This is a genomic window from Micromonospora sp. NPDC048830, assembly GCF_043198215.1.
Taxonomy (GTDB): Bacteria; Actinomycetota; Actinomycetes; order Mycobacteriales; family Micromonosporaceae; genus Micromonospora.
This window is the reverse complement of record NZ_JBICUP010000003.1, coordinates 57,672-173,014: the sequence shown is the minus strand read 5'-3', so window position 1 is coordinate 173,014 and position 115,343 is coordinate 57,672. Positions and strand designations below refer to the sequence as shown.

89 protein-coding genes and 2 pseudogenes (2 of these 91 cut by a window edge) are annotated in these 115,343 nt (G+C 71.1%); 44 read left to right on the top strand and 47 right to left on the bottom strand.

Annotated elements, in window-relative coordinates; translation table 11 throughout:
• Positions 1-295: the 3' portion of an ArsR/SmtB family transcription factor gene (locus ACGFIZ_RS04885; RefSeq protein ID WP_393415904.1), read on the top strand. The gene continues 386 nt to the left of window position 1, outside the view; only the last 295 of its 681 coding nucleotides appear in the window; its start codon lies beyond the left edge, outside the window; it ends in the stop codon at positions 293-295.
• A gap of 27 nt (positions 296-322) precedes the next feature.
• Here the strand turns inward: ACGFIZ_RS04885 and ACGFIZ_RS04880 are convergent, their stop codons facing one another.
• The 14 genes from ACGFIZ_RS04880 to ACGFIZ_RS04815 form a co-directional block, all read right to left on the bottom strand.
• Positions 323-1,645 (bottom strand): MFS transporter, encoded by a 1,323-nt coding sequence (locus ACGFIZ_RS04880; protein WP_393415903.1) that lies wholly within the window; start codon positions 1,643-1,645, stop codon positions 323-325.
• A complete protein-coding gene (locus ACGFIZ_RS04875) occupies positions 1,642-2,919 on the bottom strand; it encodes an acetyl-CoA carboxylase biotin carboxylase subunit family protein (RefSeq protein WP_393415901.1) in 1,278 nt (425 codons plus the stop codon). Before ACGFIZ_RS04875 ends, ACGFIZ_RS04880 begins: the two co-directional genes overlap by 4 nt.
• Entirely contained in the window at positions 2,916-4,232 is a 1,317-nt protein-coding gene (locus tag ACGFIZ_RS04870) for an ATP-grasp domain-containing protein (RefSeq protein WP_393415899.1), read from the bottom strand. The genes ACGFIZ_RS04875 and ACGFIZ_RS04870 overlap by 4 nt, the downstream gene beginning before the upstream one ends.
• A 1-nt stretch (position 4,233) precedes the next feature.
• Positions 4,234-5,259 carry a cysteine synthase A gene (cysK, locus tag ACGFIZ_RS04865; protein WP_393415897.1) on the bottom strand — a complete coding sequence of 342 codons (1,026 nt, stop codon included), beginning with the start codon at positions 5,257-5,259 and terminating at the stop codon, positions 4,234-4,236.
• 196 nt (positions 5,260-5,455) lie between these two features.
• Entirely contained in the window at positions 5,456-5,737 is a 282-nt protein-coding gene (locus ACGFIZ_RS04860) for a hypothetical protein (RefSeq protein ID WP_393415895.1), read from the bottom strand.
• Positions 5,738-5,760: 23 nt separating this feature from the next.
• Positions 5,761-6,348: an NADPH-dependent FMN reductase gene (locus ACGFIZ_RS04855; protein WP_393415893.1), complete on the bottom strand. Its 588-nt coding sequence runs from the start codon at positions 6,346-6,348 to the stop codon at positions 5,761-5,763.
• On the bottom strand, positions 6,345-7,541 hold the full coding sequence (locus tag ACGFIZ_RS04850; RefSeq protein WP_393415891.1) for an FAD-dependent monooxygenase: 1,197 nt from the start codon (positions 7,539-7,541) through the stop codon (positions 6,345-6,347). The genes ACGFIZ_RS04855 and ACGFIZ_RS04850 overlap by 4 nt, the downstream gene beginning before the upstream one ends.
• Entirely contained in the window at positions 7,538-8,902 is a 1,365-nt protein-coding gene (locus ACGFIZ_RS04845) for a dihydroorotase family protein (protein WP_393415889.1), read from the bottom strand. The genes ACGFIZ_RS04850 and ACGFIZ_RS04845 overlap by 4 nt, the downstream gene beginning before the upstream one ends.
• Positions 8,893-10,020: an acyl-CoA dehydrogenase family protein gene (locus ACGFIZ_RS04840; RefSeq protein ID WP_393415887.1), complete on the bottom strand. Its 1,128-nt coding sequence runs from the start codon at positions 10,018-10,020 to the stop codon at positions 8,893-8,895. The genes ACGFIZ_RS04845 and ACGFIZ_RS04840 overlap by 10 nt, the downstream gene beginning before the upstream one ends.
• Positions 9,990-11,045 (bottom strand): PrpF domain-containing protein, encoded by a 1,056-nt coding sequence (locus ACGFIZ_RS04835; protein WP_393415885.1) that lies wholly within the window; start codon positions 11,043-11,045, stop codon positions 9,990-9,992. Before ACGFIZ_RS04835 ends, ACGFIZ_RS04840 begins: the two co-directional genes overlap by 31 nt.
• Entirely contained in the window at positions 11,042-12,844 is a 1,803-nt protein-coding gene (gene asnB, locus ACGFIZ_RS04830) for an asparagine synthase (glutamine-hydrolyzing) (RefSeq protein WP_393415883.1), read from the bottom strand. The genes ACGFIZ_RS04835 and asnB overlap by 4 nt, the downstream gene beginning before the upstream one ends.
• Before the next feature lie 46 nt (positions 12,845-12,890).
• Complete coding sequence (locus tag ACGFIZ_RS04825; protein ID WP_393415881.1) at positions 12,891-13,832, bottom strand: PLP-dependent cysteine synthase family protein; 942 nt, start codon at positions 13,830-13,832, stop codon at positions 12,891-12,893.
• Entirely contained in the window at positions 13,829-14,629 is an 801-nt protein-coding gene (locus ACGFIZ_RS04820) for an HpcH/HpaI aldolase/citrate lyase family protein (protein WP_393415879.1), read from the bottom strand. Before ACGFIZ_RS04820 ends, ACGFIZ_RS04825 begins: the two co-directional genes overlap by 4 nt.
• Positions 14,626-15,486, bottom strand: a complete 861-nt coding sequence (locus ACGFIZ_RS04815; protein ID WP_393415877.1) for a TauD/TfdA dioxygenase family protein — start codon at positions 15,484-15,486, stop codon at positions 14,626-14,628. The genes ACGFIZ_RS04820 and ACGFIZ_RS04815 overlap by 4 nt, the downstream gene beginning before the upstream one ends.
• A 306-nt stretch (positions 15,487-15,792) precedes the next feature.
• On the opposite strand from ACGFIZ_RS04815, the gene ACGFIZ_RS04810 reads away from it, so the two are divergent.
• Together ACGFIZ_RS04810 and ACGFIZ_RS04805 are read left to right on the top strand one after the other, a co-directional pair.
• Positions 15,793-16,443, top strand: a complete 651-nt coding sequence (locus ACGFIZ_RS04810; protein WP_393415875.1) for a TetR/AcrR family transcriptional regulator — start codon at positions 15,793-15,795, stop codon at positions 16,441-16,443.
• Entirely contained in the window at positions 16,440-16,889 is a 450-nt protein-coding gene (locus ACGFIZ_RS04805; RefSeq protein ID WP_393415873.1) for a DUF6069 family protein, read from the top strand. The genes ACGFIZ_RS04810 and ACGFIZ_RS04805 overlap by 4 nt, the downstream gene beginning before the upstream one ends.
• A 35-nt stretch (positions 16,890-16,924) precedes the next feature.
• Here the strand turns inward: ACGFIZ_RS04805 and ACGFIZ_RS04800 are convergent, their stop codons facing one another.
• A complete protein-coding gene (locus tag ACGFIZ_RS04800; protein WP_393415871.1) occupies positions 16,925-17,674 on the bottom strand; it encodes a TylF/MycF family methyltransferase in 750 nt (249 codons plus the stop codon).
• 130 nt (positions 17,675-17,804) lie between these two features.
• Positions 17,805-19,166: a DUF6365 family protein gene (locus tag ACGFIZ_RS04795; RefSeq protein WP_393415869.1), complete on the bottom strand. Its 1,362-nt coding sequence runs from the start codon at positions 19,164-19,166 to the stop codon at positions 17,805-17,807.
• A 130-nt stretch (positions 19,167-19,296) separates the two neighbouring features.
• Between ACGFIZ_RS04795 and rfbD the strand changes: the two genes are divergently transcribed.
• The 3 genes from rfbD to ACGFIZ_RS04780 are packed head-to-tail and all read left to right on the top strand — an operon-like array spanning position 19,297 to position 22,097.
• Positions 19,297-20,220: a dTDP-4-dehydrorhamnose reductase gene (gene rfbD, locus ACGFIZ_RS04790; RefSeq protein ID WP_393415867.1), complete on the top strand. Its 924-nt coding sequence runs from the start codon at positions 19,297-19,299 to the stop codon at positions 20,218-20,220.
• Between the two features lie 3 nt (positions 20,221-20,223).
• A complete protein-coding gene (locus ACGFIZ_RS04785) occupies positions 20,224-21,459 on the top strand; it encodes a hypothetical protein (protein WP_393415865.1) in 1,236 nt (411 codons plus the stop codon).
• Complete coding sequence (locus ACGFIZ_RS04780; protein WP_393415863.1) at positions 21,456-22,097, top strand: dTDP-4-dehydrorhamnose 3,5-epimerase family protein; 642 nt, start codon at positions 21,456-21,458, stop codon at positions 22,095-22,097. The genes ACGFIZ_RS04785 and ACGFIZ_RS04780 overlap by 4 nt, the downstream gene beginning before the upstream one ends.
• Positions 22,098-22,162: 65 nt before the next feature.
• On the opposite strand, the gene ACGFIZ_RS04775 is transcribed toward ACGFIZ_RS04780, so the two are convergent.
• The 4 genes from ACGFIZ_RS04775 to ACGFIZ_RS04760 are packed head-to-tail and all read right to left on the bottom strand — an operon-like array spanning position 22,163 to position 27,143.
• The gene (locus ACGFIZ_RS04775; RefSeq protein WP_393415861.1) at positions 22,163-23,659 is read right to left on the bottom strand and encodes an FAD-dependent monooxygenase; all 1,497 of its coding nucleotides are present in this window, start codon (positions 23,657-23,659) and stop codon (positions 22,163-22,165) included.
• Positions 23,660-23,679: 20 nt separating this feature from the next.
• Entirely contained in the window at positions 23,680-24,705 is a 1,026-nt protein-coding gene (locus tag ACGFIZ_RS04770) for a methyltransferase (RefSeq protein ID WP_393415859.1), read from the bottom strand.
• A 37-nt stretch (positions 24,706-24,742) separates the two neighbouring features.
• Positions 24,743-25,846: a Gfo/Idh/MocA family protein gene (locus ACGFIZ_RS04765; RefSeq protein ID WP_393415857.1), complete on the bottom strand. Its 1,104-nt coding sequence runs from the start codon at positions 25,844-25,846 to the stop codon at positions 24,743-24,745.
• A gap of 10 nt (positions 25,847-25,856) precedes the next feature.
• Positions 25,857-27,143, bottom strand: a complete 1,287-nt coding sequence (locus tag ACGFIZ_RS04760; RefSeq protein WP_393415855.1) for a DUF6365 family protein — start codon at positions 27,141-27,143, stop codon at positions 25,857-25,859.
• A gap of 164 nt (positions 27,144-27,307) precedes the next feature.
• Here ACGFIZ_RS04760 and ACGFIZ_RS04755 point away from each other — a divergent pair, with 164 nt between their 5' ends.
• The 4 genes from ACGFIZ_RS04755 to rfbA all read left to right on the top strand — a co-directional run bounded on the left by ACGFIZ_RS04755 (position 27,308) and on the right by rfbA (position 30,507).
• A complete protein-coding gene (locus ACGFIZ_RS04755; RefSeq protein WP_393415853.1) occupies positions 27,308-28,336 on the top strand; it encodes a beta-ketoacyl-ACP synthase III in 1,029 nt (342 codons plus the stop codon).
• Positions 28,337-28,384: 48 nt separating this feature from the next.
• Complete coding sequence (locus ACGFIZ_RS04750; protein ID WP_393415851.1) at positions 28,385-28,639, top strand: acyl carrier protein; 255 nt, start codon at positions 28,385-28,387, stop codon at positions 28,637-28,639.
• Between the two features lie 62 nt (positions 28,640-28,701).
• Entirely contained in the window at positions 28,702-29,541 is an 840-nt protein-coding gene (fabI, locus tag ACGFIZ_RS04745) for an enoyl-ACP reductase FabI (protein WP_393415849.1), read from the top strand.
• A 57-nt stretch (positions 29,542-29,598) separates the two neighbouring features.
• The gene (gene rfbA / locus ACGFIZ_RS04740; RefSeq protein ID WP_393415847.1) at positions 29,599-30,507 is read left to right on the top strand and encodes a glucose-1-phosphate thymidylyltransferase RfbA; all 909 of its coding nucleotides are present in this window, start codon (positions 29,599-29,601) and stop codon (positions 30,505-30,507) included.
• Between the two features lie 79 nt (positions 30,508-30,586).
• Here the strand turns inward: rfbA and ACGFIZ_RS04735 are convergent, their stop codons facing one another.
• The 4 genes from ACGFIZ_RS04735 to ACGFIZ_RS04720 all read right to left on the bottom strand — a co-directional run bounded on the left by ACGFIZ_RS04735 (position 30,587) and on the right by ACGFIZ_RS04720 (position 35,207).
• Positions 30,587-31,939: an acetyl/propionyl/methylcrotonyl-CoA carboxylase subunit alpha gene (locus tag ACGFIZ_RS04735; RefSeq protein ID WP_393415845.1), complete on the bottom strand. Its 1,353-nt coding sequence runs from the start codon at positions 31,937-31,939 to the stop codon at positions 30,587-30,589.
• Between the two features lies 1 nt (position 31,940).
• Complete coding sequence (locus ACGFIZ_RS04730) at positions 31,941-32,516, bottom strand: acetyl-CoA carboxylase biotin carboxyl carrier protein (protein WP_393415843.1); 576 nt, start codon at positions 32,514-32,516, stop codon at positions 31,941-31,943.
• The gene (locus ACGFIZ_RS04725; protein WP_393416058.1) at positions 32,513-34,207 is read right to left on the bottom strand and encodes an acetyl-CoA carboxylase carboxyltransferase subunit alpha; all 1,695 of its coding nucleotides are present in this window, start codon (positions 34,205-34,207) and stop codon (positions 32,513-32,515) included. Before ACGFIZ_RS04725 ends, ACGFIZ_RS04730 begins: the two co-directional genes overlap by 4 nt.
• 184 nt (positions 34,208-34,391) lie before the next feature.
• Complete coding sequence (locus ACGFIZ_RS04720; RefSeq protein ID WP_393415841.1) at positions 34,392-35,207, bottom strand: BTAD domain-containing putative transcriptional regulator; 816 nt, start codon at positions 35,205-35,207, stop codon at positions 34,392-34,394.
• Positions 35,208-35,985: 778 nt separating this feature from the next.
• Here ACGFIZ_RS04720 and ACGFIZ_RS04715 point away from each other — a divergent pair.
• The 5 genes from ACGFIZ_RS04715 to ACGFIZ_RS04695 all read left to right on the top strand — a co-directional run bounded on the left by ACGFIZ_RS04715 (position 35,986) and on the right by ACGFIZ_RS04695 (position 42,228).
• On the top strand, positions 35,986-37,170 hold the full coding sequence (locus ACGFIZ_RS04715) for a sensor histidine kinase (RefSeq protein ID WP_393415839.1): 1,185 nt from the start codon (positions 35,986-35,988) through the stop codon (positions 37,168-37,170).
• A gap of 194 nt (positions 37,171-37,364) precedes the next feature.
• On the top strand, positions 37,365-38,633 hold the full coding sequence (locus ACGFIZ_RS04710) for a beta-ketoacyl-[acyl-carrier-protein] synthase family protein (protein ID WP_393415838.1): 1,269 nt from the start codon (positions 37,365-37,367) through the stop codon (positions 38,631-38,633).
• The gene (locus ACGFIZ_RS04705; RefSeq protein WP_393415836.1) at positions 38,630-39,844 is read left to right on the top strand and encodes a ketosynthase chain-length factor; all 1,215 of its coding nucleotides are present in this window, start codon (positions 38,630-38,632) and stop codon (positions 39,842-39,844) included. Before ACGFIZ_RS04710 ends, ACGFIZ_RS04705 begins: the two co-directional genes overlap by 4 nt.
• Before the next feature lie 33 nt (positions 39,845-39,877).
• Positions 39,878-40,132, top strand: coding sequence for an acyl carrier protein (locus ACGFIZ_RS04700; RefSeq protein ID WP_393415834.1), 255 nt, complete (start codon positions 39,878-39,880; stop codon positions 40,130-40,132).
• 152 nt (positions 40,133-40,284) lie between these two features.
• On the top strand, positions 40,285-42,228 hold the full coding sequence (locus tag ACGFIZ_RS04695; RefSeq protein ID WP_393415832.1) for an ABC transporter ATP-binding protein: 1,944 nt from the start codon (positions 40,285-40,287) through the stop codon (positions 42,226-42,228).
• A gap of 37 nt (positions 42,229-42,265) precedes the next feature.
• On the opposite strand, the gene ACGFIZ_RS04690 is transcribed toward ACGFIZ_RS04695, so the two are convergent.
• A complete protein-coding gene (locus ACGFIZ_RS04690) occupies positions 42,266-43,411 on the bottom strand; it encodes a cytochrome P450 (protein ID WP_393415830.1) in 1,146 nt (381 codons plus the stop codon).
• Positions 43,408-43,878 (bottom strand): nuclear transport factor 2 family protein, encoded by a 471-nt coding sequence (locus ACGFIZ_RS04685; protein WP_393415828.1) that lies wholly within the window; start codon positions 43,876-43,878, stop codon positions 43,408-43,410. Before ACGFIZ_RS04685 ends, ACGFIZ_RS04690 begins: the two co-directional genes overlap by 4 nt.
• A 206-nt stretch (positions 43,879-44,084) precedes the next feature.
• Between ACGFIZ_RS04685 and ACGFIZ_RS04680 the strand changes: the two genes are divergently transcribed.
• Genes ACGFIZ_RS04680 through rfbB form a run of 6 tightly spaced genes read left to right on the top strand, consistent with a single transcriptional unit; the run spans position 44,085 to position 50,556 of the window.
• Entirely contained in the window at positions 44,085-44,867 is a 783-nt protein-coding gene (locus ACGFIZ_RS04680) for an SDR family NAD(P)-dependent oxidoreductase (RefSeq protein ID WP_393415826.1), read from the top strand.
• A gap of 38 nt (positions 44,868-44,905) precedes the next feature.
• A complete protein-coding gene (locus tag ACGFIZ_RS04675; protein ID WP_393415824.1) occupies positions 44,906-45,571 on the top strand; it encodes an antibiotic biosynthesis monooxygenase family protein in 666 nt (221 codons plus the stop codon).
• Positions 45,568-46,818, top strand: coding sequence for an FAD-dependent monooxygenase (locus ACGFIZ_RS04670; RefSeq protein WP_393415822.1), 1,251 nt, complete (start codon positions 45,568-45,570; stop codon positions 46,816-46,818). The genes ACGFIZ_RS04675 and ACGFIZ_RS04670 overlap by 4 nt, the downstream gene beginning before the upstream one ends.
• A 52-nt stretch (positions 46,819-46,870) precedes the next feature.
• Positions 46,871-47,866 (top strand): acyltransferase domain-containing protein, encoded by a 996-nt coding sequence (locus ACGFIZ_RS04665; RefSeq protein ID WP_393415820.1) that lies wholly within the window; start codon positions 46,871-46,873, stop codon positions 47,864-47,866.
• 56 nt (positions 47,867-47,922) lie between these two features.
• Complete coding sequence (locus ACGFIZ_RS04660) at positions 47,923-49,518, top strand: FAD-dependent oxidoreductase (protein ID WP_393415818.1); 1,596 nt, start codon at positions 47,923-47,925, stop codon at positions 49,516-49,518.
• 57 nt (positions 49,519-49,575) lie between these two features.
• Complete coding sequence (gene rfbB / locus ACGFIZ_RS04655) at positions 49,576-50,556, top strand: dTDP-glucose 4,6-dehydratase (protein ID WP_393415816.1); 981 nt, start codon at positions 49,576-49,578, stop codon at positions 50,554-50,556.
• Positions 50,557-50,634: 78 nt separating this feature from the next.
• Here rfbB and ACGFIZ_RS04650 read toward each other — a convergent pair whose 3' ends face one another.
• From ACGFIZ_RS04650 to ACGFIZ_RS04640, 3 genes are all read right to left on the bottom strand, one after another.
• Positions 50,635-51,408 (bottom strand): cyclase family protein, encoded by a 774-nt coding sequence (locus ACGFIZ_RS04650; RefSeq protein WP_393415814.1) that lies wholly within the window; start codon positions 51,406-51,408, stop codon positions 50,635-50,637.
• Positions 51,409-51,423: 15 nt separating this feature from the next.
• Positions 51,424-52,200 (bottom strand): SDR family oxidoreductase, encoded by a 777-nt coding sequence (locus tag ACGFIZ_RS04645; RefSeq protein ID WP_393415812.1) that lies wholly within the window; start codon positions 52,198-52,200, stop codon positions 51,424-51,426.
• 85 nt (positions 52,201-52,285) lie between these two features.
• A complete protein-coding gene (locus ACGFIZ_RS04640; protein WP_393415810.1) occupies positions 52,286-53,929 on the bottom strand; it encodes an FAD-dependent monooxygenase in 1,644 nt (547 codons plus the stop codon).
• A 213-nt stretch (positions 53,930-54,142) separates the two neighbouring features.
• Here ACGFIZ_RS04640 and ACGFIZ_RS04635 point away from each other — a divergent pair, with 213 nt between their 5' ends.
• The gene (locus tag ACGFIZ_RS04635) at positions 54,143-55,198 is read left to right on the top strand and encodes a methyltransferase (RefSeq protein ID WP_393415808.1); all 1,056 of its coding nucleotides are present in this window, start codon (positions 54,143-54,145) and stop codon (positions 55,196-55,198) included.
• A gap of 107 nt (positions 55,199-55,305) precedes the next feature.
• Positions 55,306-55,788 (top strand): hemerythrin domain-containing protein, encoded by a 483-nt coding sequence (locus ACGFIZ_RS04630; protein ID WP_393415806.1) that lies wholly within the window; start codon positions 55,306-55,308, stop codon positions 55,786-55,788.
• Positions 55,789-55,914: 126 nt separating this feature from the next.
• Here ACGFIZ_RS04630 and ACGFIZ_RS04625 read toward each other — a convergent pair whose 3' ends face one another.
• Positions 55,915-56,511 (bottom strand): DNA-binding response regulator, encoded by a 597-nt coding sequence (locus tag ACGFIZ_RS04625; RefSeq protein ID WP_393415804.1) that lies wholly within the window; start codon positions 56,509-56,511, stop codon positions 55,915-55,917.
• Between the two features lie 650 nt (positions 56,512-57,161).
• Here ACGFIZ_RS04625 and ACGFIZ_RS04620 point away from each other — a divergent pair.
• On the top strand, positions 57,162-58,646 hold the full coding sequence (locus tag ACGFIZ_RS04620; protein WP_393415802.1) for an MFS transporter: 1,485 nt from the start codon (positions 57,162-57,164) through the stop codon (positions 58,644-58,646).
• A 49-nt stretch (positions 58,647-58,695) separates the two neighbouring features.
• Here ACGFIZ_RS04620 and ACGFIZ_RS04615 read toward each other — a convergent pair whose 3' ends face one another.
• On the bottom strand, positions 58,696-59,694 hold the full coding sequence (locus ACGFIZ_RS04615; protein WP_393415800.1) for an aldo/keto reductase: 999 nt from the start codon (positions 59,692-59,694) through the stop codon (positions 58,696-58,698).
• 213 nt (positions 59,695-59,907) lie between these two features.
• Between ACGFIZ_RS04615 and ACGFIZ_RS04610 the strand changes: the two genes are divergently transcribed.
• From ACGFIZ_RS04610 to ACGFIZ_RS04595, 4 genes are read left to right on the top strand one after another with little or no spacing between them, the layout of a single operon-like run.
• Positions 59,908-60,849, top strand: a complete 942-nt coding sequence (locus ACGFIZ_RS04610; RefSeq protein WP_393415798.1) for an SRPBCC family protein — start codon at positions 59,908-59,910, stop codon at positions 60,847-60,849.
• 50 nt (positions 60,850-60,899) lie between these two features.
• On the top strand, positions 60,900-61,847 hold the full coding sequence (locus tag ACGFIZ_RS04605; RefSeq protein ID WP_393415796.1) for an aromatase/cyclase: 948 nt from the start codon (positions 60,900-60,902) through the stop codon (positions 61,845-61,847).
• Positions 61,840-64,077, top strand: coding sequence for an AMP-binding protein (locus ACGFIZ_RS04600; RefSeq protein ID WP_393415794.1), 2,238 nt, complete (start codon positions 61,840-61,842; stop codon positions 64,075-64,077). Before ACGFIZ_RS04605 ends, ACGFIZ_RS04600 begins: the two co-directional genes overlap by 8 nt.
• 60 nt (positions 64,078-64,137) lie before the next feature.
• Complete coding sequence (locus ACGFIZ_RS04595; protein ID WP_393415791.1) at positions 64,138-64,548, top strand: VOC family protein; 411 nt, start codon at positions 64,138-64,140, stop codon at positions 64,546-64,548.
• Here ACGFIZ_RS04595 and ACGFIZ_RS04590 read toward each other — a convergent pair.
• The 12 genes from ACGFIZ_RS04590 to ACGFIZ_RS04535 form a co-directional block, all read right to left on the bottom strand.
• Positions 64,514-64,807, bottom strand: coding sequence for a hypothetical protein (locus tag ACGFIZ_RS04590; protein ID WP_393415789.1), 294 nt, complete (start codon positions 64,805-64,807; stop codon positions 64,514-64,516). The two genes, ACGFIZ_RS04595 and ACGFIZ_RS04590, sit on opposite strands and share 35 nt — an antisense overlap.
• Before the next feature lie 215 nt (positions 64,808-65,022).
• Positions 65,023-65,361 carry an IS200/IS605 family transposase gene (tnpA, locus tag ACGFIZ_RS04585; protein WP_393415787.1) on the bottom strand — a complete coding sequence of 113 codons (339 nt, stop codon included), beginning with the start codon at positions 65,359-65,361 and terminating at the stop codon, positions 65,023-65,025.
• A 213-nt stretch (positions 65,362-65,574) separates the two neighbouring features.
• Positions 65,575-67,392 (bottom strand): hypothetical protein, encoded by a 1,818-nt coding sequence (locus tag ACGFIZ_RS04580; protein WP_393415786.1) that lies wholly within the window; start codon positions 67,390-67,392, stop codon positions 65,575-65,577.
• 44 nt (positions 67,393-67,436) lie between these two features.
• Positions 67,437-69,275 carry a hypothetical protein gene (locus ACGFIZ_RS04575; RefSeq protein ID WP_393415784.1) on the bottom strand — a complete coding sequence of 613 codons (1,839 nt, stop codon included), beginning with the start codon at positions 69,273-69,275 and terminating at the stop codon, positions 67,437-67,439.
• Positions 69,272-73,789: a hypothetical protein gene (locus tag ACGFIZ_RS04570; RefSeq protein WP_393415782.1), complete on the bottom strand. Its 4,518-nt coding sequence runs from the start codon at positions 73,787-73,789 to the stop codon at positions 69,272-69,274. Before ACGFIZ_RS04570 ends, ACGFIZ_RS04575 begins: the two co-directional genes overlap by 4 nt.
• Positions 73,789-78,630, bottom strand: a complete 4,842-nt coding sequence (locus ACGFIZ_RS04565; RefSeq protein ID WP_393415780.1) for a hypothetical protein — start codon at positions 78,628-78,630, stop codon at positions 73,789-73,791. The genes ACGFIZ_RS04570 and ACGFIZ_RS04565 overlap by 1 nt, the downstream gene beginning before the upstream one ends.
• Before the next feature lies 1 nt (position 78,631).
• Entirely contained in the window at positions 78,632-82,261 is a 3,630-nt protein-coding gene (locus tag ACGFIZ_RS04560; protein WP_393415778.1) for a DUF6603 domain-containing protein, read from the bottom strand.
• A 46-nt stretch (positions 82,262-82,307) separates the two neighbouring features.
• Positions 82,308-86,684, bottom strand: coding sequence for a peptidoglycan-binding protein (locus tag ACGFIZ_RS04555; RefSeq protein ID WP_393415776.1), 4,377 nt, complete (start codon positions 86,682-86,684; stop codon positions 82,308-82,310).
• A 533-nt stretch (positions 86,685-87,217) separates the two neighbouring features.
• Positions 87,218-88,678: a glycoside hydrolase family 32 protein gene (locus tag ACGFIZ_RS04550; protein WP_393415774.1), complete on the bottom strand. Its 1,461-nt coding sequence runs from the start codon at positions 88,676-88,678 to the stop codon at positions 87,218-87,220.
• A 16-nt stretch (positions 88,679-88,694) separates the two neighbouring features.
• Positions 88,695-89,762: an ABC transporter ATP-binding protein gene (locus tag ACGFIZ_RS04545; protein WP_393415772.1), complete on the bottom strand. Its 1,068-nt coding sequence runs from the start codon at positions 89,760-89,762 to the stop codon at positions 88,695-88,697.
• On the bottom strand, positions 89,743-90,762 hold the full coding sequence (locus tag ACGFIZ_RS04540) for an ABC transporter ATP-binding protein (RefSeq protein WP_393415770.1): 1,020 nt from the start codon (positions 90,760-90,762) through the stop codon (positions 89,743-89,745). The genes ACGFIZ_RS04545 and ACGFIZ_RS04540 overlap by 20 nt, the downstream gene beginning before the upstream one ends.
• A gap of 74 nt (positions 90,763-90,836) precedes the next feature.
• A complete protein-coding gene (locus tag ACGFIZ_RS04535; protein ID WP_393415768.1) occupies positions 90,837-91,841 on the bottom strand; it encodes a LacI family DNA-binding transcriptional regulator in 1,005 nt (334 codons plus the stop codon).
• A gap of 588 nt (positions 91,842-92,429) precedes the next feature.
• Here ACGFIZ_RS04535 and ACGFIZ_RS04530 point away from each other — a divergent pair.
• The 7 genes from ACGFIZ_RS04530 to ACGFIZ_RS04500 all read left to right on the top strand — a co-directional run bounded on the left by ACGFIZ_RS04530 (position 92,430) and on the right by ACGFIZ_RS04500 (position 101,658).
• Entirely contained in the window at positions 92,430-94,283 is a 1,854-nt protein-coding gene (locus ACGFIZ_RS04530) for an ABC transporter substrate-binding protein (RefSeq protein ID WP_393415766.1), read from the top strand.
• Positions 94,284-94,345: 62 nt separating this feature from the next.
• Complete coding sequence (locus tag ACGFIZ_RS04525; protein ID WP_393415765.1) at positions 94,346-95,329, top strand: ABC transporter permease; 984 nt, start codon at positions 94,346-94,348, stop codon at positions 95,327-95,329.
• A 14-nt stretch (positions 95,330-95,343) separates the two neighbouring features.
• Positions 95,344-96,564, top strand: a complete 1,221-nt coding sequence (locus ACGFIZ_RS04520; RefSeq protein WP_393415763.1) for an ABC transporter permease — start codon at positions 95,344-95,346, stop codon at positions 96,562-96,564.
• A gap of 25 nt (positions 96,565-96,589) precedes the next feature.
• The gene (locus ACGFIZ_RS04515; protein WP_393415761.1) at positions 96,590-98,023 is read left to right on the top strand and encodes a GH32 C-terminal domain-containing protein; all 1,434 of its coding nucleotides are present in this window, start codon (positions 96,590-96,592) and stop codon (positions 98,021-98,023) included.
• Between the two features lie 58 nt (positions 98,024-98,081).
• Complete coding sequence (locus ACGFIZ_RS04510) at positions 98,082-99,575, top strand: glycoside hydrolase family 32 protein (RefSeq protein ID WP_393415760.1); 1,494 nt, start codon at positions 98,082-98,084, stop codon at positions 99,573-99,575.
• A 17-nt stretch (positions 99,576-99,592) separates the two neighbouring features.
• Entirely contained in the window at positions 99,593-100,699 is a 1,107-nt protein-coding gene (locus tag ACGFIZ_RS04505; RefSeq protein ID WP_393415758.1) for a glycoside hydrolase family 172 protein, read from the top strand.
• The gene (locus tag ACGFIZ_RS04500) at positions 100,696-101,658 is read left to right on the top strand and encodes a carbohydrate kinase (RefSeq protein ID WP_393415757.1); all 963 of its coding nucleotides are present in this window, start codon (positions 100,696-100,698) and stop codon (positions 101,656-101,658) included. Before ACGFIZ_RS04505 ends, ACGFIZ_RS04500 begins: the two co-directional genes overlap by 4 nt.
• 838 nt (positions 101,659-102,496) lie before the next feature.
• Here the strand turns inward: ACGFIZ_RS04500 and ACGFIZ_RS04495 are convergent.
• Positions 102,497-102,967 (bottom strand): hypothetical protein, encoded by a 471-nt coding sequence (locus ACGFIZ_RS04495; protein ID WP_393415755.1) that lies wholly within the window; start codon positions 102,965-102,967, stop codon positions 102,497-102,499.
• 183 nt (positions 102,968-103,150) lie between these two features.
• Between ACGFIZ_RS04495 and ACGFIZ_RS04490 the strand changes: the two genes are divergently transcribed.
• From ACGFIZ_RS04490 to ACGFIZ_RS04450, 9 genes and pseudogenes are all read left to right on the top strand, one after another.
• Positions 103,151-104,206, top strand: coding sequence for a LacI family DNA-binding transcriptional regulator (locus tag ACGFIZ_RS04490; protein WP_393415753.1), 1,056 nt, complete (start codon positions 103,151-103,153; stop codon positions 104,204-104,206).
• Positions 104,207-104,299: 93 nt separating this feature from the next.
• Positions 104,300-105,352: a glycoside hydrolase family 172 protein gene (locus tag ACGFIZ_RS04485; protein WP_393415751.1), complete on the top strand. Its 1,053-nt coding sequence runs from the start codon at positions 104,300-104,302 to the stop codon at positions 105,350-105,352.
• Positions 105,353-105,372: 20 nt separating this feature from the next.
• Complete coding sequence (locus ACGFIZ_RS04480) at positions 105,373-106,632, top strand: ABC transporter substrate-binding protein (protein ID WP_393415749.1); 1,260 nt, start codon at positions 105,373-105,375, stop codon at positions 106,630-106,632.
• Between the two features lie 65 nt (positions 106,633-106,697).
• On the top strand, positions 106,698-107,639 hold the full coding sequence (locus ACGFIZ_RS04475; RefSeq protein ID WP_393415747.1) for a carbohydrate ABC transporter permease: 942 nt from the start codon (positions 106,698-106,700) through the stop codon (positions 107,637-107,639).
• 61 nt (positions 107,640-107,700) lie between these two features.
• Positions 107,701-108,480, top strand: a complete 780-nt coding sequence (locus ACGFIZ_RS04470; RefSeq protein ID WP_393415745.1) for a carbohydrate ABC transporter permease — start codon at positions 107,701-107,703, stop codon at positions 108,478-108,480.
• Between the two features lie 205 nt (positions 108,481-108,685).
• Positions 108,686-109,147 carry a hypothetical protein gene (locus ACGFIZ_RS04465; RefSeq protein WP_393415743.1) on the top strand — a complete coding sequence of 154 codons (462 nt, stop codon included), beginning with the start codon at positions 108,686-108,688 and terminating at the stop codon, positions 109,145-109,147.
• A 698-nt stretch (positions 109,148-109,845) separates the two neighbouring features.
• Positions 109,846-110,003 (top strand): annotated as a pseudogene (locus ACGFIZ_RS04460) (transposase family protein); the annotation flags it as partial.
• A gap of 330 nt (positions 110,004-110,333) precedes the next feature.
• Positions 110,334-111,641, top strand: a complete 1,308-nt coding sequence (locus ACGFIZ_RS04455; RefSeq protein ID WP_393415741.1) for an MFS transporter — start codon at positions 110,334-110,336, stop codon at positions 111,639-111,641.
• Between the two features lie 96 nt (positions 111,642-111,737).
• Positions 111,738-112,037: pseudogene (locus ACGFIZ_RS04450) on the top strand (transposase); the annotation flags it as partial.
• A gap of 270 nt (positions 112,038-112,307) precedes the next feature.
• Here the strand turns inward: ACGFIZ_RS04450 and ACGFIZ_RS04445 are convergent.
• The 3 genes from ACGFIZ_RS04445 to ACGFIZ_RS04435 all read right to left on the bottom strand — a co-directional run.
• The gene (locus ACGFIZ_RS04445) at positions 112,308-114,329 is read right to left on the bottom strand and encodes a glycogen debranching N-terminal domain-containing protein (RefSeq protein ID WP_393415739.1); all 2,022 of its coding nucleotides are present in this window, start codon (positions 114,327-114,329) and stop codon (positions 112,308-112,310) included.
• On the bottom strand, positions 114,326-114,700 hold the full coding sequence (locus ACGFIZ_RS04440) for an SCP2 sterol-binding domain-containing protein (protein WP_393415737.1): 375 nt from the start codon (positions 114,698-114,700) through the stop codon (positions 114,326-114,328). The genes ACGFIZ_RS04445 and ACGFIZ_RS04440 overlap by 4 nt, the downstream gene beginning before the upstream one ends.
• 521 nt (positions 114,701-115,221) lie before the next feature.
• Positions 115,222-115,343, bottom strand: the 3' end of a protein-coding gene (locus tag ACGFIZ_RS04435) for a hypothetical protein (protein WP_393415735.1). 124 nt of this gene lie beyond the right edge of the window; 122 of the gene's 246 nt are visible here — the last part of the coding sequence; its start codon lies off the right edge, out of view; its stop codon occupies positions 115,222-115,224.

Below are 115,343 nucleotides of genomic sequence, written 5' to 3'. Positions count from 1 at the left end.
CGATCCCGGAGTCGTGGTGGTGGACGTCCGGCCCGCGCGGGAATACGCCAGGGGCCACATCCCTGGAGCGGTCAACCTGCCGGCGCAGGAGCTCGAGGCCAGGTTCGACGACATCCCCCGCAACGTCGAGATCATCGCCTACTGTCAGGGGCCGTACTGCGTGCTGTCCCCGGATGTCGTCCGCCTGCTGCGCGATCGTGGATACCCGGCCCGGCCGCTGGCGGGTGGTATGACCCGGTGGGCGCGTGAGGGCGGCACGGTGCAGCGCGGTGGGCAGATCGACGCGGACCGGTGACCGGGCCGTCGGCACCGCCTCGTGGGTTCAGCGCCTGACTCCACCCGGCGGGGCGGCACCGGGAAGCCCCGGAGCCGAGGGCTCCAACGCCGCGGGCTTCGCGAGCCCGTCCGCCGTGGACGGCTCCGGAGGGGACGCATGCGGTTCGACGGCCTGGCGGGGCAGCCGCGGCTCGAGCCGGGTGAGCGTCAGCGCCGAGCCCGCCACGCCAGCCGCCAGCACCAGCCACATCACCGCGGGCGACAGCGCCAGCAGGCTGGTGAGCACCGCTGGCGCCAGGGCCGTCGGGACGGCCCACGAGAGCTGGTACACGGCCAGGTGCCGGCCCCGGGTGTATTCCGGCGCGGCGTTGGCCACGAGGGCCGAGGCAGTCGCGCCGTGCAGGAGTTCGCCCACGGTGAACAGCACGGTCGCGGCGAAGACACCGGCGATGAGGGCGCGGTCGGACGAGACCAGGCCGAGCGCCTCGAACAGTAGAAAAGACATGCAGAAGACAGCCCCGCCGAGCGCCGCCGCCCGGGTTCGCCGGTACCGCGTCAGATACCCGCTGACCGGGATCTGGAGCACCGCGATGCCGATGGTGTTGACCGCGTACAAGACGCCGACAATCGAGTTCGGGGCGCCAAGATCCTGGGTCACGTAGACGGGAAGGCTCACCGACAACACCATGTACCCGAATGCGGTCGGCACGTTCAGCAGGGTGAGGGCCAGAAACGGACGGTTGCGGAAGACCAGGCGGTACCCTCGCCGGATCCTGGCGGTGCTGTCGTGCGCGGGCGGCGGCGCCGCGATGGTTCGCATGAGGCCGGCGGTGACGAGGAAGGCGGCTCCGCTGGTCAGGACGATCGCCTGATAGGCGACGTCCGAGCCCCAGCCCAGGGCGGCGGCCGCGAACAGGCCGCCGAGGCCCAGCCCCGCGTTACGCAGGCTCCGCTGGGCAGCGATCAGGCGGTCCCGGTCGGCGCCGCGGGCGATCTCGGCGACCAGGGACTGGATGGACGGCGGGAAGCTCCCGTCGCCGAGAGCGACGACCGCGACCGCGAAAAACATCGGCACGGGCGAATCTACGAGCGGGTAACACGCGAACCCGGCTGCGCGCAGCAGGTATCCGCCGATCACCACGGCCCGCGCCCCGAGACGGTCCACCAGGATTCCCGCCACGGGATTACTGACCAACGACAGCAGCGCCGCGGCACTCATGATCGTTCCGACCTGGACGATCGGCAGCCCGGTGACGTGGTGGAAATACAGCAGCGAGATCGGCAGGTACATCCCGCTGCCGGTGGCGTCGACGACCATGGCGGTCATGTACCGCAGCCGCATCGACCCGCGGGCACTGCCGGCGTTCATGCCGGCACCACGATCTCGGTCTGGGCCTCGAAGCGGGCGCCCAACAGACGCAGCCGGCGCTCGCACTCCGTGCGCTCGGGTGCCGAGGCGACTGCGGCCACCAGGAAGTCGGAGGATCCCGACGCCGGATCCAACAGCTGCCCCGGCCGCGCGTAGATCCAGAAGTGTTCCAGCCAGTCCTCCTGGGGCGCCTGCGGCACCTGGCGCACGAGCCCGGGCCGCTTCATCATCAGGACCTGGCCGGCCATGCGTGTCGGCACGGGCCGCGGCCCGCCGGCGACCGCTTCCTCCAGCCCGGGTAACGGCAGCCCGGCCTGGGCACGGGTGGCGTACTCGCCGAGGTTCACGCCGAACATGGCGGCGAGGACCTCACGAACCTTCGCCCCGGCCGGGCGGGCGGCGATCTCGCAGACGACCAGCCGGTCGTCCGGCGTGTGGAAGATCTCGGCGTGGAAGGCGTGGTCGCGCAGCCGGCTGCACTCCGGCCGCAGGGCGGCCAGCGCCCCCTCCGTCAGGTCCAGCAGTCGCTTGTTCAGCGGGTCGTCCGTATCGAGGGCGACGTCCACCCGGCTGCCCGCGTCCGTGCCGAACGACGCCAGGTCGTACTGGTACTGCGACGGCCAGCCCAGTACCATGCGGCCATCCACCACCAAGCCGTCGACGTGACACATGCGGCCGGGCACGTACGTCTCCAGCAGCAGGTCGTCGCGAACGCTGCCCGGTTCTGGCCAGGCGGCCGAGAGGTGCTGCTCAAGGGCGTCCGGGTCGTCGAGGATCCGCAGACCAATCGCGTTGTACCCATGGCGATCCTTGCTGACCAGTGGAAAGCCGTGCAGCTCGGCGAAGGCCCGTGCGTCGGCCGCGACCCGCGGCACAGTGTAGCTGGCCGTCTCGATGCCCACGACGCGCAGCCGCGCCTTCATGGTGGCCTTGTCCCGGAAGGGCGCCGTGTCGGACGGCCAGGCGCCGGCCAGCCTGTGCGCCTGCCGCAGCCCGGCCGCTAGGTCGACGTCCGCCTCGTGATGCGCGATCACGGTCTCCACAGCGAACTCGGCCGCCAGGCTCGACGCGCGGCGGCGCAGCGACTCCTGGTCGTCGAACGTGTCCAGGAACTCCAGCCGCCGGTAGCCCAGGTCGTCGTCGGGCACGGTCTCGCCGAACAGCTCCAGCCTGTCCCGGGCAGCGAGCACGACCACGTCACCGGGGTAGTCCCGCAGCCACTGGTCGTACGGAAACGGTTCGAGTGGGTTACGGTGCAGGACGAGTACGGTCATGCCCGCGCCTCCACGACGTCGCTGTGCTGCTCCACGGCCGGGTCCACGACCGCTATCTGGGCGATCCCCGGGCGGCCGCCGTGGCTCACCGTGCGGACCCGGATGTGATCCCGGAGGACTGCGGCGCCGCGGCGGATCGCCGACTCGGGGTCTGGCGCGGTGACCGCCACCAGGCCCAGCCGGTCCCAGTTGTCGCGCAGTTCCCGGATGACGTCTCCCGGGTGCGCGCTCATCCGGACCGTGAGAACGTCCGGCAGCCGCCGCGCGTCCTCCACTCCCTCCACGGATCCGATCCGGCCCGGCTCGGCGACCAGGAACCGGGTGCAGGCGGCCGCTCGCTCCCGGGGGCGGTCCGGAAGCTCCGGCACCAGGCCGAAGGGCCAGCCGAGCGCGTACGTGGTCAGGTCCACGCCATAGGCACCCTCGACCAGTTCCGGGATGGCGTCCCCGGCGATCCGGTTGTGGCTCTCGATGACCACCGGGCCGTCGGGGCCGATTCGCATCTCGGTATGGCTCACGCCGTCCCGGAGGCCCACGGCGGCGAGGAACCGGCGGACGTACCCGCGGGCGGCCTCCTGGTCGGCGTGCGGCAGCCGGGCGGGAACGACGTGCCCGACCTCGGCGAAGCCCGGTGCGACGAACTTCTCGGTGACCGCGACGACGACGTGCCGCCCGGCGAAGCTGAAGCACTCGACGCTGAGCTCCGGGCCGTCGACGTACTGCTCCATGATGAAGTCCTGGATCAGGAACAGGGTGGAGCCACGGTCGGTACGCTTGCCGCGCAGTTCCTGGACCCGCGCCCACACCTCGTCGGCGTCCTGGGGACCGCGGACGAGGAAAACGCCAAAACTCGCGGTGCCGTCGACCGGTTTGACGATGAACGCGCCGTGCTCGGCGCCGAAACGGTCCAGATCCGCCCGTTCGGTCAGGGGCGCCGCCGCGACCGAGGGCACGCCGGCGGCAGCGAGGTGCCGGCGCATCGCCCACTTGTCGCGCAGCAGGTGCGCGACCTCGTACCCCGTCCCGCCGAGGCCGTACCGGTCGTTGATCCGGCCCGCCGGTTCCAGTCCCGGTTCGGTCAGCGACAGGGCGGCGTCGAATCCGGGATCGTGCCACAACTGGCGGACCAACGGCTCCACGGCCGACCAGTCGGTGTAGTCGACGATCCGCACCACGTCGGCCAGGTCCTGTTGGGCGCTGGTCATCTTGGTGGGATGCTGCAGCAGCAGGACACGCAGGCCGAGCGCCTTGGCCTTGCGTACCGTGTCCTCGACCGCTCCGACCAGCAGCAGAGTGCCGCATGAGCTCGTCACCTCAGTCCTCCCCCGAGAAGAGTGGTTCTCGTACCGGCGGCACGAGCGTTCTGTCGCCGGCGCCGGCGGCTTCGTCGTCCGCCCAGATGCTCAGGTAGCGCTCTCCGGTGTCGGGCAGCACGGTGACGATGGTGCGACCGGCGTTCTCCGGACGCCGGGCCAGGCGCGAGGCGGCGTGGACCGCGGCACCCGACGAGACGCCCGTCAGGACGCCGACGCGCCGGGCCAGCCACTGCGCCGTGGTCAGCGCCTCCTCGTCGGTGACGGTCAGCACCTCGTCGATGATGCTTCGGTCGGTGGTGTCCGCGACGAAGCCGCCGTTCATGCCCGGTATGGCATGGGTCCCGGGGGAACCGCCGGACAGCAGCGGCGACGTGGCCGGCTCGACCGCCACCGCACGCAGACGGGGATTGCGCTCCTTGAGATAGGCCGCCGCCCCGCACAGGGTGCCGCCCGTGCCGATGCCACAAACGAGCAGGTCGACCCGGCCGCCGGTGTCCGCCCAGATCTCCGGACCGGTGCTCTCGCGATGCGCGCGTACGTTGTCGGCGTTCTCGTGCTGCCGCGGGAACCACGATCCGGGGGTGTCTCGGTGCAGCTGCATGGCCCGGTCGATGGCGCCCTGGTACCGCTCGTCGCGCGGGGTGAGGACAACCTCGGCGCCGAGCGCCAGCAGCAGTCCCATCCTCTCCCTGGTCGCGCTGTCCGGCATGACGATCACGCACCGGTAACCCCGGGCGGCGCAGAGGGCGGCGAGGGCGATGCCGGTGTTGCCCGACGTCGCCTCGATCACCGTACCGTGACCGGGCCGGAGCAGGCCCGCGGCTTCCGCGCCGCGCATCATCCACAGCGCGGTCCGGTCCTTGACGCTGGCGAGCGGGTTGGTGAACTCGAGTTTGGCCAGTAGGTCGGCGCCCGGGGCCGCGTGCGCAACGGGCAGCCGCAGCAGGGGGGTGCCACCGATGAGATCCTCTATCCCGGCCGCGATACGGCTTCCGGCCGGCCGGGTGGTCACGTGGGTGCTCACCAGCAACCTGCCGAGGCGGTGTGTCGCGGGCCGACGGCCGCGCGCGGACGCGTCTGCGCGGTGGTCTTCACAGCTCCTCCGATCCGGCGAACGACGGTCGGCGACGCGGACGCCCTGGTGACGAAATGTTAGCCGCCTCGCACACAGCGCTGTACCCCCATTCTAAAGAATTCCGGAATTTCGATCAATGTGGTCCTCAGATCCGCGCCTCACGCGGCGGGGCGGCCACGACCTCCTGGTCGAAGTTGACCGCGCTGCACCACCGTCCGGGACCAAGCCGGAGCCATACATCGCTGACGATGCTGCCTTCCACCACCGTCTCGCCGACCGTCCAGCCGTCGGCGCGGTGACGGGTGACGCCGTCGGGCAGGAGCACCTCGACGATCTCGCTGGTGAGCGACGGGCCGGTACGCACGTTGGCGTCCCGCCAGATCAGCCCGGCCGTGAAGTCCGTTCCGGGCGCTGGGGAGGTGGTCATCGGGTCTCCTTTTCCGGTGCCGGTCAGGTACGCGCGGGCAGGGGTTCGGCCGCCGCCCTGGCGGTGAACCGGCTCATCGCCAGCACCTGGGCCAGCAGCGCACTCATCCGGGTACGGCACTCCGGGTCCGCCTCGGTCTGCTGAGCGTCGAACGCGTGCGGGTCGGTCACGGTCACACCGAGCGGCGTGGGCCACGCGCGCAGGGCGTGACACACGGTCCGTAGGGTCGCCAGGGTCGACACGGCGCCCTGGGCGCCGGCGCCGACCGCCACGCAGCCCACCGGCCGTCCGTCGAGGAAGGGTCGCGGGCCGTCGAGGTCGTTGACGTAGTCGAGGGCGTTCTTGAGCAGGCCCGAGACGGTGCCGTGGTATGCCGGCGAGACGAGCACGACGCCGTCCGCTCGGCCGAGGGCGTCGAGGAACTTCCGGGCCCCGGCGTGGGTGCGCGACAGTCCCGGCCGGTAGAACGGGAACTGCAGCGCGGCCCCGGGAAAGACAACCGTCCGGGTCCCGTACGCGGCGCACTCCCGTGCGCACCATTCGGCGACCCGTTCCGACGTGGAACCGGGTCGCAGCGACCCGCTGACCATGACGACGAACGGCGCGGTCATCGCGGCACACCTCCGGTGAGGGGCAGCCCCACGGGCTGCCAGTCCATGAACGACAGGGCGGCGGCGTCCTTCCTGCCGCGACGTCTCATGACGTCATCGCGCCTGCGGGCCTGCCGGGCTCCGGCGCCCTGGTCGAACTCGCCCTGACGACGCGATTCGAGCACCACCGCGGCGGCACGTCCGACCCGCGCGTTCTCGTACGCCCGCACGGCGGCCGCGACGTCGCTCGTGGCGCCCATCGCGGCGGCCAGCACCGCGGCGTCCTCCAGCGCCAGGTTCGCGCCCTGCCCCAGCGCGGGCACCATCGGATGGGCCGCGTCGCCGAGCAGCACGACCTGCCCGTCCGACCAGCGGTCCACCGGGTCCCGGTCGCGAATGTCGGTCACCGTGATCTCGTCGACCGGCGAGTCGGCCACCATCCGCAGGACGGACGGACACCAGTCATGCATCAGGTGCAGCAGGGCCGCGTGCGCACCGGCCGGTCCACGGGCCGGCCACTCGGCCGGCGGCGCACTGATCTTCGCCGTCCAGTAGCACCTGCCGCCGCCCACGGGAGCGGTGAACAGTTGCAGCCCAATGCCGTTGACCACGAAGCTCTGTGGCCGATCCGGCGGCAGGGTCGCCCGCCCGCGCACCGACGTGTATCCGCGGTACAGCGGCGCGCCGTCCCCGACGACCATGGCGCGTACGACCGACCGGAGCCCGTCGGCGCCCACCAGCAGATCGGCCTCGAGGACGCGGTCGTCGGCGCGCACCGACACCCGCCCGGCCCGCGTGGTGTAACCGTGCACGGTCGTACCGAGCTCGACGCGGACGCCCGCGGCGCGCGCCTCGTCGGCGAGCGCACGGTACAACGCGACACGCATCACCGCGATCATCGGCCGGCCCAGGCGCTGGCACACGTCACCTGTCGGCTCCCGGGCGAGCACCCGGCCGGTCGCGTCCATGAGCAGACGCGTCTCGCCGGGGCGCACGACGTGACCGATGCGGCGCAGGCGTTCGCCCAGGCGCGGACTGATCGCGTCGGCTGCCGCGACGCCATTGGGGTGAAGCATCAGACCGCCGCCGGTGGCCGCCGGCTGCCCGGCACGCTCGAGCACCGTCACCGACCAGCCGCAGCGGCCCAGAGCGGAGGCCGTGGCGAGCCCGCCGATCCCGCCGCCGGCCACCACGACCGTCCTCGCCGTCGTCACCGCAGCCACCTCCCCTCGGGCCGGCCGAACGAGCCGGTCTCGGCGTCCCAGATCACCTCGCCCCGGCGTACGGTGCGGCGCACGCGGCCCGTCATCGTCCAGCCCTCGTACGCCGACCATCCGCACTTGGACCACGTCTGCGGCGCCGACAGCATCCAGGTGACGTCCGGCGCCAGCAGCACGAAGTCCGCGTCGGCGCCGGTCTCCAGCCGCCCTTTGCCTGGCAGACCGAACAACTCGGCCGGGGCAGTCGCGAACAGGCGCGCCAGCCGCACGGCGGCCACGTCCGGGTCCTCATCGGGCCAGCGTCGGCGCATGCCGGTCCAGACGGCGACGGCCAGTTCCTGGACTCCGGGCAGGCCGGGGGGCGAGTCGCGGACCGAACGGGTCTTCTCCCGGACGGTGTGCGGGGCGTGGTCGCTACCGAGACTGGCCGCCTGGCCGGTGCGCACCGCCTCCCACAGCCGGTCCTGGTCGGCCTGGTCCCGGATCGCGGGCGACAGCCGGGTGCGCGCGCCGAGGCGGCGCGCGTCAGCGCGGGTGAAGGACAGGTGGTGGCCGGTCACCTCGAAGGTGAGCGGCAGGCCGGCGGCCCCGGCGGCGCACACCAGATCGGCTTCCTCGGCGCTGGACAGGTGCAGGATGTGGGCCTTGGTGCCGTACCGACGCACCAGCTCCACCACCCGCGCGACCGCCGCGATGGCCGCGGTGCGCGGGCGCCGGGGCTCGTAGTCGAGATAGTTGCGGGGCTGTCCCCACCACCGGTCGAGCAACGCGAACAGCCCGCCGTCCTCGGCGTGCAGCACGAGCCGTACGCCGCCCCGGGCCGCCGCGTCGAAGGCCTGCTCGAGCCGGCCGGGATCGTCGAGCACGGTCGGCGCGGTGTGGTGGCCCGCCATGAAGATCTTCGCACTGGTGGCCACCGTCGGGTCGAGTCCGGCGAGCAGCTCCGGGCGCTGTGGGTCCACGCCGATGTGGAACCGGTGGTCGACGAGCGAGTGTCCCGCGACCAGCCGCGCCTTCGCGTACACCGCCTCTTCGCTGAGCGTGGGCGGCACGGTGTTCGGCATGTCGATGACGGTGGTGACGCCGCCCGCTGCGGCGGCGCGGCTGCCATGCGCCCAGTCCTCCTTGTGCGTCAGGCCGGGGGTACGGAAGTGGACGTGCGAGTCGATCAGCCCGGGTAGGACGTAGTCGTCGCCGGCGTCCAGCACCGGCACACCCGGCGGCACGACGGCGGCGCTGTCCTCGACGCCGGCGATGGTGCCCGCCCTGATCAGCAGGTGCCCGGCCCGGACCCCGTGCGGGGTGACGATCCGCCGTCCGCTGACCACCATGTCGAGATCGACCCTCATGCCCATGCCGCCGCCACCAGATCACGGCAGAGCTCGTTCGCGGGACCCATGAGGGCCACCGCACGGGCGTCCGCGAGTAGCCGGTTGACCCGGGCGGCCGCCATGTAGCCCGACGACCCGAGCATCCGGGCGACGTCGACGCACACCTGCTCGGCGGCCTCCGACGCGTAGACCTTGCTGTGCAGCGTGGTGAGCCCCGGCTGGGCGGACGACCGGGCACCCGCCCGTTCGACGATCGCCTCGATGGACTCGACGCGGGTCGCCAGGTCGGCGATCCGGTGCGCACCCGGGGGCGTCGCAGCGGGGCCCCAACGAGCCCGGTGCTCGCGTGCCATCGCGAGGGCCGCCCGCGCGATGCCCGCCGCCACGGCGCCCAGAGTGGCACCGGAGTCGCGGACCCCGGCGATGATCTCAGGTGCCCGGCCCGGCGGGCCGAGCCGGTCGTCGTCGGTCACCAGGCATTTCCGAAGCGACACGAAGCCGGTCGCGGAGCCCCGCATGCCGACGAGGTCCAGGCTCAGGTCTGGGGCCAGGCCGGGGTTCGTGCCGCGCACGAGGAAGAACGACTGGCCTGATGAACCGTAGAGCGCGGTGTCGCCGGCCTGTGGCTCACCGGTGCCGACCAGGACGAGGTAGAGGTCGGCCACCGAGGCGCCGGTGGTGAAGGACTTGGCGCCCTCCAGCACCCACATGCCGTCCGAGCGCCGTACAGCCGTGCTGGTGAGGTTCCGCTTCGCGGCACCCGCGCCGGGTTCGCTCCACGCCGAGGCCGCCAGCCACGACCCGTCCGCCAGGCGGGGCAGCAGGGACCGCCGCTGCCGCTGTGTCCCCCACTCGGCGATCCGCGCGCACACGGCGAAGTGCTGGAACGCGATGATCGCCAGTGACGGGTTCGCCTCCGCGAGCCGGAGCACCACGCGATTGACCTCCACCGCGCCGCCACCCCGGCCGCCGTATCGGGCCGGAACCGCCGTGGCCAACAGACCGGAGCTGCGCAGCACGGCCAGAGCCTCCGGGTCTGGACGGCCCGTGACCGCGGTCCGCTCGGCCGAGGCCTGGAGCACTTCCTCGGCCTCCGCGGACAGTTCGCTGTTCATACCGGTGTCACCGACGACGCCAAGCATCGGGAAACCTCCTCGAATTGCAGCCGGGCCAGAGGTTCGAGCACGAACGAACCCTGGAATTCGACGCGTTTGCCGGTGACCGAGGCGTACGCGAGGGCGGCCTCGCCGCCCACCTCCGCCAGGGCCGTGGTAACCGTGGTCCGGCCGTTGGGTGTGACGATCTCGATGGGACGGCCGACGGCACCGGCCGCCTGGGCGATCTGCTCGGTCACGGTGCCGGGAACCCGTAGGGCCGATGCCAGGCAGACAGCGCCTGTCAGCGCGATGGTGGGGTGCCAGCCGGGCACGGTGACGGCGCGCGCGGCGATCCGTCCCGGGCCGGCCGGGAGGATGGCCGCGATTTTCGGGAACGCACCCGCCCGCGGCCAGCGCAGGTGATCCGCCGCGGCCGCGCGGATCCCGGTCATCCGGGCGAACAGCTGTGGATTGTGGCCGAACAGCGTGGCGGGATCGGCGAAGCCGAGGCTGCGCGCGTCGACGAAGGCGTACGGGTTCCCGGCCGAGACCAGCGACACCTCGGCCTTTGCGCCGCCACTGCCCAGCAGGGTGCGCGGGCTGCCGGTCAGCAGCAGGGCGGTGACCGGGACAGGCTCCGGACGTACGAAGTGGACGGTGAACTCCGCGCTGTCGCGGGTGATCCGGTCGACCTCGCACACGACGTGGTCGCCGTTGTTGCGTACGTGGACCCGGATTCGGCCGTCGGCCGTCAGCCTGCCCACCATTCCCATCCGCTCGGCCGCCAGGACCGCCGACAGGATGGAGTGCCCGCACGAGCCGCGCAGGTCGAACCGGTCCACCGCGCCCGGCAGCGCCTGCACGAACCGGTAGTCCAGGTCGAACATGGGATGTACGGACGGCTGAACCAGCGCGAACTTGAGGACGTGGCCGCCGCCGGCCGCGAACAGGTAGCCCCGGGCCGCAGCGAGGTACGCGAGCAGTTCGTCCTGGTCGGCGGGCAGCCGGGCGCCGTCGAGGACGATCGTCGGGCAGGGGCTGCCCGCGGCGTACGCCAGGTGCCCGATCATGTCGTCACCGCCGCGGCCCCGGCGGTCCGCCGGTCACGTTGGAACTGGTCGAGCCAGACCTCGTACACGAGCAGGGCCCAGATGGTCACCGCCGTCTCGTCCCGCGGTCGCCGGGACTGCGCCGTGAACAGCGCGTCGACCGCCACCGGGTCGAGGCGTCCACCGGCTGCCAAGCGCGAGCCCGCCAACATATCCCGGCCGTACTCCCACAGCGGCTGGCCAGGTCGCAGCATCGCGGTCACCGGCAGGGTGAAGGGTTGCTTCGGCCGGCTCAACACCTCGTCGGGCAGCAGGCCCCGGGCGGCGCCGTACAGCGCGCGCTTGACCTCGTCGCCCCGGATACGCAGGTCGTCCCCGAGTGCCCGGCCGAGGCTCAGCACGCCGGGCTGGCAGAACGGCAGCCGTACCTCGACGGCGCTCGCCATGCTGAGGTGGTCCACCCGGCGCAGGTGGTACGCCGGTAACCGGTAGCGCTGCTCGAAGGCCAGGATCCGCCCGAGCACCGTCTGCGCCCCGGTGTGCAGCAGGTCGAGGGCTTCCGGCGGGATCGGCAGCCGGTGCCGGACGAAGGCCTGGTACTCGTCGGCGTAGAGCGCGTACCGGCGCTCGGCGGGCAGGACCGCGAGCTCGTCAAGGTAGCGCGGGAGCCAGTCCGCCCGCGACCCGCCGGCCACCGCCGCGCGCATCCGGGAGTACCCACCGAAGACCTCGTCGGCGGCATCGCCGGTCAGGGCGACCTTGAAGCCGGCGTCGTGTACCGCGGCGAACAGCCCGTAGGTGCTCAGGGTGATGGGGTCGGCGTTGGGCTGGCCCAGGTGCCAGACGACGTCCTCGATCATCGAGGGGAACGCCGCCGGGTCGAGTTCCACCTGGTGGTGCACCGTGCCCGCGGACCGCGCGACCCGCTCGGCGTACCCTCGCTCGTCGAAGGGCCACGAGCCCCGGTAGGCGACGTTGAACGAGTGCACCGGCCGGTGCCGGGCCGCCAGCGCGGTGACAAGGCTGGAGTCCAGGCCGCCGGAGGTGACGACGGCGACCGGCACGTCCGCGACGAGCAAGCGGCCCACCTCGGCGGCCAACCGGTCTCGCACGAGCCGCGCCGCGGTGTCCAAGGAGGTCACCGGCGGGCACTCCGAGAGGCGGCGGATTCTCAGCCGCGGTTGCCCGTCCAGCTCGCACCGCAGGGTGGTGGCGGGTGGCAGCACCTTCACGTCACCGAACATGGTCTGTTCGCCGAACGGCGTCTTGGTGGCCAGGTAGGCGTCCAGGCCCGCCTGCCACAGGTCGGTTCCGACCGCCTGGAATCCCAGCAGTGCCGGTATCTCCGAGGAGAAGTACAACGACCGCTCCGCCGGGTCCCACCGGTAGTAGAGCGGCTTCATCCCCGCGGGATCGGTCACCAGCAGCAGCGTCGGCACGTCGCGCCGGTCGAGGACGGCGATGGCGTACATGCCGTCGAGCAGGTCGGTGAAACCCTCGCCGTACGCGTCGTAGAGTGCCGGGATGATGCCGCCATCGCAGCGGTCGGCAAACGCGTATCCCCGGGCCCGGAGCATCTCGCGCAGCTCGTCGTGGTTGTAGATCTCGCCGTTGAACACGACGGCGATCCGGTCGTCCAGCTCGTAGGGCTGCGCGCCGCCGTCGAGGTCGACGATGGCGAGCCGGTTGTTGCCCACCCCCCAGCCCGGCGCGTGGGTGCTGCCCGTGCTGTCCGGGCCCCCGTGCCGCTGCAGGGCGGCCACCGCCCGGACCTCGTTGCGGGACGGCCTCGCGTTGAAATACCCATATATACGGCACATGGCCCTTTCCTCGTGTGCCCGGACACGCCCCGTCCGAGCGGACGGCCTACTCGTGCGCGAGGGACAGGTAGCGTTCGCCGGTGTCGGGAAACACGGTCACGATCGTGGCGCCGGCCCACTCCGGCCGGAGCGCCACCACGCGGCAGGCGTGGGCCGCGGCACCGGAGGAGACGCCGACCAGGAGCCCATTGGCACGGCCCAGCTCACGCCTGGTCTGGGCCGCGTCCGCGTCGGACACGGCAATCACCTCGTCGATGAGGGACAGGTCCGTGATGGTCGATACGTAGCCGGCGCCGATGCCCGGGATGGCGTGCGGCCCGGCCTCGGCGCCGGAGAGCACCGCGGAACCGGCGGGCTCCACGGCGACGACGTATGCATCCGTCCGCTCCTTGAGGTACCGGGCGGTGCCGGTCAGCGTGCCGCCGGTGCCGACCCCGCACACGAAGACGTCGACATCTTTCCCGCACGCCTGCCACAGCTCGGGTCCGGTGGTCTCGTAGTGGGCCCGCACGTTCGCCGGGTTCTCGTCCTGGTGGGCCAGCCACGAGCCGGGCAGCGATCGTTGCAGCTCCTCGGCCCGGCGCCAGGCCGCGGGCAGGCCCTCCTCGTGCGGTACGAGCACCACCTCGGCGCCGAGCTCGCGCAACACCTGCCGGCGTTCCGCAGTGGCGTTGTCGGGCATGAGGATGACGCAGCGCAGGCCGCGAACCGCGCAGAATGCGGCGATCGATATGCCGGTGCTGCCGGAGGAGCACTCGATAACTGTCGTGCCCGGCCCGAGCCGGCCCTGCCGCTCGGCCGCCCGCATCATGTAGAGCGCCGGCCGGTCCTTGACGCTCAGCAGCGGATTGAGGTACTCCAGCTTGGCGACGACCTGAACGTCCGGCGGAACGCCGGTCAACCGGACCCGCAGCGCGGGTGTCCGCCCGACAATGTCCTCGATCGACTCGGCGTACCGGTTCCGGACCCCCGGCACGGCGCGGGTCACCGGTCCGCTCCCTTGGCACCGCGCGCGGCCGCCAGGTGCCGCGCCGCCGCCTCCTGAAGGTGGGTGATGTCGCTGGAGACGGTGGCGAAGGTGAACCCTTGCTCGAGCCGCTGCGCCGCGGTGGCCCCGTCGGGGCAGTGCATGCCACTCGCGATGCCCACCCGCGCGGCCGCTTCCGTGATTTCTTTCAAGGCGCGGGACAACTCGTCGGCCACGGCGGGATCCCCGAAGTAGGCCCCGCCGAGCGCGACCGTCAGGTCGGCGGGCCCGACGTAGACCGCGTCGAGCCCGGGCGTGGCGCAGATCGCGGCGAGGTTCCGCAGCGCCGCCACGGTCTCGATCATGATGATGCACGCCACCGCCTCGTCCAGCTCGGCCGGCACCGAACCAAGGCGCAACTCGGCGCGCACCGGCCCACCCATGCTCCGCGTGCCCGTGGGCCAGTGGCGGCAGGCCCGCACCGCCCCGGCCGCCTCCTCCACGGTGTCCACCATGGGAACAATCACCGCGCGGGCACCGGCGTCGAGCGCGATGCCGATGGTGGCGGGGGCGGCGGAGGGGACCCGGATGACTCCGGCCGACCGGCCCATGGCGTCGACCGCCAGCATCGCGTTGCGCCACCCGGCGGAGTCGGTGACGCCATGCTGCCCGTCGACACCGATGTAGTCGTAGCCGACGCCGGCGAGGCGTTCGGTGCCCACGGGGTTGTCGCAGGCCACCCAGTATCCGACGAGCTGCTCGCGGGCCCGGAGCCGGGCGGGGAAGGAGCCCGGCCCGGTGGCCGCCGCCGGCTTCACCGCTCCTCCTGCAGGACGTAGCTGGTCTTGCCGTCCAGGCCGACCGGGACGTCCCCCGTGATCGAGACCCGGTGCAGGACGCGTTTGTGATCGTCGTAGTCGTCGACCGCGTAGTGCTGCGTGCAGCGGTTGTCGAAGATCAGCACGTCACCGAGCTGCCAGCTCCAGCGGATGACATGCTCCGGCCGGCGGACGTAGGACTGGAGCACGTCGATGATCGGCCGCGACTCCCGCAGCGTCATCCCGACCAGCCGCTGGGCAAAGCCACCGAGGAACAGACACGGCTCGCCCGACTCCGGGTGCACCCGCACCACGGGGTGCGCCGCCTCGTACCGCTTGGCCAGGAAAGCCCTGCGCACCTCGTCGCCGCGCTCGGTGCCGAGTCGCGGTTGCTCGGCGTGGTTGGTGTGCACCGCCCAGAGCCGGTCGGCGACGTCGCGCAGCTCGGCCGGCAGTGCTCTGTACCCGGCCTCGGCGTTGGCGACCAGCGTGTCGCCCCCGTACGGCGGGAGCACGACGCTGCGCAAGGACGTGCCGAGCGACGGGGTGGCGGTGAAGCTGATGTCACTGTGCCAGTGGTTCGCCCGTTGCTCCTCGCCGTCCACCGGGATCACCTGCGGATTGTCCTCGGCGGTACGCATCAGCGGGTGGCGCTGGGTCAGCGGGCCGAACCTGCCCGCGAAGGCGAGTTGGTCCGCGTCGGTGATGTCCTGGCCGCGAAAGACCAGCACCTTGTACTTCAGGAAGGCGGCGTGCAGCTGCCGGAAGACCTCGGCGGGCAACTCGGCACCGAGGTCGACTCCGGTGACGACGGCACCGACTCGTCCACTGATCTTGCGGATGCCGAACGTTGACATGGCCACTCCTCTCTGTTCGGCCCGGGCGGTCACCCGATGCCGGACGGCAGGCCGGCACGGGGCCGGGCGCGGATGGAGCACAGGGCCTGCGCGGGCCGCAGAACTGCCGGGCCCGGCGGCAGGCGCGGGGAGGGCACGGGCCGAGTCGGCCCACGACGGACGGCGCGGTCGGTCGCCGGTGACGGCGATGTCTCGGCGAGGACGTTAGGAGGGCCGGATCGAACGCCGGTCGAGAGCGGCTCGTCGCTTCCTCGCTGAAACAACCCCACTTGACGGAGTGAGCACTCACTCGCTAATCTGCTGCCCATGACGAACGACTCGCCACCCACCCGCCCGCGCACGCGCGCCCCGGGCATGACCCCCGAGCAACGTCGTCGCATGGTCATCCAGGCGGCGCTTCCGCTTGTCGCCGAGTACGGCAACGCGGTGACCACCCAGCAGATCGCCCGGGCAGCGGGCATCGGTGAAGCGACGATCTTCCGGGTCTTCGCGGACAAGGAGGAGTTGCTCCAGGCCTGCGTGGCCGAGGCGATGGACAGCGCGCCCCTGCTCCAGCAGCTGCGTTCCATCTCGCTGGAGCTGCCGCTGGCGGAGCGCCTCGCCGAGGCCGGCGACGCCCTGGACGGGTACCTGGCTCGAATGGGCGCCGTGGTATCCGCCCTGCAGGCGTCCGGACTCCAGCGGGGCCGTGCGGCAGTCAACGACCGGTCCGGTGACGGCTCCACGGAAACCTCCAGCGGCGCCCGGCCCCCGGATCCGACCCGCGAGGCGCTCGCCGAGCTGTTCGAGCCGGAGCGTGGCCGCCTGCGGCAGCCCGTCGAGACACTGACCGAGATCTTCCTCAGCCTGGCGTTCGGACGAGGCAGGTTCCTGGCCACCGGCCAGCCGAAGATCGGCATGGCCCAACTCGTCGACCTGTTCCTGAACGGCGCCGTCGAACCGAAGGAGCTCCCATGACCACTCAGAGCATGCTCGCACCCACGCGGCCACGGTCCCGGCGCCGGTCACGTGCGCTCGCCGTCGCGGCGGCCGTCGTTCTCCCGTCCCTGATCTGGATGGTCACCGTGTTGGCCTTCGACCACCGGCTGATCGTGACCGACGGCTCCGGGAGCCGGTCGCAGGAGATCGGCCTGCCGCCGGTGATCCTGCTGTCCCTGGTCGTCAGCCTCCTCGGCTGGGGACTGCTCGCACTGCTGGAACGCTTCACCCGGCGCGCCGGTGTCATCTGGGCGGTCGTGGCGGTTCTGGCGCTCGGCGTGTCGTTCCTGCCCCTGACCGGGCCGGGCACAGCGTGGGCGAGCCGCGTCGCGCTGGGGCTGATGCACGTCACCGTGGCCGCGGTCCTCCTCACCGTGTTCCTCAGGACGAGCACAACGGCTCCCGGCCGGACGCAGGAGAGCTGACGCTGACCTGTCCCCGGCCGACGGCGCGTCGGTGGTCACGTCCGGCGCCAGAACACCCCGTTGTTGTCGATGCCCTCCATAGCGTCGTCCACGCCGTGTTCGCGCCGGTAGTCGTGCACGGCCTGCCGGCAGGCCGTGATGTCGTAGTCGTCCACGATGAGGTAACCACCGGGCGACAGCCGCGGATACAGGGTCGTCAGAGCGTCCATGGTGGAGTCGTAGAGATCACCGTCGAGGCGCAGCACGGCGATCCGGTCGACCGGTGCGGAGGGCAGCGTGTCGGCGAACCAACCGCACAGAAACCTGACCTGGTCGTCCAGCAGCCCGTATCGGCGGAAGTTCTCCCGTACGTCCTCCAAGGAAACCGACAGGACGTCGTTGAACCGGTGCAGGCCGAGTTTCTGGTCCAGCGGGTGGCCGACGCCGCCGACGTCGGGAATGCCGGCGAAGGAGTCGGCCGCCCACACCGTGCGGTCGGTGACCCCGTGCGCCTTCAAGATGGCGCGCATGAGGATGCAGACGCCGCCACGCCACACCCCGGTCTCCACCAGGTCGCCCGGGACGTTCTCGGCGAGAACGGTCTCCACGCACTCCTGGACGTTGTCCAGCCGGTTCGTTCCCACCATCGTGTGCGCCACGGTGGGCCAGTCCTGGCCGGCCGCGCGCCGCTCGGCGTCGTACGCGGTATCCGTCAGCCAGGACGTCGACTCGGCGGCGTCCTGATAGACGGAGTTGACCAGGACACGCTTCATGAGGTCCAGGTAGAGATCCACACCTTCGGACACGGGCTGTCCTTCCCCTTCGTCGATGGCCACGTACTGATCGGCACGCGGCGGTGAGCAGTGGCGCGTCGTGGGCCGTGAACGGCCGTTCCGGCGGCCCGCCGGACGGGGCGGGCCGCGCCCGCACGCAGGCTCAGGAGACAGACACCGTGGTGCTCCCGAGGCCGGCCCGCCGCACCGCCGCGGTGAACACCTCGGCGGTAGGCGGCAGGGCGTCCACGGCCGCCAGATAACGCGCACGCCGATCCGCCAGCCGCCGCTGGGCGCCCGGGTCGTAGAGCAGCCCCGTCAGATCGTCGACGATCCCGCCCCCGTCGAGCACCTCGCGCTGCACGACCGCGTCGAGGTACGGGTTGCCGGCCAACACCGGTTCCAGGAAGGAGTGGAATCCCTTTGGCCACAGGCGGAACGGCTCGATCGGCAGGGTCTCCGCGAGCCACTTCGCGACCCACGCTTCCGGATCCGGCCACTGCCGCAGGACGGCGGCGGCCGCGTCCGCGTCCGGCACGTCGAACCGGTTGGCGAGCAGCATGGCGGGAATGTCCATCAGGGTGGCCCTGATCGCCGTCAGACTGTTGGCGGCCAGCGACAGAACCACGTCGGACGCGCTGAGCAGCGCGTGGTACCGCTCCGGCGGACACGTCGGCACGAAGTGCACACGCTCGGCCGGGAGAGCCCGGAACGCTGCCGGCATGACACCGACGAAAAGGAAGTGAGTCCGCTCGGGCAGGCGCCGTAGGTGACCCGCGAGGAGCGCGGGAACCCGCTCGGCGAGACGGTGGATCATGTCCGGCAGCCCGCGCTCGTCCGGATCCGGCTGCTGCCAGGACGACACCGGCACCATCACCAGCCGGTCATCACCGGACAGCCCGAGATCCTCACGCACCATGGCCCGCTCCGCCGCACCCAGGCGGGCCTCTGCGGGCAGAATCCGGTACGGGAACCCACGACCGGAATCACCGGCGTCGAGCTGACCGACCGGCACGGGGCGCAGGTGTGCCGGCATGTCGAGGATCCGGCGGCTGACCCCGCGCTCGGCGGGCAGCCCGCAGACGTCGAACTGGAAGGAGGTCTTCTCCCAATCCCACAGGTCGACCGGCAGCACCGGCACCTGGTAGTCGTCCAAGAACCAGGGATTGAGGTCGAACCGGCGCGACAGTGTGCTCCAGTAGGTCAGGTAGTCGGCGAGGACGATGACGTCAGGTCGTGCCTCACGCACGACCCCGTCGATGACGCTCCGGATATTCCTGCCCTGCACCGGATCGGCGACGGTGTGACGGAATCCGTGGTGGTGGACGCTCTGCTGTCCGGCGGGCGAGACGACGAACTCGCACTCCATCCCGGCGGAGCGAAGCTGCCGGGTGAGTCCGGTGCCGATCAGGGTTTCGCCGTACGCTGCGTCGGACAGCGCGAAGGTCAGTACTTTCATGCTGATCATCTCCGTGGCGGGTTCGCCGATGGCGTCGACCGCGCTGCCGCGGGCGTCCTCCGGCACAGTGCACCCACCATTGACGTGGCCCCTCAACCGGCACTCGACCGGTGATGGAGGGCGCCGGTACGCCGGGCGGCGCCGGTGCTGGCGCCGCGTCGAGGGGCGTTCGAGCGGCCGTTCCTAGCCTGCGACCATGAGCCGCTGGCTGATCACCGGCGCCGGAGGGCTGCTGGGCCGGGAGCTGACTCACCGGTTGAACCATCACGGTCACGAGGCGTACGGCCTCGACCGCGAGCACCTGGACATCCGTGACCGTGTCGCCGTGGCGGCCGCGGTGTCGGCCGTCGCGCCGGACGTCGTCGTCAACTGCGCCGCGGTGACGTCGATCGAGCGGTGCGAGGCGGACCAGGAATTGGCCATGGCCGTCAACGCGGCCGGCGTCCGGAATCTCGCCGGAATCTGCGCGGGCACCGGATCCCGGCTCGTGCACATCTCGACCGACTACGTCTTCGGCGGCCGGGCGAGCCTGCCGTACCCGGAGGACGCGCCCCCGGACCCGGGCAACGTCTACGGCCGTACGAAGGTGGTGGGTGAGCGGGCGGTACGGGAGGCGCTGCCCGACACCGGGTACGTGCTGCGCACCTCGTGGCTGTACGGCACCACGGGCCGGAGCTTCGTCCGCACGATGATTCGACTCGAACGCGAACAGGAGTCGACGGCCGTGGTGGACGATCAACGCGGCCAGCCGACCTGGGCAGGCGACGTCACCGAGCGGATCCTCGACATGCTGCGCCTGGGCGTGCCCGCCGGCATCTACCACGCCACCAACTCCGGCTCGGCCACCTGGTACGAGCTGGCCCGCGAGGTGTTCGCGCTGCTGGGAGCCGACCCCGCCCGGATCCGCTCGACAACCAGCGCGGAACGCGGCGAGACCATCGCCCGCCCAGCCTTCAGCGTGCTGGGCCACGGTCGCTGGCGGGCGGTGGGGCTGCCGCCGCTGCGGCACTGGCGGACGGCCCTGCACGCCGCTTTTCCGCAGGTGCTGCGGGCAGCAGACGCGACGAAGGCCGCCACCGGCGGCGCTCGCGACCGGACACACGTCCAACCGAAGGAGTGATCCATGACTGTCAGGACGGGATGGGCCGACCAGCCACTCGCCGCGGATGCCGCGACGGACGCCGTCAAACGGCTGCTGGCGGCCACGTCGACCCGCGACAACGACGTCAGCCGGGTGATCGACGCTCTCGGCGCCGAGCTGGCCGCGCGCGTGCTCCTGGACGAGATCGTGTTCCGTGCCGAGCTGGACGACCTCGCCTCGCCGGCCGGCGAAACGGCCTCCGTCATCCTGGACCTGGCACACCGCGGCAATCTCCTACGCGCGTTGATCACCGTCGGACCGAAGGGCACCGAGGTGTACGGCGAGGTGGCGCGGTACGCGCCGGCGGCCGACGAGTTGCCGGCGCCGGTCGTGCGGCAGGAACTCAGCGAGGTCGCCGTGGCCCTGTTCGGGCCCGCCGAACTCACGTCGGCGGCAACCCGCACGATCCAGTGGCCCGGGCACGAGGTCGTGGTGCCGTCACCGGAACGGCTGGCCCTGCCGACGATCTTCTACGCGACGGTACAGCGGATCGTCCGCGCCCTGGATCGCCGGGATCCCGTCGACCTCACCGAGCTCGCGGTCCGCTGCGGCACGGACAAGTGGGGGGCGTTGCATCAGTACCCGCGGCACTACCAGCGTCACTTCGGCCCACTCCGGGACCGCCGGCTGACAATCCTCGAGATCGGCATCGGCGGTTACCACGACCCCGAGCAGGGGGGTGCCTCACTGCGCATGTGGCGGCACTACTTCCCGCGGGCGGTGATCTACGGGTTGGACATCGTCGACAAACGACCGCTCGACGCGCCGCGAGTGGTCACGGCCCGCGGCGACCAGTCCAAGACGGAGCAGTTGGAGGAGTTCGCCCGACGTCACGGCCCGTTCGACATCGTCATCGACGACGGCAGCCACGTCAGCCGTGACGTTCTCATCAGCTTCCGGGCGCTCTTCCCGCACCTGCGCCCAGAGGGGCTGTACGTGATCGAGGACCTGCACACCTCGTACTGGCCGGAGGTGTTCCACGGCAACGACGAAAACCTCGACGACCCGCGGTACACGGTGGGATTCCTGAAGACGCTCGTCGACGGCCTGCACCACGAGGAGCTGCTGCGCCCCGAGGCGCGCGAGCCCCTGCCTACCGACACGCAGGTCACCGGGCTGCACCTGTACCACAACCTCGTCGTGATCGAGAAGGGTCGCAACACCGAAGGCAGCCCGGTGGCGGATCTGCTCAGGGAGGAACGGGCGGCCCAGCAGTGACCGGCTTCCCGGCTACCCGCCCACCGGGTGGCCTGCTCATCGCGGGCGCGGCGGTCTACACCCCCCGCCTGTTCGGCGACGACCGCGGCACGTTCCTCGAGTGGTTCCGCGCGGACTGGCTCGCCCAGCAGACCGGGCACCGGATGGACGTGAGTCAGGCCAACTGCGTGGTGACCAAAAAGGGGGCGATCCGCGGCGTCCACCTCATGTCGACCCCTCCCGGTCAGGCGAAGTACGTGACGTGCGTCGACGGTGCGGTGCTCGACGTGATCGTGGACGTACGGGTCGGCTCACCGACCTTCGGCCACTGGGAGGCGGTGGTCCTCGACGACCGGGAACGCCGGGGCGTGTACCTGGCCGAGGGACTTGGCCACGCCCTGATGGGCCTCACCGACTCCAGCGCGGTGGTGTACCTGTGCTCGACCCGGTACGGCCAGGCGCCGGAGATCGCGGTCGATCCGCTCGACCCGGACCTCGGCATCGGCTGGCCCTCCGACGTCGAGCCGATCCTGTCCGCCAAAGATGCCGGAGCGCCCTCGCTGCGGGAAGCCCGCCGAGCCCGGCTGCTCCCGCGCTACGACGAGTGCCTTCGGCACTACGAGGACGTGCGCGCGGCTCGCCTCGCGTCGAGCGGCTGACCCGGCGCCCTCGGGCCCACGGCGGCGGTGGCCGGATTCCGGCCACCGCCGCCGTGGTGCGGTGCTCAGGCGGCACCGAACCACCGGGCCAGCGCCTGCTGCAACCCTCGCGGGTCGGCCGGTGCGGCCGACCCGGCCCAGGCGACGTACCCGTCGGGTCGGACCAGCAGGCCGGCGGCGGGGGCGTCGTCGCAGTCGGCCCGCACGACGCGAACTCGCTCCGACCATGGGGAGGCGACCTCCGCGACACCCGCGGTGAAGTCGAGCAGGACGCCCGCACCGCTGTGCAGCAGCGACACCAGGCTCGTGCCCCCGTCGGAGGTCTTCACCGCGACGTTGCGCGCGAACGAGCCGGTCAGCGGATGGGCGTCCTCGTCGCCGAAGTCGTACCGGGCGCTTGCTCCGCTCGCCAACTCCGCCAGGTAACGGTTCACGTCCGGAAACTCCAGGAGCTTGCCGAACAGGGATCGCAGTGCGGTGACGTTGCGGTGCGGGTCGAGCAGCGCGAGCTGGGTCCGGCTGTAGTCCAACACCGCCTCGGCCGCCGGCCGCCGCTCGGTGCCATAGGTGTCGAGCAGTTCGCCCGGGGCCCAGCCCCGCAGTGCGCCGGCCAGTTTCCAGCCGAGGTTCGCCGCGTCCTGCAGGCCCAGGTTCAGCCCGAGACCGCCGTACGGGAAGTGCACGTGGGCGGCATCGCCGGCCAGGAAAACCCGACCGTCCCGGTAGCGACTCGCCAGCCGGGTGGCGTCGCCGAACCGGGTCATCAGGGTCGGATCGACGATGTCCAGGTCCCGCCCGAGGATGCGACGTACCGCGCCCCGGAACTCGTCGAACGTCACCGGCGCGTCCCGGTCGGGGTGCGGCCGGCCGAACTCCGTGGTGACGATCCTGACCACGCCGTTGGGGCGGGGATTGATGTTGACGGTCCCGACCTCGGTACGGGTGATGCCGCGCCGCTCCTGTCCCATCGACGGCAGAACGCAGTCGCACAGCATGCCGCCGACAGTGGCGTCCGTACCCTCGAAGGAGATGCCCGTGGCCTTGCGGACCGTGCTCCGCCCGCCGTCGCAGCCGACGAGGTAGGCGCCGCGGACCAGCCGCATGCCGTCTGGCGTGGCGACCTGCACCGTCACCGCGTCCGCCTCCTGGCGCACGCCGACGACCTCGTGCTGGTACGCGATGACGACGCCCAACTCCCGCGCTCTGGCCTCCAGCACCTCCTCCACCCGGGTCTGCGGGACGTTGAGCAGGTACGGATGGTCCGCGTCGATGCGGTCGAGTTGCAGCAGCGGCCACATGCCCGCGAACGGCATCTTCGGCCACGGCGCCTTCGGATGCAGCAGCGGCACGAGCAGCCCTCGACGGTCGAGCGTCTCGGCCGTGCGGGCGTGCAGCCCCCAGGCCCGCGCGTCGGTCGGCCGCCGGTCGGCGTGCTCAAGCACCACCACGCCGACCCCGGCCAGGCCCAACTCGCTGGCGAGCATGAGGCCCACCGGCCCGCCGCCCGCGATCACCACCTCGGCGGTGAGCATCTCGTCGGTGGTGCCGGTCTGCTTGGTCATGCCGTATCCCTTCTCGATGGTCATGCCCGGCGACCGGCGATGTAGCGCAGCGGCAGCCCCGGCCTGTCGTGCGTCTCCAGCCCGGTGAGGCCGGCGCCGGCGAGCATGTTGCGGTAGACGGTCGTCGAGTGCAGCTCGCCCGTGGACGTCCAGGCCAGCATGAGCAGGTTGAGCATCGCGGCGTGGAACTCGCGCTCCGGCGGCTGGTCCCCGGTGGTGAAGCTGACGATGACCAACCGTCCGCCGGGCCGCAGCCGGGCCGCAAGCCGGCGGACGAGTTCGGCGCAGCGACGGGCGGAGAACTGGAAGAGGAAGTTACCCAAGAGGATCACGTCGTACTGGGCGTCCGGCAGCACGTCGAACGCGTTCCCGGGCAGGTACCGAACCCGCTCGGCGACGCCGAGCTGGTCCGCGTACGTCTCGGCCACGGCGAGCACCTCCGGCCAGTCGAGACACGTCACGGTGGCGCGCGGGTCGCCCTTGGCGAGGGTGAAGCCGAGCAGGCCGTGCCCGCAACCGACGTCGAGGACGTCGAGGGACTCGCGGCTCGCGGCCCACGGAAGGATCTGCTCGGCGACGAACTCGGCGCTCGGCCGGACGGCGAAGGTGAGATGGGTGGCGAAGTCGACCCAGTACGGGTAGCCGGGAGACTCGGCGTCGGTCTCGAGCAGGCTCCCGCCGTGGCGCACGGCCCCGGCGAGGTCGCGCATGGTGTCCCACTCCGCGTCGCCGGCGGCGACCTGGATGATGCCGCCGCAGTACTGGGGGCTTGTGCTGACCAACAGCTCCTCGGCGCCGTCGACGAGGCTGAACTGTTCTCCCTCCGCCCTGAGCAGCCCGGCCGCGGCCAGCGCACGCAGCAGCATCCGGGTCCCCCGGGGGTTCGTGCGCAGCATCGCGGCCACGTCGTCGGGATCGGCCGGCCCCTTCGCCAGGCTGTCGAAGACCTTCAGCTCGAGCGCGGCCCGCAGCAGGTACGTCGACTTGTACGCCGTCATCATGCTGAGCAACCGCTCGCGGCTGACCGGTACGACGGTCTCGGGCATTGCAACCTCCGTGTCTGGATCGATGGAAGCCGACCTGCTACCGCTGCGGCGGAGGGCAGGCGAGCCGACCGCCACCGGCGCGGGCCGAACGGGCGGCGGCGTCGAGAACCAACTGGCCCCGGTGACCGTCCGAGATCGTGGGGTGTCCGGTGCCGGTGCCCCGGAACACCGCGACCATGTCCGCGGCCTGCCGGGCCGAGCCAAAGCTGTGCACCAGCATCAGCTCCTCGAAGGAACCCGGAGTCACCTCGCCGGCCTCGACACCGTCCGCGGGAATCACGACCGGCTCACGACCGGCGCGGGTGAGGACGACCTCGGTCGGACGATCCGAGGTGAAGGTGACCGCGCCCGCGCTGCCGATGACGTCGAGCTCGTGGTGGAAGCGCCGGTAGGGGTTCGGCGGCAGGATCCGGCTGAGCACGAGGGAGGCGGAGACACCGGTCTCGAGCAGCAGGTCGACGGTGCAGTCGTCCCAGTTGCGGACCGGCTGCGGGATCCCGTCGCCGTCCGGCCGCTGCGCCACGACGGTGACTGCGGTGGCAGCGACCGACGCGATCTCCCCGCCCAGCCACCGGACGATGTCCACCGCGTGCGGGCCGAGGTCGCTGAGCACCCCGTAGGCGTACTCGGCGTCGTCGTAACGCCAGGTCCACGGCGCACCGGGATCCCCCGAGAGCGCAGCCCTGGTGACGTAGCGCAGGTGACGGACCTCGCCGATCTCGCCCTCGGCGAGCATCCGGCGCAGGGTCGCCACGGCGGGGTGCCAGCGTTGCGTGAAACCGACCACCGTCCGTACGTTCCGGCAGGCGTGCGCCATCCGCGCGGTTTCCCCGCCGTCACGAGCCAGGGGCTTCTCGCAGAAGATGTCGAGGCCGCGATCGGCCGCGGCGGTGACCGCCGCCAGGTGACTCGACGGCGGCGACGCGATGACGAGCGCGTCGAGGTCGACGGAGTCGAGCATGGTCTCCAGGTCGGCGAAGGACCGCGGTATCCCGCTCGCCGCAGCGGCCGTGGCCGCCCTGGCGGCATCCCTGCCGCACAACGCGGCGACCTCCACGCCGACCATGTCCCGTAGCGGGGGCAGTAGGTAGCGCTGCGCCCACCAGCCGTGTCCGTGACAACCGATCCGCAGCGTTTTCATGGCATCTCCTTCACAGGTTCACTCCGGACAGTCCGGCCCGCCGCGCAGCCGCCGTGAACACCTCGGGGGTCGGTGGCAGCGCGTCGACCGAGGCGAGGTAGCGGGCGCGGCCGGCCGCCAGCGCGTCGCGGGTGGCTGGTTCGTACAGCACCCCCTCGATGCCGCGCACCACCGCTTCCTCGTCGAGCAGCTCGTACTGCGCGATGGCCTCGAGATAGGCGTTGCCCTTCAGCAGGGCGGACATGAACGTGTACAAGCCCTTGGGCCACATGCGGAAGGGCTGGATCGGCACCGTGCCGGTCAGCCATTCCCGCGTCCGTGCGCTCAGGCCCCCCAGCTCGCTGTCGACGGCCGCGACGGCCGACGCGTCCGGCACGTGGAACCGGTTGGTCAGGAGGACGGCCGGAACGTCCATCAGCATCGCCCGTAGCATCGTGGTGCCGTTGGCGGTCAGCGACAGCACCGCGTCCGCGGACGCCATCAGTGCGTGATAGCGCTCCGGCGGGCACAGCGGCAGAACATGCACCTGCTCGGCCGGCAGGGCGCGGAACGCCGGCGGGACGTAGCCGACGAAGAGGAAGTGCGTCGTGGCCGGAAGCCGGCCCAGGTACCCGGCCAGCAGGGCGGGTACGCGCTGCGCGACCCGGCGGATCATCTCCGTCGTGCCGGGGTCGTCCGGGCCCGGCTGCTGCCACGACGACACCGGGATCATCATCAGCCGGTCCTGCGGGCCCAGCCCCAGCTCGGAGCGGACGCGGGTACGTTCGGCCGCTGTCAACCGGCGTTCCGGCGTCAGCAGGCGGTAGGGGAAGCCCCGGCCGGTCGTCCCGCTGCCGAGATGGCACACCGGGACGGGACGCAACTGCGCCGGCATGGCGAGGATGCGCCGGCTCACCTCACGCTCGTACTCGCGGCCCAGGACGTCGAAGCGGAACGAAGTGTCCTCCCACTCCCAGATGTCGATCGGCAGCACCGGTTTCTGATAGACGTCGATGAACCAGGGGTCGACGTCGAACCTTCGGACGAAGGTTCCCCAGTAGTTGAGGTAGTCGGCGAGCACGATCGTGTCCGGCCTCGTCTCGCGGACCACGGCGTCGACGACGGCTCGCACGTCGCGAGTTTCGCCGGGCTCCATCACCGTGTAGGAGTAGCCGTGGTGGCGGACCAGCGCCTCCGCCGTACGCGAGATGACGTAGTGACAGTCGGCGCCGGCTGCGCGCAGCTGGTCGGTGAGCCCTACCCCGATGAGCGTGTCCCCGTATGCCACCGTGGACAATGCGAAGCTGAGGATCTTCATAGCCGCCCCTGTCGCGCCGGATGGAAGCCACCGCCGCCTCGTCTCGGCCGGGTGGCACGGCATCCAAGGGTCGTCGCGGGCGCTCAAGGAATGCTCGATCGGCGCCGCGGGAGCTCGAGGTACCGTCGAGCAGCGCTTTAGGCAGCCCGCGCACGCTCGGCCCCATGCGACCCACAGAGCGAGCCGGTACCGCCGCCCGGGCGGCGGTCGTGTGCGGTCTCGGCGCCTGGTTGCCGCCGACCGTCGTGACCAACGACGACCTCGCCCGCCGCCTGGACACCTCCGACGAGTGGATACGTACCCGTACCGGGATCCGTGCCCGGCACGTGGCCTCTCCCGGGATGCCGACCTCTCACCTGGCCGCGGAGGCGGGTGCCCGGGCCCTGGAATCGGCCGGGGTCCACGACGTCGACATGGTGGTGCTGGCCACCACCACCCCCGACCGGCCGTGCCCGGCGACCGCCCCGGTGGTCGCGACGCGGCTCGGGCTCACCGGGCGCCCGGCGTTCGACGTGTCGGCGGTGTGCACCGGGTTCCTCTACGCCCTCGCCACGGGCGCCGGCATGATCACCTCCGGAGCCGTCGAGACGGTCCTCGTCGTCGGCGCCGAGGTGTACAGCACCATCCTCGACCCCGCGGACCGTTCCAGTTCCGTGATCTTCGGCGACGGTGCCGGCGCGGTGGTCCTACGCGCCGGTCACAGGAGCGAGGACGGCGCCGTCGGGCGCAGCGAGCTCGGCAGCGACGGCTCGCTGGCCGACCTCATCACCGTCCGGGCGGGGGGCTCCGAGCAACGCTCGTCCGGTGCGCCCGCCCTCCCCGCGGACCGCTACTTCTCGATGTGGGGAAAGGAGGTCTTCGCCCACGCCATCACCCGCATGGCTGAGGCGACCCGGGCGGCGTTGGCGGGCGCCGGCTGGCACGCGGCCGACCTGGACCGGTTGATCGGCCACCAGGCAAACGTCCGCATCTTGCACGCCCTGGGCGAGTACCTGGACATCCCCCGGGAACGCCTCGTGATCCATCTCGACCAGGTCGGCAACACGGCGGCGGCGTCGATCCCGCTCGCCCTCGCCCATGCGCAGTCGACGGGCGAACTGGCGCCCGGAGCACGGGTGGCGCTCACCGCCTTCGGCGGCGGCGCGACCTGGGGCGCGACCACGCTCACGTGGCCCGCGCTCAAGACCGTGTGAGACCGGCTCCGATACCGGTCGAACGATCAGAACAGGAGAAGCCAGGACATGACCGATGTGACGCCGCCCACCTTCGAACAGTTGGCCGCGATCGTGGAGGACAAGGTGGGCCTCCCGCCTCGGCGGATCCAGCCGGACACCGTGCTGAGCGAAGTGGACATCGACTCGTTGTCGCTCATCGAGGTCTCGCTGGCCCTTGAGAAGCAGTACGGGGTGCACCTGGAGACCGAGGACGTCGACACCGCGCTCACCGCCCGCGACCTGCACGATCTCGTACTGGCCGCGTCCACCGCCCGGCCCTGACTGACTCCCTGGGTCCGGGCGGCACACCGGCGCCCGGGCACCCGCGCAGAGAGGTGAAGGACATGACTGCCCGGCACCGGCCCCACCCGGCCAGCGACGCCGTCACACCCGCCGCACCGGAGCGCCGGCGCGGCGCCGGGCTGCTCGACGGCAAACGGTTGTTGGTCACCGGCGTGCTGACGGAGTCGTCCATCGCGTATCACGTCGCCCGGATAGCCCAGAACGAGGGCGCGCGGATCGTCCTGACGTCGTTCGGCCGGGCGATGCCGATCACCAGGGCGATGGCGGAGCGACTGCCCCAGCCGCCGCCGGTTCTGCCACTCGACGTCACCGACACCGGCGACCTGACGGCTCTGGCCGGCCGGGTACGCAAGGAACTCGGTGCGCTCGACGGTATCGTGCACTCGATCGCCTTCGCGCCGCAGAACGCCCTGGGCGGCGCCTTCCTGGAGACGCCCTGGACGGATGTCGCGACCGCGCTGCAGGTCTCGGCGTACTCGTTCAAGGCGCTCGTGAACGCGTGCCTGCCGCTCCTCGGTCCGGGCGCCTCCATCGTCGGTCTCGACTTCGACGCCGCTCTCGCCTGGCCCGGCTACGACTGGATGGGCGTGTCCAAGGCGGCCCTGGAGTCCGTGACCCGTTACCTTGCGCTGTACCTGGGTGACCGGTCCATCCGGGTCAACCTGGTGGCGGCCGGCCTGATCAAGACTCTCGCCGCCCGGTCGATTCCAGGGTCCGCGCGGCTGGAGGAGATCTGGCGCACCCGGCCGCCGATCGCGTGGGACGTCAAGGATCCGGTTCCCGCCGCCCAGGCGTGCGCGGTCCTGCTCTCCGACTGGCTGCCCTCCACCACCGGCGAGATCCTGCACGTCGACGGCGGCCTGCACGCTGTCATGACCTGAGCGGCGTCGGTGACGGGCGAGCCTCGTCGCCAGCGCCGCTTTCTCGGAGGGAGTCCCGTGAAGGGAATCATTCTCGCCGGCGGGCACGGGACCCGGTTGCATCCCATCACCCTCGGCGTCTCGAAACAGCTCCTGCCCGTCTACGACAAGCCGATGATCTACTATCCGCTGTCGGTGCTCATGCTCGCCGGCATCCGCGACATCCTCCTCATCTCGGCACCCTCGGACCTGCCGCAGTTCCACCGGCTCCTCGGCGACGGGTCGCAGTTGGGACTGAGACTGACCTACGCGGAGCAGCCGGAGCCGCGTGGGCTCGCCGAAGCCTTCATCATCGGGGCGAAGCACATCGGTGACGACCATGTCGCGCTGGTGCTGGGAGACAACATCTTCCACGGCTCCGCCTTCTCGGAGGTGCTGCGGCGTACGGCGAAGTCCGTCGACGGGTGCGTGCTGTTCGGATACCCCGTGAAGGACCCGGAACGCTACGGGGTCGCCGAGGTGGACGCCAGCGGCCGGCTGCTCTCCCTGGAGGAGAAGCCCCTCACCCCCCGTTCCGACCGCGCGGTGACCGGCCTGTACTTCTACGACAACGAGGTCGTCTCGATCGCCCGACGGCTGCGACCGTCGGCGCGGGGGGAACTCGAGATCACCGACGTCAACCTCGACTACCTCGGGCGCGGCAAGGCTTCCCTCGTGGACCTGGGCCGTGGAACAGCATGGCTGGACACGGGAACGTACGACTCGCTGATGGAAGCGGCGAAGTACATCGAGATCCTCGAGAACCGTCAGGGCATTCGCATCGCCTGCGTGGAGGAGGTGGCGCTGCGGATGGGATACATCGACGCCGACGCGTGCCATCGGCTGGGCGAGGCGATGCGGAAGTCCGCCTACGGCCGGTACGTGATGGAGGTGGCGGAGCTGGCTCGCGCCCGCCTGGTCGGTGAGATCGCCCGAGTGCGGGTCTGACCAGCCATCCGTCCGGCAACGCGGGTGCCGAGCTCGGCATGACCGGCCCGGCGCCCGCGTTGTGGCGGCCCGCGGGACCTCAGCCCCCCGTGGCCAGGATCCGGTCCGTCAGCGTGGTGTCGTGCTCGGCGGCCCGGAACCGGGGGTCGTTGATGGCGGTACGCACGAAGTCGATGCTGGTGCGCACTCCCGGGCCGGCGATCCGGAACTCGTCGAGCGCACGGACCATCCGGGCCATGGCCTGGGGCCGGTCCGGCGCCCACACCACGGCCTTGGCCAACAGCGAGTCGTAGTTGGGCGGCACGCGGTAGCCGGGATATCCGTGGGTGTCCACCCGGATGAACGGTCCGGCGGGCGGCTCGAAGACCTCCAGCAGCCCCGGAGCCGGCACGAACCCTCGCGAGGCGTCCTCGGCGTTCACCCGGCACTCGATCGCCGCGCCGCGGATGACCACGTCGGACTGCCCGATCGTCAGTGGCTCGCCGGCGGCGACCAGCAGCTGCTGACGGACGAGGTCGATGCCGGTGACCATCTCGGTGACCGGGTGCTCGACCTGGATCCGGCAGTTGACCTCCATCAGGTAGAAGTCCTCGCCGTCAACGAGGAACTCGAAGGTGCCCACCCCGACGTAGCCGACGGAGAGTGCGCCCGTCACGGCGGCCCCGGCCATCCGCGCCGCCAGGCTTTCGGACAGACCGGGCGCGGGAGCCTCCTCGATCAACTTCTGGTGGCGGCGCTGCACCGAGCAGTCACGGTCGCCGAGATGCACGGCGTTGCCGTGGCGGTCGCAGAGCACCTGGACCTCCACGTGCCGGGCAGACTCCAGGTAGCGCTCGAGGTACACCCGACCGTCTCCGAACACCGCCTGCGCCGTGGCCCGTACCTCCTGGTAGGCGCGGGCGAACTCGGCCGCGCGGCGGACCATGCGCATGCCGCGCCCGCCGCCGCCGGCCACGGCCTTGATGATGACGGGGTACCCGATGCCGGCCGCGATCTCCTGTGCCGTGGACAGGTGCTCGACCGGCTCGGGGCTGCCCGGCAGCACCGGTAGGCCGGCGCGCGCCAGCAGGCTCCGCGCCAGCGCCTTGTCGCCCAGCCGCGACATCACCGAGGGCGGCGGGCCGATGAACGTCATCCCGTTGGCCGCGCAGATCTCCGCGAAGTCGGGATCTTCGGAGAGGAATCCGTATCCGGGATGGATCGCTTGCGCTCCGGTGATCCGCGCCGCCTCGATCACGGCAGGTATGTTGAGGTAACTGCGCTTCAACGGCGACGGTCCGAGGTGGACCGCCCGGTCGGCCTGGCGGACCACAGCCGACTCCCGGTCCGGCGTGGCGTAGACGGCCACCGTGCGAATGCCCATCTCCCGGCAGGTGCGAGCCACCCGGACGGCGATCTCGCCGCGGTTGGCGATCAGGACGGTGTCGAACATGTCAGCTCCGATCGCCTCTGGTCGCTGCGGTAGCACGGGGCGCTATGGCCATCAGCTGCTCGCCATACTCGACACCGGTCGAGTCGCCGGCAATTACGCGCATCACCTCGCCGTCGATGTCGGCCTCGACCGGCAGCATCATCTTCATGGCCTCCAGAATGGCGATCTGCTGGCCGGCGACGACGGCGTCGCCCTCGCGTACGAAGGGCTCGGCGCCGGGTTCGGGAGCCCGGTAGAACGTGCCGACCATCGGCGCGCAGACGTAGTGCAGCGGGGTCTTCCCGACGGCATCGGCCGCCTGCGCGGCGGCGATTCCACCGGCCGCGACCGCCCCGGTCACGGCAGCGGCCGTGATGGCGGGCTCCTGGGCGTACCGCTGCGCGTCAACCAGGACGGCGGGATCGCTCCATTCCATCTCGACGCGCGCCGCGCCGCTCTCCAACCGCAGCCGCCGCAGCGATGCGGGAGCGGCCGAGATGAGGCGCTCAGCGGTCCGGGTGACCGCCTCGACGGCCGCCTCGGCGGCGCTGGCGTCCGCCAGCTCGACAGGTGCGCTCGTGCTCGTCTGCTCGCTCACCGGTTGGCTCCTTCCACGATCACGGTCTCCTGCGTCGGTGCGCCGAGGCGCCGGAAACGGCTCCGGCGTCGCGCGATCAACTGGTCCGGCCGCAGGGGCTGCAGGTCTTCGAGGGCGGCGGCGAACGCCGCGCGCAGGGCTGCGGCGGCCGCGAGCGGGTCCGCCTGTGCCCCGCCCTCAGGCTCCGGAACGACTCCGTCCACGATTCCGGCGCGCAGCAGGTCCGACGCCCGCAGGCCGAGGGCCGACGCCGCCCTGGGCGCGGCCGCCGGGTCGTCCCAGAGGATGGCCGCGCAGCCTTCCGGGCTGATGACCGAGTACACCGCGCCGGACAGCATCAGCACCTGGTTCGCCACCGCGAGGGCGAGCGCGCCGCCGCTGCCACCCTCACCAGTGACGGCGGCCACAATCGGTACCGGCAGAGCCGCCATCAGCCGCAGCGCCTCGGCGATGGCGACCGCCTGGCCGCCGGCTTCCGCCTCGACCCCGGGGTAGGCACCGGGGGTGTCGATGAGGGTGAGGACGGGCACGCCCACCTTGGCGGCCAGCCGCATCAGCCGGACGGCTTTGCGGTATCCGGCTGGTGTTGCCATCCCGAAGTTCCTGGCGATCAGGTCGGCGGGCTGGTGTCCCTTCTGGTGACCGATGACGACCACCGGCTGCCCGTCGAAGCGGCCGATGCCGCCGACGATCGCCGGACAGTCCCCACCGCAGCGGTCGCCACGCAACTCCTGGAAGCCGTCGATCAGGTACCCGATGTAGTCGAGCGTCGTAGGCCGCGCCGTGTCCCGGGCGCGCTGCACGGTCGCCCACGGCTCCTCGTCGGTCAGCCGGTCCGGGTCGTGGATCACGGGCACGGCCCCGGACGCGCGACGGCGCGGCACCACTGGCGCGGCGAAGGTGAGCAGACGGGCCAGCGCGGGACGCAGGGCCGCCCGCGGTACGACGTCATCGACGAGCCCGTTTGCCAGCAACGACTCCGCCTCTTGGAATCCGCTCGGCAGCGACTGCCGGATGGTCTGCCGAATGACCCGGGGCCCCGCGAAGCCGAGACGGGCCCGGGGCTCGGCGATGATCACATCGCACAGCGTGGCGAAGGACGCCGCCACGCCACCGTAGGTCGGGTCGGTGACCAACGAGACGGTGAGGATCCCCTCCTCATCCAGTCGGCCCAACGCCTGGCTGGTCTTCGCCATCTGCATGAGGGAGAGAGCGCCTTCCTGCATCCGCGCGCCGCCGGAGGCGGTCACGAGAAGCAGGGGCGTGCGGTCGGCCAGCGCGGTCTCGGCGGCCAGGGTGATCATCTCACCCACTGCGGCGCCGAGGCTGCCGCCCAGGAACCGGAAGTCCATCACGGCCGCGACGACCGGGTGCCCGTCGATACGGCCGCGCAGACAGAGGACGCCTTCGTCCAGTCCGGTGCTCAGGCGAGCGCTGTGCAGCCGGTCGGTGTACGGACGGGTGTCGACGAACCGCAGGTGGTCCTCGGAGCCGACGGCGAACGACAGGGGTTCCACCGAGCCGGGGTCGAGCAGTTGGCGCACCCTCTCCAGCGCGGTCAGCCTGGCGTGGTACTGGCACTCCGGGCAGACCAACAGGTTTCGCTCCAGCCGCCTTGTGTAGACGAGTGCCCGGCAGCGGGGACACACGGTCCACTCCGGCGCTGTCGCTGCCTGGACGGACACCGGCATCGTCGCGGTCACCGTTCTCCTCCCCCGCGGAGGCACCGCGCGGCGCGGCGCGCGGGCTGGGCCGGCCGGCACGACGGGTCCGGCCACGTCGGCTGCCTGTTCATGTCGTCCCCTACTGTTACCGCTGGCACTGGGCGATGGTGGTGGTGACCGCCGGCGGGCGCGGGACGTCGCCGTGCCGGGCTCATGCCCGTTGCCCGACGGCCGCCGAGGGCAGCGCGTCGACGAGGCGGAACATGTCCACCGACGACGACGTGAGCACCTCGTGCTGAAGGCGCTTGAGCTCCTCCGACGGCTCCAGCCCGAGCTCGCTGTCGAGGATGCCGCGCAGGTCCTGATAGGCGTTGAGCGCCTCGGCCCGGCGGCCGGCCAGGCTCAGGATGGTGATGAGCTGACCGTGGAACCACTCGTTGAGCTGGTGCTCCTTGACGAGGGTGCGCAACTCGGGGATGAGTTCCCGGTGGCGGCCGAGCCTGATGTTGGTCTCGATGTACAGTTCGGTGGCGCGCAGCCGGAGTTCCTCCAGGTAGACGATGTGCGCGACGAGGGCATCGCCCGCCGGGATGTTGGCCAGCACGGCCCCGTGACACATGTCGAGTGCCTGCCGCAGATGCTGCGCGGCGGCCTCGTCCTGGCCGTTGCGAAGTTCCCGCCGGCTGCGCTCGATGAGCTGCTCGAACATGATGCTGTCCACCTCGTGGTCCTCGACCTCCATCCGGTACCCGGGCGGGCAGGTGACCAGCAGTTGGCGCCCGGGCGCGCCGACCGCTTCCGCAGCGAACGCCTTGCGGGCGTGGTAGACATACGTCTGCAGGGTGGTGAGGGCACTGCGTGGCGGGTGATCCCCCCACAGCTCGCGGATGAGGGCCTCGACCGGCACGACGCCGTGGGTCTTGGCCAGTAGCAGGGCCAGAACCTGGCGTACCTTGGGCGAACGCAGCCGGAAGGGGCGCCCGTCGTCAGTGCTGATCTCCAAGGGGCCGAGAAGCCTGAATTGCATGGGTGATCTCCGCTCGACGATGGCCTGGATGAGTGGTGACGATCCCGCGACCGCCCGGGCATGTGCGGCAGACGGCGACGTCCTTCGGCCGGCGGTCCTAAACAGGTTCCACCAGGGTCGAGTCCTCTGCTAGTGCGGCCATCCCGGCCGGGGCCGGGAAATCTCACGGCCCATCCATGACGGATTCACAGGCACCCATGCAGAGTTCACGGATCGCTCCCACCGGGCGCCAACCCCGCACCACATTCATGCCGGCCAGCGGGTTGGAATCGGCGCGTTCGGGCACCAGAGGCAGGGCCCGGACGTCCGCAAAGAATTTGTAACAAGATGGTCATCCGCGCGGTATGCAAACAGTTCACCCGGTCCCGTTGCTCCCTCCGAAACGGCCGGCCGACGTTTGTCGCCGAGGTGATTTTTTCGCCAATTCCGAGATCCCGTAAAGCGGTAGATCCGGGACATCTCAACACCCCCGGGCGACTGCCTGCGCCTGTCATGGCCGCCTGCGGGACGTTAGCCAATAAAGGCACAAACGCCGAGATTCCACCCAACGTCGAGCCCGGGACATAGACGGTGAGCAGCAGAGATCTCACTCAGCGAAGTAAGCTGTCCCGCGGCCCAGGGTGACACTCGTACCCCCGCATCGAGGGGTCTACCCACACAGCCCGGCAGACGTGCGCCACGCGCGAGATGGCCGGCTGTGGGCCACCGCGACAGAGAGGGAACAGCCGATAGGCCTTTGAGCCCGACAGCACGTCACGACGGGGGTTCCATGACGAACGTGTCCACCAGTCCGGCCATCTCTTCCACCGCCCGGCCCACGGGCCGCCATATCGGTACGGCGATAGCGGTCGCGGTCGCACTGCTCAACTATTCCATCCTCAGCGTCAGCCAGATACTGCGGCATCACCCCACCGCGACGGAATTCACCGCCTCCATCGTCCTGCACGCCATTCTGCTGCTCTTGCAGATCAGGCATTCCCTGTCGGCCGGGCCGGGCCACCGGCCGGTCCACCTGCGAACGCTGGCCGTGCAGGCGGCCATAACATACGGCCCGTTCCTGCTCTTTCCCGAGTCCTGGTCCGGCATGCCGGGCCTGCTCGCCGGATCCGTGCTCCTGCTCCTGCCCACGGTCCCGGCCTGGCTGCTGTTCGCCGTGACTGTCGCGTTCACCGACGGGATCCTCGCCACGCTCGGGCATCCGGCCGCCGACCTCGTCGAGACCACGGCCCTGACGAGCCTCACCGGGCTGGCCGTCTTCGGCCTGTCGCACCTGGCCCGTCTCGTCTGCGTGATGGGGCAACTTCCAGAGAGGACCGCACGCGTGGCGCGGGCCGCGACGGAGCGGGAACGCTTCCGGATACGACGCGACCTGCACGACACCCTCGGCTACAGTCTGTCGCTGATCGTCCTGAAGAGCGAGCTCGCGTACCGCCTGGTCCCGGCCCGCGACGACCGCGCCCGGGAGGAGATACGTGAGGTGGTGCGCACCTCCCGCCGGGCGCTGACCGAGGTCCGCGCCGTGGCGAGCGGCTCCCTCACGATGTCCCTACCCGCCGAGACCAGGTCCGCCGCCGGCATGCTGAGCCAGGTCGGGATCGACACCACCGTCAAGGCCGAGGTGGACCAGCTCCCGGCGTCGGTAGACGTGGTTCTCGCCACCGTACTGCGCGAAGGCGTCACGAACCTGCTGCGGCACAGCCAGGCCCGCCACTGCCGCATCGAGATCGTACGGGCCGGCGCCTCGGTCCGCCTGACGATCTTCAACGACGGCGCGGGCCCGGACGCCCGGAGCACGCCGGCCGCGGAGGGCGGTGCTGGCATCGGCAACCTGCGTTCCCGGCTGGCGGAGATCGGCGGCGGGCTGACCGTCACGCGGCTCGCGCCGGACGGGTTCCTGCTCCGCGCCGTGGCTCCACTGCCCGCCCGTGTCGACCAAGGCGCTTCCCGGACGTCTTGTCGGTGAGATGTCCCCTCCCCTGCTCCGCCCACCGGGGCATGGACGGGGTGGCGCCCGTGCCTGGCGGCCCGGTTTCGTCAGCTCTCGAGCGATGTTCCAGAACCGCCGCCCAAGCTCGAGCCACCAGTCTTCGACCGTTCCCGGAGCCGACAGGGAGAACCGACCATGCACTGGGCGAAAGACGTTCCGATGGAGCCGAGATGAGCCGAAGAAGGATCGTGATCACCGGGCTGGGGATCGTCGCCCCCGGCGGGATCGGCGCCAAGGCATTCTGGGAGCGAATCACGGCGGGCCGCACCGCGACGAGACCGATCACCGCGTTCGACGCCTCGGCCTTCCGGTCGCGCATTGCCGCAGAGGTGGACTTCGACGCGTCCCAGGAGGGCCTGTCGGCGCGGGAGAACAGGCGCCTGGACCGGGCTGCACAGTTCGCTCTCGTCGCCACGCGGGAGGCATTGGGCGACAGCGGGCTGGTGCTGGACGGCGACCCCGCCCGCGTCGGCGTGAGTATCGGTAGCGCCGTCGGATGCACCGTCAAGCTGGAGGAGGAGTACGTCGTCCTCAGCGACACGAGCCGGCACTGGGAGGTCGACCACCGGTACGCGAGCCCCCACCTGCACGACTACTACATGCCGGGATCGCTCGCGGCCGAGGTGGCCTGGGAGGTCAACGCCCAGGGACCGGCCACGGTCGTCTCCGCCGGCTGCACGTCCGGCCTGGACTCCCTCGGGCACGCCTGCGACCTCATCCGAGAGGGCGGGGTCGATGTCATGGTCGCCGGCGGCACCGAGGCACCCATCTCACCCATCACAGTAGCCTGCTTCGACGCCATCAAGGCGACCTCCGCACGCAACGACGACGCGGAGCACGCCCTGCGGCCGTTCGACCGCACCCGGGACGGCTTCGTGCTCGGCGAAGGGGCGGCGATCCTCCTGCTCGAGGAACTGGACCACGCGCTCGCCAGGGACGCGCGGATCTACGCCGAGATCACCGGCTTCGCCGCGCGCAGCAACGCATACCACATGACCGGTCTGCGCGCCGACGGCGTCGAACTGGCCGCCGCCGTCACCGCGGCGCTGGCCGAGAGTGGTCTGCCAGCCGAGGCGATCGACTACGTCAACGCCCACGGCACCGCCACCAAGCAGAACGACCGGCACGAGACAGCGGCTCTCAAGGCCAGTCTCGGCGACCACGCTTACCGCACCCCCGTGAGTTCCATCAAGCCTGTGGTCGGCCATTCCCTTGGCGCGGTGGGCTCCATCGAGGTCGCGGCGTGCGCTCTGGCGATCGCGCACGGGACGGTTCCCCCGACCGCCAACCTGCACGAGCCGGACCCGGAACTCGATCTGGACTACGTACCGCTCGAGGCCCGGGAAGGCCGGATCAGCACCGTACTCAGCGTCGGCAGCGGATTCGGCGGATTCCAGAGCGCCATGGTGCTGGCGCGTCCTGAAAAGGCGACGGTATGACCACCGCGGTGGTGACCGGCCTCGGCGTCGCGGCGCCGAACGGCCTGGGGCACGAGAGGTTCTGGTCGGCCACCCTGCGGGGCGAGTCGGGCATCGGTCCGGTGCGGCGCTTCGACGCGAGCCGCTACCCGTCCCGCCTGGCCGGCGAGGTTCCCGGGTTCGATCCCGACGAGCACCTGCCGAAGCGCCTCATCCCGCAGACCGACCGGATGACGCAGCTGGCGCTCGCCGCGGCGGACTGGGCCCTGACGGACGCGGGTGTGCAACCCGGGACCTGCGACACCGAGCAGATGGGTGTTTCGACGGCGGGCGCGTCCGGCGGCCTGGAGTTCGGCCAGCGGGAACTCGACAACCTATGGGGCAAGGGGCCGCAGCACGTCAGCGTGTACATGTCCTTCGCCTGGTTCTACGCGGTCAACTCGGGACAGATCTCGATCCGGCACGCGATGCGGGGGCCAGCCGGGGTGTTCGTCGGCGACCAGGCCGGCGGGTTGGACGCGGTCGCCCAGGCACGCCGCAACATCCGTAAGGGGCTGCGGTTGGTCATGTCCGGGGGCGTGGACAGCTCGCTCTGCCCGTACGGATGGGTCTCACGGATGAGCGGTACCCAGCTCAGCACCCGCGACGATCCGAACCGGGCCTACCTGCCGTTCGACGTCGACGCGCACGGGCATGTGCCCGGCGAGGGTGGCGCGATCCTCGTCGTCGAGGACGCCGATTCGGCACGCAGCCGCGGCGCCCGGGCGTACGGCGAGATCGCGGGGTACGGGGCCTCGTTCGACGCCGCGCCCCGCCACGGCGGGCAGCCCGGCCTGCGCCGCGCGGCCGAGGTCGCCCTGGCCGACGCCGGTCTCGAGCCCGCCGACATCGGCGTGGTCTTCGCCGACGGGTCCGGCTCCACGGAGCAGGACGGCGTCGAGGCCGCAACCATCACGGCCGTCTTCGGCGCGGGTGCCGTTCCGGTCACCGTCCCCAAGACGATGACCGGCCGGATGAACTCCGGCGGCGCACCGGTGGACCTGGCTTGTGCCCTGCTGGCGCTCCGCGACGGCGTCATCCCACCCACCATCAACGTACGCACCGTCGACCCCGCCTACGAGATCGACCTGGTAACCGGGGCTCCACGCAGGTGGAAGCCGAAGGCGGCGCTGGTGCTGGCCCGCGGCACGGGCGGGTTCAACTCGGCGATGGTGCTGCGGGCAGCCGGCTGAGCCCTGCAAGCACGACACGAGAGGAAGGTCATCATGCGACAGATCACCCTGCACCGACTGCAGAGCATCATGCGCGAGTGCGCCGGCGAGGACGAGCACGCCCAGCCGCTCGCGGACGCGGCAAACCGGACCTTCGAGGAGCTGGGCTACGACTCCCTGGCACTGCTCGAAACGCAGAGCCGGATCCACCGGGAGTTCGGCGTCGCCCTGCCCGACGAGGCGGTCGTGACAAGCAGCACCCCGCAGGCACTCGTCGACCACGTCAACGGACTCGTGAACGCCCGCTGACCCGGCAGCTCGCCTGACGGCGCCCCACGATCAGACGATCCTGCGGAGGAGAAGGTATGCGGCGCGGCCCCGTTGACGAACCGGTAAGTGTCGGCGACAGCGGACTCACCGGTCCTCTGGAGATCGACGAACCGCCTGTGCGGAAGCCGGGAGTGGGGCTCCGATCTCGGCTGCGGGGCTCGCGTGCCCGGCTGCTCAGCACACTTCGGGGCCTTCCCCGGGTGCTGCGCATCACCTGGCAGGCGAGCCCCGCGCTCGCCCTCGGGCTGATGGTCGCCACCGTGCTGAGCGGCCTGGCGCCAACCGCGGCCGCCTACGTCGCCAAACTGCTCACCGACACGGTCGTGGAGGGGCTGGGCGCGGACGGCGGTCCCGCCCGAGTGTCGCTCGGCGTACCGCTGACCGGCTGGTCCACCATGGTCACCCCGACCACCAAGGTGGTCGCCGTGACCGGTGCGCAGCTGCTGGTGTTCGCGCTCATGGCCGCGGGGACCGCGGCGACGAACATCTGCCGGCAACTGCTCCAGGAGAAGGTGGCGCTCGGCATCCGACACCAGGTCATGGCCCACGCCGCTCGCCTCGACCTGTCGTTCTTCGAGTCGTCCGACTCCTACGACCTGCTCCGGCAGGCGAGCGACGGCACGGCCACCCGGCCGGTGTCGATGGTCTCCGGGCTCTTCGACCTCGTCAAGACGCTGATCACCTTCAGCAGCATGCTGGGCCTGCTCGTCGTCGTGAGCCCGTGGATCGCCCTGGCCGCGCTGCTCGCCCCGATCCCCGCTTTCCTGGCCGACCACAAGTTCGGCGTCCGGGGCTTCCTACTGATGATGTGGGGTTCGCCCCTCGTCCGACGCATGGAGTACCTGAACACCCTGACAACCACCGACACGTACGCCAAGGAGGTGAAGTTCTTCGCCCTCGGTCAGTACTTCGTGGATCGATACCGCCAGCTCGGAGAGGTCTACTACCGCCGGCAGGCGCGGTTGATCCGGGGCCGGAACCTCGTCGGGGTGACCTGGGGCTTGATATCGATGTTCGTAAACGCGCTCGCCTACCTCTTCATCGCCCTGGAGGCGATGGCGGGGCGGATGACCATTGGCGACATGGCCCTCTACACGGCGGCGGTGGCGTCCGTGCAGTCATCCGTACAGATGATCTTCTTCGGCATCACCGGCCTGCACGAGAGCTCGCTCTACCTGGCCAACCTGTACCGCTTCCTGAACGCCGAGCCGGCGATCACCGCCCCGGAGCATCCTCGGCGGCTACCCGGCCGGGTGCGCGGCCACGTGGTGTTCGAGAACGTCTCGTTCCGCTACCGCGGCACCCAGCGATACGCGCTCCGTGACATGAGCTTCGAGATCCGGCCCGGCGAGACCGTGGCGGTGGTGGGCCGCAACGGCGCGGGCAAGTCGACGCTGCTGAAGCTGTTGTGCCGCCTGTACGACCCGGACGACGGCCGGATCCTCCTCGACGGCGTGTGCCTGCGCGAGTACGACCCTGAGGACTTGCGGCAGCAGATGAGCGCCATGTTCCAGGACTTCGTCATGTACCAAGGCACCGCCGCGGAGAACATCGGAGTGGGTGACCTGCCCGCCTTGGAGGACCGCCGGCGCATCGAGGAGTCGGCCACCAAGGGTGGCGTCGACGCCTGGGCACGACGATTGCCACAAGGGCTCGACACCACGCTGGGACGATGGTTCTCCGGGGGTGTCAGCCTCTCCGGCGGCGAATGGCAGCGGATCGCGCTGGCGCGCGCCTTCATGCGGGACTCGGCCGTCCTGCTGCTCGACGAGCCCACCTCGGCCCTCGACGCCGAGGCCGAACACGACCTTTTCCGCAAGCTTCGCGCACTCGCGGAGGGCCGCACCACCCTGTACATCTCGCACCGTTTCTCCACGGTCCGACACGCGGACCGAATCCTCCTGCTCCGCGACGGAACGCTCGCGGAGCAGGGAAGTCACGACGAGCTCATGGACCTCGGCGGGGACTACGCCACCCTGTTCAATCTGCAAGCCTCCGCCTATCTCGAACTGGAGAACGGCGGCCGAGGGGACGACGAGCCACGCCGCACGACCGTTGACGCCCCCACACGGTAGGGCCCGGTTCCGGCGCCGGTACCGGGCCCTACCGCGGTCAGCCTTCCAGGAGCACGGGCAACTCGTGCAGGCCGCGCATGATGTTCGCCCGCCACCGCACCTCGCCGGCGAGCCGCATCGACGGGAACCGGCGCACGATCGTGCCGATCGCCACCTGCGCTTCCATCCGTGCCAGTGGCGCGCCGAGACAATGGTGGATCCCGTGGGAGAACGCCAGGTGCGGGTTGGGGTCGCGCGTGATGTCCAGCCGGTGCGGATCCGGGAACCTGCGAGGATCCCGGTTGGCCCCGCCGAAGGAGACGAGGACGACGTCACCCTTCCGGATCACCGTGCCGTCCTCGAGGTTCACGTCCTCCTTCGCGATCTGCCCCGCAGCGCTGAAGGAGCTCTCGTAACGCAGGAACTCCTCCACCGCCGTGCCGATGAGTTCCGGGTGCTGCTTGAGCAGGCTGTGCTGGCCGGGATTCGTCAGCAGGGCGTGGATCCCGTTTCCGATGAGGTTGGTCGTCGTCGCGTAGCCGGCGGCGATCAGGGCGATCCCCAGTTCGACGAGCTCCGGTCCGCTGAGCCGCTCACCACCGTCGTGCGCGGCGATCAACGCGCTCATGAGGTCGTTGCCCGGCGAGCGGCGCTTGGTCTCGATGAGGTCGACGATGTACTGCTTGGTCCGCTCGTAGACCTCCTCCCGGTTCTCCGCCACCTCCCCCGCCAGGATCTTCTCGGTGCGCGCCCGGACGTCCGCGCGGTCCTCGGCGGGCGCCCCGAGCATCTCGCAGATCACCGCGATGGGCAGCGGGTAGGCGAAGCGATCCAGCAGGTCCACCGGCCGGTCGGTTTCCAGTTCGTCGAGCATGCCGTCCACCAACTCCTGCACCCAGCCGCGCAGCCCCGTGACGCGCCGCAGCGTGAATGCCTGGCGCACCAGCTTGCGAATCCGGGTGTGATCGGGCGGGTCCGAGTCGACGGCGGCGACCTCGCCGTCGTCGGGACGCCGGCGGCTGAACCGCAGGTCGGCGAGAAGCTCCCGGGCGAGGTCGTAGCGAGTCACCAGCCACACCTCCCCCATGAACGTCGTCTGCACCCGGACCAGCGGCCCGGCCTCCCGGAGCCGGTCCAGCCCCGGGTACGGGTCCTCGGTGGCGACCGGGCTCTGCTCCAGCGGCACGTGCAGGACGCCGGTCATCGAGCCGCTCCCCCGGCCAGGTCGTCACGCCGGACCTGGCGGTGCTTGACCCGCCACGCCCCGCCCCGCCTGACCAGCACGTCGTCGCAGGTCGTGTGGACGTGCACGGTGGCCGGGCCGCCCCGCGGAATCTCCAGAACGAGCGCGTAACTGACGACCCGGACCTGGTCGGGACCGTCCGGTCGGACGTCGACCATGCCGAGCCAGTGCCGGCGCCGGATGGCCTTCGCGTCCAGCGCGTCGCGGGCCGCCTGCGCCGCGGTACGGATCGCCGCGCGGCCCGCGACCGGCTCCGGCTGGGCGTCGGCCGCGAAGACCCCGTCCACGGTGAACGTGTCCGCCCACGCGGCTATCTGCCCCTCGTCCAGCAACTGCATCTGGCGCGCGTAGAAGTGCTGGACCTGCTGGTACAGGGTCTCGGTCACCGGATCGTCGTTCTGCTGTGCCACCTGCGCCGGCAGCGTCATGTCAGCTCCCTTTCCGCGTCGTCACCCGTTGCCGGCCCCACGGGTCGCGGCAACACCTCGCCTGAGCCTGGAGAGAACGCCTGGAGAACCGCTCAACCCGCCGTCGACCGGGCGGGCCGGGCGTCCAACGCTCATCGAGCCGGGATCGAGCTACGGGCCGCAGTCTCATGCCCAGCCGCCCATGCCCGTGCCGGAAGGGGAGACGCATGAACCCGGACAAGCGGACCGCGATCGTCACCGGAGCGACCAGGGGGATCGGCCTCGCGGTGACGAGAGCCCTCGCCAGGAAAGGCTTCCGGGTCTTCGTCTGTGCCCGCGACGGCGCGGCGCTCGACGCGACGGTGACGGAACTGCGCGGGCAGAGCCTGGACGTGGCCGGCCGTACCTGCGACGTGCGCGACCCCGCCGCCGTCATCGGGTTCGTCACGGCTGCGGCACAGCATCTCGGTCCCATCGACACGCTCGTCAACAACGCGGGACGCAGCGGTGGCGGTGTGACCGCCGACATCACCGACGAGCTGTGGGAAGACGTCATCGACACCAACCTGACGGGCGTCTTCCGGATGACCCGGGCCGTTCTGACGGTCGGGCGCATGCGGGAGCTGCCGCGCGGGCGCATCATAAACGTCGCCTCCACCGGCGGCAAACAGGGCGTGGCGCTGGCGGCTCCGTACTCGGCGTCCAAGCACGGCGTGGTCGGGTTCACCAAGGCGCTGGGCATCGAGCTGGCCAAGACAGGTATCACGGTGAACGCCGTGTGCCCCGGCTACGTGGAGACGCCAATGGCCGACAGGGTGCGCCAGGGCTACGCCGCGCACTGGAACGTGTCGGAGGCCGAGGTGCTGCGCCGTTTCCAGGCGAAGATCCCGCTCGGGCGTTACACGGAGCCGCACGAGGTGGCGGCGATGGTCGCCTACCTCGCCTCCGACGCCGCGGCGCCGGTGACGGCGCAGGCGCTGAACGTCTGCGGCGGGCTCGGCAACTACTGACCCCCGGCAGGAAACGTACCCAGGTTGGAGGAGGAGACATGGACAGCGCACCCAAGGCGGAGACCGGCAACCTCACGACGATCGTCGCCCGCTTTCGGACCAAGGGCGACCCGAAGGAGTTCGAACGCTTCTTCCTGGAGCACGTCGAGTGGATGCGCAGGCAGGACGGGTTCGGCGCGCACCAGGCGGTGTACCTCTCGCAGGACCCGTGCACCTACGTCAATTTCGGTTGGTGGGTCACGAAGGAGGCCTTCCAGAAGGTGACGGAGAGCCCCGAGTTCCGCGCGCACCAGGGCGTCATGCACAAGATGCTCGAGAACGCGGAGATCGAGCCGTGCGTCAACCTCTTCCGGGTCAACGCCGGCGAGGAGGCCGGCAAGCGGGAGGAGTTCGCCAAGCCGCTGATGAACGTCACCACCTTCGAGGTCGACGGCGACCCGGCGGCGTTCGAGAAGGCGTTCGCGACGTACGCCGACACGGTCAGGGACCGGCGCGGTTTCGGGTACGCCGACCTCAACCGGTCCGTGCGGCGTCCGGGCCGCTACATCGGGATCGGCTACTGGTGGGACCCGGAAGCGTACGAGCCGGCGACCGCGCAGGAGGAGTACCAGGCGCTCGTCCGCCTCGCGAGGACGGTCACCGTCGAGCGGGTGGAGCACGTGGCGTGGAACCGGGCAGCCGATCCCGAGGAAGCGGTCAAGTGACACCGCCGGACGCGGGAACCGCGGGCGCGCTGCCGTGCGACGTGTGCGTCGTCGGCGGCGGGCCCGCGGGGCTGACCCTGGCCCTGCTCCTGCTCCGCTCGGGAGCGACCGTCCGCGTCGTGGAGCGTAGCCGCTCGCTGGAGCGCGAGTACCGCGGTGAGATCCTGCAACCGGGCGGGGCCGCGGTGCTCGAGGCGCTCGGGGTGCTGGCCGGGGCACGCGCCCGGGGCGGGTACGAGCACAGCGGCTTCCAGCTCGTCGACCGCGGTCGAGTGCTGCTCGACGTGGACTACCGCCACCTGCCAGGGCCCCACAACGCACTGCTGAGCCTGCCGCAGCGCCACCTGCTGGAGGAGTTGCTGGAGGCCTGCGCCGCATTCGCCGGCTTCCATTACCATCCCGGCGCCCGGGCCGGCGAGCTGCTCCGCGGCGCCGGCGGCGCGGTCGAGGGCGTGGTGACCAGCGACGGCGGTACGCGTCAGACCATCACGGCGCGCTGTGTGGTCGGCGCGGACGGGCGGTACTCGAAGATCCGGACGCTGGCCGGCATACCGGCCGATCGTGTGGAGGCCTTCGGGCACGACGTCCTGTGGTTCAAGCTGCCCGCCACGGACGACCCGGAGCCCACTGTGCGGATCTTCCGCGGCGGGGGCAACCCGGTGCTGGTCTACCGGTCCTTTCCCGACAGCGTGCAGGTGGGCTGGACGCTCCCCCACGGCGGCTACCGCGAGGTCGCCGCAGAGGGCTTCGACCGCGTCCGGTCCCGCATCGAGGAGGCACTGCCGCCGTACCGGGACCGGATCCGGCGGCACCTGACGTCCCCGGCGGACCTCTCCCTGCTGGACGTGTTCACCCAGGAGGCGCGGTCCTGGACCGCCGACGGCCTGGTCCTGATCGGTGACGCCGCCCACACGCACAGTCCGATCGGCGCCCAGGGCATCAACCTGGCGATCCAGGACGCGGTGGTCCTGCATCCGATCCTGATGACGTCTCTCGACGAGGGTGACGCCCGCGCGGAGGTCCTGGGGCGCTTCACCGAACGGCGCCGTCCCGCCATCCGCAAGGTGATCAAGTTCCAGGCGTTGCAGAGCAGGGCGATGCTGTCCGCCAATCCCGTCGCCGCCTGGGTACGGCCCCGGCTCGCCCGGGTCGTCAGCAGGACTCCGCTGTTCCGCACGATATTGCGGCACGTGGCGTACGGCGAGCCCGGCATAGCGCTGGCCTCGGAGCGCTTCCAGGTCAGCTGAGGACCCGGAGCGCGGCGCCGCGCCGGAGCCGACCTCGGAGGGAGACGCAGTCATGCCTGAGCCCGGCCCCGGACCGGCGGAGCTGCCCCTGGCCCTGCTGCTACCGGGACAAGGATCGCAGTACCCCGGCATGGGCACCGGCCTGTACCGGGACGTACCCGCGTTCACCGCGGCCGTCGACGAGGTTCTCGGGCTCATGGGACCCGCCGGCGCGGAGTTACGGGCGGACTGGCTCAGCGACACGCCTCGGCTGCCGCTGGACCACGTCACCCGCGCCCAGCCGTTGTTGTTCGCGATCGACTACGCGCTGGGCAGCCTGGTGGTACGCGGGGGCAGGCGGCCGACCGTGCTGCTGGGCCACAGCATCGGCGAGGTCGCGGCCGCCGCGCTGTCCGGCGTGTTCACGCTCGACAGCGCCGTGCGGCTCGTGATGGACCGGGTCGTCCTGCTGGCCCACGCCCCGCCCGGTGGCATGGTCGCGGTGGCGGCCTCCCGGGAGGAGGTCGTGCCGTACCTGTCGCCGGGGGTGGACGTCGGCGCCATCAACGCGCCGCGCCAGACAGTGCTGGCGGGCGCCGCCGGCCCGTTGCGTCGGACCACGTGGGCGCTGCGCCGGGGCGGGTTCACGTGTACGCCGGTCGCCTCGCTCACCCCGTTCCACAGCGAAGCGCTCCGGCCCCTGGTGGAGCGGTCCGCGCTCGGTCCGACCGGCGCACCGGTCCGGCCCCCGGCCATCCCGATCGTCTCCGGTTACACCGCCGGATGGCTCACCGGGGACACAGCCCTGGACCCGGCGTACTGGGCCCGGCATCCCGCCGAGCCGGTGCTGTTCTGGCCGGCGCTCGAATTCCTGCTGGCCGGCGAGCAGTGCCTGCTGCTCGAGTGCGGGCCGGGGCAGGGGCTGACCACACTGGCCCGCCGCCATCCCGTGGTGCGTTCAGGCCGTTGCCCGGCCATGTCGCTGCTGGGCCCCCGCACCCCCGATCCGGAGAACGAGGTCCGGCACTTCCTGACAGTCGCCCGTACGGCGGGATTGAAGCTGCCATGAACCTGCCCCGTCAGGCGCCGGCACCAGGTGCGGCCGACCGAAAGTGAGGAGCAACGATGTCCATTCCTGCCGAAAACCGGCCTGCCGCCCCCCAGGTCCTCGTCGTGGGCGCCGGACCCGTGGGTCTGACCCTGGCGCACGAGCTACTGCGCCGCGGTGTGCGGGTACGCGTCGTCGACGCCGGCGCCGAACCGGCCACCACCAGCCGGGCCATCGCCACCCACCCGCGGACTCTCGAGGTGTACGACCAGATGGGCGTGGCCGCGGACATGCTTGCCCGGGGCCAACGCATCCAGGCGTTCACCCTGCACCACAACGGCAGGACCCTGGCACGGCTGGACGCCGACTACACGCGGATGCCGACGCAGTACCCGTTCACCCTCTGCATCGACCAGGTGGAGACCGAGGGGGTGCTGCGGGCGGCGGTCGCCACGCTGGGCACCGCGGTGGAGTGGAACGTCCGCCTGGACGAGTTCGACGCGGACGACGAGGGCGTGACCGCGTACCTCACCGGCCCGGACGGCCGCGAGGCGGTACGCGTGGACTGGCTGGCCGGCTGCGACGGCGGCCACAGCACCGTCCGGAAGAAGCTGGGTCTGCCGCTGATCGGAAGGTCGAGCGAGACCTGGCTGATCGCCGACGCGGATCTGGACACCGACCTGCCACGCAACAGCATCCACTGGGTCCGCAGCGGCAGCGTCACGATGATGATGGTGCCGATGAGCACCCCGGGGCGGTGGCGCCTGCTGGACACGGTGTCCAAGGACGGCCGCCCGGAGGCGGTGGCGGAGCGCTTCAGCCGCAAGCTCAGCCACGGGTTGGGCGTACCGGTGAAGGTGTCCCGCCCGACGTGGGTCTCGGTCTTCACCTTCCAACAGCGCATGATCGCCGAAATGCGGTCGGGTCGTTGCCTGCTCGCCGGCGACGCGGCCCACGTACACAGTCCCGCGTCCGGGCAGGGCATGAACACCGGTATCCAGGAGGCGTTCAACCTGGCTTGGAAGCTCGCCATGGTGATCGACGGATACGCCGACCCGGCGCTGCTCGACAGCTACTCGCTCGAGCGGGTCCCGGTGGGCCGGGCGCTGCTGCAGTCGACCCGCAGCGCCACGCTGCTGGTGCAGCTGAGGAACGCCCTGGCCGGCGTGGCGCTGCCGGGGGTGTTCTCGGTGATCCGCGCCTTCCCCGCGCTGCGGGTGAAGCTTCAGCGCAAGATCCTCGGCGGTGTGTCCGGGTTGCGCCTGGCTTATCCGGACAGCCCGCTGACGTTCCCGACGGACCGTCCCGGCGCCGGCCCGGCGCCCGGCCAGCGGGTCACCGCGGTGCGCCTGGACAGCGGGAGCGCGGCCTGCCTCGCCCTCGCCGACCAGCTGCGGACCGGCCGCTGGACGTTGTTCACCGGTGAGGCCGCCTCTGCCGGGGCGCGACGCTCGACGGAGGGCACGGAGGGCTGGCTCGACACCCGCACCCTCCCTGGCGGTCCGTCCTCGCTTGCCGAGACGCTCGGCGTGCCGGGCTCCGGCTGGCTGCTGGTACGCCCCGACGGCTACGTCAGCGCCCGGGGCGCGCGGCTGGACGACCGACTGGAGGCGGCCCTCGCCGCCGCCCGCGGGCTGAACCACGGCCGCGCGCTGACCGGTCGCCCGGGCTGACCCGATCCGCAACCCGCAGTTCACCTGAGTCGTACCGCACGCACCGGAGGAGAACGCATGCGCCTGCTCGTCACCGGCGGCGCCGGATTCATCGGATCGACCTTCGTCCGTCGCCTGCTGGCGGGCCACCGCGACGTCGCGGTCACGGTCGTCGACCTGCTGACGTACGCCGGGAACCTGGCCAACCTGGCGCCCGTCCTCGACGACCCCCGGCTGACGTTCATCCGGGGAGACATCGCCGACGGCGCCATGCTCACGGCCCTCGTCCCCAGCCACGAGGCCATCGTGAACTTCGCCGCCGAAAGCCACGTCGACCGTTCGATCGCGGGCTCCCAGGCCTTCGTCGACACCAACGTGAGCGGCACCCATGCTCTGCTGCGCGCCGCGCTGCACGCGGGCACCGAACGCTTCGTGCAGGTGTCCACCGACGAGGTGTACGGCTCGATCGAGTTCGGTTCCTGGCACGAGCGCAGCCCGCTCGACCCCAACTCCCCGTACGCGGCCACGAAGGCGGCCGCGGACCTGCTCGCCCTCAGTTTCGCTCGCACGCACGGGCTGCACGTCAGCATCACCCGGTGTGGGAACAACTACGGGCCGCGGCAGCACCCGGAGAAGATGATCCCGTTGTTCATCACGAACCTGCTCGACGGCCTGCCTGTCCCGCTGTACGGCGACGGCCGCAACGTCCGGCACTGGATCCACGTCGACGACCACTGCCGAGCGGTGCAGCTCGTCCTGGAGAAGGGCCTCGCCGGCTCCGTGTACCACGTCGCGGGCGGACAGGAGCTGTCCAACCGCGACGTCACGGAGCGCCTGATCGCCGCATGCGGCGCCGGCGCCGCCAAGGTGCGTGAGGTGGCTGACCGGCCCGGCCACGACTTCCGCTACTCGCTGGCGGGCGACAGCCTGACGTCGCTCGGCTTCGTGCCGCAGGTGCACGTGGACGGGGGCTTCCCGGCGACCGTGGACTGGTACCGCCGCAACCGCAGTTGGTGGGAGCCGCTCAAGGTCGCAGCGGCGACCGGCGGTCGGCGGTGAGGCCCGAACCGGCTGCGGACAGAGGAGAAGGGCCCCGTCGGGGCCCTTCTCACTGGTCGCCCACGATGACGACGGCTCTCAGTCGGCCACCAGAGCCACCGCCCGGCTCCAGCCGGCGCCCGCACCCTTGAGTTTGACGGGCAGGCAGGAGATGGTGAACCCGGTCGGGCCCGGCAGCGAGTCGAGGTTGCACAGCCGCTCGATCTGACAGTACTCCCGCCGCCGCCCGGCGAAGTGCGCCGGCCACAGTACCGACGTGTCGCCGCTGCGCTGGTATCGCTCGATCATGTCGCCGAACGGCGCGTCGAGGCTGAAGGCGTCCGTGCCGATCACCACGACACCGAGGTCGAGCAGGAACTCCACGGCGTCGCCGGTCAGACCGGTGAAGTGGGTGAAGTACTTCGGGGTGCCGGCGTGGGCCGACGCGCCGGTGTTGAGCAGGACTATGTCATAGGGTTCGGGGTCCCGGCCGATCCGCGTCAGCTCCTTCTTGATGACGTCCACGCCGGCGGCCCCGACCGGCTGGCCGCGCAGATCGAGCAGGAAGCCGGGCCGTAGGAACCAGTCGAGCGGCATCTCGTGGATGTGCCGGGGAGTGCCGTACTCCGCGACGGTACCGTAGTGCGACGGCGCGTCGACATGCGTACCGGTGTGGCTGGTCAGGGTGAACGTGTCCAGCGACAACAGCTCGCCGGCGGGCAGGACGGCTGGGTCGAAGTCGACGTCCAGGTGCTTCTTCATCTCCTCGCTCATGTGCCGGGCACCCTCGGCCGGCGTCAGGATCTGGTGGACCACCGGGTCGGGTTCCCACGCCGCGGCGTCCACCGGCGAGGAGAGGTCGATGATGCGCATCGTGATCGCCTCCGCTCAGGCCGCCGGTAGTTCGAAGCCTCCGTCGGCCGTTATGGTCTGGCCCTGGATCCACGCAGCCTCTGGCGTGCAGAGCAGGGCCACGACCCCGGCGACGTCGTCCGGCGTGGTCAGCCGTCCCGCGGGGGTACGCAGGGCGAACGCCTTCAGCACCTCCGGCGGCACGGCGCCGTCGCCCTTGTCGATCTTGGCAGTGGAGATGGCGTTGACCGTCGTCCCGCTGCCGGCGAGCTCTACGGCGAGATACCGGACCAGGGCCTCCAGCGCCGCCTTCGCCATCCCGGCGCCCACATAGCGGGGCACGACGCGGCGCGCACCGATGCTGGAGAGCGCGATAATGCGCCCGGAGCGGCCCGCCATCAGCTTGGCGAGTCGCGGTGCGGCGGAGAGCATCGGCCGCAGGGCGACCGACAACGCGCGCTCGACCGACACCGGGGTGACGTCGAGCGCCGCCGACGGCCGGAAGAACGCGGTGTTGTGTACGAAGATGTCCAGGCCCCCGAAGCGTTCCTCGGCCTGGTCGAGTACCTTCTGCAGGGCCGCGGTGTCGGCCACGTCGCCCTTGGCCAGGACGGCGTTGCCGGGCAGGCCGTCGAGAGCGCGGGCCGCCTCGCGGGCGGCGGTGTCGTCGTGGGCGTAGTTCAGGAGCACGTCGGTGCCGGACAGGCACAGCTTGCGTGCCACGGCGAGGCCGACGCCCCGCGTCGCTCCGGTCACCACCGCGCTGCGGCCGTCCAAGCCGCTGAGCGGCGCGGGATTCGTCGTCTTGGTCATCGTCTCTCCTTCGGTCGTCCGACGGGTTTCCGGACAGCGCGTACGCACCGCCCGTCGCCGGGCGGTGCGAACACCGGCGGGCTGTTCAGCTTGCGATCGACGCGCGGTCGAGAATCCGGTCCAGAGCCGAGGCGAGCTGCTCCTCCGGCGCGTCCGGAAGAACCGGTGACCGCCACGCGACGAACATGTCGGGCCGGACCAGGAGGGCCCCGGCCGACGTCAGGCCGGCCGACGACAGCCACCCGCCGTCGTCGGCGACCTCACACCCCGGGCCGACCCGGTACGCGCGCAGGTCCACACCCGTACGCGCGGCCACCTTTTCCGCCGCGGCGAGCCACTCCGCGCCGTCCGGACCGGTGAGCAGGGCGAACCCGGGGCCGGGCAGGTCGAGGACGGAGATCCGCCGGCCGTCGTGCTCGACCCACGCGTGGGGCACCCGGGTGCCCGGCGAGCCGTCGAGGTTCTCGTCGGCGCGCGACAGCGAGCGCAGCTCGCCCGGCGCGTCGATCACCGCCCCGTCGTGGTACTGGTAGGCGAGGGCGGTGACGAGTGGATCCGCCATCTCGACCGCGGCGCGCTCGCCGTACTTCTCGGCATCCCAGTGCAGGTCCAGGTGGGAGAAGCGCAGGAGCGCCTGGTCCCGGGTGAACTTCATGATGGGCAGCCGTTCGGTCTCGTAGCTGCGCAGCAGTCCCGGCCCGGCGAGACCCTTCACCACGAAGGCCAACTTCCAGGCCAGGTTGCACGCGTCCGCGACGCCGCTGCTCATGCCGAACGCCCCGATGGGCGGAATCGTGTGCGCGGAGTCGCCGGCGAGGACGACGCGGCCCTCGACGACCCGTTCTGCCACCCGGGCCGACATGCGCCAGGGGATCGTGCTGACGATCTCGACCGGGATGTCGTCACGGCCGATCGCCGCCTTGATGAGGTCGACGCAGCGCTCGTGGGGGTAGTCGCCCAGCGTCTCCTCGTCGTCCCGGTAGCTGATGTGGTAGATCCACCGGTCACGGTTGTCGACGGTCAGCAGGATGCCCTCGGAGCGCGGGTTGCTGATCTGGGCGAAGGCGAACTCGTTGCCCCTGACCAGGTCAGCGAGGTCCGCGGTGAAGAGGACATTGATCATCGGGTTGCCCAGGCCGGTCGGGCCTCGCATGTCGATCCCGACGGCCCGACGCACAAAGCTGGCGGAGCCGTCGCTGGCCACCAGGTAGTCCGCGCGGACCTCCTGGACGTCCCCGCTGCGGGTGTCGGTGAGCGTGACCGTGACGCCGGACCCGTCCTGGACCATTGCGGTCACCTCGGTGCTGAACCGCAGGACGGCGCCCTTCGCCCGCGCCGCGTCGCACAGCACCTTGTCGATGCGGTCCTGGGCACACGGTCCGATCGGCGTCGGGCTGATCCGCGCGGTCAACTCGGCGACATCCTTCGGGGGGGTGGGAATCCGCGGCGCCGTGGACAGGTCCGTGCCGGCAAGCGTCTCGAGGTCGACCTTGCCGTTGCTCGGCATCAGGTCGGCGCTCGCGGCACGGATGCGCTCATCGAGTCCCAGGCTGCGGAAGAACTCCTTCACCGGGGGCTGGACCCCGGTGGCACGGGGGTGAGTGGTCGTACCGGGGTGCCGCTCGGCGAGCAGTACCGGCACGCCGTGGTGAGCGAGAGCGACCGCCATCGAGAGACCGACTGTGCCGGCGCCCACGATCACGACCGGGTAGTGTTCCTGCGACATCATCAGCCTTCCTGCTGGCATCGGGCTACTCCTGGCGATGGTGCTGGCGTCGTCTCGATCCTTCGTCGAGGCTCTCTGGACCGGCTCGCCCGCACGGCCGCGTCGTGCCGGTCCCACACGGAGGCCGTGCCGTAGTCCTCAAGGTCTGTTCCACCCGGACTCGAGCACGGGAGCGGACAGTCCGGGAGCAGCTTCCCTCCAGCGAGGACGGTGACCATGACGCGAGCAGCAGCTCCCCTGCCCGACGCGCCGACCACGGCGACGGCCGTGTTCCAGATGATCACAGGGCACTACCTGTCCACCGCCGTCAACGCCGCGGCCCGCCTCGAGCTCGCAGACGCCATGGCCGACGGCGTTCACGACCACCAGACGCTGGCGCGGCGTACGGGTACGCATCCGGACTCGCTCCTGCGACTGCTGTACCTGCTCGCCTCCGCCGGGCTGGTCACGGACGAGGGCGAGGGCCGGTTCGCGCTCACCGAGGCCGGTCGTCTGCTCCGCAAGGACGCCGACCTTTCGCTGCATGCGGTCGCACTGATGCACGCGGGCCCGGGCCACATCCAGCGCTGGTTCCCCCTGCCGGAGCTCTTGCGGGAGCCGCCGAAGGGCAGTGAGGACAAACCGCGCGGCAATCCCTTCGCCCAGATGCCGCCGCACGTCGCGCAGATCTTCCACCGCGCCATGACCTTCTTCTCCCAGCACACCAGCGAGGCGGTGGTGCGTTCGTACGACTTCGGCAGGTTCCGCAGCCTCGTCGACGTCGGCGGCGGCGAAGGCACCCTGCTGGCCGCGGTCCTTCGGGCGAACCCGGAGCTGCGCGGGACGCTGTTCGACCTACCCTCGGCCGGCGAGGCGGGGCGGGGGACGCTGGCCGAGGCCGGGCTGGCCGGGCGCAGCGAGGTCGTCGATGGCGATTTTTTCACCTCCGTGCCAGCCGGTCACGACGCGTACCTGCTGAAGAGCGTGCTGCACGACTGGGACGACGACGCCAGCCGGATCCTGCTGGCGAACATCCATGCCGCCATGAAGCCCGACAGCCGGCTGCTGCTGGTGGAGACCATCCGTCCGGACAGGTTCGACACCACTGCGGGCTCGTTGCTGGCCGCGTACAGCCACCTCGGCATGCTGTTCAACGGTGGTGCGGAACGAAGCGAGCGGGAGTTCCGTAGTCTGCTGGGTGGTGCCGGACTCGAGCTGACCGAGATCACCTGGATCCGGCCCGCCTGGTCCGGTGTGGCGAACACCGCAGTGATCGAGGCAGCCGTCGCCTGACCGCCGTGAGGCTCGCCGCCCGGCCCGGCGAGCGCCGTCCGCCGTACCCTGTCCGGTGCGCGTCCGGCACCGGACCGCATCCGTACGCCGTTCCCCAGGGGAAACACATGTCAGAACCTTGGACCGAAGAACGCCGTGGCGCCATCGGCGACTTTCTCGGACGTGTCCATGCCGATATCCGTCGCGGGCTCGAATCGACGCTCGAGGAACTCGACGGGGTCATCCGCGGCGGCTCGCCGACGGCGCCCGCCGCGGTCGCCCTGAGGGCGCAACTGGCAATGCACTGTATCGCCGTGTGCGACCTCCTGACCCATCACCACGAGCACGAGGACGATGCCTTCGGGCCGCTGGAACGGCACATGCCCGAGCTCTCCCCCGCGATCGCCCGCCTGCGGCAGGAGCACCATGTGGTGGCCGAGGCCATCGCGGAACTGCGCGAGCTGATCAGCGGCTTCGAGGCCGGTGAGCGGACCGCCGCCGAGGTACGCGACGACGTCGCCCGGCTCACCGCCGACCTCGAGAAGCACTTCGCCTACGAGGAGGCGCAGCTCATCCCCCCGCTGAACCGACTCGGCGAACAGATCGCGTGATCGTGCGACGGCTTCCTCCAGTCGGTGGAGGGGGCCGTCGCACGTCGGCGTCCCAGGGCCGCGTCAGGTCAGCCGAGCGCAGTGGCCGGTCCGAGCGCCGACCGGACCGGCGAATCCGCCGGAAGCTCAGAGCCAGCCCGACTCGCGCATGATACGCAGCGCGTCGACAAGGTTGCGGCCGCCGAGTTTGGACACCGCCGTGGAGAGGTAGTTGCGTACCGTTCCGGTGGACAGGCTCAGCCGTGCGGCGACCTGCCGGGCTTCCTCGCCGTCCGCGGCCAGCCGCAGCACCTGAAGCTCCCGCTCGGTCAGACGGTGCGGCCGGGCATCGATCGCCGCCAGCGCCGCCTCCGGGTCGATCACCCGCTTGCCGGAGGCGACCGACCGGATCGCGTCGCTGAGCTGTCCCGGGTCGGAGTCCTTCAGCATGAACCCGTGCACGTTGGCGGCGATGGCACGACGCAGGTGGTCCGGCTGTCCCAGGCTCGTCAGAATGATCGTCCGGCAGCCGATGTCCGCCTTATGCAGAGCCGACGCGGCGCTCAGGCCGTCCAGGCCCGGCAGATTGATGTCGACCACCGCGATGTTCGGGCGGGTCTGCCGGGCAGTGGGCATGATCTGGGTCCCGTCCCCGACCTCGGCAACCACCTCGATGCCGGGCTCCAGCTCAAGCAGAGACACCAGCGCCTTGCGCAACATGTACATGTCCTCGGCGATGAGCACCCGAATTGTCACTCTTTCCCCCGTGAGTCGACCTGGCGTGGAGATGTCCCGACGACGATGCTCACCTCAACACACCGCCCCCGCCCCCGCCCCTCAGCAGAAGAAGCATCCCGCGCATCCGCCCGACACCCGGACGAGAGGTGACAGAGAGCCCGAGAGGGCGCTGTTGCGACACGAACGCCTTGACATCGCCGAGCGGGACACCCGGCCTTGACGGAGTGAGCACTCGCTCCGTAGAGTGCCGTCATGTCTATTCCACAAGGGGATGCCACGCACAGGGGGGCGGCGGCAGTCACACGATGAGCGACCCACCGGGACGCGGTGGCCCGCGGTGAGCGACGCGCCGGCGACGGCGGCCCCACCATCCACGGGAGAGGCGGGACATGCCGCCACTTCCGCCGCAGCCTCGACGACGAGGGCACCGGGCGACGCGAGCGCGGGCGGCCCACCAGTAGCGACCGGCGCCGCCCCGCGGCACCAGTCCCTCGCGACGGCCGCAGGCGGGTTGGATCGGACGACCGACCCAGGAGTGGGACCACGAGACCGGGAACGCCCATCACATCCTCTACCCAGGCGTACGGACCGGAGGGCGATCGCCTCCTAGCGCCCGAGCCACCGTCAACAGTGCTGCCACCAACCAGAGGTATTCGATGACTACCAATGAAATCTACGACGATCTCACCCCGCGGAACCGCAGCATTGCCACTTTCGCCCTCCTGGCTTGCGCATTCCTGGCGATGCTGGACGGCACTGTAATCGTCACCGCCCTTCCCAAGATCGTCGAGCAGGTCGAAGGCGACAGCTCGTGGTTCATCTGGCTGATCACCGGGTACCTGCTCACGTCGTCGGTCAGCGTCCCCATCTACGGGCGTTTCTCGGACCTGTACGGCCGGCGCAGTCTCCTGCTGATCGGACTGTTCATCTTCGTCGCCGGATCGCTCGCCTGCGCGCTCGCTGACTCGATGGTGTTCCTCATCGCCGCTCGGACCGTCCAGGGGCTGGGCGCCGGCGCGCTGCTGACCCTGAGCATGGCGGCCATCCGCGACCTGTACCCGCCCGGGCGTTCGACCGGCATGGTTCGCATGCAGACGGTGCTCGCCATCATGATGATCGTCGGCATGGTCGGCGGCCCGCTGCTGGGCGGCCTGCTCACCGACCACGCCAGCTGGCGGTGGACCTTCCTCATCAACCTGCCGATCGGCGGCACGGCGCTCGTCCTGCTGTCTGCCATCCTCCCGCCGGGGCGCACGGCCCGGGTCACCACCGGAAAGCTGGACGCGCTCGGAATCACGATGCTCACCGTCAGCCTGTCGCTGCTCACCATCGGACTGAGCATCCAGAGCGACCGCACCGGGAGCCAACAGTTCGGGTGGACCCATCCGGCCGTGGCGTTGCCCCTGCTCGTCGGGCTCGTTCTGCTGGCCGCCCTGGTTCCGGTAGAACGTCGGGCGCAGACGCCGGTCCTGCCTCTGCAACTGTTGCGCCGCCGAAGCTACACGGCGCTGTTGACCGGTGGCTTCTTCTTCCAGGCAGCCTCGCTGCCGATCAGCTTCATGGTGCCGCTCTACCTGCACGACGTGCGCCATTACTCGGCAAGCTCCTCCGGCGCGCTGTTGCTTCCGCTGTTGATCGGCATGGCGGTCAGCAGCCGACTCACCGCCACCGTCATCCTGAAGACGGGCCGGACGCGACCGGTGCTGCTCGTCGGCGCCTGCCTGCTGACCGCCGGCGCCGCGGGCTTCCTGCTGCTCGACGACAACACGTCCCCCGTCCTCATCGGTGTGTGGCTGACGCTGGCCGGGCTGGGCACCGGGCCGGCGATGGGCGGTATCACGATCGCCGCGCAGAACTCGGTGCCGCCGACGGACATCGGCACGGCCACCGCGGGCTCGACCCTCACCAAGCAGATCGGCGGCGTATTCAGCCTCGCGATCGCCCAGACCCTGCTCAACCAGCAGGACGTAGCCACCGGCTTCACCTCCGCCGGGGTAGGCGGCGCGATCGGCTGGCTCGGCGGAACGGCCGGCCTGCTGGCGCTGGTGTCGATGCTCGTCATGCGCGACGTCCTCGTTTTCGTACCTGGCAAATCGTCGCCCAAGGCCATGGCCCTGGCGGATTCCCGGGCCCAGGAGTGAACGGATGCCCCGGGACCCGCGCCCCCGGTGTAAGGGCGCAGGCCGGGGTTCAGGCCACCCGGTCGGCGTTGGCGATCCTCCGGTGCGCCGGATGCCGGGAGCCCGCCACCCGGTCTGGCACGAAGATCCCATCGAGGCGGGCCTGCTGCTCGGCCGTGAGAGTCAACTCGGTCGCCGCCGCATTGTCCCGGAGGTGCTCGATGCGGCGGCTGCCGGGAATCGGGACGACATCCGGGCCCCGGCCCAGCAACCACGCCAACGAGAGCCGCGCGGGGCTCACCCCCAACTCCGCGGCGAGCCCCGACGCCTCGTCGACCATCGCCCTGTTGTGCCGGAAGTTGGTGCCCTGCAACCGCGGATGGTTCCGGCGGTGATCCCCCTCACCCAACTCCTCCGGGGCCCGCAGCTCGCCGGCAAGGAACCCCTTGCCGAGCGGGCTGTGCGCGATCAGCACCACGCCCAGGTCCCGAGCCGCCGGGAGGATCTCGGCTTCCAGGTGCCGCTCCCACAGCGAGTACTCGCTCTCCACGGCGGCGACGGGGTGCACGGCACAAGCACGACGCAGAGTGTCGGCGGACACCTCGGACAGAGCGATCTGCCCGACCTTGCCCTCGGCCTTCAGCTCGGCAAGGGCGCCCACGCTGTCTTCGACCGGCACCTCCCGGTCCACGCGGCCCAGGCAGTAGACGTCGACGTGGTCGACGCCGAGCCGGCTCAGCGAGGCGTCGCACGCCTGCCGCAGGTACGCGGGCCGACCGTCGACGACCGTCGGCGGCCCGCCCGGGGTGCGGGACCGCACGCCCCCGCGCGTGACGATCACCGCCTGCTCGCGCCGTCCGGCGAGCCCTCGGCCGAGCAGACGTTCGTTCGCGCCGTCAGCGTAGAAGTCCGCGGTGTCGAAGAGGGTGATCCCGAGGTCGAGCGCGGCGCGGATCGTGGTGATGCACTGCTGTGGGTCGACCGGGCCATACCCACCGGTCATGCCCATGCACCCCACCCCGATGGCGGAGACCTGCGGCCCGGCCGCTCCCAGCTTTCGCTGCCTCATGTGCATCCTTCCGTCGGCGACATCAGGGCCCACGATCGCGACGCCGTCTCGACCAGCGCTCGAACCGCCCGCCCGCACGTCCGCTCCACCGGCCCTCGGCCTCCCGACGTCCACCGGGCCTGGAGTCCGCCTCGAGTCGGCAATGGCACGGTGCCGGAGCGTCGCAACTTCGCTCGCCCTGCCATCGCGACGCTCGTTGCCGAAGGAGTGCCCGTGTCCCTCGTCACCAGCCAGTCCGTTCACCGCGCCCTGGTGAACGCACCGCAGGACGTCGTGTTCGACCTCATCGCCGATATGGAGGAGCAGCGGCGCATCTTCCAGTCGGTGATCCACACCGCCCAGCTCGGGCGCGACGACGCCGGCGACCGCGTCGAGCGATGGTCGTGGATCCGCCCGCTGGACGCGGTGCGGTCCTGGCGCGCCCGCCGGGAGCTGGACCGGTCCGCGGGCCGGATCACGTTCGCGCACGAGAACCCTCCCGCGCCGCTGACCGCCGTCTCCGGTGAGTGGCAGTTCACGGCGCAGCCCGCGGGCGCCACCCTGGTGGAGCTCCGCCACGAGTACGCGTTCGACGACGGGGCACCGGACGGCAAGGAGACGGTCGAGCTGCTCGACCGTGGAAGCGCGGCCCAACTGAACCAGCTGAGCGACTTTGTCGAGGCCAAGGCCGACATCGACGAACTTCAGGTGTCGTACGAGTCCGAGCTACTGATCAACGAGCCGATCGAGGACGTGTACACCTACTTCAGCGACGCGAGCCGCTGGAACGAGCGCATCCCGCACTGCCTTGGCGCGACGCTCAAGGAAGAGACCCCCAACCTCCAGGTCGTGACCATGGACGTCCAGGTGCCCAGCGGCGCCGTGCACACCACGAAGCAGGCCCGCGTCTGCTTCCCGAACGAAAAGATCATCTGGCGCCAACTGGAGGGCCTGCCTCCTCTCGACGACGCGCTGTACGGCTACATGCTCTTCACCCAGGCCGCCGAGGGCGTGCTGGTGCGTACCGGCCAGACGGAGCTGCTCAAGCGCAACGGCGTGGCCAAGCGTGGCTGGACCGTGGCGGAGGCCAAGCACCACGTGGCCGAGGTCCGGGGCGGCCGCAATCTCGACTCCCTGAAGAGCGCTCAGGAGTACCTGAGCCGGCGGCGGGCCTGAACCGTCCGGCCGCACACCGGTCGTCATCCTCCCGAGGAAGGACCAGACTCATGCCCGAGCCGGCAGAGCATTACACCCGGCACAGCGTCACCGTCAAAGCGTCGGCGGAGGCGGTCTACGGTCTCATCGCCGACGTCGAGCAGTGGCCGCACGTCTTTCCCCCGACCATTCACGCCGAGCGGCTCGACCGGGACGGAGGCACCGAACGCATCCGCCTGTGGGCCTTGGCCAACGACGAGGTGAAGACGTGGACCTCGCGTCGGGAGCTGGACCGCCCGGCGTGGACGATCAGGTTTCGCCAGGAGGTCACGCCGGCACCGGCCGCCGCGATGAGCGGTGAGTGGATTCTCGTGCCACAGTCCCCCCACGAGACCAAAGTGCTGCTCGACCACCGATTCCGAGCCATCGACGACGCTCCCGACGGCGTCCGGTGGCTCAGGCAGGCGGTCGAGCGCAACAGTGTGTCCGAACTGGGCCGGCTGCGCACGGCTGCGGAACTCGCCGAGGGCATCGACGCGGTCCGGCTCAGTTTCGAGGACTCCGTCCGCATCCGGGGCGACCTCGGCACGGTGTACGAGTTCCTCAACGATGCCGGCCGCTGGCCGCAGCGGCTGCCGCACGTCACGCGGGTCGACCTGAGCGAGAAGGCGCCCGGCATCCAGGACATGGAGATGGACACCCGCACCATCGACGGCACCACGCACACCACCCGGTCGGTCCGCGTCTGCTTTCCCGGCCGGAGCATCGTCTACAAACAGACGGTGCTACCGGCGGCGATGGCCGCGCACACCGGAGCCTGGCGGCTCGACCAGGACGGCGAGACGGTGGCTGCCACGTCCCAGCACACGGTGGTTCTCGACCGTGCCGGGGTCACCAACCTGCTCGGCCCCGACGCCACCGTCGAGCAGGCGAAGGAGATCGTACGAACGGCGCTCGGCAAGAACAGCCGCGCGACGCTGGAGCATGCCCGGCAGTTCGCGGAGGCCCGCCGTGGCTGAGCCGATCACCACGGTGGACGACATGCTGGCGGTCACCGCACGCCGATACCCGAAGACGACGGCCATCCGGGCCGACTACGGCGACATCACGTACGCGGAGGTCGACAAGGCGGCCACCATGTGCGCGGCCGCACTACGCGGGCTGCTCGGCGAGGAGCGCTGCGTGGTGGCCGTTGCCTCGCCCCTGCACCCAGACTTCATGGTCGGCTTCTACGGTACGATCCGCAGCGGCAACATCGCGGCGCCCATCAATCCCAAGTTGCCGCCACATCTGCTGTATCACATGCTCGCCGCGTCGGACGCCCGGCTCGCCTTCGTCACGACCGAGCTGTTCGCGCAGCTGCGACGGGTCAGGGACCGACTGCCTGAGCTGCGCGAGGCCGTACTCGTCGGTCCCGGGCCGGTCTCGGACGCCAACGACATCCGCACCATCGACGACCTGAGCGCCGCGTACGAGGTGCGGGGCAATGCCATGCCGCCGCCGGTTGCCGTGTCCGCCGACGACGTGGCCTGCATCCACTTCACCAGCGGTACGACCGCGGCGCCGCGTGGCGTCCAGCTCACCCATCGCAATCTGACGGTCAACGCCGGGCAGGTCGCCGAGGCGCACCGGCTGGGCCCGGACTCCGTGGTGCTGAACCACCTGCCGAAGTTCCACCTCATGCATCTCAACGCCGTCGTGAAGGTCGGCGGTATCCATGTGCCGTGCACGTCGCCCGACAACGAGGCCGCGATCAAGCTGGCCAACGCGGCGAGAGCCACGCACTTCTACACCATCCCGATGAAGCTGAACCGGCTGGCCGCCGACCCGGCCCTGCCGGACCTGCGGCTGGACACCGTCCGGATGATCGCCTCCGGCGGCAGCGCCCTCTCCGCCCAAGTGGGCGAAAAGCTGTCCGAGCACTTCGGGATCCCGGTGTTACAGGGCTACGGCCTGGCGGAGACCTCACCGCTCACCCACTCCGCCACCCCGGACGATCCGCGCCCCGGGTCGGTCGGCCCGGTGGTCACCGGGACGCGGTGCCGGATCGTGGACATGGCGACCGGCGAGGAACTGCCCGTCGGCGGGCGCGGCGAGATTCACGTCCGCGGGCCGCAGGTGATGAAGGGCTACCTCGATCCCCGGGAGCCGAGCCCGATCACGGAGGACGGCTGGCTGGCGACAGGCGACATCGGCCATGTCGACCGCGACGGCTTTCTGTACGTGGTCGACCGCATCAAGGACCTGTTCAAGTGCGACAACCAACTGGTGTCGCCGAGTGAGGTCGAGGAGCTCCTCGAGGCACACGAGCTGGTCCGGGAGGCGGCGGTCGTCGACTACCCCGACGACGACAGCGGTGCCGTCGCGAATGCGTTCGTGTCGCTGCGCGAGCTGCCCGAGGGCGCGGACGTCGGGCGAGTCCTCTCCGAGATCGCCGCCTCGGCGGCCCGCGACGTCCCCTACTACCAGCAGGTACGCCATATCGAGCAGGTGGACGCCCTGCCTCGCTCGCCCAACGGCAAGGTGACGCGGCGTGAGCTCAGGGCGGAAATGATCACTCGCCGGGTGTTGCAGACCGATCCGACGGGCCGGCAGCGGCCGAGCGCCGGCGTGCTCGACGAGTCACGGGACCTCAGCGGCCTCGTCACTGTCATCGCGCGATTCAACACGGCCGGGGACCCGAAGGCGTTTGAGAAGGTCTTCCTTGAACACGTGGAGTTCATGCGCAGACAGGACGGCTTTGTGGCCCAGCAGGCGGTCACGCCGGTCGAGGACTCACAGGTCTACGTCAACTTCGGGTGGTGGTCGAGCCAGCAGGCCTTCCAGCAGGTCGTGCAGCACCCGGAGTTCCGCGCGCACCAGGCGGCCATGCGGTCGATGCTCCATTCGGCCGAGATGAATCCCAGCAAGGCCCTGTTCCGGGTTCCCGGCTCCAGGCCGGTGCGACTGGCGATCGGTGCGCCGGTGATGCGGCTCACGACGTACCGCCTGACCGGCGCGCCCGAGGAGTTCGAGTCCGCGTTCGTCGCCCACGCCCGGTACCTCCAGACGTTGCCGGGGTTCGCCTTTACCGACCTGAACCGGTCGATGCAGGATCCCGGCACGTACACGAGCATCGGATACTGGTGGGACACCGAGACGCCGGGGCATGCCGGGGAGCACACCATGGGTCTGCGCCTGGCCGAGCACGCCGACGTCAGCGTCGAGCGGGTCGAGCACGTCGCGGGCAACCAGCCGTTACGCCCGTAGCGGGCCGCTGTACGCCGGCCGCACCACACCGCACAACCCAGCAGGAGGTCTGAAGAGCAGATGGTCACCACCGAGCACGGCGGCCACGCCGCCGCACCCCCGGCCGCGAACGCCAACGAGGGCATGGTCGTGTTCTGGCACATCAAGACACCGGACACGACCGCTGCGCGCAGGTTCTACGAGCAGCTCTTCGGCTGGCAGTTCAACGAGATCAACTACCTGACATTCGCCATCCTGAACCAGGGTCGCATGATGGGCTGCCTCGTCGCCGCCCAGGAGCCCTCCACCGCGCCGGGAAGCGTGCTCTACGTCGAGGTGACCGATCTTCCCGAGGCCCTGCGGCGCGCGACCGAGCTGGGCGCGGAGGTGGTGGCGGAGCCGCTCAACGTCATGGGTACGCGGGCATTCGCCGATATCCGCGACCCGACGGGCACGCTCATCGGTCTGTGGACGGAGAACTGGCAGGGCTGACGACTGAAGCCGCGGCTGCCCGACCATTGAAGCGGTAACCCACCGCCGGGACGCCCAGGCGCAGCAGCGGCAGGCAGGAGAGGAGCAGGCCGACCGCACCCACCCACAGGGCCACCCGGGCGCCGGCGGCGGCCCCCAGCACGGTGCCCAGCAGCGCGCCCAGCGGCATCGCCCCACCGAGCAGGAACCGCATGGTGGCGTTCATCCGGCCGAGCAGTTCGGGCGGGCACAGCTGCTGGCGCAGACTGACCTGGGCCACATTGGGGGCCGTCCGCGAGCCACGGGATGTCCTTGCGTGCCTGCCGGATCGCTTCATCGGCCTGCTTCAGTGTGGGGCGCCGGTCGCGTCCGCCGCCCCACGTCCACCACTCGTGCAGCAGGTTCCACATTGCAGGGCCGCGTGGCCCTGAATGTCGAGTGCGGCGGCCTGCTGCGCAGTGGGGGCGAGACGACGTACGTATCCGTGGTTGACCTTCACGACGCGCCTGTCTTCCTCCACGGCCGCTCCCACTGGGTTTCGATGTACTTCTCAATGGTCACGGCGGACACCTTGCCGACCGACGACACAAAGTACGACCGGGACCACAGGGTTGGCAGCCGGCTGCGCAGGTGAGGGAACTCGTCGCGAAGCACCCGCGAGGTGAAGCCCTTGAACTGGTTCGCGATGTACGACGGCGAAGCGTTCGGGTCGGCCCGGACGAACAAGTGCACATGGTCGGGCATGACTTCCAGCGCCACGATCGACCAGCCATGCTCGTCACACTTCTGCCCGATCAGGTCCCGCAGACGTTCGGCGACCGGGCCGACGAGCACGGGTGCCGCCTGAAGACGGCAGCCCTCTCGCCTCAAATCGGTAGGTGACCCGGATGCCCGCAGGTGCTTGGTGTGCGGGTTGGAGCCCGCGTAGCGGGCCGCGGCGAATCCCGGGTACGGCTCCAGATCACCCGGTTGTAGTTCACGTACTGGGTGGACGCACCAGGCGGTTCCGGGCTGCCCGACGCCGGCCGGGCGGCCCGGCACGCCGCCTCAGCGCGGCACGGGCACCTCCACGGCAAGCGGCTCCAGGTCGGCGCGGACGGCGTAGACCTGCCAGTAGAAGGAGTGCTCCGCCGGTGCGCCGTCGACGGTGCGGACGCGGAAGCCACCGTCCCGGACCCGGCTCGCGGCCAGCGGCGAGACCGGCTCGTCGTCCTCGAAGACTGGCGTCAGCGTGACCGTCCGGCCCTCCGCCCGCGTCAACGCCTCGAAGTAGTCGGGCAGGCGCACCTCGGCGGTCCCGCCGCGCAGCCGGCCCTCGCCCCGGTAGTAGACGCCGTTCTCCGGCCCCTCCAGCGCCGCGTGGATCAGCTGGCGGCGCTCGGTGGCGTCCGGCGCGTCCAGCGGGTGGTCGATGGCGAACTGCTTCGACTTGCCCCTGATGGTGCCGTTCGCGTACAGGGTGACCGGATAGCCGCTCGACTCGTTGGCGCCGACGTAGATGGCGGCGGAGGCGAACAGGTCGAACGTGCTGAGGCCGCCGCCGCTCCAGGAGGCGATCGGCGGCGTCGAGGGGCCCACGATGACCGAGCCGTTCATCCGCACGTCGCCGCCGAAGTGGCCCCGCTTCTCCACCCACAGGCAGCCGGTGTCCGCCCCGGTGCCGCCCCCGTAGCCGACCCACACCCCGGCGGTGTTGAGCAGGTGCAGCCGCTCCGGGCCGTTGATGTGCAGCCGCGTGCCGCCGTTGATCGAGCTCCAGTTGGGCATGTACAGGTCGCCCGCCACCGACAGGCCCTGCGCCGACAGTCCGCCCTGCACGGCGAGGTCGCCGTTGCCGTTGGCGTCCCGGACCACGGTGACCCCACCCGTCGCGCGCAGCGCGAAGTTGCCCTCGGCGGTCAGCGACAGTCCGCCGCGCCCGCGCAGGGTCGCCGCCCGCAGCTCCCGCACCGCCAGGTCGGCGTACGGCTTGCTGCCCTCCGTGTAGCCCAACGCCGGACCGTCGGCACTGCGGTCCACCAGCTCGAAGCCCCGGCCGGCGCGGAAGGACAGCTGCGCGTGCTGGATGCCCGGCCCCCAGAACCCGAGCGCGCTGACCACCTGCCCGCTGCCGACGACGGCGCCTTCCAGGCTGCCCAGGTGCAGCATCGAGCCGCCGATGCGCAGCCGGTCCGCGCCGCCCTGGGTGAAGGCGATGATGTCGTCGGCGTCGTTGTTGTTGGCGATGCGCAGGACGGTGCTCTCGCCGCTCTGCGCCCAGTACCGGATGTACGCCTCGTCGCCGCTGCCGCCGCCGGGGTCGGGGGGGAAGGTGATGCCGGACTGGGCGCCCGACCCGACCGAGGGCACGATCGCCCCGACCGGGACGCGCAGCCCGGCGACGACCCGGCCCGTGCTCTGCACGGTGACCGTGCCGCCGGCGCGGGTGACCCTGCCGAGCACGATGGCGTGGGCCGGGTCGGTGGGCAGGCCGGCGCTGAGCTCGATGCGGCCCTCCTCCGTCCACCGGGTGTCGGCGGCGACGCCGCCCTCGTCGCGCGGGTCGCTGAGATACTCGTGGTACCGGATCACCACGTACCAGGACCCGTCGCCGGGCAGCGTCTTGCGGGTGTTGTCCGGCAGCACGATCACCAGGCCGTCGCCGTCGATCGCCACGCCCTGGCCGACCGTCACGTCGCTGCCGGTCGGCGTCAGGCCCAGGCCGGTGACCACGCCGCGCGGCAGCAGCAGCCGGGCGGCCAGGTTCTGCCGGGCCAGCAGGTAGTCCAGCGCCTGGCTGAGGTCGCCGGCGCGCAGGTACTGGTAGTCGTAGTACCGGGGCCGGGCCATCGGCAGCGGCAGCTCGTTCTTCCAGGTGATCGTCATCGTTTTCTCCGCTGATCCTTGGTCTACGGCGGGTGAGGGGTCGTTCAGCGCGGTTCGACGGTGTCGTAGCGCAGGCCGCTGGACAGCTCGCCCGTGCCGGCGCGCCGGGCACGGCCCAACCACAGGTGCACCGAGCCGTCGCTCCACCGGGCGAGCTGCCACTGGCGCAGCACCCGGGCGCCGGCGCGGGGCACCTCTTCCTCGGGGACGGCGAGCTCGACCAGCTCGCCGTCGGCGCGCCGCCGCCAGTCGAGCAGGCGGCTGAAGCCGGTCACCGCGACGGGCGGCCCCTGGCGGGACGGCCGCTGCAGCGGGACCCGGCGCAGCCGGACCACGTCCGGCCGGTCCTGGGTCGGCCCCGGGATCAGTGGCACCCAGTTCTCCGGGACGGTGGTGGCGAAGGAGTACGACAGCGCCGGTACCGTCCCGCTCGCCTCCGCGACGGGCGGCCGCGGCGGCACCGCCGCGCGGCCGACCTGGGCGGTCCGGTCGATCGGCCGGCCGGTGGCGCCGGTGACCGTCCGCTCGACCGCCCAGGCCAGGTTCGCCATCTCGTCGCGTCCCAGGCGGACCTCCTCCACCGGCTCCGAGTCCAACGTCTGGGCGGCGGTCGCCGGCAGCACCAGGACGTCGGCCGACCCGCCGGGGGTCGCGCCGGACGGCCGGAACAGCGCCGTGCCGTCGGGCGCGGCGGGCACCAGCGTCTGGACGCCGAACGTGTCGGTGACGATCAGCGAGCGGATCCGGGTGGCGGACCCGACCGGCAACTCCAGCGGGACCAGGAAGTGGTCGTTGCCGTAGACGAGGCCGTACTCGACCAGGAACATCCGGGCCAGGTCCCCGGCGCCGGCGCCGATGCCGGCCAGGTTGACCCGGGCGTCCTCCAGCTCCCAGAAGCGGGTCGACGGCATGCCGGCGTACGCGACGGGCGTGGGCAGCAGCACCTTCACGACGTCCTCGACCGCCGGACGGGCCTCCAGGGTCGCTCCCGGCTCGTGGTCGAAGTGGTACCAGTCCAGCCGGTCGCCGTCGTACTCGTGGGCGGTGAGCACCAGCTCGCCGCCGGAGCCGTGCGCGCCGACGGCGAAGTCGTACTCCATCCGCTCGCGCCGCCACGCCGGGCCCTCCTGCCCGGGCGCGCTGAACAGCGGCGTGAAGTCGGCGGGCGGCCACGGCGGCGCGGCCGGCCGGGACGCTCCGGGGGCCAGCACGGCGGGCAGTTGCAGCAGGTAGCCCTGGGGCGGACCGGCGGGCCGCTCCGGCACGCCCAGCCACGCCAGCCAGTCGTCGACCGCGGCGGTGACCGCCGCCGTCAGGGCCGCCGGCACCTGGTTCTCGCCGAGGAACCGGCCCTCGGCCCAGGCCCGCAGCGCCAGGTCCCCGTGCGGGACCCGGCCCGCGGCGATCCGCAGGTAGCCGACGGTTCCGGCGTCCGCGGCGGACGCGGCGTCGGGCGGGGTGGCCGGCACGGGGTATGTGGCGCACAGCCGCGCCGCCAGCGAGCCGGCGCCGGCATCGGCGAGCAGCCGCAGCAGCTGCTGGCCGCTCTCCACGGCGAACCGCAGGTCCCCGGCCGTGGCGGCCGCCTCCCGCTCCACCACCGCCTCCAGCGGGGCGGCCTCCGGCAGCCCCACCGTGCTGCCGGAGCCGGTGCCGGGCCGGTAGCGGGTGAAGCGGGCGGACTCGGCGTGCACCCGGGCGCCGACCGGCGAGCCGGCGTCCTCGCCGGTGAACTCGCCGAGCTGCCACTGCCGGGCGAGCAGCCACAGCGGGTCGGCGATGCGGGCCTCCACGGCGGGCGCCAGGTCAGCCCGCCGGGTACGCGGCTCCAGCCGCGTCCAGGTGGTGACCGACGGGGTCGCCGGCTGCTCGACGGTGGTCACAGCCCCTCCTGTCCGCCCTGCGGCGTCAGCGTCGCGTCCGGGACGAAATCGGTGGTCGTCGCGGCCTCGGCGACGTTCGTCGGGAAGTAGAGCGCGGGCAGGAACTGCCCGGCCGCGCCGAGGGAGTCGACGTCGACGGCCCGGGCCACGGCCAGGTCCAGCGCCTCCTCCAGGACCTGGGCGAGGGTGGCCGGCTGCCAGCTGGCGACGCCCTCCGGTGCCAGCCCCAGCAGGACCGCCTGCGGCGCGGCGGCGCCCGGAACGTCGTACTCGAAGGTGAGGCCGGTCTGCACCCGGCCGGCGGGGACGACCTCGGTCCACTCGTCGACCAGCAGGCCGTGCACCGGCCGGGCCGGGTCGAGGCCGCCGGGGGCGACCACCACCAGCGACACGGGCTCGGTGCCCGCCCGCGGCGCGGCCTCGCCGACCCAGCGGTCGCCCTCGGCGTACGGCAGTTGCGCGACCTGGACCGTGGCCGGCAGCTTCACCACGCCGCCGGCGTCGAGCGCCTCCGCGGCGGTGAGCACCTCCTGCAAGCGGCCCACGGCGGGGCGGACCCGGCCGTAGCGCGACAGCCACCGGCGTACCGGGTGGGGTGAGCCGCCCTGCAGGGCGTCGCTGGCGGCCAGGGCGGTGGCCAGGTCGGCCGGCTGCGGCGCCGTGGCGCGGGTCAGGACCGGCATGTCGGGGCCGAGCAGGGCCCGCACCCGGGCGATCTGGGCCTCGCGGCGGCGCGCGGGCGGCGCGCTCGGCCGGTCGAAGTCCGTCGCCGGGACGCACGCGCAGGCCGCCGGCGGGCACGGCGCCCGGTCGTGCAGCTCCGCGACGACCCGGCAGTGCGCGGCCAGCCGGCGGGCCAGCTCGGCGGCGGCCACCACCGCCGCGTCGGCGACCGCGCCGGCGGCGCCCACGGCCGGCGGGGGCGGCACGGCCCCGACCACGCCGAAGCCGGCGGCGGTGTCCAGCAGGAGCCGGACGTCCGCCTCGTCCCAGCCGGCCGCGTCCACCGCGGGCACGTCGGCCAGCGCCGAAGCGGCGTCCCGGGCCGCCTGCCACAGCTCGTCGGCCTGCGCCTTGGCGACCTCGTCGACCTGCGGCGGCGCGTCGGCGTCGAGGCCGAGGTCGGCGGCGACCACCGGCCGGGACCGGCCGACCAGGTCCCGCAGCACGTTCACGGCGTGCAGGAACTCGGCCAGGCTCACCCGGTCGCCCGGCCAGGCGGGGTCGCGGTCGTAGTCCAGCTCCAGCGTCCAGTCGGGCTTCACCCCGGCGGGCAGCAGCGGTCCCCACGCGTCCAGCGCGATGCGCCGGTCCAGCTCGGCGTCGCCGGGCCGGCCGGGGTGCGGCGGCACGGCGAGCAGGTCGATCGCCGGCAGCTGCAGCCGGTCCAGGCTCGCCGGCTGCCACGGTGTCGCGGTGATCCCGTCCGGCGCCTGCCAGCGGTACCGCCACCAGACCCGCGGCGAGGGCGGCAGCAGCACGGAGGTGAGCACGTCCGCGGCGGCGCCGACGATGCGCGGGTGCTGGGCGCGGCCGGCCGGCCAGTCCTGCCGCAGCCGGTCCGCCCGCTCGTCGACGTTGACCAGCAGCAGCACCCGATGGGTCAGGGTCGCGCCGGTCGCCGGGGTGCGGGTGACGTGCAGCTGCGGCGGGTTGGTCGCGGCACCGGAGGCGGCGTCGACGGCCGCCGCGGCGCGGTTCATGTCGCCGAGGGCCAACTGGTGGACGCTCTCGGCGAGCAGCGTGTCGGCCACCGCGTCCGTGGCGTCGGCGAGGTCGGCGAGGACGTCACGGACGGCGGCGCGGGCGCCGGCCGGCAGCGCGTCGAGCTGGGCGCCGATGGCGCCGGCCTGGTGCAGCCGGTGCAGCTCCAGCCCGTCGACCGTCTGCGCCGACTCCACCGTCGCGGTGACCGTCGCGCCGCCCGGGGCCGGGTCGACCCGGTGGGCGCGGACCGGCGCGAGCCGGCGGAACAGCGGCAGATGCGCGTCCAGCGGGCCGTCCGGGTGGTCGTGCAGGCCGCGCTCGAAACGGTAGCCGAGCAGCGCGCCGAGGCTCTGCCCGGCGCGTACGCCGTCGAGGAGCTGCTCGGCGAGGCGGACCCGGCGGGAGGACAGTTCGACGGCCAGCGGGTGGTCGCCGCCCTGGTGCGAGCGCCAGGCACTGCGCAGCACCGCCGAGGTGACGGCCTGCGCCGGCGACGGGGCGTGGACGTGCCCGGCCCCCTCGGGGGCGGCCGGCAGCGTCGGCGGGGCCACCTCGGGGGGCACGTCGTCGGGGCGGGGCACCATCCGCGGGGGCTGCGCCGGCCGCAGGTCGACCAGCCAGCCGTACCCGCCGACGTGCACGCCGGGGTGTGGCCCGGCCGTGAGCTGGGCGAGCCGGCGGGTGGCCAGCGAGGTGATCCAGGCGTCCAGCCGGTGCGCGGCCAGCCCCAGCGTGCCGGCGACGTGCCGGTGCAGGTCGGCCGGGGACAGTCCGCTGTCGAGCAGGTCGGCCAGGCCGGTCAGCCCGGCGCGGAAGGCCCGCAGCTCGGTGGTGGCCCGCACCTGCCGGGGGTCGTCGTGGACGTCGGCGAGATAGCCGCCGACGGTGGCGCCGTCGGTCCCGGGGACGTCGACGCCGAGGCGGCGACGCAGCACCGGCGTGCGGTCGTGCGGGCGGATGTCGACCAGCTCCGGCTCCGGGATCTCCGCGGCGGCGGGCAGGGCCGCCTCGGCGGCGAACGCGTCCGCGGCGGCGGAGTGCTCGGCGATCAGGGCGGCGCGCAACAGCCGGTGGAACAGCGGCACCGGCCCCTCGCCGGGGCGCGCGGGCACCGCGTCGCCGTGCAGCCCGACGGCGGCGAGCGCGCGCAGGTACGCGCCGATCCGGTCGGCCCGTGGCGTTCCGGGGCCGTCCAGCAGGGGCGTGCCGAGGGCGTACGCCTCCTTGGCGAAGACGGCCAGGGACAGCCGGGGGTCGGTGGCGCCGCCCAGGCCCAGGGCGGCCAGCAGGTCCCGGGCCGGCTCGACGACCTGCTCGCGCCAGTCCGGGCCGAGCCCGAGCCGGGCGAAGCGCCACAGCCAGCTGACGTACTCGTTGCCGAGCATGCTGCGGGCCCGCACCTCCAGCACCCGGGCGTCGGTGGCCAGCACGTCCAGCAGGGCCCGCTCCGGGTCGGCCAGCCCGGGGACGATCCGGGGAATCCGCGAGGGGAGCCACACCTGCTGCCACAGCCGGGTCAGCAGCGTCACCGCCCGGGCCTCGCCGCCGCCGGCCGGGCGCCAGTCCCGCAGGCTCGCCACGGGCAGCAGCCCGTACGGCTGGCGGCCGACGCGCAGCGTCGGCAGCGGCCCCTCGGCGTGCACGTGCGCGACGAAGTGGTCGCGCACCACGGCCGCCTCCGCCGGCGTGGCCACCGGCAGCAGGTGCCGCAGCAGGCTGCCGAAGCTGGCCGGCCAGAGCGCCCGGCGGACCAGCCGGCCGGTGGGCCGGTCGGTGACGGTGGCGCCGGTGCCGCGGGCGAGCGCGGCGGGGGCGTCCGGGCGGGCCGGCTGCTGGCGGGCGGTGCTGAGCGCGTCGTCCGGCGCGGCCGTCAGCGGCACGCCGAGGGCGGCGGCGACGAGCGCGGCGGCGGCCTCGGGCGCCTGGGCGTCGACGGCGCTGTCGCCGGTGCTCGGCGCGGCGGTGGTCGGCGCCGCCGCCGGGGTGGCGGTGACGGTGTTGTTGGTGGGGCTGTCGGGGGCGAGGAACGCCAGCCCGTCGGTCGCGGCGTGCGCCTCGAACAGCCGGCCCAGCGCGCGGGACGCCTCGGCGGGTGTGCTCGCGCTGTCCAGGCCGAACACCAGCAGCCGTTCCACCGTCTCCGGCCGTCCCGCGCCGTCGGTGGGGACGGTGGCGGTCAGCGCCATGCCGGCGTCGAGGGCGGCGGCGAAGTCGACCGTCCAGCGCATTCCGGCGTCCACGGGCGGCGCCTCGGCCGGCACCTGCGCGAGGGTGCCGGTGCCCTCCGGCGGCACCGGGCTGGGCCCGACCGGAAGGTCGGGGGTCACCGGGCCGGAGGTGCCGGTGAACAGCCGCCCGCCGACCGTGCGGCCCACGGCGTACCAGCGGGTGGGCAGCAGCCGGGCCCGGGCCGGCTCGCACCAGGGGCCGGGGCGGGGCAGCGGGTCGGGGAAGTTCCCGCCGGTCGGTTCCATCACCCGGGCGATCCACCCGGCCCGGGTCGCGCCGTAGCGGCGGACCAGGTCGGCCCAGGCGGCCTCGTCGGGCGTGCCGGTGACGCCGCCCACCCGGCCCTCGCCCCAGTACGCGCGGCCCGCGGCGGCCTCCTCGGCCATGAGCCCCGGCTCGTGGTCGTCGATGTGGATCTGGTCGGGGTAGACGCGGATCTTCAGGGTGGCGCCGTCGAACCGGGTCTCCAGGCGCACCGGCAGCATCACCGCCGGGGCCTGCGGGGAGAGGGTCCACGGGGTCTGCGTCAGCGCGCTGGCCAGCGGCGGCCGGTTCACGGCGTACGACGAGGTGGTCATCAGGGGTTCTCCGGCTCGGGTAGCAGGTCGCTGGCGTGGCGGGCGAGCAGGACGGGGCGTTGCAGCACGGCCAGCGCGGTGTCGGCGGCGTTGCCGTCCGGCCGCGCGGCGAAGGCGACCGCGTCCGGCGGCAGCGGGTCGCCGGTGAGGTCGACGCCGAAGCGGGGCGCGGCCGGCTGCTCGCGCAGCAGGAAGAAGTAGCCGGCGGAGCCGGCGCTCTGCCGGGTGGCGCCGCAGGCGGTCGCGGCGGTGTACGGGAAGCCGAACAGCAGCAGGTCGGGAGAGAGCCGCGCGGTGAAGATGGGCAGGATGTCCGGCCCGGTCGGGACGCGCTGCTCGGGCCCGGTCCAGGTGGCGGCCCGCATGGTGACGATGGTGGACGGGTAGCGGCGCAGCAGTTCGCCGCGGACGACCAGCACCAGCGACTGTTCGCCGGGGGCGCCGACGGCCGTGAGGTGGCTGCCCAGCGCCCCGTTGCGCCAGGCGGTGTCGGTCAGCGGCGGGATGTCGGTCAGCGGGGCGCCGGCCGAGACGGCGCCGCGGACGTCCCAGAACTGCCGGAACCAGGTCTGCCGCGGGTCGGCGGGGAACTCCCGCCACAGCATCTCCCGGCTCATCTCGTGGTTGAGCCCGACGAGGAACGCCTCGATGAACCGGGGGTTGGCGGCCAGCGCCGTCATGGTCTCCGGCGCCACGGCGGGCAGGTTGGGCACGACGTGCTCCTGCGACAGGCCGCGCAGCAGCTCGTAGGCGGGGATGTTGAAGGTGACCCCGGCGAGCAGCCGCCGCAGCGGGTCGCCGCTGTCGGGCAGGGCGTCGACGAGGTCGCCGTCGCCGAGGGCGAGGCCGGCCAGTACCTCCCCGGCCACCGCGGTCTCCGGGCGGACGGTCTCGCGGACGGCCGCCGCGGCGGCGGCGAGGTCGACGGACGCGGGGCGGTGGTCGCGGGCCAGCGACTGCGCCGGGGCGAGCCGGTCCTGGTGGTTGGCGGCGGCGGTCATGAAGTCGTCGCCCATCCGGGCCCGGTCGGCGACGAGGTCGGCGCGCAGGTCGGCGATCGCCACGGTGCAGCCGCGGGCGGCGCCGGCGTCGGCCGCGCCGGTCACGGTCGTCGGGGCGCTCCAGCTGACCGGTACGCCCGCCGGGTCGAGGTCGAAGGCGGTGCGGCAGGTGACGGTGGCGCCGGTGCGCCACGCGACGACCAGGTCGGGCCGCCGGGTGCCGGTCACGTCCGCCACGGCCACCCCCGCCCCGGCCGCGCCGGCGACGGCCGCCTCGTCGGGCACCGGCTGCGGGGCGGTCCAGCCGTTGACGATCCGGCCCCGGCGGTTGAGGCCGCGTCCGGTGAGGTAGCGGGCGACCGGCGTGGCGCCGACCGTGCCGGCCGCGAAGACGAGGAGGTCGGGGACCTGGTCGCCGGTCATGTCCACCACCTCGACGCCGACGGAGGTGATGGTGCCGAGCTGCTGCGGGGTGGGTTGGGAGTCGCTCCAGCCGCGGGTCACCGCGCCGGAGTCGTCCAGGCCCCACCCGACGCGGTAGTACACCCGGTTGTCGGCGCCGCCGGGCCGGCTCACCCCGTACGCGACGACCAGCTCCGGCCGCCCGTCGTCGTCCAGGTCGGCGAGGGTGACGTCGAGTCCCGCCGCGTCGCCGCTGACCGGGTCGGGCAGGTCGTACGGGCCGGACCAGCCGCCGGTGGCCGCGCCGCCGGCGTCGGCGTCCCGGCCGATCCAGTAGGCGATCCGGCAGGTGCCGGCGGCGGTGCCCGGCAGCAGGGCGGCGGTCACCAGGCAGGGCGGGCCGGCGGGCTGGACGGCGCCGATGGTGGTGGCGGTGGCGCGGGCCGCGACCGGGATCGCCGGGCCGTCCACGGCCGGGGTCAGGGTGCGCTCCTGCACCGTCCCGTCGTCGCCGAGGTTGTGCCCGACCTGCACCCGCGGCCGGCTGCCGGCGCCCTGCGCGACGGTGTGGGTGAACAGCAGCGACGAGAGCAGCCCCACCCGGGGGGCGAACCGCAGGTGCGCCGGGGCGGGCGCCTCGTCGGGGCCGGCGCCGCGCGGGTCGGCGGGCAGCCCGTGGTCGATCCAGGCGGCCGGCGCGTAACCCCAGCGGAACGAGGTGAGCCGGCCGTCGGCGGTGACCGCGTACAGCTCGCCGGTGCGGGAGTCGCCGACGAACGGGCCGGGGCGGTGCCGGCCCAGGCCGCCGGCGGGCACGGTGGTGGTGACGTAGTCCCAGCCCCAGTACCACCGCTCGTGCAGGTCGTGGTAGTAGCGGAAGCGCCGCATCAGCCGCAGGTCCGCCGGGTTGGCGGCCGGCGCGCCGAGGGTGATGATGGCCAGCTCCTCGTCGTTGCCCAGCGGCGCGGCCTGCTGCGCCAGCGACACCACGCGCCGCCCGTCGGGGGCGGCGTCGTGCGGCAGGATCGACCCGTCCGCGTACTGCGAGACCAGTCGCCCGTCGGGCGTGACGTACGAGTAGCCGGTCCGGTTCTCGCCGGGGTAGGTGTGCTGGCTGGCCGGGGAGCCCCAGACCGGCGGCATGGCGTCGCTGCCGACCTGCCGCCAGCCGCCGTTGTGGCCGAACAGTCGCTGCTGGGTGGTGGCGACCAGCACGCCGACCATGGACGGGCGGGGCGAGCCCCACAGTCGTTCGCCGGAGCGCAGCGCGGGCGCGCCCAGTGACGTCCACGCCCTCGTGGCGGGGGTGTAGCGGTACAGGTTGCCGTCTCCGCCGAGCAGGTAGACCTGGTCGCCGCCGCCGACCGGCCGGCTGCGCACGCCGAGCGGCGGGGCGCCGCAGTCGGTCCACACCCACCGGTCGCCGTCCCAGCGCCGCTCGAACAGCCGGCTGTCGCGGGTGCGCACGTACACCCGGTCGGGCGGGACGGCGGCGCCGGAGGTGGCGACGGCGGCGCCCGGCGGGGTGCCGTGGTCCCGCCACTCCCACTGGTCCGGGGCGACGCGGCGCCGCTCGAACAGCCGCCCGTCCGCGGTGCCGAGGAAGAACCGGTCGTTGCCGAGCAGGTCGCCGGCGTTGGTGGTGACGTAGGTGACCGGGTCGTCGGACGCCAGGGCCCGTACCGCCGCCTTCGTCGCCGCTGTGCCGCTGGTGTGCCACCACGGGTTCCGGGCGGCCTGCTCGATCACGGCCCGGGTGAGCGAGCCGAGGCCGCGGCCGTCGGTGACCAGGGTGTCGAGGACCGTGCCGCCGGCGGGCACCCGCGCGGCGGGCACCGGGCTGGTGCCGTCGGCGAGCCGGGCCAGCGCCGCCGGACCGGCGGTGGGGTCGACGCGTCGGGCGAGGGGCCCGCGGGGGCGCAGCAGCCGGCGTACCGGCGCGCTGGTGGCGGCCCGGGCGCCCGGGTTGGCGTCCAGCCGACGGTCCAGCGGCTCGTCGTCGACCGCGCGGGCGGCGGCGGGCCCGGACGCGCGGGCGGCGGCCGGTCCGGACGTGTCCACCAGGTCGTGCACCGGCTGGGTCATGGCGACGAGCTGGTCGTCGGTGACCGCGGTGCCCGGGGTGTCCGGGTCGACCCGGCGGGCGAACAGGGCGGTGGCCGTGTCCCGGGCGGCCTGGCCGCGGCGCAGCTGCTCGTTGGTCTCGCGCAGCGCGGCGGCCCGCTCCCAGGCCGCGGCGGCCAGGTCCTCCTGGTGGCGCTGCACCACCTGGGTGCCGAGCGCGGCGGCGGCCCGGTAGCGGGGGTCGAGGTTGAGCCCGGCCAGCCAGCGCGGCTCGGCGCCGCCGGCGGGCAGCTGCCCCTGCTGGGTGTGGATGTCGCCGTACAGCGGCGGGGTCAGCCGGTCCTGGGCGTGGCGCAGCAGGTCGGTGAGGGCGCCCGCCCAGGCCGCGCGGACGTCGTCGGCCCACACGGTCGGGGTCATGCCGGGGGCGGCCAGCGCCCCCTCGAAGCCGAGGACGGACCGCCCCTCCACCCCCTCGTCGGCGCCGGTCGGCAGCCCGCCGCCGGGCGCGGCGATGTCGACCGGTTGCCGGCCGACGTCGGCGGGCAGGACCCGGGGGCGCAGCCGGCGGGCCAGGGACTCGAAGTCGCCGTCCGGGCCGGTGCGGAACGTCCAGTGGTGGTAGACGGGTAGCAGGACCGCGTCGTCCGGGCCGGGGTGCGCCGAGTCGGGGCCCCAGGCGGGGGCGAGCGGCCCGGTGTCGTCGACCGGCTGGCCGAGCCCGGCGCGGACCCCGGCGGCGAAGGCGGGCACCACGGCGGCGAGGTAGTCGGTGCCGGCGGCGAGCCGGCGCGGGCACAGCAGCCGCGACAGGGTACGGTCCGGGGCGTCGGCGATCACCGTGGCGACGTCCTCGTCGCCGGTGACCAGCACCTGGGCGTGCGCCCAGGCCCACGAGTCGGCCAGCGCCGGCAGTTGCCGGACGGTGGTGGCGAGCCGGGCCAGCGCCTGGCCCGGCTCGGTGCGCAGCTCCGCCCCGCCCTCGCCGGCCGGCACCACGACGAGGACCAGCCACGGGCGCAGCGCTCCGCGGGCGTCCGGCCGGGCCGGCGTGTACAGCCATGGCAGCTCCGGGCTGTCGAACTCCACGGCGGCCAGCAGGGACACCTCGACGTTCTCCGCGCCGGGGGCCGGGAAACTGCGGATGATCTCCTGCGGGTCGAGGCCGACCACGTCGCCGGGGCCGTGCAGCAGCGCGGTGGTGGTGCCGGCGATCTCGGTGGTCTTGTCGCTCGCGGTGTCGGTGCCCAGCGCGGCGACGGTGAGGGTCACCTCCGCCCGGGCGCGGGGCAGGGCACCCGTCAGGGTGTCGGTGTGGGAGACGACCCGGGCGACGCCGTCGCGCACCCAGGGCAGGAAACGCAGGCCACCCATGTCAGCAGACCTCCAACTCGACGGGCGTGATCCTCGGCAGGGGCACCCGCACCCGGGACCGGCGCGGTGCAGCCGGCGCGGCGGCGACCCTCCGCTGTGCCGCCGCGGTCCGCTGCGCGGGCACGGTCGGCGCGGCGGTCCGGCCGGCGGGCCCGGTGGCGGCCAGGTCCAGGGCGGGGCCGGCGAAGCGCGCGGCCCCGCCGTGGCGGGTGCCCGCGTACGCGGCCGGGGCGGTGGCCGCGAACCGGGCCAGCGTGTCGCTCCCGCCGCGGGCGGCGAACCGTGCGGTCGCCGGCTGGGCGGGCAGGGGCCGGCCGGCGGCGTCCGGGTCGTCGATGATGATCCGGTCGTACGCCGAGTCGTCGGACAGGTCGGCGAAGGTGGTCAGGTCGGCCGCCGGCAGGGCGGTGCCCTCCGGCAGCGCCACCGTCCGCCCGGCGGCCAGCCGGACGACCCCGGGGGTGGTGATCTGCTCCACGGGTGACAGGTCGCGGAACTGGCCGGGCGCGAAGTCGTCCTCGACGGTGTCGCCGAGGGTGCCGGTCAGGGCGCCGTCGCCGGTGCCCACCGTGACGCCGGTCAGCGTGAACCGGTTCGGCCCGGTGATCCGGGACGTGCCGACCCGCTGCAGGTCGGTGTCGAGCGGCAGCACGTTCTCCCGCACCGCGAGCAGCGCGCCGGGCTGCAGCAGCATCGGCCCGGCCCAGCCGGTCAGGTCGCGCAGGGTCACCGGCTCGCCGGCGCCGATGGCGGGCCGGACCTCCCAGGCCGTGGGGGTGGACAGCGCCCCGCGCAGAAGTTCGGCGGCGTCGACGTGGCTGGGCTCGTCGGCGCCGGCGTCCTTCCCGTCGGTCCAGGAGAACTTCGCCGACACCTCCCAGAACAGGAACTTGATCCGGGCCTCGCCCCAGGCCTTCCACGGGCCGGGCCCGGAGACGCCGATGATCAGGTTCACCGCCAGCAGTTCCTTGTCGCCGAACTTGAGCGACACGGTGGCGCCGATCTCGGCGGTGAACCAGAACGGCTTGAACTGGAACATCACGTCGAGCCACGCGCGGCCGTCGATGACGAAGCCGCCGCCCTCGAAGTGCAGCGTCAGTTCGGCGCCGAACTGGGCGCTGTTGCTGGTCACCGCCAGGTACGCCGACAGGTTGACGCCCTTGCCGGACTTCTGCAGGGCGATGGTGAACCGCTTGACGGCCGGAAACCCGGGTGGGGCGGTGAAGCGGGGGTGGAAGCCGCCGATCGACACCGCGAACGTCCCGCCGGCGCCCCAGCGGGCCCGCAGCGCCATCTCGCCGGAGACCGGCCGGCCGAACAGCTTCGAGTCGATCAGCGCGGCGTCCACGCTGATCTCCCGGCGGGCGACGTCCACGATGCCCGCGGAGTCCAGCCGGAACTTGCCGGCGTCCTTGAAGTCGATGACCAGCCTGCCCAGCAGCAGGACGCGCACCGGGTCGGGGAACTCGACGAGCACCGCCAGGTCGGCGACGACCTGCCCGCCGAGGAAGTTCAGCCGGACCATCGCGCCGAGGACGGTGCCGGTGGTGTCGACCGGGAAGATCCGGCTGAGGGTCGCGATCACGGCGGGGGCGTTGGCGACCGGGTCCTGCGGGAACAGCAGCGCGTCGAGGGTGCCGGCGCGGGCGGCGTTGCGGACCTCCTCGGGGTTGCTGCGCCGGTTGTACCCGACGACCAGCCCGAGGCCGGTGATGGAGATGCCCCAGAACAGCGGCAGGCCGGGGAACCACTCGTACGTGCCGGCGAGCAGCAGCGAGAAGGTGTGCCCGCCGTCGGCCTCGGTGAGCCGGCTGCCGTCGGGGTTGCGGGTGTTGACGATGGCGGTGGCCTGCAGCCGGAAGCCCTTCATCGGGGCGAGCGGCGTGGTGGCGGTCATGCCGAGCTGGATGGCACCGGCGTACATGCCGCGCGGCTCGTCGACGAACAGGTAGCCGCCGCCGGAGACGATGCCGTTGTCCATCCGCAGCGCCACCCCGTCGGGCCCCTTGAACCCCGGGGACAGGTCGGCCGCGCCGAGGTTGCCGCCGCGAATCTGCCCGCCGCTGTCGTCGGGCAGCGCCGGCGGGAACGTGAGGTCGGCGCGGACGCCGATGTTCTCCACGACCACGTGCAGCGGTCCCAGCGCCGCCCGCACGGTCGTGGTGATCAGCAGGCTGACCGCGCGCGTCTGGGTGGAGGCCTGCAGCGCGATCCGCAGCCCCTCGATGCCGATGCCGTGCCAGGACAGGTGCACCGGGTACTCGGCGGCCAGGGCGGCGGCCCCGGCCAGGTGCAGGCCCGCCCGCAGCGACCAGGCCGCGCCGAGGTCGAGGCCCAGCCGCAGCCCGTCGGCGGGCAGCAGCTTGCCGAGCAGCCCGTCGCCGTCGCCGGCGCGGATCACCAGCTCGGCGCGGCCGGCGTGTACGCCCAGCTCCACGTCGTCGCGCCCGGCGCCGAGGCTCGCCCGGCCGGTGAAGACCAGCTGCCCGACGGCGAGGTGGGTGCCCTCGGGCGCGCCGATGACCCAGCCGGGCTGGCCGGCCGGCGCGATCCGGGCGATCTCGGCGGCCCACTTCACCACGGACGCACCGACGTTGGCGGTCACCCCGTCGCTGTTCAGGGCGATGGCGGGGCCGGCGCCGCTGAGGTCGGTGGCGACGTTCCAGGCGCCGATCGAGCCCTCCAGGTGCGCCTCGCCGGTCGGCGCGAGGATCACCGTCAGTCGGCCGTCCCAGCTCGCCAGGCCGAGGGTGACGCCGAGGCCGAAGGTCGGCTGCCACGCCGCGAGCCCGGCCGCGGTTGCCTCCCGGGCGGCGAGCGCGGTGCCGTCCGGCGGCTCGCCGCCGGGGGTCCGCCGCCCGGTGAACCGCAGCCGCAGCAGGCTGTCGGCGAGCCGCCGGCCCACCTCGCCCTGGTCCGGGCCGACGCCGGGGCGTACGCCCTGGTCGGCGTCGAGGCCGAGGGCGCGCAACGCCCGGGCGAGCCGGGGCAGCAGCCGGGCGGACAGCTCCGCGACGCCCTCCGGGGTCGTCCAGCCGGCCGGGGCGTACAGGGCGCGGAAGTAGCCGGCGGGGTCGGAGACGAGGTCGACGATCCGGTCCAGATGCAGCTCGTCGCGGCGGCGGGGCAGCCGGATCGGCGCGTCGCCGGGCGGCATCGGCGCGCTGGGCGGCAGCTCGGCGGCGGGAGTGACCAGGCCGAGCAGGTCGAGCAGCGGCACGGTCCACGGCACCCGGCGCGACAGGTACGTCAGGATCAGCAGGTCGAGCAGGTCGTCGGCGAGTTCGGCGGGCAGGCCGGCCACGTCCGGCAGCTTGCCCTGCAGGGTCGGCGGAAGGGCGCCGAGCTGCCCGAACGCCTTGCCGGCGGCCTCGCCGAACTTCTTCAGCGCCGCCAGGTTGTCCAGCTTCAGGTCGGCCGACGCGGCGTCCAGCGCCTCCAGCGCCGCGCCGACCGTACCCACCCAGTCCTCGAAGCGGGCGGCGTCGAACCCGCTGACCGCCTCCAGGTCCCAGCCCAGCGCGCGCATCAGCCGGGCCCGCTGCCACGGGTCGTACGCGGCCAGCACCGGCTCGGCCAGCAGCTTGATCTCGTTCCACAGCAGAACGAGCGCGTTCCTGTCCTCGGTCATCGTCCAGCCCGTCCTTCCTGCCGCCTGTCCGTCGCCTGCCCGCCGTTCACGGCGTCACCCGGGGCACGTCGCCGAGGTCCAGCCGCAGCGACCCGCGGGCGGCCGACAGGCCCCGCTCGGTGGCGGGCAGCGCGTCGACCGGCAGTGTGTACGTCCGCCCGGTCGGCCAGGACGGCCAGGCGGCGAGCCGGGTCAGCGCGGCGGCGACCTCGGCGTCGCCCGCGACGACCTGCCCGACGGCGGCGATCAGCGCCCTCTCGTGCGCGTCGGTCCAGCCGGTGGGCGGCCCCGCGAAGTCGGCTTCCCCCGCCGCCCTGGCCTTCGTCAGCACCAGGTGCAGCGGCGTGGCGGCTCGCGCCCGGGTGCGGAACTCCGCCTTCTCGGCGTTCGACGCGGGCGCGCCCACCGCGACGAGCTGGTGCGCCCGGTACTGCTGCCAGCACGCCAGCAGCGCCACCGACCGTTCCGAGGTGAACACGTCGCCGATGCGCGCCCGGCGCGGGTTGCCGTCGGCGCCCGGCACGTCCGCCACCGTGGGGGTCACGGACGGGTCCGGGGAGTCCCAGTCGGTGGCGAGCAGGTCGTGCAGCCGCTGCCGGGCGAACGTCCAGATTCCGCGCCGGACGCCGTCGTGGCCGCGCAGCGCCAGCGCGTAGCGGTGCATCCAGTGCCACGACCGCAGGCCGAGCAGCTCCGGGGTGGTGGCGATGCCCGGGCCGGCGGCTCCCGTCGGGTCGGTCTGCGCCGGGCGGGCCCGCAGCACCCGCAGGTCGGGGAAGAGCAAGCCCGCGCCGTCGCGTCCCCAGCCGGGCACGGCGGTGACGCCGGCCTGCCCGGCCAGCGCCTCGTAGGCGTCCCGGTCCGTGGCGCGCAGGAAGGCCAGGTACGCCCACATCTCCCCGGGCGCCGCGTCGATGTCCAGCGCCGGTGGGGCGGTGGTCGGCGCGAGCAGCGGCCCGTGCGCCCGCCAGCCGTACGGGCCGAAGCGGATCACCGTCGGGTCGTCCGCGGCGACCGCGTCGAGGTAGCCGCCGGCCGCATCCGGCACGCGGTTCTCGGCGACGGCCCGCAGCACCTTGAAGGTCGACAGCTGCCGGGCGGCGCGGGCGCCGGCGTCCCCGCCGCCGGCGATCGCCGCGACGAGCGCGGGCAGCGACGGCCCGGCGCCGTGCTCCTGCGGGCGCGGCAGGACCGCCTCGGGCAGCAGCTCCGCCTCGGCGTCGAGCACCGGCCCGCTCCACTGCGCGTCCGTGGCGTGCGCCCGGTAGGCGCCGAGCCGGATCAGCTCCGGGTGCTCGGCCGGGGCGCCGCCGGCGTCCGCCGGGCGGCCGGTGACCACCCGCGAGTACAGCCGCCGGTCGGCGGCGGTGACCTCGTCGAACAGCCACACGTTCGGCCGGTCGAGCCGCTGCGGGACGTCCCCGGCGACCTGCCACGACTCCACCACGACCGGGCAGCGCCACCGCTGGTCCAGCCAGTGCTTGATCGCCACCTGGGTGGCCAGGTCCGCCACGCCGCTGACCGGCCCGAGGTACCGCTGGGCCTCCGGCACGTCCACCGGCCGCAGCCGGTCGGAGTAGCGGGGGGCGGTGGCGCCCGCCGGCTCCGTCGCGGCCCGCTCGCGGCGGGCGTACGCCTGGAACTCCCGCACCGCCCAGTAGGTGACGATGCCGTACCCGCCGTCGGCCGCGTCCGGGGCCAGGAAGCCCAGCGTGGCCAGGTCCTGCTGGAGCCGGGTCACCCAGCGGTCGGTGACCGGGGCCAGGTCCGCCGGCCGCTCGATGCCGTCGTAGCGGGCCTTGGCTGTGACGGTGGCGTCCCGGTCGTCGGGGCGCAGCACCCATCCCCCGTAGGGCGGGGTGACGGTCAGCGAGCAGCCGAAGGACAGGTCCACCGTGAAGGTGGTGAGGGCGGCGGCGCGCTTCTCGCCGGGCAGGTGCCACCAGAGCCGCTGGGTGGCCGACTTGCACTCGCCGTCCGGCCAGTCGAAGGTGATCTCGCCGAGGTTGTTGTGGCCGACGATCTCCTTGCCGTTGCCCCACGAGTCCTTGTAGTTGTCGAGGTTCCGGGCGGCCGCCAGGTACTGCGCGAGCGCCTGGTCGCGCGGCAGGCCGGCCGGGTCCACGACGGACTCCGGCGTGCCGCCCCGGAGCACCTGCGGATCGGCCTCGTCGTGGCGGACGAACTGCACGTAGACGCTCCACTCCGGCGGCCGGGTCAGGATCTTCAGCGCGTCGAGGTCGGCGACGGAGGGCCGGCCGGACACCCACCAGCCGGTGACGTCGTCCGCGGCCAGCGTCACCTGCACCCCGGCCTGCATCCGCTGCCCCTCCTTGTCGGGCAGCTCGTTGGCCCACCCGACGAGGTCGATCCGGCCGGTGACGTCCAGCAGCGGCACGTAGCCCACGGCGTGCAGCAGCCGGGTCCTGTCGTCCTCGTTGTGGAATCCGCTGGACACGAACCCGGCGAGTACCCCCTCGGTGCGGTTGACGCCCTGGAAGGGCTTGGCCGGGTCCGGCCCGCACGCGTAGGGCAGGGTGGCGGAGTAGCGGATCCGCTCGGCGGAACCGAAGTGGATGTCGCCGCCGAGCATCACCAGCCGGCGCCGGCGGATCCCGTCGGCGCCGGGCGGCGCGGCGGCGAACAGCCGAGCGAGGATCTTGTGTACGGCGGCGTCGCTGGCCACCCAGGCGTCCTCGTTGTCGGCGGTGTACCGGCCGGCGAACACCTTGGCCAGGGGCTGCGCGAGCTGTTCCAGCACCGGCACGCCGAACAGGGCGACCGGCTGGGCGACGACGGTGACCGCGTCGTCGCCGAGGACCCCGCCTCCGCTGATCATCTCGTTGAGCGGCTGGTCGTCGTAGAGCAGGCCGCCGGGGTGGTCGCCGCCCGCCGCGAACTGCCGCCAGGTGCGGGTGTCCAAGGCGACCAGCTGGTAGCGGGGCCAGGTGACCGTCCAGTGGTAGGTCAACGCCCCCGCCGGCCGGACCAGCCTGCCCTCGTCGGTGACCGCGGTGGGCAACCCGAGGCGGGTGCGCAACGCCTCGTCGTCGCCGTCGTTGGGGGCCGCCGTCCAGTCGCGCAGCGCGGCCAGCGCCGCCCGGCCCGGCTCCCCGGCGTCGCCCGCCTCGGCGAACCGCTCCGGGGTGTTGCCCCACGCCTGAAAGACGGCGAAGGCGGCCATCCCGTTGCGGACCACCCGCCGGCCCAGCGGCGAGTTCACCACCGCGTCGGTCACCCAGGAGCGGGTCATGTTCCAGTCGTCGGTGATCTCGTGGTCGTCGGCCACCATGTACGTCGCCACGTTGGCCAGCTGCCGGCGCACCGCCGCCAGCCCCTGCCGGAACCCCCACAGCGCGAGGGCCTGCTCCTGCCACCGCTCGTACCGCTCGATGATCTCCTTCTGCTGCGCGCTCGGGGTGTACGGCCGCCCGGCGCGCATCAGGTCGTGCACCGTCTCCCCGGGCCGGCGGTCCTGCGGGTCCTTCAGGATCCGGGTGTCCGCGGGCAGCACGTGCTCGAACCGCGGCCAGCTCTCGGGCCACAGCACGTCCGACCAGACCAGCAGGTACATGCACAGGTACTCGCGCAGCGACATCAGGTGGCTGGCGGCCTCGCCCGAGGTGAACTTGGCGTCCCGCTCCATCGTCGTGGCCCGCTTGCCGGGCGCGTACGTGACGTCCGTCGGCTGCCCGGTGGTGCCGACGGGCATGCCCTCGGCGGCCAGGCCGAGCCGGGTGGCCACCCCGACGTGCGCGGGCACGGCCGGCTCGTCGCCCACGGCCGGCAGCGCGTCGTGCCCGTGGATGATGGCGAGCAGCGGGTCGGCCACGTCGTCGGCGTAGATCTGGTCCCCGCCGAGCACCAGCTGGTGCGGGCGCAGGACCGGGTCCCCGGCCACGCCGGCGATGATCGGGTCGAGGGCGGGGAACGCGTCGGTGCCCTCGCCGTGCGGCTTGCGGCACGACCCGTGGAAGATCCGCAGCCGGTTCGGGTCCGCGGGCGGGGTGGCGAAGGTCGGGAACGCCGGGGCGGCGGCCGGCGCCTGCGGGTGGCCCAGGTAGGTCAGCGCCGCCCGCGCGGCGGTCGGATCGGCGGCGACCACGCCGGCCTCGAACAGGCTGTTGCCGGTCGCGCCGCCGGCGAACCCCAGGTCGTAGCCGTAGAGCGTGCCGGGTTGCAGGGTGATCCCGGCCACGGTGACGACGGCGACGTGCAGCCGCTCGCCGAGCCGTACGGTCGCGCGGCTGCCGGTGCCGACCGTGCCGGCGCGGGCGTACCCGGGAGACGCCCCGACGCCGAAGACGGTCAGCGTCACCGTGCTCGCCGCGCGCAGCGCCACGAACACCGTGACGCTGGTCGGATCGACGCGGCGGACGACAGGGCCGCACAGGACAAGTGGCAGGCTGGACGGAGCCGTCATCGCACATCCCTTCGCGCTCGGCCGAGCGACGGTGCGGTGCCGGGTCGCGCGGTGGTGACACCACGATTGAAGCCGAGCGCCCCCGACGCGCCTACCGCCGCAACAGCGCGAAGATCCAGGCCGAGGAGACGACAACCACCCGACGGGCGACCCGCCGGCCGATCCGACCAGCGAGACTGACTGTCCACTCAGCCTTTTTCACTGACGGACACCCGACGCTGGCTTGTCGTCGGCCCGGAGACCGGCGCCGTTGTAGCCGCCAGCCAGCCCCGTCATCGTTGGCCCACAGCGCGTCGAACCGCCGCCGCAGGCCCGTGGGCGGCTGGAATGTGGTTCAGATCCTGCCAAGTATGGTCCGCCCATACGGGCGGCGGCATCACCAGCGACAGTGGCGAGCGCTCTGCGGCTCTCGTCGACGTTCGGGCAGTCGACGCAATCCACACTCCCGCCTCGGCAGGCAGGGGGCTACGTCCTGCCTGCCGAGCCGCGACAGCGCTGCTGACCGTTGGAGCCTCCGAACGGCTCGTTCGCTATCAGGCTGTACAGCCGCGCGGGTCGCGCTCGCCGATCTCACGGATGACGGTGTGGGTGAACCGGGCGGGTGTTCCTTCGCTGAACAGGGTGACGCCGGTGTCGGCGGGCTGGGGGAAGATCTGGTTGGAGTGGACGTGTCTGCCGTCGTCGACGAATACTTCCATGGTCGTCCGGTCGATGAGAATTCTCAGCCGCACCTCGGTTTGGCCGTCGGCGAGCGGGCTGTGGCTGTCGAGGTGGCGGCCGGTGGAGTCGGGGCGGCCGGTGTGTCGGCGACTGGTGTAGACGTGCCCGTCGCGGACTCCGACGGTGGCGTGGCGGGTGCCGTCGGTCGATGTGCGAAGGTGGAGGCCGACGTGCGCAGGACCAGTCCACCTTATGGTCGTGGAGATTTCGTACGCGGTCGCTTGGAAGCCGAGCCGGTGCTGGCTCTCGACGTAGGCATCGGGCAGGTGAATGGTGTTGGTCACGAGGGTGTCGAGCGACCGGACCGGCCGTGAATGAAGGCGATACGTGCCGTCGGGTTGCTGGTGCAGGCGCAGCTCGCGGACGACGGAGTCGGTGCCGTTAAATCCGTCGTGCTCCCATGTCGGTGTGGTGTCGGGATACGCCCAGTTGTTCATCCAGGCCACCGCCAGTCGGGTTTGCGGGTCCGCGTCGCCGCCGCTGCGATGTTCCCACGTCACCGCCGCGTACCAGTCGTGCCCGTGGTCGAGCCACTGCGGTTGGGCGGCGTCGGCGTGGAACCTCACCCCGTCGAAGGTCCCGGTCCAGTAGGCGAACGTGTTGGGTAGGCCCGCCGGTCTGCCGTCCGCGCTGGCGCCCAGAATCCACTTGCTGGTGCCGTCAGTGGATTGGATGCGGAAGAGGTCCGGGCATTCGAGTATGCCGATTCCTGCGGTGGCGAAGCGGGACAGTGGCTCCCAACGTTTCAGGTCGGTGGAGCGGTAGAAGCCGATGTGGTCGCCTTCCGCGATGAGCACGATCCACGCACGGCGCGCATCGTCGCGGATGATCTTGGGGTCGCGGAAGTCCTCTTGGCTTGGGTTGGGTAGCACCGGCTGGTCGCTGTAGTGCTGGAAGGTCTTGCCGCCGTCGGTGGAGTGCCACAGGAACTGGGCCTGTCGCCCGTCCGCGCCGGCGTGGTCCGGCTGGGTGGCCAACGCGATGACCGCGCCGGGGCCGAACCCGCCGGAATCGTCCTCGTCAACGACCAGTGACCCGGACCAGACGTCGCCGTTGGGTTGGGTGTGCTTGGGGATCGCGACTCCCTCGTCGTGGAACGTGACGTTATCGGTGGTGGTGGCCAACCGCCAGGCGGTACCCGTCGCGCGCGGGTAGTCGGCGTTGTAGAGGTAGTAGTAGTGGTAGCGGCCGTTGAGAAAGATCGGCCGTTGAGGATCGTTCTTCCATCCGTCCGGGGCGGTGAAGTGGTACACGCACCGGTATGAATCCTTCATCGGTCGTGGATGCCCTTCAGGGTGTCGTCACCGGCTTTTCGGCATTGCGGTTCGCGAGGCCGACGAGGCTGAGCGCGTCGGCGTGGTGACAGGCGACGTAGCGTTTTTGGGCGACCTGCCGCCACTGTGGTGTCTCCTGGCCGCACAGGGCCGTGGCGTAGCGGCAGCGCGGGTGGAAGTGGCAGCCGCGGGGCGGGTCGGAGGGACTGGCGACCTCACCGTGGAGGACGATCCTCTCCCGTTTGAGGCCCGGGTCGGGGACCGGGGCGGCGGACAGGAGAGCCTCGGTGTAGGGGTGACGGGGAGCGCTGAACAGCTCGTCGGTATCCGCCAGCTCGACGATCCTCCCGAGGTACATGACGGCGACGCGGTGCGAGAGGTGCTCGACGACCGCGAGGTCGTGTGCGATGAACAGGTAGGCCATGCCGAGTTGTGACTGCAGGTCCTTGAGGAGGTTGAGGATCTGGGCCTGGATGGAGACGTCGAGCGCCGAGACCGCCTCGTCACAGACGATCAGGCGTGGATTGGACACCAGGGACCGGGCGATGCCGATGCGTTGCCGCTGGCCACCGCTGAACGCGTGCGGGTAGCGGTGCAGGTGCTGGCTGCCGAGTCCGACCATTTCCAGGGTCTGGCGGACGCGCTCGACCGCCTCGTCGCCGCGAGCGAGCTTGTTGTGGACGAGGGGTTCCTTGACAATGTCGAAGACCGTCATCCGCGGGTCGAGCGACGAGTGCGGATCCTGGAAGATCATGTGGAAATGTCGGCGGGCGGCACGCAGCGGCTCGCCGCGCAGGGCCGTGAGGTCGGTCCACCCGGTCCCGCCGGTGTTGAGCATGACCTGCCCACGGGTGGGTTCGATGGCCCGGACGATCATCCGGCCAAGAGTTGTCTTCCCCGACCCCGACTCGCCGACCAGCGCCAGGGTCTCGCCCGCGTTCACCCGCAGGTCGATTCCGTCGACCGCGTACACCTGCCCGGCGGCGCGCTTCCAGAACCCCTTGCGGACGGGGAAGTACTTCGCCAGGTCGTTGACCGCCAGCACCTGCCGGTCATCGGTTGGCTCAGAGTGCTGTCCACTCATCGTTTGGCTCCGTTTCCTGGCCGTACAGGAAGCACCGGACCTGGTGTCCGGGCTCGACCTCGGTCAACGCGGGCACGGCGGTGTCGCACGTGCCCTTCATCGCGGCGGGACACCGTGCGTAGAAGCCGCACTGCACCGGCAGCCCGATCGGGACCGGCACGGAGCCCTCGATAACGTCGAGCCGCTCGACCCGGCGACCGGGCTGGGGCACCGAGCGCAGCAGCTTCTGGGTGTACGGGTGCAGCGGCCTGGCGAACAGCCGGTCGGTCGAGACGGTCTCGACGACCCGGCCGAGGTACATGACGTAGACGCGGTCGACCTCCTCGGCGACGATACCGAGGTTGTGGGTGATGTAGAGCGCGGACATGTCGTCCTCGCGCTGCAGTTGCTTGAGCAGGTCGAGGATCTGGGCTTGGACGGTGACGTCCAGGGCCGTCGTCGGCTCGTCCGCGATGATGATCTTGGGCTTGGCGGCGAGTGCCATGGCAATCATGGCGCGCTGCCGCATCCCGCCCGACAGCTGGTGGGGGTACTCGTCAAACCGCTGCCGGGGGTTGGAGATGCCCACCCTGGCCATCAGCTCCCCGACACGTTCACGGATCCGGGCCGGCGCGAGGTCTGTGTGGGTGGCCAGCATCTCCCCGATCTGGAAGCCGATGGTGTGCACCGGTGAGAAGCTGGTCATGGGTTCCTGGAAGACCATCGAGATCTCGTTGCCGCGGATGGAGAGCAGGTCCGGTGAGTCCGGCGGCAGCGCCAGAATGTCGACCCTGCTTCCGTCCTTGCGGGTCAGCATCGCGTTGCCGTGGACGACTTCGCCGGGCTGCGTGGTCAGGCGCAGCAACGAGTGGGCCATCGCGGTCTTGCCGCACCCGGACTCGCCGATGACGCCGACGGTTTCCTGGTCGCCGACGTGCAGGCTGACGCCGTCGACCGCTTTGACGATCCCCTCGTCGAGAAAGAAGTAGGTCCGCAGGTCACGGACGTCGAGTCTGTTCATAGTGGGTCCTTCGCGGTCCGGTCGTCGCGCATCGACGGCTCGCGCCGCCGGCTGCGCGACAAGAAAGCGGCCGGTCAGCCGGTTCTGGGCGGCGCCACCGAGTCCCGGATGACCGCCGGACAGTCGATCTCGTGCATTACGGGGCTGGCCGAGTCGCCGTCGTGGTCGGCGTTGAGGAGGTACTCCGCGGCCCAGCGACCCATCTCGTAGTGCGGCAGCTGGATCGTCGTCAGCGGTGGGCTCGCGTACGCGGCGAGTTCAATCTGGTTGTCGTACCCGACGACGGAGACGTCGCCGGGAATCGAGAGCCCGAGTTCCTTGATGGCGTAGTACGCGCCGACCGCCATGCGGTCGCTCGCGCAGAAGATCGCTGTGGGCGGGTCGTCGGCGAGCAGCAGGTCGCGGACGTGCGCGTGACCCGAGTCGGCTCGGTAGGTACCGTGACGGACCAGCGTTTCGTCGTACCTGACGCCGTAGTCCCGAAGTGCCAGTCGGTAACCTTCGAGCCGGCGACTTGCCGCGTACGTGGTGGGCAGGCCGTTGACGAATCCGACCCGCCGGTGGCCTGCTTCCAGAAGGATGCGGGTGGCGGCTCTGCCGCCGGCCATCTCCGCGGGAACGACGGACGCGAAGCGACTGCTGTTCGCGAAGCAGTTCAGCAGGACTGTCCGTACGTCTTCGAGCCCTCGAGGAGGCGCAACCTCCCGGGTGTACATCGCCGCGAAGATGACGCCGTCGACATCGCGGCTCAGCACTGCCTCCACCGACGCCTCCTCCACCTCGGGCGCGCCTTGCGTGTTCAAGACGGTCAGCAGGTGGTGCCGGGCCCACGCGGCGTCGTGCGCACCGCGGATCGTGTCGCCGGCGAACGCGGTCGTCGCGACCTCGTCGGTGACGAACGCAATCGTTTCCGACCGCTGCGTCCGCAGCCGCCGGGCGGCGTGGTTGGGTCGGTAACCGAGCGCCCGGACCGCCTCCTCGACCCGCAGCCGGGTGGCGGCCGGCACCGCCTTGCCACGCGGGTCCTCATTGATAACGAACGATACAGTTGTGGGCGACACGCCGGCCAGCCGTGCCACCTGTGCCATGGTTGGCCGCTTGGGTTGGTTCGCCGGCATCCGCGCCTCCAATCGTTTTACTAACAGGTTTCACCTAGGCGCATCCGGTGTCAACACCGGTCGGCAAGGTTGCTCCGTGGCCGGGCACCCAGGGTGCGCCGGCCCCGCCGGGCAGCTGGGCGCCAGCACCACCGGCCGATCATGTCATCAGTTGGAAACGAGCCCGTCAACCTCTTGACACCATGTTCACCGCCTGTGTATCCATTTACTAAATCGAAACACCCCACGCTTCCACGGGCGATCTGCGCAGGCGGATGCCCTGCTGGCCCCAGGCGGATGCCCTGCTGGCCCGTCGCCACTCACGGCGACATCACTTTCCTTGCCTTCGATGCGTCGGCGGGCTGCCGGCGATGACCGCTGTCCGATCACACCGCCACCCCGCTTCCCAACTGCGGTGGTCGGCAGCGAGAGGAGTTGAACCAGGCGATGATCCGAAGAACGAGGCGGTTGGTCATATGGGGCGCGGCTGCCGTGGTGGTTGCGGCAGGTGCCGTGTATCTGGTGCGGTCCGGGGAAGGCCCACAGGCTGCTGTGTCACGCAGCGATGGCGTGGGTACTCCGTCGGCCCGCGGGTTCCTGGAGCCCCCGGCCCTGGCGGGCAAGGTCGCCGCCGGCGAGCTGCCGCCGATCGACGAGCGGCTGCCCAAGGAGCCGTTCGTCGTCGGCCCCGGGGTGCTGCTGCAGCAGGAGCACATGGACTGGCAGGACGGCCGGTACGGCGGCACGCTCAACGGTGCGGCGACCTTCGCGACCGGTTTCGTGAACATCGCCGGCAGCTCGACGATCCTGCGCTCACCCAGCCAGACGACCGGGACGAGCGTGCCGAACATCGTGAGCGCGTTCTCCCACTCCGACGACTACACGACGTTCCGCTTCACGATCCGGGAAGGTCTTCGCTGGTCCGACGGCGTGCCGGTGACCACCGACGATGTCCGGTTCACGTTCGAGGACGTCTATGGCGACCCGGACGTGCAACGGCCGTGGCCGACCGACCTCTACACGCAGGGCGACGCCAACCTCGGACCGGCCAAGCTCAACGTCATCGACCAGTACACCTTCGAGCTCGCGTTCAGCAAGCCCTACGGGTTCTTCGTCGCCTCGCTCAACTCGTGGATCCCGAACTACGACATCATTTTCAAGCCCGCCCACTACCTCAAGCAGTTCCACCGTAAGTACGCCAAACCCGACGTGCTGGAACGGCTCGTCAAGGAGAACAAGCGCAGCAGCTGGGTCCAGCTGCTGCAGTCCAAGGACGTGCCGCACTGGGAGATCGGCGAGGCCCGGGCAATGGGGCTGCCGGTACTCAACGCGTGGGTGCTGACCGAGGCGACCGAGAGCCGACGGGTCTACGAGCGCAACCCCTTCTTCTGGCACGTCGACGCATCCGGTCGGCAGCTGCCCTACATCGACAAGGTCGTCAACAACATCGTCGTGGACACCGACGCGCAGACCAACGCGATCCTCGCCGGACAGGTCAGCGTCGCCTCCGGCGGCGAGGTGACGCTCGCCAAGATGCCGGTCTACCTGCAGAACGCACAACGCTCGAACCTCAACGTCTTCACGACCGGGTCGTTCAACAACCCGCCGCTGCTGTTCCTCAACCACGACTACGACTACAAGGCCACGGGCAGCGGGTGGCAGAAGCTGGTCACCGACCCCGATCGCCGGTTCGGTCGGGCACTGGCCGCCGCCATGGACTCCGACGGCGTCAACAAGTCCGTCTTCTTCGGCCAGTACGGCCCGCCGATGCTCAACAACACGGTCCATGACCCGGCCTTGGCCAAGCGACTACTCGACGAAGCAGGCATGAACCGCCTCGACGGCAACGGATTCCGGCTCGGCCCCGACGGCCGCCAGTTCACACTGCGGATCACGTACGCGGCCGCATCGGCCGACTTCACCCCGGTCGCCGAGCTGCTCAAGGAGCAGATCGAGGCGGTGGGCATCCGAGTGGACCTGGACCGGGTCGACACGACGCTGTTCGACCAGCGCAAGGCCGCCAACCAACTGATGGCTTCCCTGGCCTGGAACGACGGACCCGCCTGGCCGTCCGGCATCTCCGAGGACTACCTACCCGTGCACAAGGGGCCGTGGTCGCCGGCCACATGGACCTACTACATCAACGGAGGCAAGGAGGGTCGCCAACCACCGGCGTATCTGAAGGCGTTCTACGACCTGCACACCGCCCGCAAGCAGTTCCCGCCGGAGTCGGCGCAGGGCCGCCAGGTTTACGACCAGCTGATGCGGTGGCTGCAGGACAACTACGTCTTCATCCCCACCACCGGCACGCGCACCACACCCAATGTCGTGGACAAGCGCCTGCGCAACGTGCCGCAGAAGGGCGCGCCGTACGAGCTGGACACCTACATCAACGCCGAGGCGATGTGGTTCGCCGAGCAGTAGCCGACGTCAACCGCCTGGCCCTGCTACGCCGGGGCCAGGCGCCGACAACCTAGGACTGAGCCGTGTTGCACTACATCATCCGGCGCCTGCTCATCTTCATCCCGTTCCTGGCGTTGATCTCAATCGTGTCGTTCACCATCATCCAGCTGCCACCCGGCGACTACGTGGACACCTACGTCCAGAACCTGCAGCAGCAGGGCGGTACGGTCAACGCGCAGGAGAGAGCCGCCATCGAGAAGCAGTACGGGTTGGACGAGCCCTTCCCAGTCCAGTACGGGGTCTGGATGGGGCACGTCCTGCGCGGCGACTTCGGCAACTCGTTCCTCTACGACCGTCCGGTTGCCGACATCCTCGCCGAGCGCGTTCCGCGCACGATGGCGATCGCGTTGGCGGCGATCCTGTTGACCTGGCTCATCGCCATCCCCATCGGCATCCTGTCGGCACGCCGGCAGTACTCCGTCTGGGACCATGCCTTCACGTTCCTGAGCTTCCTCGGGCTGGCCATCCCGGGGTTCCTGCTGGCCCTGGTCCTGATGTACGTGGTCTACGACAAGACCGGCTGGCTGGTCACCGGCATCAACTCGCCGGAGTACCGCTCGGCCCCGTGGTCAGTGGGCAAGGCCGTCGACATGCTCAAGAACCTGTGGTTGCCGTTGGTCGTGCTGGCCGTGACCAGCGCGGCTGGGGTCAGCCGGGTCCTGCGCGCATCGCTGCTCGACGAGCTCAAGAAGCAGTACGTCACGACCGCACGCGCCAAGGGCCTGCCGGAGGGCAAGCTGATCCTGCGGTATCCGGTCCGGGTGGCCCTCAATCCACTGATCAGCACGATCGGTTGGATGTTGCCCGCGGTCGTGGGCGGTGAAGTCGTCGTCTCGAAGGTGCTCAACCTCCCGACGACCGGACCGGTCCTGCTGGACGCGATCCTCTCCCAGGACATGTACCTGACCGGAGCCCTGGTCATGATGCTGAGCGCGCTCACCGTCGCCGGGACTCTGCTGTCCGACATCCTGCTCGCGGTCCTCGATCCCCGCATCCGGTACGAGTGAGCGGCGGTGACGACATGAGCAGGACCGACAGCACGCCGGCGGCGACCCCGACCGTGACACACCCCCAGCCCCAACGCCACTACACCAACACGCGCGGCGAACAACTGCTGCGCCGATACCAGCGAGCCCGCAAACGTGGACCCCGTGCCGAGCGGCGGCTGTCCGAGGCGTCACAGCGCCGGCTGGTGTGGGCCCGGTTCAAACGGCACCGTCTTGCCGTCGTGAGCCTGCTGCTACTCGTCGGACTGTACGGTGTCGCGCTGCTGGCCGAGTTCGTGGCGCCGTACGGGAAACTCGATCGCTTCCCCGACGCCACCTACGCGAGCCCGACACGCATCCACCTGTTCCACGAGGGGAAGATGCAGGCGCCGTTCATCTACGGCGAACGCGTCACGCTCAACCCGGACACCTTCGAGTACGAGGCGGTCGCGGACACATCGCGGCGCTACCCGGTCAAGCTGTGGGTCAAGACCGACCCGTACAAGCTCGCCGGCGTCGTTCCGATGGACCGCAAGCTCTTCGGCACCGGCGACGACAGCCACCCCGTCCTGCTGTTGGGAGCCGATCACCTCGGCCGGGACCTGTTCTCCCGCGTCCTGCACGCGTCCCGGGTGTCACTGCTGGTGGGATTCGCCGGCGTGCTCGTCAGCTTCGTCCTTGGGGTCTTCCTCGGTGGGCTGTCGGGCTACTTCGGCGGACGGGTCGACGCGGTGATCCAACGCACCATCGACTTCATCATCAGCGTCCCCCTGATCCCGCTCTGGATGGCGCTGTCGGCGGCGATCCCCCCGGGCTGGTCCGGAGTCCAGACCTATTTCGCGATCACCCTGATCCTGTCCCTGGTCGGCTGGACCGGACTCGCGCGTGTGGTGCGCGGCAAGGTCATATCGCTGCGCGAGGAGGACTACGTCACGGCGGCGAGGGTCTCGTCCGCAGGGCACCTGTCCATCATCGGCCGCCATCTGCTGCCGGCTTTGACCAGCTACCTCGTCGTGCACATCACGATCGCCGTACCCAGCATGATCCTGGGCGAGACGACACTGAGCTTCCTGGGCCTGGGCGTCACCGCACCCGACGTCAGCTGGGGGTCCCTGCTCCAGCAGGCCCAGGACGTGACCGTCGTGGCCAACTATCCGTGGCTGCTGACGCCCGCCGCGTTCCTGGTCGTGGCGGTCATCCTGTTCAACTTCGTCGGCGACGGGCTGCGTGACGCCGCCGACCCGTACTCCCGCTAGACACCCTCTGCGCGAAAGGCCACCGGTGAGATTCTTCTACAAGCCCCGCTTCGGCGTAATCGGCGACTGCATCCCCTACTTCTACGAGGGCAGATACCACATCTTCTACCTGCGCGACTACCGCGACCCTGACTCGCACCGCTTCGGCAGCCCCTGGCATCACGTCTCGACCACCGACTTCGTGCACTTCGACGACCACGGTGAGGCACTGCCGAAGGGCACCGACAACGACCAGGACCCTGCGGTGGCCACCGGCTCGGTATACACCGACGACTCCGGCCGCCACCACATCTTCTACACCGGAATCAACCCCGCATTCCGCACCGACACCCAGCGGGAGCAAGCCGTCATGCACGCCGTCAGCGACGACCTCCTGGCCTGGAAAAAGGTGCCCGGTGAAGTCTGGTACGCCGACGAGTCCCGCTACGAGCGACACGACTGGCGCGATCCGTTCGTTTTCCGTAACCCCGACACCGGGCGTTACCACATGCTCCTTGCCGCCCGGCTGGCTCAGGGACCAACCGCGAGCCGCGGATGCACCGCTCTGCTCACCAGCGACGACTTGACGAACTGGGCGGTCGAGGACCCGTTCTACGCGCCAGGCCGCTACCACGGCCACGAATGCCCGGACCTGTTCCGCATCGGCGACTGGTACTACCTGGTCTTCTCCGAGTACACGACCCGGACCACCACCCGATACGTCATGAGCCGCTCTCTCGACGGCCCGTGGACCGCGCCGAAACACAACCATTTCGACAACCGCGCCTTCTACGCGGCCAAGACCGCCAGCGACGGCGAGCGCCGATTCCTGTTCGGTTGGAACCCCAGCAAAGTGGGCAACACCGATAACGGCGAGTGGCAGTGGGGCGGCTGCCTGACCGTCCACGAAATCCTCCAGAACGACGACGGCACGCTCGCCGTCCGGATGCCGCCGCAGGCGCACCACGCCTTCGGCGAACCCGTACCCGTCGACCTCACACTCGACGACACGGCCTGGACGGGCAGTGCCGGCACATACCGGGCGGACGCCCGCTACGCGCGCAGCACGGCGGTCGGCACGGCCACCCCGGAAAGCTACGTCCTGGAGGCGACCATCACCTTCGAACGCGACGGCGGCGAGGCGGGACTCCTGCTCAACACCGACACCGGCGCGCACAACGGGTACTTCCTGCGCCTGAGCACCGAGGACCAGGCCGCCCAGTTCGGCAAGGTCGGCGGCTACCGCTCCTGGTACCTGGACCACATGCCCGAACTGGACCGACCACTGCCCATCCGCCCCGGACAGCCCGTCACGATGCGGGTCATCGTCGACAAGACAGCCGTGGTCGCCTACCTCAACGACACAGTCGCGCTCAGCGCCCGGCTGTATCCGAACACGGCCGGCCGGTGCGGGCTGTACGCCGACGGCTCCTCGGTCACCGTTGCTGGCCTGTCGCTGCGGCCAATCCCCGGTTCGTGACACGTTCCCGCACCGCAGCCGACCAACAACCGCAACGACAAGCAGACGGGTTAGTTTCATGACGCACGACGGGCCGACGTCCACCGAGCACAGCGAAGCCCGCGATCTCGCAGAACTCGCGTGGACCGACCGCCACCGGCCGAGGTTTCACTTTCTGTCCCCCGGCGGATGGCTCAACGACCCCAACGGTTTGACGCACTGGAACGGCACGTACCACCTGTTCTACCAGTACAACCCTGATGCTGCCGTCCACGCCGATATCCACTGGGGACACGCCACCAGCGCCGACCTCGTCCATTGGCACGATCAACCAATCGCGCTGACCCCGGGCGACGGCCCGGACGCCGACGGCTGCTGGTCCGGCATCCTCGTCAACCATGACGGAACGCCGACCATCGTCTACTCGGGGAACCGCAACGGCGAACAACTCCCTTGTCTTGCGACCGGAGACCCCGAACTGCGTACCTGGCGTAAGGACCCCGCCAACCCCGTCATCACCGAACGCCCGTCCGAGCTGTCGCTGGTCGCGTTCCGCGACCACTGTGTGTGGTCGGAGAACGGACTGTGGCACCAGCTGATCGGCGCCGGCATCCGCGGTGTGGGCGGAGCCGCCCTCCTCTACACATCGCCTGACCTGCGGACCTGGCAGTACCATGGGCCACTGCACGTCGGCGACGCCGGCGCCCACGACCCGGTGTGGACCGGCACCATGTGGGAGTGCGTCGACCTGTTCCCGCTCGCCGACCGTCACGTGCTCGTCCTGTCGGCCTGGGACAATGGCACCACCCACCATCCCGTCTACTACACCGGCCACTACGCCGACACCCACTTCACCGCTGATCCGCCCGCGCTACTCGACTTCGGCAAGCGGTACTTCTACGCACCCCAGACCATGCGCGACGACCGCGGACGCCGGATCATGTTCGGCTGGATCCAGGAAGGACGGTCCGACGCCGCGGCCGTCGAGGCCGGCTGGTCCGGCGTCATGTCCCTGCCCCGGCAGGTGTCGCTCGACGCGGCCGGCCGCCTCTCCGTGGCACCCGTCGCCGAAGTCGCCACGCTGCGCGGCACGCGGGCCAGCACCCCGGCGCACCAGCTCACCGCCGGGGACACCAGCTGGCTCGAGAACGTGCACGGCGACCAACTCGACATCGAAGCCCGGATCACCATCAGCGAAGGCGCGGCAGTCGAACTCGCCATCCGCAGCACCCCGGACGGCGCCGAACGCACCGTCCTCGCCCTCGACCGCGCCAACCACGAGATCCGGCTCGACCGCACCGCCAGCAGCCGCCAGGCTGATCTCGATACGACACCCATCCGCGGGCACCTCCCGATGGACGCCGACGGCACCGTCGACCTCCGGATCCTCATCGACCACTCCGTGGTGGAAATCTTCGCCAACGGGCGCTCGCTGACCGCCCGCGTCTACCCCACCCGGCCCGACGCCCTCGGCGTCACCATCACCGCCACCGGCGGCAGCGCGCACCTCCACCACCTCGACGCGTGGACCATGACCGACATCTGGACCGCCCCCCGCGCCCTGCGCCCCTGACCGCCCAGGAGACAGCCATGCCCGACCTCACATCCTTCGGTTTCCTGCCACCCCGGCTCCAACCCGGCCTTCGCAGCCGATCCATCACCGCCGAAAATCCCACCGGCGGCAAGGGCGCCGGCGGCCGCACCGCGTCGATGCTCGGCCCAGGGCGAAAGGGCCGGCCCTGCCTGACCCTTCCCGCCGGCCAGACCACCACGCTGGCCGACATCGACGGACCCGGCCGGATCACCCACCTGTGGTTCACCTTCCCGGACCACACCGACGCGGTCGGGTTCGTCCTGCGCGACATCGTCCTGCGCGCCTACTGGGACGGCGAAACCGAGCCGTCGGTGGAAGTCCCGATCGGTGACTTCTTCTGCTGCGGATTCGGCGCCCGCGCCCTCGTCACCTCCCTGCCCATCCTCGTGGCACCCACCGGCGGAATGAACTGCTACTTCCCCATGCCGTTCGGCACCAACGCGCGGCTGACCGTCACCAATGAGCACCCCGTCGACGTCGACGGGTTCTTCTTCCAGATCGATTACGAACTCTCCGACCACATCGACGAGCAGACCGGCAGGTTCCATGCCCAGTGGCGCCGCCAGAACCCCACCACCGCTGGCCGCGACTACACCATCCTGGACAACGTCACCGGTCGCGGCGCGTACGTCGGCACCTACCTCGCCATCACGGCCCTGCAGCGCCACTGGTGGGGCGAGGGAGAGGTGAAGTTCTACCTCGACGGAGACGAGGAATACCCGACGATCTGCGGAACCGGCACCGAGGACTACGCCGGCGGGGCCTGGGCCTTCCAAGACCGGCTCAGCGCCGACCACGAACCGCAGGTGCTCACCTTCAACGCACCCTTCTGCGGCTACCCCCAACGGCTCACCAACGACCCCTCCCGGCAGAGCGTGTACGCCACCGCGATGGCACCCAGCCACGGCCTCTACCGGTGGCACCTACCCGACCCGATCCACTTCACCACCGACCTGCGGGTGACCCTGCAACAGATCGGCCAGGTCGGCCCCGGAATCTTCGAACGCAGCGACGACGTGTCCTCCGTCGCGTACTGGTATCAACACGAACCACACACGCCGTTCCCTGCTTTTCCGTCACGCGACGACCGGACGCCACGGTGAACACGCCCAGCGCGGCCCGCTTCGCCGTAGTCGGAGAAGCCATCGTCGACGTCGTCACCACCGGCGACGGGCAGACCCGTGAACTGCCTGGCGGATCCCCCGCCAACGTCGCCGTCGGCCTCGCCCGCCTCGGCAACGCCGCGACGCTGCTCACCCAGATCGGCGCCGACGCCCGCGGCGACCTGCTGCGCCACCACCTGGCCGCCAACGGCGTCACCATCCACCAGGCCGCCACGGCCGAGCTGCCCACCAGCGCGGCCTACACTCACGTCGACCCCGATGGGCAGCCCCACTACCGGTTCGACGTCCAGTGGCAGGTCGACACCGTGAGCACACCCCACGGCGTCACCCACGCTCACGTCGGCTCCCTCGGCGCGTTCCTCGAACCCGGCGCGACCGCCGTGCGCACCTGGCTCGGCCGAGCCGGAGTCCTGGCCTCGTTCGACCCCAACTGCCGGCCCGCGCTCATGGGCCCACCGCACGCCGCCCGGCGCCGCGTCGAGGAGCTCGTCGCCGCCGCCGGCATCGTCAAAGCCAGCGATCAGGACCTCGCCTGGCTCTACCCCGACACCAGCATCGAGGACGCGGCCGCCCGGTGGCTCGCCGCGGGCCCTGCTCTCGTCGTCGTCACGCAGGGCGCCGACGGCGCGTATGCCACCACCGCTAACGCCACCATCCGCACCGGCGCCCCCCGTGTCCGCGTCGTCGACTCCGTCGGAGCCGGCGACTCCTTCATGGCAGCCCTGGCCGACGGCCTGCACCGGCAGGGGCTCCTCGACCACCAGGCCCTGACCCACGCCGTGCCACAAACGCTGCACGCAGTGCTCACCCGCAGCGCCGCGGCCGCCGCGATCACCTGCACACGACCCGGAGCCGACCCCCCAACCCTGGCCGAACTCGACCCCTTCTTTCACGGCACCGATCGGTGGGCCCCCTCGGCGGCAGACCGGTCGTCCTGAGCCGACACCGTGCCCGAGCGGCGTGCAGGCCAGTCCGGTTCCTGCGCATAACCAGGTCAGTCTGCGTCGATGCCGTCGGGGCTGGGCCAGGCGGGGGTGTCCAGTTCGTGCTCGCCAGCGGTCGGGCAGCGTGTTGTCGGTCCTGGCGTTGCGGTACGTCACCGTGCACGGGCCGAGGCAGCGGCCGGACTGGCCATCGGGTCGGGTGCTGCGGCGGCGCTGACCGGTGAGCAGTACGTGTTCGGTGACCGGGGGGCCGGGGCGGGAATCCGGTCGACTACTACGCGTCAATGGTGCTGCCCGACCTCCGCGGCTCGCCCGGCGCCCGTACCGCCGGGAAACTCGGACCGTGGGCCATTTCCTGCCCAACTGACGTGACGGTCGAGCGGGACATGGAGCGGCCGGGTGACCACGGGCGCTGGGATGGGACCGCTGCGTGCCGTGGCGGTGTACCGGCGTCACCCACCTCGGGACGTTTCTCGGCAGGCGTGGGCCACTCCCGCTGGACGCGTTCCGGGCTGTCGTGGGGGTCAACCTCGTCGGGACGTCTCAACGTGCCCTGCCGGGCCATCGGGGCTTGGCCGGCGGCTCCCAACGGGATGGCGACGATGACGGGTCCGAGGGTAAGCCAGTGGCGGGCGACGGCGTCCGAGGCCTCGCCGGGTAGAGGTACTCCAGGTCGTCGCAGGACGCCCTCACGATGTGGGCGTGCGTCGCAGCGCGTTCCACGTCGGCGAGCGCCCGGGTCAATGAAGGCCGCACGTTCGGGTCGTAGGAAACGATCACGTTCGGGAACGCGGTGCGCATCAGATCGAGGACTGCCGTCGCGCAGATGCGATCATGGTGGCCTGCGACCCAGTGTGTGCATCAGGATGGTTGAGGGCGGCAGAGTGGTCGGTGGAAGGTCCCAGGTGATGTCGAACTGGCATGTCGCGACTCCGTGATCGTCGACATGTGCGAGCGTGACGCTGGTCGGCGACGACGACACCGGGTCGCCGAGCAGCCCGATGTTCTCGCGTTGGAGGTATGCGACCAGCCGTCGCCCGCGGGCGTCGAGACCCACTCGGGTGGCGAAGGTCGCCGCGAGGCCGACCGCCACGTTGAGTGGGCTGCCGCCGGGTTGCTCGTTCTTGGCCTGACCGTGGCGGACCACCACCACGTCGACGAGAGACTCACCACAGGTCTTGTGTGACCCGCATCCGCGCAGGCCAACGGCCTGAGGCCTCGAAATGTCACAGATTTGCCACGAGCTGTTTACACGCGGCCGGGTCGTGTGCTCCACTTCCGTTAGTCGTTTAACGAAGGTCACCCTCGCCACATCGGCGCGCCTCGGTCACGAACCGGATGAGGCGCCGGGTGGCGGCCGGTCGTCGATGAGGCGAGAACACGCCGACGTTCCGTGGGGTGTGCCTGGGCGAACGGGCGAGCCACGCCCTGTCGGCGGCAGGTCGTGTCCACTGGTGGTCGTGTGCAGGGCTGGGAGGTGACGCGGATGGCGACGCAGAAGGATGTCGCGGTTCGTGCTGGTGTCTCGGTGGCGACGGTGTCGATGGTCCTGGCCGGCCGTGATGCCGGTCGGGTGACACCGTTGGTTCGTGCTGCCGTGCAGCGTGCGGCCGCGGAGCTCGGCTACGTTCCCAACCTGATCGCTCGCGGTTTGAAGACGCGTCGGACCCACACGATCGGGCTGCTGTCCGACGCGGTGGCCAGCACGCCGTTCGCCGGTCAGCTGTTGGCCGGCGCCCAACAGGAGGCTTGGAACAGGGGCTACCTGTTGCTGAGCATTGACACGGGCGGCGACCACGCGTTGGACGCCCCGGCCATCCAGGCGCTGACGCAACGCCACATCGATGCGCTGGTCTACGCGTGCATGTACCACCGGGAGGTGCAGCTTCCGCCGCTCCCTGCCGGGTTGCCCGTCGTCATCCTCGACGGCCGCCCGGCGAATGAGGATGACGGACGCGCCATCGATTGGGTGGTTCCCGACGAGGTGGGCGGCGCACGCGCGGCGGTCGAGGAGCTGATCCGTGCCGGCCATAGCCGTATCGGGTTCTGCACGCAGCGCGATGACGTTCCGGCGACGCGTGGTCGCCTGGCCGGCTACATTGCCGCGCACCGCGACGCCGGACTCGACGTCGACGAGTCGCTGATTGTCGCGGCGGACGACAACACCGCACCGCATGGGGCGAACGCTGCTGCCCATCTGCTCCGGCGCCCGGACCGACCAACCGGCCTGTTCTGTTTCAGCGACCGGATCGCGATGGGCGCCTACCGCGCGGCGCGTGCACTGGACTTGGGCGTTCCGAGCGACCTGTCCATCGTGGGCTTCGACAATCAGGAGTTCGTCGCGGACTCGTTGGCGCCGCCGCTGACTACCATCCAGCTACCCCACTTCGAGATGGGCCGTTGGTCTGCTCAAGCCGTACTCCGCCGGCTCAGCGGCGACGACGACCCGCAGCCACGCATTCGAGTGATGCCCGCGCCGTTGATCCGACGCGGTTCGGTCCAGACACCGAACGTGTCACGCCTTCGCCGCCAGCACGCCTAGTCGCCCTTTCGCCGCCGGGCCGGCCCGGGCGGTCGTTTCGACACTTTGGGAGACGATATGTACAAACTGTCCAGAAATGTTAGTTCACGTTCCGTGACGGCCGAGAATCCGACCGGCAAGCCGGGGAGCGGTGGACGCGCCAACAACGGACGCAAGGGAAGGCCCTGTATCGAGCCGCTAGGGCGAGGAGAGACGGTCACGCTCCTCGACGCATCCGGTCCCGGAGTCGTTCGGCGGATCTGGTGCACCCTCCCGCCTGGTAACGCCGACCATCTCCGCAACGTCATCGTGCGGATGTACTGGGACGGGTCTGGCTATCCGAGCGTCGAGGTGCCGATCGGTGACTTCTTCGGTCTCGCGCATGGACAGCAGCGGCCTTTCGAGACCGCCTGTGTGGCCATGCAGGGTGGGACCGGCTTCAACTGCTGGATCCCCATGCCGTTTCATGACGCGGCACGGATCACCGTCACCAACGAGTCGGCGACCGACGTGGCGATGTTCTTCTACCAGATCGACTACACGATCGGTGACGACCTCACGTCGGCCGGTCTGTTCCACGCATCGTTCCGGCGCGAGAACCCGGTGCCGCTGGGCGAGGACTTCCTGATCCTCGACACCACCGGCGGGCCGGGTGTTTTTCTCGGCGTCGTTCTCGGTATCCGCAACCTCTACCCGCACAGGCACGAATGGTGGGGCGAAGGGGAAGTCAAGTTCTTCCTCGACGGGGAGGACTTCCCCACCATCTGCGGTACCGGGACAGAAGACTACATCGGCAGCGCATGGGGCACACCGGAAATCGCCAGCCCCTTCCAGGGTGCGCCGCTGATCGACGACGACGCCGGCTTCTACTCGCTCTACCGGTTCCACGTACCGGACCCGATCTACTTCCAGTCCGGCTTGCGGGTCACCATCCAGCAACTCGGTGCTGGCGACCGGCCCGCCGCGCTCAAGGTCTTGGGCGATCCCGCCCTGCTGTACCGCGCCGTGGGCACCGACGAGGATTCCGACCTCTGCCTGTTCGAACGCAGCGACGACTACAGCGCCGTCGCCTTCTGGTACCAGACCACACCGACCCGCGTGGCGCCGCTGCCTCCCGCGGCAGACCGCGTCCGCGACCTAGCCTCCGCGACCCACCCCAGCCAGTAGGAGAAACGGTGTTCCGAAAGATGCTCGCCGCCGCCCTCGCGGCCCTCCTCGTAGCCGGTGCTGCGGGTTGCGGCGCCGACCCGTCCGAGTCCGACGGCAAGGTCACCCTGACCCTGGCATACCCGAGTGACCCCAATGCCCAGGCCAAGCTCGACACCCTCGTCCGGGAGTACCAGAAATCCAACCCCGACGTGTCCGTCGAGTACGTGTTCATCCCGTTCACGAGCTGGTCGGACTACATCACCAAGGTCAAGACCATGGTCGCCGCCGACAACGCGCCAGACCTGCTACGCCTCGCGGTAGAAGGCATCCGACAGTTCGTCGACGACGACCTCGCCATGCCGTTCGACGACTACGCCGCCCAGCACGGCGAATACGTCACGTCGCTGGGCCTCGACCAGGTTCATCCCAAGATCCAGGCGCCGTTCACCATCGACGGCAAGACGTATGGTTACGCGTTCGACTGGAACAACGTCGTCATGCACGTCAACACGGCCCTGTTCAAGGAGGCCGGCGTCGCGATGCCCACGAAGGACTGGACCAAGGACGACTTCCTCAACGCGGCGCGGATGCTGACCAAAACCGTCAACGGCCAGCAACAGTACGGGTTCATGGTGCCCAACGACTACTTCCTGACCACCGGCTTCCTCTACAGCAACAACGCCAGCGTCCTCAACGACGACATGACCAAGGCCACCATCAACCAGCCGAACGCCGTTGACGTCGTCGAGTTCATGCACGACCTCGTCCACACCTACAAGGTGTCACCAGTTCCCGGCCCCAACGTCGACGCCGGGCGGCTGTTCATGGCCGGCAAACTGGCCATGTACCCCGCGGGCAGGTGGCCCGTCGCCGGCTACGCGCAGAACAACTTCACTACCTTCGACGTCCAGTACCTGCCGAAGTTCCAGACGCAGACGGTCGCCTTCGGCACGGGCGCCTTCCCCGTCCTGAAGACGAGCAAGCATCCGCAGGAGGCGCAAAGGTTCGCGATGTGGCTGTCGGCCAGTGAGTACGCGCAGAAGACGTTCCTCGCAACGGACTCCATCCCGTCACGGCGCGATGTCATGGCCGCCGTCACGACGGTATCGCCACCGGCGAACGGCGCTATCTTCCCCGACAGCGCAGACACCGCGAAGGCGATCCAGGCACCCGCGCAGTACACAGACGTCTCGACGATCGTCGTCAAGGCCCTGTCCGAGGTCTACTCCAACCAGAAGACAGCACAGGAAGCCCTCGACCAAGCCGCCAAAGACATCGACCGCGCGCTGGGCGACTAGACCTCCGCCGGCGGTGGCCTGCGCTCAGCGCCGGCCACCGCCAGTGCACAGCGAAAGGCACTTCGGTGGTATCCCACAACTACCTGATCCAGCACCCGACGACACGGGCCGCCAAGGCACGCATCCGGCGATCCAGGGACAGCTCGCCTTTGGCCGCCTACAGCTTTCTGGCACCCGCCCTCGGACTGTTCCTGATCTTCGTCGGCCTGCCGATGCTCGGGGCGTTCACCCTTGTTTTCCTCGACTACCGCATCGTCGGCCCGCCCCGCTTCGTGGGACTCGACAACATCCGTCGGCTCCTCGACGACCCAATGGTCCCGACGGCGTTTGGCAACACGCTCAAGATGCTGCTTCCCCTCGTCGCGGCGCATTGCGTCCTCGGACTGGTTCTTGCCTACGCGACCTTCCGCGTATCCGCGCGCGCCGCGTCGTTCTACCGAGCAGTCATCTACTTCCCTACGATCGTCACGACGGTATCCGTGGCCGTGGCGTGGGGGTTCATGCTCGACACCGACAACGGGGTCGTCAACTACTACCTCGCCAAACTCGGAGCCCCACACATCCCATGGCTCTTCTCATCGACGTGGAGCATACCGGCGATCATAGTGTTCAGCGTCTGGAAGTTCGTGGGCACGCCCTACCTGTTCTTCCTCGTCGGCCTGCAGAACATCCCACACAGCTACCTCGAGGCCGCCAACGTCGACGGCGCCAATTCCTGGCAGCGCTTCCGCTACATAATCCTGCCCCTGCTGACACCGACGACGTTCCTCGTCATCGTGCTGTCGTTCATCAACTACCTGCAACTGTTCGACGAGCCTTTCGTCCTCACCGGCGGAGGTCCCGGCACGTCGTCGACCAGCGTGAGCATGTACATCTACCAGAACTTCGAATCGGGTCGGTACGGATACGCGTCCACGATCGCCGCAGTGCTTTTCGTGTGCATCCTGGCCCTCACACTCGTGCAGTTCCTGGTGAGCAAGCGATGGGTGCGATACGACAATGATTAGTCCCCGGAAGCACCGTCTCGTTCCCCGCCCAAGCGGCACCATCAACCACGGCATTCTCCTCGTGGCCAGCGCGCTCATGCTACTTCCGTTCAGCTGGATGCTGGCCACCTCACTACGGCTGCCCAAGGACTCCTTCGACCTACCGCCCGCGGTGTTGCCCACCTCGTTCCACACGGCGAATTACACCGCGGTGTTCCGCGACGTACCCTTCTATGCGTTCATCCTCAACAGCCTCGCAGTGACCGCAGTGGCGACGGTGCTACAATGCGTCATCTCGGCAGCCGCCGCCTATCCCTTCGCGCGCATGAGGTTCCCCGGGCGCACGGCCCTGTTCATGCTCCTCCTGTCGGGCCTTATGATCCCGGTTCAAATAACCGTCATCCCGCTGTTCCTTCTGTTCCGGGAAGCCAATCTGATCGACACCCGCACGGCGCTCGTGCTGCCAGCGCTGGTCTTCCCGATGGGTATCTTCATACTTCGTCAGTACATGCTCACCATACCGGGCAGCTACGAAGAGGCGGCACGGCTGGACGGTGCCGGGCACCTCCGCATCTTCTGGAACGTCATCCTGCCGATGTCCCGCCCGGCACTCGCCGTCGTCGCACTGCTGAACGGGCTCGCGACCTGGAACGACTTCTTCCGCCCGCTCATCTTCATCAACAGCATCGATAAGATGACCGTGCCACTCGGACTGACCGTTCTCAACGGATTCGCCAGAACGTCGAACCTGTCCGTCGTCCTCGCCGGGGTGGTGATTTCGATCCTTCCGCCCCTCATCCTGTTCATCTTCGGCGCCCGATACCTCGTGCGCGGCGTGGCCCTTACCGGCATCAAGGGCTAGCACCGCCCGACGCCGACTCCCCCAGAAGAAATCTTCATGCTTGTCCTGCCCGAATACATCCAGACACGGCCGGCCGCCGCGGGCTGTAAGCCGACGGCTCCCCGGTCGCTGTTTCCGGGCTGTCGCTGCGGCCGATATCCCACCCGTGACACGCCCCCTTCGCGCCAGCCGGCCAACCGCAACGACAAGCAGACGGGTTAGTTTCATGACGCACGACGGGCCGACGTCCACCGAGCACAGCGGAGCGCGCGATCTCGCAGAACGCGCTTGGAACGACCGCCACCGGCCGAGGTTCCACTTCGTGTCCCCCGGTGGGTGGCTCAATGACCCCAACGGTCTGACCCACTGGAACGGCACCTACCACCTGTTCTACCAATACAACCCCGACGCCGCCGTCCACGCCGACATCCACTGGGGGCACGCCACCAGCACCGACCTCGTCCATTGGCAGGACCAACCAATCGCGCTCACACCCAGCGACGGCCCTGACGCCGACGGCTGTTGGTCCGGCGTCCTCGTCAACCACGGCGGAACCCCGACCATCGTCTACCCGGAAACCGCAACGGCCAACAGCTCCCCAGACCGGCGCCGCGAAGAGGCTGACGACCCGTCGATCCGCCGTACTCGGCCGTCAAACCCGTCCGCGGTGACGCGCCCCAGGTTCTGAGTTCGCCCGAGGAGGCGTACACCGGGCTGCCGACGGTAGCGCTGCTGGACGCGTAACCCGGGTCGCTGACGCTCCCGCACGGGCCGGATCGGCGTGCTGGCCACCATACCCAGCGTCACGGTGCTGCCCCTCGGCGCCGTCGTCGGCATGGTCAAGGGCGACGTCGGGCGCGCTCACGCGGTCTGGGCGGCGCTAGATCACGGCGCCTACTACCTCACCGCCGAGCCGCACCTGGCCCCGTCGGTGATCCCCGCCGACCTGCCCCCCCATCCCGGCCGACGACATCCGACCTCGGGCCCCCGCCCTCGTCGGCCCGGCCCGCAGGGACGGGGCGGCGGGCGCCGGACACACGACGTCGGCCAGCCTGGCGAGGACCTGGCGGTGCTCGTCGTCGGACAGCCGCACCGTGATCCGATGCCGGCGGGGCACCTCGTCGCGTCGCCGGCGACGTCGCCACGCCGCGCCCGGCCGTGCCGCGCCGGACCGCCAGCCAGGTTCCCTCGTCATCTCGATCGCCCCCGTGACCTGCCGAGCAGTGGGGCCACGGTAGTCCCGCCGGCTGGCAGCGGCGACGCCGTTTCCGCGCGCGGCGGGGGCTGTGCGCGCAGCGCACCGGCCGTAAAGCCGCCTTGTGCTCCAGCTTGCTCCGCGCAGCGCGTCGGTCTGACAGCGCGGGTGGCGGCCGTGCCGTTAACGCCCGCCTGTCCCGCCGGCAGAAGTCCGTCAACCGACACCACGCCAAGATCCGAGCCTCGGCGAACGTGTCGTCTCCACCCTCAAGACCTGGAAAATCCTTACCAAGCTACGCTGCTGCCCCCGCCGGGCCACCCCGATCGTGCAGGCCATCCTCGTCCTTCAGGCCGCCGCCCGACGCGAAGACCAACTCGCCGCGATCCCCGAGGAGCTGACGCGTGCCAAGGCCCGCCCGGGAAGCCGACGCGACCAAGGCGGCCAAGGCCGGCAAGCGCCCCGTAGTTCCTTCGGACGCCCCGCACCGCAAGGCCGAGTGCGCGCTTCACTGACATCGAACGTAGCGCGTCAAACATGCCGCTGTGGGGCGGCCGGTGTGCGACCATTAATCACCAATAGATCATTAACACGAACCGTGTAGCTAATAGATCGTGATCGGTGTTTCGCGTACGGGGCGCGGGTAGATCCGCGCTGGCGATCCGAAAGGGGTCGATCGGTGGCTGAGCAAGGGCAGGGGGACTCCCATCTGGCGCGTGTCGCCCTGACCAGCTTCATCGGCACCACGATCGAGTGGTACGACTTCATCCTCTTCGGGGTGGCCGCCGCCACGGTATTCGATGAGTTGTTCTTCCCTGCCCTCAGCCCGACCGCCGGTGCGTTGGCCTCCTTCGCGACCTTCGGGGCCGCGTTCGTCGCCAGGCCGTTCGGCGCAGCGCTGTTCGGGCATTTCGGAGACCGGATCGGGCGAAAACCGACATTCATTCTGGCGCTGCTGATCATGTGTGTCGGCACCTTGGGTATCGGGCTGCTCCCCACGTACGCGGCCATCGGCCTCTGGGCGCCGGCGCTGCTGCTCGCGACCCGGTTGATGCAGGGTGTGGCGGTGGGTGGGGAATGGGGCGGCGCGGTGTTGATGGTGGTCGAACACGCGCCGCCGTCGAAGCGGGGCTTCTACGGCGCCTGGCCGCAGGCTGGTGCTTACCTGGCCCTGGCCCTGTCCAACGGGGCATTCTATCTTGTCGGTCTGCTTCCGAAGGAGCAATTCCTGAGCTGGGGATGGCGGATCCCGTTTCTCGCCAGCATCGTGTTGTTCTTCGTCGGGCTCTACGCCAGGCGGCACGTGCTGGAGTCTCCGGCCTTTCGGGACGTCAGGGAGTCGGGACGGCGCTCCGCCGTACCGCTGATCCAGCTTCTCCGTACGCAGAAAAGGGGCCTGATCATCGGGAGCGCGAGCCTGGGCGCGGCGAACATATCGTTCTACGTCGCGACGGTGTTCATCTTGTCGTACGGCCCCAAGACGGTGGGCATCTCCCAGAACGCGGTACTGTCCGCAGTCGTCGTCGCCGCGCTCGTGGCCGTGCCACTGAACCTGCTCGGGGCGGCGATCTCGGATCGGCTGGGCCGAAGGCGCGTCGTCATCGGCGGCGCGATCTTCACGGCCGTCGTCGCCTTTCCGTTCTTCTGGCTCTTCGACACCGGGAATCCGTTCCTGGTCGGCGTGGCGCTCGTGCTGATGGTGGCGGTCAGCAGCGCGGTCACCTACGCCCCGTTGTCGAGTTTCATCGCCGAACTGTTCGACCCCCGCGTGCGGTACACCGGCGCCGCGCTCTCGTACCACCTGGCTGGGACGGTGCTGGCGGGACCGGCACCGTTCATCGCGGCGGCTTTGTACTCGAAGGCGGGTAGTCCCTGGGCGATCGCGGTGTACATGATGGCTGGATGCGTGATCACGGTCGTCGCACTACTGCCGGTCTGGCAGAAGTCGGAGCGCCCTGCCGATGTGGATCATGGCGGCGGGCGGTAGCCGGCGCTACCTGTGACCAGACGCCTTCGGTTGGGTTGAGGTCGGGGGCGTAGGCGGGTAGCTGGATCACGTGGAGTCAGCCGCGGTTCGCGACGAGTGGTCGAACGGGTCGAGGTCGTGGTCGTGGAGGCGACATCAGACTATCGGAGGGGTGTCTACTACACCCTGCAAGAGGCGAGCCTGAACCTGATGCTGGTCAATCCTGCGCACTTGCGCGGAATCCGGGGACGCAAAACTGATCTTTCTGGCGCGGCGTTCCTGGCTCGGGCCGGGGCTTCGGGCATCGTCCTCGGATCGTTCGTACCCGCACCCGCGATCCGCGAACTACGCGAGCTCACCCGGCGCCGCAGCGTACTGGTGCCGATGCGCGGCGAGGAGATCCAACGGTTGGAGAAGGCCCTGGAGGACACCGGCGAGACCGTCGTCGACCACGCCCTGCACGATCTCGGCGTGAGAACCGTCGCCATACCACGCAAGGGAAACCATCCACCGCCCGACGGGCTCGACCGCACCCGCACCTGGTGCGGACAGGGCATTCTGGCCCACAACTTGGTGAAGATCAGCACCCTTACCGCCAGATGATCACCGCGACCGCTTCCAACCCCACCCGGGTTCAGGCGGCCGCGGAATGACTGCCCTCAACCAGGGTTCTTCAGGTCGAGGTAGCTAGCCCGCTGTCGCGCTCGCGTGGCCCCACCGTCCGGGAATGCTGTGCAGCTCGATCCGGCCGATGCTGGTGGGCACTGCGGGTTCGACCAGCAGCCGGTCCCCGTCCGGCTCCAGGCCGAGGATGACGCGCAGTAGCAGCAGCGGAGTCCCGGTCGACCAGGCCTGTGGGCTGCAGGCGGTCGGGTACTCGACGGGATACCGGGTCAGTTCCCGGTCGTAGCCGGCGAATGCCTCAGGCAGCCGGCCGTGGAAGAACTCCGCGGCGTCGATCATGCCCGCGGCGATGCGTCCCGCCTCGGCCCGGTAGCCGTAGCGCCACAGCCCCCAGGCGATGAACGAGTTGTCGAACGGCCAGACGGTGCCCACGTGGTAGCCGATGGGGTTGTAGCGCCCCTCATCCACGGCCAGCGTCCGCACCCCCCAGCCGGAGAAGAGCTGGGGCCCGAGCAAATGCCGCGCGACTGCCTCTGCCTTGGACGGATCGACGATTCCGCTCCAGAGGAGGTGCCCCATGTTCGACGACAGCGAGTCGACCGGCCTGCCGTCGGGATCCAGGGCCAGGGCGTAAAATTCCCTGTCCTCGACCCAGAAGTCGCGGTTGAACCGCGCCCGGAGATCGGCGGCTTCCCGCTCCAGCCGGTCCGCGTATTCCGGGTCGCCCCAGAAGTCACGGGCCAACCGGGCGCCCCGGACCTTCGCGTCGTACGCGTACCCCTGGAGTTCGCAGGTCGCGCGGGGAAAGTCCGGCAGGCGCCCGTCGTGGTAGGAGATCGAGTCCCAGGAGTCCTTCCAGCACTGGTTCACCAGGCCGGTCCGCTCGTTTCGGGTCTGGTACCGGATGTAGCCGTCGCCGAGCAGGTCGCCGTACTCGTCGATCCAGTCGAGTGCGGCACGGGCCTCCGGCTCCAACAGTCCGACCAGGTGGCTGTCGCCGCTCCAGCGCTCGTACTCGTCCAGCAGGATCACGAACAGCGGCGTGGCGTCGGCGGTGCCGAAGTACGAGGTGTGCGGCTGTTCCTCGAACGCCGCCGACTCCCCGTACCGCCACTCGTGCATGATCTTGCCTGGTTCCTCGTCCCGGAAGTCATCCAGCTTGTTGCCCTGCATGCTCGCCATCAGCGTCAGCGTGTTGGCGGCGAGTTCCGGCGTGAACGGCAGCGTCTGCAGGCTGGTGAGGATGCTGTCGCGGCCGAAGATGGTCATGAACCACGGCAGACCGGCCGCGGGTACGTTGCTCGAACCGAGGATGAGCGGCGAGAGCTGAAGCGCGGCGAGGTCGACCAGGCTGCGCCGGTACGACCGCTGCAGCGACTCGTGCTGGCAGGTGAGGTGGGGCGCCCGCGCCAGCCAACGCTCCAACTCCCGGCGCAGCTGCCGTCTGGTGGTGCCGGGCTGGCCGTGCATGCTACGGCGGATCTCGCTCCCGCTCGTTCCCAGCGTCGCCACGTGCAGCCGGGTCACCCACTTGCCGTGCGGTTGGATGCGGACATCGAAGGTCACCCCGTTCTCGTCGAACGTGCCGGGTGCGGTCGACGAGACCAGCGTCTCCCGCCGGAAGGTCTCCCGTTCGTAGCCCAGCCGCAGGCGCCCGTGCTCGGGCCGGACGTACACGTTGCCCTTCTTCTTCCTCACGTCCTTGATCTCGAACAGGTCGGCGAAGTCGCTCTCGATCTCTAGCCGGATGACGAGGTCCACCGGCTCACGGCTGTGGTTGAGCACCGTCAGTTGCTCGTCGAAGCTATCGCCGACCGAGCGCTGGCGGATGACCGACACCTTGGCGTCGACGTAGTGGGTCGGTTTGCCCGGGACCAGGAAGAAACGTGTCTCGAAATACTGCAGATCGTCGACTGACAGCGCCTGGAGGCGCTCGCCGTTGACGCTCAACTCCCACTTCGACAGGAATCGGGTGTCGAACGAGAACAGACCGGTCGGAAACTCCGGAGACGCGATGATGTCGCCGCACCTGTCGCTGACCACGAAGGTGTTGCCGTTCAGGATCCTGACCGTGTCCTCGCTCATCGCCGCAGCTCTCCGCGTCGCGCGACCGATCGGGGATCCCCGGCTTCAGGTGGCCCGGGAAGGACCCGCTGGAAGAGGTCGAGCATGTACAGCCGGCCCACGAGCTTTATCTCGTTACGCAGCCAGGCCGCGTAGACGTTCGCCTCGCCGCGCACGATGCGCGCGAACAACGCCTCGTCGAGCCGGACGGTGCAGTCAGCGCGGCGGTTTTCCCGGGACACCCTGACGTCCCCCTTCTCGATCGTCATGAGCCAGTGGGTGGTGTGATGATCTCGTACGAGGTCGAAGCGGATCGTGCCCGTGACCTGCTTGAGCCGGTCGTACCTGCGGCGTACGACCTCGGCGAAAAACTCCGCGATGGGATCCGCCATCAGCTCCACCCTTCTCGACCCACCCCGACCAGGGTCGTTTGGCGCCGGCGGCTCGCCGGCATCCGAGACGTCGAATCCAGGACTGTGGCAGCATCGCCCCGACCAGGGTGGGTGCGCATCACCCGGATTGGGTGATATCGGCCGGGGCAGGGCCGACGGCATTCCTTCGCCTCGGCCGGGCTGACACAGAGCGGGGAGCCCACCCAGATGATTGGTGCAGCGATGCCGGTCACCAGGTCATCGACCGACGTCAGGCCCGTGAGAATCAGGGAAGAATCAGGGTCAGGTTGCCGCTCCGGTCAGCCTTCTTGCGGCCCAGACGTGTGACGGTATCGGTTCACCGCCGTACGCTGGGACGCCGTTCCCGCGCAGGGGGACCGCTGATTTCCCGCCCGGTCGGCTCAGCCCTGGCCGACGGCACCTCAAAGCCCATCAGCCAGGTCGACAAGGGCGACAAGGTCCTCACCCGCGACCCAACCACAGGCGCCGCCCGCACTCGGGGTCACCACGTTCGACCCCCGCTAGCGAAGATCAGACATCGGCGAGAGCATGTAGACACACGGCCCTCCGGTGACACACGTAAATCTTTGCTGCTCCGCACCCAGATTCTGATGATCGTTCAACCACAGGCTGCGGAACCCGG

What these genes read in the sequence shown, in the direction of transcription:
- ACGFIZ_RS04570 (WP_393415782.1), bottom strand. Translation starts at nt 73,789, where the DNA reads ATGACCACCTCGTCGTACGCCGTGAACCGGCCGCCGCTGGCCAGCGCG.
- ACGFIZ_RS04855 (WP_393415893.1), bottom strand. Translation starts at nt 6,348, where the DNA reads ATGACCGCGCCGTTCGTCGTCATGGTCAGCGGGTCGCTGCGACCCGGT.
- ACGFIZ_RS04845 (WP_393415889.1), bottom strand. Translation starts at nt 8,902, where the DNA reads ATGGGCATGAGGGTCGATCTCGACATGGTGGTCAGCGGACGGCGGATC.
- ACGFIZ_RS04765 (WP_393415857.1), bottom strand. Translation starts at nt 25,846, where the DNA reads ATGAAAACGCTGCGGATCGGTTGTCACGGACACGGCTGGTGGGCGCAG.
- ACGFIZ_RS04815 (WP_393415877.1), bottom strand. Translation starts at nt 15,486, where the DNA reads ATGTCAACGTTCGGCATCCGCAAGATCAGTGGACGAGTCGGTGCCGTC.
- ACGFIZ_RS04505 (WP_393415758.1), top strand. Translation starts at nt 99,593, where the DNA reads ATGCCCGACCTCACATCCTTCGGTTTCCTGCCACCCCGGCTCCAACCC.
- ACGFIZ_RS04770 (WP_393415859.1), bottom strand. Translation starts at nt 24,705, where the DNA reads ATGCCCGAGACCGTCGTACCGGTCAGCCGCGAGCGGTTGCTCAGCATG.
- ACGFIZ_RS04540 (WP_393415770.1), bottom strand. Translation starts at nt 90,762, where the DNA reads ATGAACAGACTCGACGTCCGTGACCTGCGGACCTACTTCTTTCTCGAC.
- fabI (WP_393415849.1), top strand. Translation starts at nt 28,702, where the DNA reads ATGACTGCCCGGCACCGGCCCCACCCGGCCAGCGACGCCGTCACACCC.
- ACGFIZ_RS04725 (WP_393416058.1), bottom strand. Translation starts at nt 34,207, where the DNA reads ATGCCGGTGTCCGTCCAGGCAGCGACAGCGCCGGAGTGGACCGTGTGT.
- ACGFIZ_RS04560 (WP_393415778.1), bottom strand. Translation starts at nt 82,261, where the DNA reads ATGACCGAGGACAGGAACGCGCTCGTTCTGCTGTGGAACGAGATCAAG.
- ACGFIZ_RS04640 (WP_393415810.1), bottom strand. Translation starts at nt 53,929, where the DNA reads ATGATGTCGCAGGAACACTACCCGGTCGTGATCGTGGGCGCCGGCACA.
- ACGFIZ_RS04720 (WP_393415841.1), bottom strand. Translation starts at nt 35,207, where the DNA reads ATGCAATTCAGGCTTCTCGGCCCCTTGGAGATCAGCACTGACGACGGG.
- ACGFIZ_RS04645 (WP_393415812.1), bottom strand. Translation starts at nt 52,200, where the DNA reads ATGACCAAGACGACGAATCCCGCGCCGCTCAGCGGCTTGGACGGCCGC.
- ACGFIZ_RS04520 (WP_393415763.1), top strand. Translation starts at nt 95,344, where the DNA reads ATGAGCAGGACCGACAGCACGCCGGCGGCGACCCCGACCGTGACACAC.
- ACGFIZ_RS04710 (WP_393415838.1), top strand. Translation starts at nt 37,365, where the DNA reads ATGAGCCGAAGAAGGATCGTGATCACCGGGCTGGGGATCGTCGCCCCC.
- ACGFIZ_RS04635 (WP_393415808.1), top strand. Translation starts at nt 54,143, where the DNA reads ATGACGCGAGCAGCAGCTCCCCTGCCCGACGCGCCGACCACGGCGACG.
- ACGFIZ_RS04880 (WP_393415903.1), bottom strand. Translation starts at nt 1,645, where the DNA reads ATGAACGCCGGCAGTGCCCGCGGGTCGATGCGGCTGCGGTACATGACC.
- ACGFIZ_RS04615 (WP_393415800.1), bottom strand. Translation starts at nt 59,694, where the DNA reads ATGAGGCAGCGAAAGCTGGGAGCGGCCGGGCCGCAGGTCTCCGCCATC.
- ACGFIZ_RS04755 (WP_393415853.1), top strand. Translation starts at nt 27,308, where the DNA reads ATGCGACCCACAGAGCGAGCCGGTACCGCCGCCCGGGCGGCGGTCGTG.
- ACGFIZ_RS04490 (WP_393415753.1), top strand. Translation starts at nt 103,151, where the DNA reads ATGGCGACGCAGAAGGATGTCGCGGTTCGTGCTGGTGTCTCGGTGGCG.
- ACGFIZ_RS04690 (WP_393415830.1), bottom strand. Translation starts at nt 43,411, where the DNA reads ATGACCGGCGTCCTGCACGTGCCGCTGGAGCAGAGCCCGGTCGCCACC.
- rfbB (WP_393415816.1), top strand. Translation starts at nt 49,576, where the DNA reads ATGCGCCTGCTCGTCACCGGCGGCGCCGGATTCATCGGATCGACCTTC.
- ACGFIZ_RS04550 (WP_393415774.1), bottom strand. Translation starts at nt 88,678, where the DNA reads ATGAAGGATTCATACCGGTGCGTGTACCACTTCACCGCCCCGGACGGA.
- ACGFIZ_RS04835 (WP_393415885.1), bottom strand. Translation starts at nt 11,045, where the DNA reads ATGATCGGGCACCTGGCGTACGCCGCGGGCAGCCCCTGCCCGACGATC.
- ACGFIZ_RS04630 (WP_393415806.1), top strand. Translation starts at nt 55,306, where the DNA reads ATGTCAGAACCTTGGACCGAAGAACGCCGTGGCGCCATCGGCGACTTT.
- ACGFIZ_RS04875 (WP_393415901.1), bottom strand. Translation starts at nt 2,919, where the DNA reads ATGACCGTACTCGTCCTGCACCGTAACCCACTCGAACCGTTTCCGTAC.
- ACGFIZ_RS04810 (WP_393415875.1), top strand. Translation starts at nt 15,793, where the DNA reads ATGACGAACGACTCGCCACCCACCCGCCCGCGCACGCGCGCCCCGGGC.
- ACGFIZ_RS04680 (WP_393415826.1), top strand. Translation starts at nt 44,085, where the DNA reads ATGAACCCGGACAAGCGGACCGCGATCGTCACCGGAGCGACCAGGGGG.
- ACGFIZ_RS04675 (WP_393415824.1), top strand. Translation starts at nt 44,906, where the DNA reads ATGGACAGCGCACCCAAGGCGGAGACCGGCAACCTCACGACGATCGTC.
- ACGFIZ_RS04760 (WP_393415855.1), bottom strand. Translation starts at nt 27,143, where the DNA reads ATGAAGATCCTCAGCTTCGCATTGTCCACGGTGGCATACGGGGACACG.
- ACGFIZ_RS04785 (WP_393415865.1), top strand. Translation starts at nt 20,224, where the DNA reads ATGACTGTCAGGACGGGATGGGCCGACCAGCCACTCGCCGCGGATGCC.
- ACGFIZ_RS04445 (WP_393415739.1), bottom strand. Translation starts at nt 114,329, where the DNA reads ATGAGCGAGGACACGGTCAGGATCCTGAACGGCAACACCTTCGTGGTC.
- ACGFIZ_RS04860 (WP_393415895.1), bottom strand. Translation starts at nt 5,737, where the DNA reads ATGACCACCTCCCCAGCGCCCGGAACGGACTTCACGGCCGGGCTGATC.
- ACGFIZ_RS04735 (WP_393415845.1), bottom strand. Translation starts at nt 31,939, where the DNA reads ATGTTCGACACCGTCCTGATCGCCAACCGCGGCGAGATCGCCGTCCGG.
- ACGFIZ_RS04665 (WP_393415820.1), top strand. Translation starts at nt 46,871, where the DNA reads ATGCCTGAGCCCGGCCCCGGACCGGCGGAGCTGCCCCTGGCCCTGCTG.
- asnB (WP_393415883.1), bottom strand. Translation starts at nt 12,844, where the DNA reads ATGTGCCGTATATATGGGTATTTCAACGCGAGGCCGTCCCGCAACGAG.
- ACGFIZ_RS04620 (WP_393415802.1), top strand. Translation starts at nt 57,162, where the DNA reads ATGACTACCAATGAAATCTACGACGATCTCACCCCGCGGAACCGCAGC.
- ACGFIZ_RS04805 (WP_393415873.1), top strand. Translation starts at nt 16,440, where the DNA reads ATGACCACTCAGAGCATGCTCGCACCCACGCGGCCACGGTCCCGGCGC.
- ACGFIZ_RS04510 (WP_393415760.1), top strand. Translation starts at nt 98,082, where the DNA reads ATGACGCACGACGGGCCGACGTCCACCGAGCACAGCGAAGCCCGCGAT.
- ACGFIZ_RS04580 (WP_393415786.1), bottom strand. Translation starts at nt 67,392, where the DNA reads ATGACGATCACCTGGAAGAACGAGCTGCCGCTGCCGATGGCCCGGCCC.
- ACGFIZ_RS04775 (WP_393415861.1), bottom strand. Translation starts at nt 23,659, where the DNA reads ATGACCAAGCAGACCGGCACCACCGACGAGATGCTCACCGCCGAGGTG.
- ACGFIZ_RS04840 (WP_393415887.1), bottom strand. Translation starts at nt 10,020, where the DNA reads ATGCTTGGCGTCGTCGGTGACACCGGTATGAACAGCGAACTGTCCGCG.
- ACGFIZ_RS04605 (WP_393415796.1), top strand. Translation starts at nt 60,900, where the DNA reads ATGCCCGAGCCGGCAGAGCATTACACCCGGCACAGCGTCACCGTCAAA.
- ACGFIZ_RS04555 (WP_393415776.1), bottom strand. Translation starts at nt 86,684, where the DNA reads ATGACGGCTCCGTCCAGCCTGCCACTTGTCCTGTGCGGCCCTGTCGTC.
- ACGFIZ_RS04565 (WP_393415780.1), bottom strand. Translation starts at nt 78,630, where the DNA reads ATGGGTGGCCTGCGTTTCCTGCCCTGGGTGCGCGACGGCGTCGCCCGG.
- ACGFIZ_RS04700 (WP_393415834.1), top strand. Translation starts at nt 39,878, where the DNA reads ATGCGACAGATCACCCTGCACCGACTGCAGAGCATCATGCGCGAGTGC.
- ACGFIZ_RS04545 (WP_393415772.1), bottom strand. Translation starts at nt 89,762, where the DNA reads ATGAGTGGACAGCACTCTGAGCCAACCGATGACCGGCAGGTGCTGGCG.
- ACGFIZ_RS04595 (WP_393415791.1), top strand. Translation starts at nt 64,138, where the DNA reads ATGGTCACCACCGAGCACGGCGGCCACGCCGCCGCACCCCCGGCCGCG.
- ACGFIZ_RS04660 (WP_393415818.1), top strand. Translation starts at nt 47,923, where the DNA reads ATGTCCATTCCTGCCGAAAACCGGCCTGCCGCCCCCCAGGTCCTCGTC.
- ACGFIZ_RS04440 (WP_393415737.1), bottom strand. Translation starts at nt 114,700, where the DNA reads ATGGCGGATCCCATCGCGGAGTTTTTCGCCGAGGTCGTACGCCGCAGG.
- rfbD (WP_393415867.1), top strand. Translation starts at nt 19,297, where the DNA reads ATGAGCCGCTGGCTGATCACCGGCGCCGGAGGGCTGCTGGGCCGGGAG.
- ACGFIZ_RS04685 (WP_393415828.1), bottom strand. Translation starts at nt 43,878, where the DNA reads ATGACGCTGCCGGCGCAGGTGGCACAGCAGAACGACGATCCGGTGACC.
- ACGFIZ_RS04465 (WP_393415743.1), top strand. Translation starts at nt 108,686, where the DNA reads ATGACGCACGACGGGCCGACGTCCACCGAGCACAGCGGAGCGCGCGAT.
- ACGFIZ_RS04705 (WP_393415836.1), top strand. Translation starts at nt 38,630, where the DNA reads ATGACCACCGCGGTGGTGACCGGCCTCGGCGTCGCGGCGCCGAACGGC.
- ACGFIZ_RS04650 (WP_393415814.1), bottom strand. Translation starts at nt 51,408, where the DNA reads ATGCGCATCATCGACCTCTCCTCGCCGGTGGACGCCGCGGCGTGGGAA.
- ACGFIZ_RS04750 (WP_393415851.1), top strand. Translation starts at nt 28,385, where the DNA reads ATGACCGATGTGACGCCGCCCACCTTCGAACAGTTGGCCGCGATCGTG.
- ACGFIZ_RS04480 (WP_393415749.1), top strand. Translation starts at nt 105,373, where the DNA reads ATGCTCGCCGCCGCCCTCGCGGCCCTCCTCGTAGCCGGTGCTGCGGGT.